112 protein-coding genes, 23 tRNA genes, 3 rRNA genes and 1 other annotated feature (2 of these 139 cut by a window edge) are annotated in these 115,343 nt (G+C 34.9%); of the genes, 20 read left to right on the top strand and 118 right to left on the bottom strand.

Annotated features, from left to right (window positions below):
* The 3 genes in view from prmC to AC0GLY_RS02405 are tightly spaced (at most 35 nt apart) and all read right to left on the bottom strand, a layout consistent with a single transcriptional unit that may run on beyond the window.
* Nucleotides 1-75: the 5' end (the start) of a peptide chain release factor N(5)-glutamine methyltransferase gene (prmC, locus tag AC0GLY_RS02415; protein ID WP_496611949.1), read on the bottom strand. The gene continues 792 nt to the left of window position 1, outside the view; 75 of the gene's 867 nt are visible here — the first part of the coding sequence; the start codon lies at nt 73-75; its stop codon lies beyond the left edge, outside the window.
* A complete protein-coding gene (gene prfA / locus AC0GLY_RS02410; protein WP_496612234.1) occupies nt 59-1,147 on the bottom strand; it encodes a peptide chain release factor 1 in 1,089 nt (362 codons plus the stop codon). Before prfA ends, prmC begins: the two co-directional genes overlap by 17 nt.
* Before the next feature lie 35 nt (nt 1,148-1,182).
* Nucleotides 1,183-1,734, bottom strand: a complete 552-nt coding sequence (locus AC0GLY_RS02405) for a thymidine kinase (protein WP_496612233.1) — start codon at nt 1,732-1,734, stop codon at nt 1,183-1,185.
* A gap of 222 nt (nt 1,735-1,956) precedes the next feature.
* Between AC0GLY_RS02405 and AC0GLY_RS02400 the strand changes: the two genes are divergently transcribed.
* Together AC0GLY_RS02400 and AC0GLY_RS02395 are read left to right on the top strand one after the other, a co-directional pair.
* On the top strand, nt 1,957-3,309 hold the full coding sequence (locus tag AC0GLY_RS02400; RefSeq protein WP_496611948.1) for a MurT ligase domain-containing protein: 1,353 nt from the start codon (nt 1,957-1,959) through the stop codon (nt 3,307-3,309).
* A complete protein-coding gene (locus AC0GLY_RS02395) occupies nt 3,309-4,013 on the top strand; it encodes a type 1 glutamine amidotransferase (RefSeq protein WP_496611947.1) in 705 nt (234 codons plus the stop codon). The genes AC0GLY_RS02400 and AC0GLY_RS02395 overlap by 1 nt, the downstream gene beginning before the upstream one ends.
* A 184-nt stretch (nt 4,014-4,197) precedes the next feature.
* Here the strand turns inward: AC0GLY_RS02395 and AC0GLY_RS02390 are convergent.
* The 5 genes from AC0GLY_RS02390 to rnz all read right to left on the bottom strand — a co-directional run bounded on the left by AC0GLY_RS02390 (nt 4,198) and on the right by rnz (nt 8,493).
* Nucleotides 4,198-4,287 (bottom strand) — tRNA-Ser (locus AC0GLY_RS02390).
* A 41-nt stretch (nt 4,288-4,328) separates the two neighbouring features.
* Nucleotides 4,329-4,847, bottom strand: coding sequence for an adenine phosphoribosyltransferase (locus tag AC0GLY_RS02385; protein ID WP_496611946.1), 519 nt, complete (start codon nt 4,845-4,847; stop codon nt 4,329-4,331).
* Nucleotides 4,848-4,864: 17 nt separating this feature from the next.
* Nucleotides 4,865-7,180, bottom strand: coding sequence for a single-stranded-DNA-specific exonuclease RecJ (gene recJ, locus AC0GLY_RS02380; protein WP_496611945.1), 2,316 nt, complete (start codon nt 7,178-7,180; stop codon nt 4,865-4,867).
* A gap of 14 nt (nt 7,181-7,194) precedes the next feature.
* Nucleotides 7,195-7,551, bottom strand: a complete 357-nt coding sequence (locus tag AC0GLY_RS02375; RefSeq protein WP_496611944.1) for a lipopolysaccharide assembly protein LapA domain-containing protein — start codon at nt 7,549-7,551, stop codon at nt 7,195-7,197.
* 3 nt (nt 7,552-7,554) lie between these two features.
* Nucleotides 7,555-8,493, bottom strand: coding sequence for a ribonuclease Z (gene rnz / locus AC0GLY_RS02370; RefSeq protein ID WP_496611943.1), 939 nt, complete (start codon nt 8,491-8,493; stop codon nt 7,555-7,557).
* A gap of 103 nt (nt 8,494-8,596) precedes the next feature.
* Between rnz and AC0GLY_RS02365 the strand changes: the two genes are divergently transcribed.
* Nucleotides 8,597-8,884 (top strand): hypothetical protein, encoded by a 288-nt coding sequence (locus AC0GLY_RS02365; protein ID WP_496611942.1) that lies wholly within the window; start codon nt 8,597-8,599, stop codon nt 8,882-8,884.
* Nucleotides 8,885-8,921: 37 nt separating this feature from the next.
* Here the strand turns inward: AC0GLY_RS02365 and obgE are convergent, their stop codons facing one another.
* Both obgE and uvrC read right to left on the bottom strand, forming a co-directional pair.
* Nucleotides 8,922-10,232: a GTPase ObgE gene (obgE, locus tag AC0GLY_RS02360; RefSeq protein WP_496611941.1), complete on the bottom strand. Its 1,311-nt coding sequence runs from the start codon at nt 10,230-10,232 to the stop codon at nt 8,922-8,924.
* 15 nt (nt 10,233-10,247) lie between these two features.
* Nucleotides 10,248-12,056, bottom strand: a complete 1,809-nt coding sequence (gene uvrC, locus AC0GLY_RS02355) for an excinuclease ABC subunit UvrC (protein WP_496611940.1) — start codon at nt 12,054-12,056, stop codon at nt 10,248-10,250.
* Nucleotides 12,057-12,174: 118 nt separating this feature from the next.
* On the opposite strand from uvrC, the gene AC0GLY_RS02350 reads away from it, so the two are divergent.
* Nucleotides 12,175-12,354: an SPJ_0845 family protein gene (locus AC0GLY_RS02350; protein ID WP_496611939.1), complete on the top strand. Its 180-nt coding sequence runs from the start codon at nt 12,175-12,177 to the stop codon at nt 12,352-12,354.
* Between the two features lie 36 nt (nt 12,355-12,390).
* Here the strand turns inward: AC0GLY_RS02350 and yihA are convergent, their stop codons facing one another.
* The 7 genes from yihA to rpsO all read right to left on the bottom strand — a co-directional run bounded on the left by yihA (nt 12,391) and on the right by rpsO (nt 20,373).
* On the bottom strand, nt 12,391-12,978 hold the full coding sequence (yihA, locus tag AC0GLY_RS02345) for a ribosome biogenesis GTP-binding protein YihA/YsxC (protein WP_496611938.1): 588 nt from the start codon (nt 12,976-12,978) through the stop codon (nt 12,391-12,393).
* A 24-nt stretch (nt 12,979-13,002) separates the two neighbouring features.
* The gene (clpX, locus tag AC0GLY_RS02340) at nt 13,003-14,298 is read right to left on the bottom strand and encodes an ATP-dependent Clp protease ATP-binding subunit ClpX (protein WP_496611937.1); all 1,296 of its coding nucleotides are present in this window, start codon (nt 14,296-14,298) and stop codon (nt 13,003-13,005) included.
* Nucleotides 14,299-14,448: 150 nt separating this feature from the next.
* Nucleotides 14,449-15,756 carry a trigger factor gene (gene tig / locus AC0GLY_RS02335; protein ID WP_496611936.1) on the bottom strand — a complete coding sequence of 436 codons (1,308 nt, stop codon included), beginning with the start codon at nt 15,754-15,756 and terminating at the stop codon, nt 14,449-14,451.
* Nucleotides 15,757-15,909: 153 nt separating this feature from the next.
* Nucleotides 15,910-17,097 carry an elongation factor Tu gene (tuf, locus tag AC0GLY_RS02330; RefSeq protein WP_496611935.1) on the bottom strand — a complete coding sequence of 396 codons (1,188 nt, stop codon included), beginning with the start codon at nt 17,095-17,097 and terminating at the stop codon, nt 15,910-15,912.
* A gap of 169 nt (nt 17,098-17,266) precedes the next feature.
* Entirely contained in the window at nt 17,267-18,169 is a 903-nt protein-coding gene (locus tag AC0GLY_RS02325; RefSeq protein ID WP_496611934.1) for a hypothetical protein, read from the bottom strand.
* Nucleotides 18,170-18,237: 68 nt separating this feature from the next.
* Nucleotides 18,238-19,947, bottom strand: coding sequence for a ribonuclease J (locus AC0GLY_RS02320; protein ID WP_496611933.1), 1,710 nt, complete (start codon nt 19,945-19,947; stop codon nt 18,238-18,240).
* A gap of 156 nt (nt 19,948-20,103) precedes the next feature.
* A complete protein-coding gene (gene rpsO / locus AC0GLY_RS02315; protein ID WP_496611932.1) occupies nt 20,104-20,373 on the bottom strand; it encodes a 30S ribosomal protein S15 in 270 nt (89 codons plus the stop codon).
* Nucleotides 20,374-20,592: 219 nt separating this feature from the next.
* Here rpsO and rpsT point away from each other — a divergent pair, with 219 nt between their 5' ends.
* Complete coding sequence (gene rpsT, locus AC0GLY_RS02310) at nt 20,593-20,853, top strand: 30S ribosomal protein S20 (RefSeq protein ID WP_496611931.1); 261 nt, start codon at nt 20,593-20,595, stop codon at nt 20,851-20,853.
* Between the two features lie 16 nt (nt 20,854-20,869).
* On the opposite strand, the gene holA is transcribed toward rpsT, so the two are convergent.
* The 7 genes from holA to AC0GLY_RS02275 form a co-directional block, all read right to left on the bottom strand.
* On the bottom strand, nt 20,870-21,898 hold the full coding sequence (holA, locus tag AC0GLY_RS02305; RefSeq protein WP_496611930.1) for a DNA polymerase III subunit delta: 1,029 nt from the start codon (nt 21,896-21,898) through the stop codon (nt 20,870-20,872).
* Nucleotides 21,876-24,119 carry a DNA internalization-related competence protein ComEC/Rec2 gene (locus AC0GLY_RS02300; RefSeq protein ID WP_496611929.1) on the bottom strand — a complete coding sequence of 748 codons (2,244 nt, stop codon included), beginning with the start codon at nt 24,117-24,119 and terminating at the stop codon, nt 21,876-21,878. Before AC0GLY_RS02300 ends, holA begins: the two co-directional genes overlap by 23 nt.
* Nucleotides 24,120-24,139: 20 nt before the next feature.
* The gene (locus AC0GLY_RS02295) at nt 24,140-24,625 is read right to left on the bottom strand and encodes a ComE operon protein 2 (protein ID WP_496612232.1); all 486 of its coding nucleotides are present in this window, start codon (nt 24,623-24,625) and stop codon (nt 24,140-24,142) included.
* Nucleotides 24,626-24,674: 49 nt separating this feature from the next.
* Nucleotides 24,675-25,367, bottom strand: a complete 693-nt coding sequence (locus AC0GLY_RS02290) for a helix-hairpin-helix domain-containing protein (RefSeq protein ID WP_496611928.1) — start codon at nt 25,365-25,367, stop codon at nt 24,675-24,677.
* Between the two features lie 84 nt (nt 25,368-25,451).
* Entirely contained in the window at nt 25,452-25,784 is a 333-nt protein-coding gene (locus AC0GLY_RS02285) for a hypothetical protein (RefSeq protein ID WP_496611927.1), read from the bottom strand.
* A 68-nt stretch (nt 25,785-25,852) separates the two neighbouring features.
* Nucleotides 25,853-26,131: a GNAT family N-acetyltransferase gene (locus AC0GLY_RS02280; RefSeq protein ID WP_496611926.1), complete on the bottom strand. Its 279-nt coding sequence runs from the start codon at nt 26,129-26,131 to the stop codon at nt 25,853-25,855.
* A gap of 28 nt (nt 26,132-26,159) precedes the next feature.
* The gene (locus tag AC0GLY_RS02275) at nt 26,160-26,816 is read right to left on the bottom strand and encodes an NAD(P)H-binding protein (protein ID WP_496611925.1); all 657 of its coding nucleotides are present in this window, start codon (nt 26,814-26,816) and stop codon (nt 26,160-26,162) included.
* A gap of 122 nt (nt 26,817-26,938) precedes the next feature.
* Here AC0GLY_RS02275 and AC0GLY_RS02270 point away from each other — a divergent pair, with 122 nt between their 5' ends.
* Nucleotides 26,939-27,253 carry a hypothetical protein gene (locus tag AC0GLY_RS02270; RefSeq protein WP_496611924.1) on the top strand — a complete coding sequence of 105 codons (315 nt, stop codon included), beginning with the start codon at nt 26,939-26,941 and terminating at the stop codon, nt 27,251-27,253.
* A 55-nt stretch (nt 27,254-27,308) separates the two neighbouring features.
* Here AC0GLY_RS02270 and AC0GLY_RS02265 read toward each other — a convergent pair whose 3' ends face one another.
* The 9 genes from AC0GLY_RS02265 to AC0GLY_RS02225 all read right to left on the bottom strand — a co-directional run bounded on the left by AC0GLY_RS02265 (nt 27,309) and on the right by AC0GLY_RS02225 (nt 34,613).
* Nucleotides 27,309-27,785: a glutathione peroxidase gene (locus tag AC0GLY_RS02265; RefSeq protein ID WP_496611923.1), complete on the bottom strand. Its 477-nt coding sequence runs from the start codon at nt 27,783-27,785 to the stop codon at nt 27,309-27,311.
* Nucleotides 27,786-27,812: 27 nt separating this feature from the next.
* On the bottom strand, nt 27,813-28,862 hold the full coding sequence (locus AC0GLY_RS02260) for a SepM family pheromone-processing serine protease (RefSeq protein ID WP_496611922.1): 1,050 nt from the start codon (nt 28,860-28,862) through the stop codon (nt 27,813-27,815).
* Entirely contained in the window at nt 28,837-29,337 is a 501-nt protein-coding gene (gene coaD / locus AC0GLY_RS02255) for a pantetheine-phosphate adenylyltransferase (RefSeq protein ID WP_496611921.1), read from the bottom strand. The genes AC0GLY_RS02260 and coaD overlap by 26 nt, the downstream gene beginning before the upstream one ends.
* Before the next feature lie 9 nt (nt 29,338-29,346).
* Nucleotides 29,347-29,901 carry a 16S rRNA (guanine(966)-N(2))-methyltransferase RsmD gene (gene rsmD, locus AC0GLY_RS02250; protein WP_496611920.1) on the bottom strand — a complete coding sequence of 185 codons (555 nt, stop codon included), beginning with the start codon at nt 29,899-29,901 and terminating at the stop codon, nt 29,347-29,349.
* Nucleotides 29,898-30,167, bottom strand: a complete 270-nt coding sequence (locus AC0GLY_RS02245; RefSeq protein WP_496611919.1) for a YlbG family protein — start codon at nt 30,165-30,167, stop codon at nt 29,898-29,900. Before AC0GLY_RS02245 ends, rsmD begins: the two co-directional genes overlap by 4 nt.
* Entirely contained in the window at nt 30,167-31,333 is a 1,167-nt protein-coding gene (locus AC0GLY_RS02240) for an FtsW/RodA/SpoVE family cell cycle protein (RefSeq protein WP_496611918.1), read from the bottom strand. The genes AC0GLY_RS02245 and AC0GLY_RS02240 overlap by 1 nt, the downstream gene beginning before the upstream one ends.
* 102 nt (nt 31,334-31,435) lie before the next feature.
* On the bottom strand, nt 31,436-33,277 hold the full coding sequence (typA, locus tag AC0GLY_RS02235; protein WP_496611917.1) for a translational GTPase TypA: 1,842 nt from the start codon (nt 33,275-33,277) through the stop codon (nt 31,436-31,438).
* Nucleotides 33,278-33,457: 180 nt separating this feature from the next.
* Entirely contained in the window at nt 33,458-33,754 is a 297-nt protein-coding gene (locus AC0GLY_RS02230) for a UPF0223 family protein (RefSeq protein ID WP_496611916.1), read from the bottom strand.
* Complete coding sequence (locus AC0GLY_RS02225; RefSeq protein WP_496611915.1) at nt 33,738-34,613, bottom strand: Rossmann-fold NAD(P)-binding domain-containing protein; 876 nt, start codon at nt 34,611-34,613, stop codon at nt 33,738-33,740. The genes AC0GLY_RS02230 and AC0GLY_RS02225 overlap by 17 nt, the downstream gene beginning before the upstream one ends.
* 223 nt (nt 34,614-34,836) lie before the next feature.
* Between AC0GLY_RS02225 and def the strand changes: the two genes are divergently transcribed.
* Complete coding sequence (gene def, locus AC0GLY_RS02220) at nt 34,837-35,397, top strand: peptide deformylase (protein WP_496611914.1); 561 nt, start codon at nt 34,837-34,839, stop codon at nt 35,395-35,397.
* A 33-nt stretch (nt 35,398-35,430) separates the two neighbouring features.
* Here the strand turns inward: def and AC0GLY_RS02215 are convergent, their stop codons facing one another.
* Nucleotides 35,431-35,892, bottom strand: a complete 462-nt coding sequence (locus AC0GLY_RS02215) for a hypothetical protein (RefSeq protein WP_496611913.1) — start codon at nt 35,890-35,892, stop codon at nt 35,431-35,433.
* Nucleotides 35,893-36,069: 177 nt separating this feature from the next.
* Between AC0GLY_RS02215 and AC0GLY_RS02210 the strand changes: the two genes are divergently transcribed.
* Together AC0GLY_RS02210 and rnjA are read left to right on the top strand one after the other, a co-directional pair.
* Nucleotides 36,070-36,285, top strand: coding sequence for a DNA-directed RNA polymerase subunit epsilon (locus AC0GLY_RS02210; RefSeq protein ID WP_496611912.1), 216 nt, complete (start codon nt 36,070-36,072; stop codon nt 36,283-36,285).
* A gap of 2 nt (nt 36,286-36,287) precedes the next feature.
* Entirely contained in the window at nt 36,288-37,973 is a 1,686-nt protein-coding gene (gene rnjA / locus AC0GLY_RS02205; RefSeq protein WP_496611911.1) for a ribonuclease J1, read from the top strand.
* 115 nt (nt 37,974-38,088) lie between these two features.
* On the opposite strand, the gene AC0GLY_RS02200 is transcribed toward rnjA, so the two are convergent.
* The 28 genes from AC0GLY_RS02200 to AC0GLY_RS02065 form a co-directional block, all read right to left on the bottom strand.
* Complete coding sequence (locus AC0GLY_RS02200; RefSeq protein ID WP_496611910.1) at nt 38,089-39,084, bottom strand: aldo/keto reductase; 996 nt, start codon at nt 39,082-39,084, stop codon at nt 38,089-38,091.
* A gap of 12 nt (nt 39,085-39,096) precedes the next feature.
* A complete protein-coding gene (locus tag AC0GLY_RS02195; RefSeq protein ID WP_496611909.1) occupies nt 39,097-40,047 on the bottom strand; it encodes a ribose-phosphate diphosphokinase in 951 nt (316 codons plus the stop codon).
* Nucleotides 40,048-40,097: 50 nt separating this feature from the next.
* Entirely contained in the window at nt 40,098-42,554 is a 2,457-nt protein-coding gene (gene recD2, locus AC0GLY_RS02190; RefSeq protein ID WP_496612231.1) for an SF1B family DNA helicase RecD2, read from the bottom strand.
* Nucleotides 42,555-42,575: 21 nt separating this feature from the next.
* On the bottom strand, nt 42,576-43,247 hold the full coding sequence (locus AC0GLY_RS02185) for a tetratricopeptide repeat protein (protein WP_496611908.1): 672 nt from the start codon (nt 43,245-43,247) through the stop codon (nt 42,576-42,578).
* A 10-nt stretch (nt 43,248-43,257) separates the two neighbouring features.
* Nucleotides 43,258-43,914 carry a histidine phosphatase family protein gene (locus AC0GLY_RS02180; protein ID WP_496611907.1) on the bottom strand — a complete coding sequence of 219 codons (657 nt, stop codon included), beginning with the start codon at nt 43,912-43,914 and terminating at the stop codon, nt 43,258-43,260.
* Nucleotides 43,915-44,003: 89 nt separating this feature from the next.
* On the bottom strand, nt 44,004-45,128 hold the full coding sequence (mnmA, locus tag AC0GLY_RS02175) for a tRNA 2-thiouridine(34) synthase MnmA (RefSeq protein ID WP_496611906.1): 1,125 nt from the start codon (nt 45,126-45,128) through the stop codon (nt 44,004-44,006).
* Nucleotides 45,129-45,271: 143 nt separating this feature from the next.
* On the bottom strand, nt 45,272-45,616 hold the full coding sequence (locus AC0GLY_RS02170; RefSeq protein WP_496611905.1) for a DUF1831 domain-containing protein: 345 nt from the start codon (nt 45,614-45,616) through the stop codon (nt 45,272-45,274).
* Nucleotides 45,616-46,776, bottom strand: a complete 1,161-nt coding sequence (locus AC0GLY_RS02165; RefSeq protein ID WP_496611904.1) for a cysteine desulfurase family protein — start codon at nt 46,774-46,776, stop codon at nt 45,616-45,618. Before AC0GLY_RS02165 ends, AC0GLY_RS02170 begins: the two co-directional genes overlap by 1 nt.
* A gap of 14 nt (nt 46,777-46,790) precedes the next feature.
* The gene (locus AC0GLY_RS02160; RefSeq protein ID WP_496611903.1) at nt 46,791-47,480 is read right to left on the bottom strand and encodes a 5'-methylthioadenosine/adenosylhomocysteine nucleosidase; all 690 of its coding nucleotides are present in this window, start codon (nt 47,478-47,480) and stop codon (nt 46,791-46,793) included.
* A gap of 17 nt (nt 47,481-47,497) precedes the next feature.
* Entirely contained in the window at nt 47,498-47,770 is a 273-nt protein-coding gene (locus AC0GLY_RS02155; protein WP_496611902.1) for a hypothetical protein, read from the bottom strand.
* A gap of 9 nt (nt 47,771-47,779) precedes the next feature.
* Nucleotides 47,780-48,325, bottom strand: a complete 546-nt coding sequence (locus AC0GLY_RS02150; protein WP_496611901.1) for an NUDIX hydrolase — start codon at nt 48,323-48,325, stop codon at nt 47,780-47,782.
* A gap of 39 nt (nt 48,326-48,364) precedes the next feature.
* On the bottom strand, nt 48,365-48,568 hold the full coding sequence (locus AC0GLY_RS02145) for a cold-shock protein (RefSeq protein ID WP_496611900.1): 204 nt from the start codon (nt 48,566-48,568) through the stop codon (nt 48,365-48,367).
* A gap of 51 nt (nt 48,569-48,619) precedes the next feature.
* Complete coding sequence (ileS, locus tag AC0GLY_RS02140) at nt 48,620-51,421, bottom strand: isoleucine--tRNA ligase (protein ID WP_496611899.1); 2,802 nt, start codon at nt 51,419-51,421, stop codon at nt 48,620-48,622.
* Between the two features lie 200 nt (nt 51,422-51,621).
* Complete coding sequence (locus tag AC0GLY_RS02135) at nt 51,622-52,293, bottom strand: DivIVA domain-containing protein (RefSeq protein WP_496611898.1); 672 nt, start codon at nt 52,291-52,293, stop codon at nt 51,622-51,624.
* A gap of 12 nt (nt 52,294-52,305) precedes the next feature.
* Entirely contained in the window at nt 52,306-53,097 is a 792-nt protein-coding gene (locus tag AC0GLY_RS02130; RefSeq protein ID WP_496611897.1) for a YlmH family RNA-binding protein, read from the bottom strand.
* Nucleotides 53,097-53,378, bottom strand: a complete 282-nt coding sequence (locus AC0GLY_RS02125) for a YggT family protein (protein ID WP_496611896.1) — start codon at nt 53,376-53,378, stop codon at nt 53,097-53,099. The genes AC0GLY_RS02130 and AC0GLY_RS02125 overlap by 1 nt, the downstream gene beginning before the upstream one ends.
* Nucleotides 53,362-53,781, bottom strand: coding sequence for a cell division protein SepF (locus AC0GLY_RS02120; RefSeq protein WP_496611895.1), 420 nt, complete (start codon nt 53,779-53,781; stop codon nt 53,362-53,364). Before AC0GLY_RS02120 ends, AC0GLY_RS02125 begins: the two co-directional genes overlap by 17 nt.
* Nucleotides 53,782-53,796: 15 nt before the next feature.
* Nucleotides 53,797-54,999, bottom strand: coding sequence for a cell division protein FtsZ (gene ftsZ / locus AC0GLY_RS02115; protein WP_496611894.1), 1,203 nt, complete (start codon nt 54,997-54,999; stop codon nt 53,797-53,799).
* A 16-nt stretch (nt 55,000-55,015) separates the two neighbouring features.
* Nucleotides 55,016-56,377, bottom strand: a complete 1,362-nt coding sequence (gene ftsA, locus AC0GLY_RS02110) for a cell division protein FtsA (RefSeq protein ID WP_496611893.1) — start codon at nt 56,375-56,377, stop codon at nt 55,016-55,018.
* Nucleotides 56,378-56,473: 96 nt separating this feature from the next.
* Complete coding sequence (locus AC0GLY_RS02105; protein ID WP_496611892.1) at nt 56,474-57,289, bottom strand: cell division protein FtsQ/DivIB; 816 nt, start codon at nt 57,287-57,289, stop codon at nt 56,474-56,476.
* A gap of 16 nt (nt 57,290-57,305) precedes the next feature.
* On the bottom strand, nt 57,306-58,412 hold the full coding sequence (gene murG, locus AC0GLY_RS02100; RefSeq protein ID WP_496612230.1) for an undecaprenyldiphospho-muramoylpentapeptide beta-N-acetylglucosaminyltransferase: 1,107 nt from the start codon (nt 58,410-58,412) through the stop codon (nt 57,306-57,308).
* A gap of 2 nt (nt 58,413-58,414) precedes the next feature.
* On the bottom strand, nt 58,415-59,788 hold the full coding sequence (gene murD, locus AC0GLY_RS02095; RefSeq protein WP_496611891.1) for a UDP-N-acetylmuramoyl-L-alanine--D-glutamate ligase: 1,374 nt from the start codon (nt 59,786-59,788) through the stop codon (nt 58,415-58,417).
* Nucleotides 59,789-59,806: 18 nt separating this feature from the next.
* A complete protein-coding gene (gene mraY / locus AC0GLY_RS02090) occupies nt 59,807-60,760 on the bottom strand; it encodes a phospho-N-acetylmuramoyl-pentapeptide-transferase (protein ID WP_496611890.1) in 954 nt (317 codons plus the stop codon).
* A 27-nt stretch (nt 60,761-60,787) separates the two neighbouring features.
* The gene (locus AC0GLY_RS02085; RefSeq protein WP_496611889.1) at nt 60,788-62,941 is read right to left on the bottom strand and encodes a penicillin-binding transpeptidase domain-containing protein; all 2,154 of its coding nucleotides are present in this window, start codon (nt 62,939-62,941) and stop codon (nt 60,788-60,790) included.
* Nucleotides 62,938-63,309 carry a hypothetical protein gene (locus AC0GLY_RS02080; RefSeq protein WP_496611888.1) on the bottom strand — a complete coding sequence of 124 codons (372 nt, stop codon included), beginning with the start codon at nt 63,307-63,309 and terminating at the stop codon, nt 62,938-62,940. The genes AC0GLY_RS02085 and AC0GLY_RS02080 overlap by 4 nt, the downstream gene beginning before the upstream one ends.
* Nucleotides 63,310-63,320: 11 nt before the next feature.
* Nucleotides 63,321-64,265: a 16S rRNA (cytosine(1402)-N(4))-methyltransferase RsmH gene (gene rsmH, locus AC0GLY_RS02075; protein WP_496611887.1), complete on the bottom strand. Its 945-nt coding sequence runs from the start codon at nt 64,263-64,265 to the stop codon at nt 63,321-63,323.
* A gap of 15 nt (nt 64,266-64,280) precedes the next feature.
* The gene (mraZ, locus tag AC0GLY_RS02070) at nt 64,281-64,706 is read right to left on the bottom strand and encodes a division/cell wall cluster transcriptional repressor MraZ (protein ID WP_496611886.1); all 426 of its coding nucleotides are present in this window, start codon (nt 64,704-64,706) and stop codon (nt 64,281-64,283) included.
* 128 nt (nt 64,707-64,834) lie between these two features.
* Nucleotides 64,835-65,227 (bottom strand): DUF3397 family protein, encoded by a 393-nt coding sequence (locus AC0GLY_RS02065; RefSeq protein WP_496611885.1) that lies wholly within the window; start codon nt 65,225-65,227, stop codon nt 64,835-64,837.
* Nucleotides 65,228-65,305: 78 nt separating this feature from the next.
* Between AC0GLY_RS02065 and AC0GLY_RS02060 the strand changes: the two genes are divergently transcribed.
* Nucleotides 65,306-65,443, top strand: coding sequence for a DUF4044 domain-containing protein (locus tag AC0GLY_RS02060; protein WP_496611884.1), 138 nt, complete (start codon nt 65,306-65,308; stop codon nt 65,441-65,443).
* A gap of 37 nt (nt 65,444-65,480) precedes the next feature.
* Here AC0GLY_RS02060 and AC0GLY_RS02055 read toward each other — a convergent pair whose 3' ends face one another.
* Together AC0GLY_RS02055 and trmL are read right to left on the bottom strand one after the other, a co-directional pair.
* Nucleotides 65,481-67,778: an FtsK/SpoIIIE family DNA translocase gene (locus AC0GLY_RS02055; RefSeq protein WP_496611883.1), complete on the bottom strand. Its 2,298-nt coding sequence runs from the start codon at nt 67,776-67,778 to the stop codon at nt 65,481-65,483.
* 15 nt (nt 67,779-67,793) lie between these two features.
* Nucleotides 67,794-68,318, bottom strand: a complete 525-nt coding sequence (gene trmL, locus AC0GLY_RS02050) for a tRNA (uridine(34)/cytosine(34)/5-carboxymethylaminomethyluridine(34)-2'-O)-methyltransferase TrmL (RefSeq protein WP_496611882.1) — start codon at nt 68,316-68,318, stop codon at nt 67,794-67,796.
* Nucleotides 68,319-68,448: 130 nt separating this feature from the next.
* Between trmL and AC0GLY_RS02045 the strand changes: the two genes are divergently transcribed.
* A complete protein-coding gene (locus AC0GLY_RS02045) occupies nt 68,449-69,030 on the top strand; it encodes a copper homeostasis protein CutC (protein ID WP_496611881.1) in 582 nt (193 codons plus the stop codon).
* Nucleotides 69,031-69,060: 30 nt separating this feature from the next.
* Here AC0GLY_RS02045 and AC0GLY_RS02040 read toward each other — a convergent pair whose 3' ends face one another.
* From AC0GLY_RS02040 to AC0GLY_RS02030, 3 genes are read right to left on the bottom strand one after another with little or no spacing between them, the layout of a single operon-like run.
* Nucleotides 69,061-69,945 carry an RluA family pseudouridine synthase gene (locus tag AC0GLY_RS02040; RefSeq protein WP_496611880.1) on the bottom strand — a complete coding sequence of 295 codons (885 nt, stop codon included), beginning with the start codon at nt 69,943-69,945 and terminating at the stop codon, nt 69,061-69,063.
* Nucleotides 69,938-70,747 (bottom strand): NAD kinase, encoded by an 810-nt coding sequence (locus AC0GLY_RS02035; protein ID WP_496611879.1) that lies wholly within the window; start codon nt 70,745-70,747, stop codon nt 69,938-69,940. Before AC0GLY_RS02035 ends, AC0GLY_RS02040 begins: the two co-directional genes overlap by 8 nt.
* 3 nt (nt 70,748-70,750) lie before the next feature.
* On the bottom strand, nt 70,751-71,371 hold the full coding sequence (locus AC0GLY_RS02030; protein WP_496611878.1) for a GTP pyrophosphokinase: 621 nt from the start codon (nt 71,369-71,371) through the stop codon (nt 70,751-70,753).
* 160 nt (nt 71,372-71,531) lie between these two features.
* On the opposite strand from AC0GLY_RS02030, the gene AC0GLY_RS02025 reads away from it, so the two are divergent.
* Nucleotides 71,532-72,101 (top strand): DsbA family protein, encoded by a 570-nt coding sequence (locus tag AC0GLY_RS02025; RefSeq protein ID WP_496611877.1) that lies wholly within the window; start codon nt 71,532-71,534, stop codon nt 72,099-72,101.
* A 63-nt stretch (nt 72,102-72,164) separates the two neighbouring features.
* On the opposite strand, the gene pepF is transcribed toward AC0GLY_RS02025, so the two are convergent.
* Genes pepF through AC0GLY_RS02005 form a run of 4 tightly spaced genes read right to left on the bottom strand, consistent with a single transcriptional unit; the run spans nt 72,165 to nt 76,521 of the window.
* Nucleotides 72,165-73,964 (bottom strand): oligoendopeptidase F, encoded by a 1,800-nt coding sequence (gene pepF / locus AC0GLY_RS02020; RefSeq protein ID WP_496611876.1) that lies wholly within the window; start codon nt 73,962-73,964, stop codon nt 72,165-72,167.
* Nucleotides 73,954-75,015 carry a competence protein CoiA gene (locus tag AC0GLY_RS02015; protein WP_496611875.1) on the bottom strand — a complete coding sequence of 354 codons (1,062 nt, stop codon included), beginning with the start codon at nt 75,013-75,015 and terminating at the stop codon, nt 73,954-73,956. Before AC0GLY_RS02015 ends, pepF begins: the two co-directional genes overlap by 11 nt.
* Nucleotides 75,016-75,070: 55 nt before the next feature.
* Nucleotides 75,071-75,766 carry an adaptor protein MecA gene (locus AC0GLY_RS02010; RefSeq protein WP_496611874.1) on the bottom strand — a complete coding sequence of 232 codons (696 nt, stop codon included), beginning with the start codon at nt 75,764-75,766 and terminating at the stop codon, nt 75,071-75,073.
* Nucleotides 75,767-75,777: 11 nt separating this feature from the next.
* Nucleotides 75,778-76,521 carry an MBL fold metallo-hydrolase gene (locus AC0GLY_RS02005; RefSeq protein WP_496611873.1) on the bottom strand — a complete coding sequence of 248 codons (744 nt, stop codon included), beginning with the start codon at nt 76,519-76,521 and terminating at the stop codon, nt 75,778-75,780.
* A gap of 87 nt (nt 76,522-76,608) precedes the next feature.
* Here AC0GLY_RS02005 and AC0GLY_RS02000 point away from each other — a divergent pair, with 87 nt between their 5' ends.
* Nucleotides 76,609-77,109, top strand: coding sequence for a hypothetical protein (locus AC0GLY_RS02000; protein ID WP_496611872.1), 501 nt, complete (start codon nt 76,609-76,611; stop codon nt 77,107-77,109).
* Between the two features lie 125 nt (nt 77,110-77,234).
* Here AC0GLY_RS02000 and AC0GLY_RS01995 read toward each other — a convergent pair.
* From AC0GLY_RS01995 to ykzS, 30 genes are all read right to left on the bottom strand, one after another.
* A tRNA-Asp gene (locus tag AC0GLY_RS01995) sits at nt 77,235-77,309 on the bottom strand.
* A gap of 4 nt (nt 77,310-77,313) precedes the next feature.
* Nucleotides 77,314-77,387, bottom strand: a tRNA-Met gene (locus AC0GLY_RS01990).
* A gap of 19 nt (nt 77,388-77,406) precedes the next feature.
* A tRNA-Glu gene (locus AC0GLY_RS01985) sits at nt 77,407-77,478 on the bottom strand.
* Nucleotides 77,479-77,505: 27 nt separating this feature from the next.
* Nucleotides 77,506-77,593 (bottom strand) — tRNA-Ser (locus AC0GLY_RS01980).
* 6 nt (nt 77,594-77,599) lie between these two features.
* Nucleotides 77,600-77,674, bottom strand: a tRNA-Ile gene (locus tag AC0GLY_RS01975).
* A 5-nt stretch (nt 77,675-77,679) separates the two neighbouring features.
* A tRNA-Gly gene (locus AC0GLY_RS01970) sits at nt 77,680-77,750 on the bottom strand.
* Nucleotides 77,751-77,782: 32 nt separating this feature from the next.
* Nucleotides 77,783-77,855: transfer RNA gene (locus AC0GLY_RS01965), tRNA-Phe, on the bottom strand.
* 8 nt (nt 77,856-77,863) lie between these two features.
* Nucleotides 77,864-77,938, bottom strand: a tRNA-Asp gene (locus tag AC0GLY_RS01960).
* A gap of 4 nt (nt 77,939-77,942) precedes the next feature.
* Nucleotides 77,943-78,016 (bottom strand) — tRNA-Met (locus tag AC0GLY_RS01955).
* Between the two features lie 12 nt (nt 78,017-78,028).
* Nucleotides 78,029-78,118 (bottom strand) — tRNA-Ser (locus tag AC0GLY_RS01950).
* A 70-nt stretch (nt 78,119-78,188) separates the two neighbouring features.
* Nucleotides 78,189-78,263: transfer RNA gene (locus AC0GLY_RS01945), tRNA-Ile, on the bottom strand.
* A gap of 10 nt (nt 78,264-78,273) precedes the next feature.
* A tRNA-Met gene (locus tag AC0GLY_RS01940) sits at nt 78,274-78,347 on the bottom strand.
* Between the two features lie 30 nt (nt 78,348-78,377).
* Nucleotides 78,378-78,451 (bottom strand) — tRNA-Pro (locus tag AC0GLY_RS01935).
* Between the two features lie 6 nt (nt 78,452-78,457).
* A tRNA-Arg gene (locus AC0GLY_RS01930) sits at nt 78,458-78,531 on the bottom strand.
* Between the two features lie 7 nt (nt 78,532-78,538).
* Nucleotides 78,539-78,624, bottom strand: a tRNA-Leu gene (locus AC0GLY_RS01925).
* A 4-nt stretch (nt 78,625-78,628) separates the two neighbouring features.
* Nucleotides 78,629-78,700: transfer RNA gene (locus tag AC0GLY_RS01920), tRNA-Gly, on the bottom strand.
* A 4-nt stretch (nt 78,701-78,704) separates the two neighbouring features.
* Nucleotides 78,705-78,777, bottom strand: a tRNA-Thr gene (locus AC0GLY_RS01915).
* Between the two features lie 32 nt (nt 78,778-78,809).
* Nucleotides 78,810-78,882, bottom strand: a tRNA-Lys gene (locus tag AC0GLY_RS01910).
* Between the two features lie 2 nt (nt 78,883-78,884).
* Nucleotides 78,885-78,957, bottom strand: a tRNA-Val gene (locus AC0GLY_RS01905).
* A gap of 7 nt (nt 78,958-78,964) precedes the next feature.
* Nucleotides 78,965-79,081, bottom strand: a 5S ribosomal RNA gene (gene rrf, locus AC0GLY_RS01900).
* Between the two features lie 82 nt (nt 79,082-79,163).
* A 23S ribosomal RNA gene (locus AC0GLY_RS01895) occupies nt 79,164-82,079 on the bottom strand.
* Nucleotides 82,080-82,247: 168 nt separating this feature from the next.
* Nucleotides 82,248-82,320, bottom strand: a tRNA-Ala gene (locus tag AC0GLY_RS01890).
* Between the two features lie 27 nt (nt 82,321-82,347).
* Nucleotides 82,348-82,422, bottom strand: a tRNA-Ile gene (locus tag AC0GLY_RS01885).
* 96 nt (nt 82,423-82,518) lie between these two features.
* Nucleotides 82,519-84,095 (bottom strand): 16S ribosomal RNA (locus tag AC0GLY_RS01880).
* The 16S, 23S and 5S rRNA genes sit together here with 21 tRNA genes alongside, the layout of an rRNA operon.
* Nucleotides 84,096-84,438: 343 nt before the next feature.
* The gene (locus AC0GLY_RS01875) at nt 84,439-86,502 is read right to left on the bottom strand and encodes an LTA synthase family protein (RefSeq protein WP_496611871.1); all 2,064 of its coding nucleotides are present in this window, start codon (nt 86,500-86,502) and stop codon (nt 84,439-84,441) included.
* Nucleotides 86,503-86,533: 31 nt separating this feature from the next.
* Entirely contained in the window at nt 86,534-87,547 is a 1,014-nt protein-coding gene (locus AC0GLY_RS01870) for a lysylphosphatidylglycerol synthase transmembrane domain-containing protein (protein WP_496611870.1), read from the bottom strand.
* Nucleotides 87,531-88,586, bottom strand: a complete 1,056-nt coding sequence (locus AC0GLY_RS01865) for a glycosyltransferase family 4 protein (RefSeq protein WP_496611869.1) — start codon at nt 88,584-88,586, stop codon at nt 87,531-87,533. The genes AC0GLY_RS01870 and AC0GLY_RS01865 overlap by 17 nt, the downstream gene beginning before the upstream one ends.
* Nucleotides 88,587-88,589: 3 nt before the next feature.
* Nucleotides 88,590-89,765, bottom strand: coding sequence for a glycosyltransferase family 4 protein (locus AC0GLY_RS01860; RefSeq protein WP_496611868.1), 1,176 nt, complete (start codon nt 89,763-89,765; stop codon nt 88,590-88,592).
* A 124-nt stretch (nt 89,766-89,889) separates the two neighbouring features.
* Complete coding sequence (locus AC0GLY_RS01855; RefSeq protein WP_496611867.1) at nt 89,890-90,156, bottom strand: phosphocarrier protein HPr; 267 nt, start codon at nt 90,154-90,156, stop codon at nt 89,890-89,892.
* A 101-nt stretch (nt 90,157-90,257) separates the two neighbouring features.
* Nucleotides 90,258-90,452: a protein YkzS gene (ykzS, locus tag AC0GLY_RS01850; protein ID WP_496611866.1), complete on the bottom strand. Its 195-nt coding sequence runs from the start codon at nt 90,450-90,452 to the stop codon at nt 90,258-90,260.
* A 161-nt stretch (nt 90,453-90,613) separates the two neighbouring features.
* Between ykzS and AC0GLY_RS01845 the strand changes: the two genes are divergently transcribed.
* Together AC0GLY_RS01845 and AC0GLY_RS01840 are read left to right on the top strand one after the other, a co-directional pair.
* Complete coding sequence (locus AC0GLY_RS01845) at nt 90,614-92,608, top strand: ATP-dependent Clp protease ATP-binding subunit (protein WP_496611865.1); 1,995 nt, start codon at nt 90,614-90,616, stop codon at nt 92,606-92,608.
* Between the two features lie 86 nt (nt 92,609-92,694).
* Complete coding sequence (locus tag AC0GLY_RS01840) at nt 92,695-93,507, top strand: MucBP domain-containing protein (RefSeq protein WP_496611864.1); 813 nt, start codon at nt 92,695-92,697, stop codon at nt 93,505-93,507.
* A 29-nt stretch (nt 93,508-93,536) separates the two neighbouring features.
* Here AC0GLY_RS01840 and argH read toward each other — a convergent pair whose 3' ends face one another.
* From argH to recX, 9 genes are all read right to left on the bottom strand, one after another.
* Nucleotides 93,537-94,910, bottom strand: a complete 1,374-nt coding sequence (gene argH, locus AC0GLY_RS01835; protein WP_496611863.1) for an argininosuccinate lyase — start codon at nt 94,908-94,910, stop codon at nt 93,537-93,539.
* Entirely contained in the window at nt 94,907-96,121 is a 1,215-nt protein-coding gene (locus tag AC0GLY_RS01830; protein ID WP_496611862.1) for an argininosuccinate synthase, read from the bottom strand. The genes argH and AC0GLY_RS01830 overlap by 4 nt, the downstream gene beginning before the upstream one ends.
* A gap of 1 nt (nt 96,122) precedes the next feature.
* A complete protein-coding gene (locus AC0GLY_RS01825; RefSeq protein ID WP_496611861.1) occupies nt 96,123-96,866 on the bottom strand; it encodes an amino acid ABC transporter ATP-binding protein in 744 nt (247 codons plus the stop codon).
* Nucleotides 96,859-98,310: an ABC transporter substrate-binding protein/permease gene (locus AC0GLY_RS01820; RefSeq protein ID WP_496611860.1), complete on the bottom strand. Its 1,452-nt coding sequence runs from the start codon at nt 98,308-98,310 to the stop codon at nt 96,859-96,861. Before AC0GLY_RS01820 ends, AC0GLY_RS01825 begins: the two co-directional genes overlap by 8 nt.
* A 62-nt stretch (nt 98,311-98,372) precedes the next feature.
* Nucleotides 98,373-98,600, bottom strand: a binding site (T-box leader).
* Nucleotides 98,601-98,714: 114 nt separating this feature from the next.
* The gene (locus AC0GLY_RS01815; protein WP_496611859.1) at nt 98,715-99,257 is read right to left on the bottom strand and encodes a biotin transporter BioY; all 543 of its coding nucleotides are present in this window, start codon (nt 99,255-99,257) and stop codon (nt 98,715-98,717) included.
* Between the two features lie 229 nt (nt 99,258-99,486).
* Nucleotides 99,487-100,908, bottom strand: coding sequence for a C69 family dipeptidase (locus AC0GLY_RS01810; protein ID WP_496612229.1), 1,422 nt, complete (start codon nt 100,906-100,908; stop codon nt 99,487-99,489).
* A gap of 22 nt (nt 100,909-100,930) precedes the next feature.
* Entirely contained in the window at nt 100,931-102,508 is a 1,578-nt protein-coding gene (locus AC0GLY_RS01805) for a peptide chain release factor 3 (protein ID WP_496611858.1), read from the bottom strand.
* Nucleotides 102,509-102,576: 68 nt separating this feature from the next.
* The gene (locus AC0GLY_RS01800) at nt 102,577-103,704 is read right to left on the bottom strand and encodes an AI-2E family transporter (protein ID WP_496611857.1); all 1,128 of its coding nucleotides are present in this window, start codon (nt 103,702-103,704) and stop codon (nt 102,577-102,579) included.
* Nucleotides 103,705-103,708: 4 nt separating this feature from the next.
* A complete protein-coding gene (gene recX, locus AC0GLY_RS01795; protein ID WP_496611856.1) occupies nt 103,709-104,515 on the bottom strand; it encodes a recombination regulator RecX in 807 nt (268 codons plus the stop codon).
* 79 nt (nt 104,516-104,594) lie between these two features.
* On the opposite strand from recX, the gene AC0GLY_RS01790 reads away from it, so the two are divergent.
* Nucleotides 104,595-105,041, top strand: coding sequence for a flavodoxin (locus AC0GLY_RS01790; RefSeq protein ID WP_496611855.1), 447 nt, complete (start codon nt 104,595-104,597; stop codon nt 105,039-105,041).
* Nucleotides 105,042-105,045: 4 nt separating this feature from the next.
* On the opposite strand, the gene AC0GLY_RS01785 is transcribed toward AC0GLY_RS01790, so the two are convergent.
* On the bottom strand, nt 105,046-105,912 hold the full coding sequence (locus AC0GLY_RS01785) for a YihY/virulence factor BrkB family protein (RefSeq protein WP_496611854.1): 867 nt from the start codon (nt 105,910-105,912) through the stop codon (nt 105,046-105,048).
* Between the two features lie 137 nt (nt 105,913-106,049).
* On the opposite strand from AC0GLY_RS01785, the gene AC0GLY_RS01780 reads away from it, so the two are divergent.
* Nucleotides 106,050-106,988 carry a glycosyltransferase family 2 protein gene (locus AC0GLY_RS01780; protein WP_496611853.1) on the top strand — a complete coding sequence of 313 codons (939 nt, stop codon included), beginning with the start codon at nt 106,050-106,052 and terminating at the stop codon, nt 106,986-106,988.
* A complete protein-coding gene (locus tag AC0GLY_RS01775) occupies nt 106,988-107,422 on the top strand; it encodes a GtrA family protein (protein WP_496611852.1) in 435 nt (144 codons plus the stop codon). The genes AC0GLY_RS01780 and AC0GLY_RS01775 overlap by 1 nt, the downstream gene beginning before the upstream one ends.
* 39 nt (nt 107,423-107,461) lie before the next feature.
* Here AC0GLY_RS01775 and AC0GLY_RS01770 read toward each other — a convergent pair whose 3' ends face one another.
* The 5 genes from AC0GLY_RS01770 to AC0GLY_RS01750 all read right to left on the bottom strand — a co-directional run bounded on the left by AC0GLY_RS01770 (nt 107,462) and on the right by AC0GLY_RS01750 (nt 112,162).
* Nucleotides 107,462-108,817 carry a gluconate:H+ symporter gene (locus AC0GLY_RS01770; RefSeq protein ID WP_496612228.1) on the bottom strand — a complete coding sequence of 452 codons (1,356 nt, stop codon included), beginning with the start codon at nt 108,815-108,817 and terminating at the stop codon, nt 107,462-107,464.
* Nucleotides 108,818-108,951: 134 nt separating this feature from the next.
* Nucleotides 108,952-109,024: transfer RNA gene (locus AC0GLY_RS01765), tRNA-Arg, on the bottom strand.
* Nucleotides 109,025-109,079: 55 nt separating this feature from the next.
* Nucleotides 109,080-110,378: a DEAD/DEAH box helicase gene (locus AC0GLY_RS01760; RefSeq protein WP_496611851.1), complete on the bottom strand. Its 1,299-nt coding sequence runs from the start codon at nt 110,376-110,378 to the stop codon at nt 109,080-109,082.
* Between the two features lie 4 nt (nt 110,379-110,382).
* On the bottom strand, nt 110,383-111,384 hold the full coding sequence (locus AC0GLY_RS01755) for a Gfo/Idh/MocA family protein (RefSeq protein ID WP_496611850.1): 1,002 nt from the start codon (nt 111,382-111,384) through the stop codon (nt 110,383-110,385).
* A gap of 13 nt (nt 111,385-111,397) precedes the next feature.
* Nucleotides 111,398-112,162: a GH25 family lysozyme gene (locus tag AC0GLY_RS01750; RefSeq protein WP_496611849.1), complete on the bottom strand. Its 765-nt coding sequence runs from the start codon at nt 112,160-112,162 to the stop codon at nt 111,398-111,400.
* A gap of 161 nt (nt 112,163-112,323) precedes the next feature.
* On the opposite strand from AC0GLY_RS01750, the gene gntK reads away from it, so the two are divergent.
* Together gntK and AC0GLY_RS01740 are read left to right on the top strand one after the other, a co-directional pair.
* On the top strand, nt 112,324-113,886 hold the full coding sequence (gene gntK, locus AC0GLY_RS01745; protein ID WP_496611848.1) for a gluconokinase: 1,563 nt from the start codon (nt 112,324-112,326) through the stop codon (nt 113,884-113,886).
* A 99-nt stretch (nt 113,887-113,985) separates the two neighbouring features.
* Nucleotides 113,986-114,348 carry a hypothetical protein gene (locus AC0GLY_RS01740; RefSeq protein WP_496611847.1) on the top strand — a complete coding sequence of 121 codons (363 nt, stop codon included), beginning with the start codon at nt 113,986-113,988 and terminating at the stop codon, nt 114,346-114,348.
* Between the two features lie 285 nt (nt 114,349-114,633).
* On the opposite strand, the gene AC0GLY_RS01735 is transcribed toward AC0GLY_RS01740, so the two are convergent.
* Together AC0GLY_RS01735 and thrB are read right to left on the bottom strand one after the other, a co-directional pair.
* Entirely contained in the window at nt 114,634-115,068 is a 435-nt protein-coding gene (locus AC0GLY_RS01735; RefSeq protein WP_496612227.1) for an ACT domain-containing protein, read from the bottom strand.
* A 1-nt stretch (nt 115,069) separates the two neighbouring features.
* A protein-coding gene (gene thrB, locus AC0GLY_RS01730; RefSeq protein WP_496611846.1) for a homoserine kinase crosses the window boundary here: on the bottom strand, nt 115,070-115,343 show its 3' end. 599 nt of this gene lie beyond the right edge of the window; the window shows 274 of its 873 coding nt (coding positions 600-873); its start codon lies beyond the right edge, outside the window — the gene reads right to left on this strand; its stop codon occupies nt 115,070-115,072.

Genomic DNA, 115,343 nt, shown 5'->3' with positions numbered 1-115,343 from the left:
TTTTTCTTTTAGACAAAAAGAAGCCCATTTCAAGGCTTCAAAAAATGTGGCATTTTGCTTAAGCTTCGTGATCATTCAAATGCTCCATTTTTTCTGCTTGATCCGAAACAATCAATGCATCAATAATTTCACCTAAATCACCAGCCATCACTTTATCTAGTTTATTTAAAGTCAAGCCAATTCGATGATCAGTGACTCGATTTTGGGGATAATTGTAAGTTCGAATTCGTTCAGACCGATCACCTGTTCCAACTGCCGATTTACGTTGTGCATTATATTGATCTTCTTCTTTTTGTTTATAAAAATCATAGACACGGGCTTTCAAAACATTCATAGCTTTAACTCGATTTTGTTGTTGGGAACGTTCATCTTGCATCGCAACCACAATCCCAGTTGGTAAGTGAGTCATTCGGACGGCTGAAGATGTTTTATTAATATGCTGTCCCCCGGCACCTGAAGACCGATAAACATCAGTTCGAATATCAGATGGATCAATTGTAATATCAACATCTTCCTCTTCTGGCATAACTCCCACAGTTGCGGTAGAAGTATGCACCCGACCAGCTGATTCAGTTTCAGGTACTCGTTGAACCCGATGAGCGCCATTTTCAAACTTTAGTTTTGAATAAACATTTTCTCCCGTAATCATCAAAACGATTTGTTTAAAACCACCAACTTCAGTAGGTACCTCATCGATAATTTGAACTTTCCAGCCTTGAGTTTCAGCATATTTAACATACATATTATACAAATCGCCTGCAAATAAACTAGCTTCATCACCACCAGCTGCTCCATGAATTTCCATAATAATATTTTTATCATCATTAGGATCTTTAGGAATTAGCATAATCTTTAATTTGTCTTCAAGTTCTGCTTTTTGAGTCTCTAATTCAGCAATTTCTGACTTTATCATTTCATTCATATCATCATCAAGCTTTTCTTTTAACATTGCTTGATCATCATTAAGCGACTCCGTTACTTCCCGATACTGCTTATAAGTATCAACCGTTTCACGTAAATTACCTTCTTCTTTAGATAACTTCATAAACCGTTTAGTATCTGAAATAACTTCTGGGTCACTAATTAGTTCGCTAACTTCTTCGTAACGATCAGACACAGATTGTAATTTGTCAAAAATCTGATCCATTTTATTGTCGGCCATTTTATTCCTCTTTCTCTAAATTATTTTGGTGGATGATTATAATGCTTTCGGCAAACTGGATAATAAGATTCGTTGCCACCCATCACAACTTGCTCACCTTCATAAACTGGTTTACCTTCATGAAAACGAAGGTTCATCGTAGCTTTTTTTTCACAAAACCAGCAAATCGTTTTCATTTCTTCTAACTTATCTGCATAAATTAAAAGATATTTAGATCCCTCAAACAGTTGATTTTGAAAATCATTCTTTAATCCAAAGGCCATTACAGGAATCTCTAATTCATCAACTACTTGAGCTAATTCTTGAATATGATGCTTTTCCAAAAATTGAGCTTCATCAATTAAAATACAGCTCACCCGTCCATTAATTTCTTGCAAGCGATTTTGAACTAATTGCATGGCATTTGCATTTGGTTCAATTGCAATTGCATTACGCTCTAACCCAATTCTTGAAGCAATTGTTCCTGATTTTTCACGCGTATCTAAGGCACTGGTCATTAAAATAACTTGTTTACCTTGTTCCTCGTAGTTATGTGCAACCTTAATAATTTCAAATGATTTTCCACTATTCATGGCCCCATAACGAAAGAAAAGTTGTGCCAAAATATCACCTTTTTCTATTCTATAAAAATATTCTTGTTTTCATTATAGCTAATTTTTAGTTTTTCTGCATTCGTAATCTGGAATTGTTAATATAACGTAAAAATGTTACTAATTTTCGTTTAGTAACTAGATTTATGCTAAAATCAAAAGTACTGGACTATAAAATACTTTAAATTAAGGATGTGAGTATCGATGACTTTTAAGAGTGATATCGCGACTTTAGCGGGGAAATCTTCATACTGGTTTCTACATAATTTCATGGGTGGCGGAAGTTCGTTGCCTGGAAAGATTACCACTAAGATTGACCCCAATGTTTTAACTGAACTTGGCAAAAATTACGATGTAATTATTGTTAGTGGAACTAATGGTAAAACTTTGACTACTGCTTTAATCGTGCAAGTATTAAAAGAAAAATACAACGAAATTTTAACTAATAAGAGCGGTTCAAATATGATCCAAGGAATCGTTTCGACCTTTCTTGAAGCAAAAAAACCGCGAAAAGATCAAAAACCAATCGCCGTACTAGAGGTTGATGAAGCAAACGTTAAGTCAATTGTTGAACAAATTAAACCACGAATGTTTGTTTTAACTAATATTTTTCGGGATCAGCTTGATCGTTATGGTGAAATTTACACCACCTACCAAAAAATTCTCGATGGAATTGAATTAGCCCCAGATGCAACGGTAATTTCCAATGGTGATGAACCAATTTTCAATTCGGTAAAATTACCAAATCCACAAGTTTATTACGGTTTTGAAAATCAACCTGCATCAGGTAACTTTAAGGCTCATCCCAATACTGATGGAATTCTTTGCCCAATTTGCCACCATATTTTGCATTATCGATACTTAATTTATGCTAACTTAGGTGATTACTTTTGTCCTAATTGTGGATATCATCGTCCAGAGTTGAAATACAAGGTTACAAGTGTTGAAAACCAATCGCCTGTCGAATCAAAATTTGCCATCGACAATCACCAATATCAAATTAGTGTTGGTGGAACTTACAATATTTATAATGCACTCGCTGCTTATTCAGTTGGGCGTGAATTTGGAGTAACACCGGAGCAAATTAAACATGCTTTTGATGCTAATGAACGAATTTTTGGTCGTCAAGAAGAAATTCACGTTGGTGATAAAGACGTTACGATTATCTTAGTTAAAAACCCAGTTGGAACTAATCAAGTGATTGACTTATTAGCAACTGAGAATGATCCATTTTCGTTTATGGCATTGCTAAATGCTAACTATGCTGATGGAATAGATACCAGTTGGATTTGGGATGGAGAATTTGAAAGATTACCTAAAATGAACATTCAACAATTTGAAACTGGTGGATCACGTTATAAAGATATTACTTTTCGATTAAAGGTAGCTGGTGTCCCTGATGACAAACACATTATTCAACCAGATTTAGAAAAAGTAGTTGATGATATTCAAAAAATGCCAACGAAAAAGGTTTATATCTTAGCTACCTACACTGCCATGATGGAAATTAGAACGATTTTAACTAAACGTGGTTACATTAAAGGAGGACAAAACTAATGACAATGAGTATTAGAGTTGCTCACCTTTATGGTGACTTAATGAACACTTATGGTGATATTGGTAATATCCTAGCCCTTCAATTCTATGCTAAGCAAATTGGAGTAGAAGTGACCTCTGATATTGTTTCTTTAGAAGAAGACTTTAAAGCAGATGATTACGATTTTGTCGTCTTCGGAGGCGGACAAGACTTTGAACAAACAGTAGTGGCTGATGATATTCAAACAAAAAAAGCTGAATTAATTAAGTTTATTGAAGCAAATAAGCCGTTCGTGGCAGTTTGTGGTGGCTATCAAATGCTTGGTAAATATTATGTCGATGCTAAAGGACAAAAATTACCTGGAATTGAAGCAATGAACCATTATACTGAACAACAACAAGATCATCGTTTTATCGGTGATGTTGTAATTCAAAACGAAAAAACTGGTAATAAGTATCATGGTTTTGAAAATCATCAAGGAATCACTTTCTTAGGTAAAGACGAACATCCCCTAGGAAAAGTATTACAAGGTTACGGCAATAATGGAGAAGATGGTACAGAAGGTGCCGTGCATAAAAACACCGTTGGAACCTATTTCCATGGACCAATAATGGCCCGTAATGGAAATTTTGCTAAATACATGTTGTTCCAAGCACTTCAAAATAAATATCCTGATACTGATTTCACAGAAATGAAAAAACAAGTTAAAACTTACGAATATTAAAAAATAGACCTGGATTCTAATTAGTTCAGGTCTATTTTTTTGCAAACAAAAAAGGCCCCATTAGAGACCTTTTTGCTGAAAAAGAGTAGTTTCGTTATTTTATAACACATTGAGTATACCATAATTGAAATATTTTGGTATGAAAAAATTAGAAAATAACTTTTTGATTATTAGTATCATTCAAAGGAGGATACAGGATTTGAACCTGCGCGCCAAGTATAAGCTTGGTTCGCCGGATTTCGAGTCCGGTGCATTACCACTCTGCCAATCCTCCAGATTAAACTACTTAGATAAAAAACTAAGTAGTTTTTATTTTTAATATTTCATTAAGCTAAGAATATCATACCCTTTTAGTTTATCACGTCCATGAAGATCTGTTAACTCTACTAGAAAGGCAGTACCAACAACTACCCCACCAAGATCTTCAATTAATTTAATTGTAGCAGCCAAAGTTCCACCAGTTGCTAATAAATCATCAGTAACTAAAACCTTTTGTCCTGGTTTAATCGCATCTTCGTGTAAATATAGGGCAGATTGACCATACTCCAATCCATAAGTTTCTTTAACGGTCTTGCCAGGTAACTTTCCTTTCTTTCGTGCAGGTGCAAACCCAATTCCTAATTCATAGGCAACCGGGCACCCAACAATAAACCCACGAGCTTCTGGTCCGACTATTACTTCCGCACCAATTTTTTTGGCATAATCAACAATCTCATTGGTTGCTTGCTTATATGCTTCTCCATTTTCTAATAAAGGAGAAATATCACGAAATAGCACACCTGGTTCAGGAAAATCAGGATAACTAGCTACGTAATCTTTTAAATTAAGAGCCATCTTAGTACATCCTTTCACTACTTATCTTTCATATTTTGAATTAAATTAATCAATGAATTTTGGTTTAACCCAATTAGTTGATTTTCAAGTTCAATTTCTTGTTCTCTTTGTTGATATAGAGAAGCACTATCCAAGGATCGCTTAGGTGGATTATCAATTTGATTCATTATTCCAGCTTCAATTTTTACAAAACCTAATTCATTAAAAACCTTCATCATAAAGACTAATGAAGATTGATCAATTTTTAAATCCTTACACATTTCTTTTAAATGTTGTTTTAGATTTATTTTTTGATGTTTTTTAATGAACTTAAATAGTTTAGCATATTGTTCACGTTTTGGCATACCAAATGTTTTAATTAATTGTGGTTTATATAAGTATAAAATAATTTCACTTGCATTAATCTTATCAATTAACGTTTCAAAATCAGTTAAATTTTTAGGACAATCAACAATGAATACTTTTTCTTGGTCCCCAACAGAATCAACTTGGCTTGCTAAAATTGAAGTACATCCCTCAGTTAAATAACCATTCAACTTATCCTTTAACTTTTTATTAAAAAAAATATATTCTCCAGGTTGCTGAAACATTTGTTCCACTAAATTCGTTGTACGATGATCAATTATTACACAGCCATCTACTTTTAAATCATCAACCATAATTTGAAGATTAGTCCGCCCTCGAAATTCATTTTTTCCTAAAGTTCCAGCAACCTTCAGCTGACTTGCTAAGTGCTTAATTTCAGTTACTTCTGAACCAACTCCAAAATCAATCGCTCCGACTTTATTGTGAGAACCAATTATATCAAACTTTAAATGAGATTTATCAGCTCCAATGGCCATCACATTACTCAAAGCTGTGGGTTTAATTACAAATTCCGGTTTTGGATTATCAACTCCAAACGGGCTTAAAACTGCTAACTCATCATAAAGTTGATCATTAATATCATCAGCACTAACTTCATAATCAACTTTCAAAACTGGCTTTTGATTATTACCTAATTTTTCGTTATCAGCTACTTTTTCCAACTCCTGGGAAATCTCATCAAGTTTATTTACCGCAACTGTCAAACCAACCGCCATTTCATGACCACCGAACGCCACCATTTGATCACGACTCGGTTCTAAGGCTTTAAATAAGTCAAATCCCGCGATGCTACGACCTGATCCTTTAGCTATTCCTGCTGTTTCATCAATGCCTAAAACAATTGTAGGCTTATTATATTTATCAGAAATGCGGCTTGCTACAATTCCTAAAATACCAGTATGCCAACCCTTACCTGCAATCACTAATGTCTTTCGCTTTTGATTTTCTGGAGTTTCAGCTTGTTGCTCAGCAACATTAGCAACTTGTGCCACTAGTTCTTTACGTTGTTCATTTTTTTTATCAATTATTTTAGCTAAACTATCTGCTTCAACTTCATCCGTTGTAGTTAAAAGAGTTACTCCAGCATCTGCTGACCCCATTCGTCCCAATGCATTTAAAGCGGGGGCAATTTTAAATCCAATCTCTTCTTCCGTGATATTTGGCAATTTTAATTTTGCTCGTTTAACTAATGCCTTTAAACCAGGACGCTCAGTTAAATGAATTACATTCAGTCCAAATTGAACTAGTGCTCGATTTTCGCCAGTCATAGAGACTAAGTCGGCCACAGTTCCAATTGCAGCTAAATCAATTTTTTCTTGTGGAATTTCATCATTCAAAGCAGTTGCTACTTTAAAAGCAATTCCTGCCCCTGATAAAGATTTAAAGGGATAATCTGGACTCAGATCAGCATGGACAATCGCATAAGCATTTGGTAATTTTTCTGGCAATTCATGATGATCAGTAATCACCACATCACAGCCAAGTTGATTAGCTGTTTCAATCACGTCATAACCAGAAACTCCGTTATCAACCGTAACAATCAAAGATGTCCCATCAGCAATGATTTTTTTGTAAGCATCTAAATTAGGTCCATATCCATCGTCAAATCGGTTTGGAATATAATAATTAACGTTTGCACCAATCTCAACTAAAGTTTCATACATAATTGAAGTACTTGTTAAGCCATCGGCATCATAATCACCATAAATGGTAATTTTTTCGCCATCTGCAATGGCTTTTTGAATTCTTTCAACTGCTTTATCCATATCATGTAGTAAAAAGGGATCATGCAAATCAGAAGTATCGGGACTCAAAAAGTGTCGAATTTTGTCTGGGTTATTGTAGCCCCGATTAATTAACAATTGAGTAATTAGTTGGCTAATTCCAAGTTGCGAAGCCAATTCTTTAATTTGATTTGGGTTAGCTTGGTTAGCATTAATTTTCCAATTATATTTAGAAGTTAACACTCATTAACCTTCTTTCAACTTTGTTTTTCTTCAGTATCATTATCAGAATTAATTTCTGAAGTTTGCTTCTCATCTTGACTTTCAACTTCAACACCAAGCTTAGCTTCTAAATCTTCAACTTGTTTTTGAAGTTCTTGAATTTCTTTTAAATTAGCTTTTTTTTGTCTACTATTTTTAAATGACGAAATTGATGAAAAAAGAAAAATTAATAGTGCTCCTAAAAGTAAACTAACTAAAACAATCAAAATTAATGGCATTTTAACTGTTGTAAAGCCAAAATTAACAGCCGTGTCCGCCATATTTAGTAACACAAACACCGAAATTAAAATAATAAGTACTAAACTTGAAATTACATAAACTTGTTTTTTCATAATCTACGCCTCTTTCTTTCCAAATGGAATATCTATAAAATCAAAATCTTTAACTACTTTAGTATTAGGAAATATTTCTCGAGCTTGTTTCTGCAATTCTCGAGCCATCTTAGCCGTATATCGTGCAGAAATATGGGTCAACAACAATTGTTGTACTCCATTGGTTTTAGCCATAATTGCCGCTTGAACATTAGTAGAATGATAGTAATTACGAGCCAATTTAGTCTCACCCTTGCCAAAAGTACTTTCATGAACAACTACGTTTGCATTTTGTGAAAGCTTTTGAATATTAGGAGTTTTTCGAGTATCACCTAGAATGGTTACAACCCGACCCTTTTGAGCGGGACCAATATATTGTTTTCCATCAATCACACGGCCATCAGGAAGCGTTACCGTTTCCCCATTTTTCAATTTACCATAAACTGGTCCAGCAGGAACTTCGTCAGCTTTTAGTTTGTCTACCATCAATTCACCTGGATGACTGTGTTCAACAATGCGATAACCCCGTGATTCAATTTGGTGGTCTAATTGAGCAGCAATTACTGTGAATTTATCGTCTTCAAAGATCACTCCAGAATTATCAAGTTCTACATAATTAATTTTGTAGCTTAATTTAGTTTGAGAAATCCGAAGAGCAACTTGAACAAATTCCTTGATTCCCTTAGGGCCATAGATTGTTAACGAATCATTGCCACCTTGGAAAGATCGACTTGATAATAACCCAGGTAATCCAAAAATATGATCACCATGAAGATGCGTAATAAAAATTTTATTAATTTTTCGTGGTTTTAACGTTGAACGCAAAATTTGTTGTTGGGTTCCTTCGCCACAATCAAATAACCAAACCTCGTTTATTTCATCAAGTAAGCGTAAAGCAACACTTGAAACATTTCTAAACTTACCGGGAACTCCTGCCCCAGTTCCAAAAAACTCTAACTGCATATCTTTTACCGTTCCTTCTAGGAAGCTTTATTTTAATTTAACTCGTATAATCTACTATATAATTAATTGTATCATAAGAAAAGAGCACAAAAATAGAAATCAGGTGATTATCATAAAACTTAGTGAATTCAAAGTATCTTCTCAAGATTTAGATCAAACCAGAATTATTTTTTTCCAAACTAAAACTGCTATTTTGCCTGTTACAAATTTAAAAATTACTAATCAGTTACTAATTTTAATTTCTGAAACAAACCAAAAAGTACTTACCCTTGCACAATTTAATCAACAAACTAATTTAAATAATCAAAATATACAAATTTATCTTAATCAACCAAAACGTTTACGAATCTTTGGTTATCGTTTAGAAAACAATCAAATCATTTTTGGCTAAAAAAGTAGTTAACTAACGTTAACTACTTTTTTAATTTTTAATCCATATAAGTAAAGGTGAAATCTAAAATACCAACTAAATCACCATTTTTGGCACCAGCGGCACGAAGAGCATCATCAACACCCATTCCTCTTAACTGACGAGCAAATCGCATCATGCTTTGTTCATGATCTGTATTGGTCATCTGGAATAATCGTTCGATTTTATGACCAGTTAGCATCCAAACACCGTCTGCATCACGATGAATTTCAAACGGTTTTTCTTCTTCCTTAGCGGTGTAAAGAACATCTCCTTCATTATCTTCTTGAAGTTGACCTTCTTCCACAAATGGAATTTGAGGTGTTTTCGATAACAAGTCACCAGTGTCTTTAATCAATTGGTCTAACCCTTGATGAGTAACTGAGGAAATTGCATCAACTTTGATGGCAATCTTGTCATCATGTTTTTTTAGTTTCTCTTTAAATTCCACAAGGTTTTCTTCTGAACCCGGAAGATCCATCTTAGTGGCCACAATAATTTGTGGACGTTTCAACAATGATTCATCAAAATCACCAAGTTCTTTGTTAATTTTAACGTAATCATCATAAGGATCTCGGCCCTCAGCTCCACTCATATCAACTAAATGAAGAATAACTCTGGTTCTTTGAATATGACGTAAGAATTCAAATCCAAGTCCTACCCCTTGTGAAGCCCCTTCAATTAATCCGGGTAAATCGGCAATAACGAAGTCATTTCCATCGTTATTACGAACGATTCCCAGGTTAGGAACTAATGTTGTAAAGTGGTATTCGGCAACTTTGGGTTTTGAAGTGGTAATGGTACTTAGTAAAGTTGATTTGCCAGCAGAGGGAAAGCCTACTAACCCAACATCCGCTAATAAACGAAGTTGCAAGTTAACCTGTAACTCTTCTCCTGGCTCACCATTTTCAGCGATTTCAGGGGCAGAGTTTTTTGCCGTGGCAAAGTGAGTATTTCCACGACCACCACGGCCACCACGAGCAATTACCGCTTCGTCACCTGGTTTGGTTAAGTCAGCAATTACTTTATCGGTTGCTGTATCAAAAATAGTGGTTCCTTCTGGGACCCGAATAATCAAATCATCCGCACTGGCACCAGTCATTCGTTTATTGCCACCATTCCCACCATTTTTGGCTTTAAATAGCTTTTTATACTTAAAATCCATTAAAGTGCTCATTCCTGAATCGACCGTAAAAATGACATTTCCACCACGACCGCCATCACCACCGGATGGTCCACCATTGGGAACAAACTTTTCACGACGGAATCCAACCATTCCATCGCCACCTTTACCGGCTTTAACATTAAATTTAACTCGATCTACAAACATATTTTCTCCGTTCTATTACATCTTACGCATTACTGCTTTGGGTTTCGAATTTTGGAAAGTGAGCACAATTGTTTGTGCCACCGTTTTTGAAATTCCTAATTCTTGTAAATCAGGAACACTTGCTGCTTCAATATTTTTCATCGAACCAAAATGACGCATCAATTTATTTTTCGTCTTTGGTCCCACCCCTTTGATACTATCTAACCTGGAAGTCATGGAATTTTTACTGTGTAAGTCATGATGAAAATTAATTACAAAGCGATGAACTTCATCTTGAATTCGTTGAACTAGATAAAAGGCCTGACTTTTGGGGTCTAAATAAATATGCTGATCATCATCACCATACAATAAATCAGCAGTTTTATGTTTATCATTTTTTACCATCCCAGCAACGGGAATGTCTAAGCCTAATTCATTTTCTAAAACATCTTTAACGGCGTTCATTTGAATAACCCCACCATCCATTAAAATTAGGTCAGGCATTTCGGCATGTTCTTTTAATAAACGCGTGTAACGTCGCCGCACAACTTCACGGGTACTAGCAGCCTCATCTGCATGATCAACCGTTTGAAGTTTGTATTTACGATAATTCTTTTTGTTTGGCTTACCATCCTCAAAAGTTACCATTGCTGAAACTAAATCAGCCCCATCGATATGAGAATGATCAAAAGCTTCAATGCGATGGAGCAGTGGCAAATTCAATGCTTTACTCAATTCTTCCATAGCACCAGTTGTTTTGCGCCGATTCATTTCTAATAGCCTAAACTTTTCATCTAAGACATACTTAGCATTTTCTTGTGCCATTTTAAGCAATGCTTTTTTCTGCCCTCTAATTGGTGTTCTAGCTGGAATATCAGTTAGTTTAGTCACAACTTCTGAATCAATTGTCTCAGGAACTAGAATTTCTCGGGGTTTAACTTGTCCCTGTTGCTTATAAAATTGCACAATGAAGTTAGTCATTTCCTCTTCTGGTGTACTTAAAATTGGAAACAGACGTTTCGTCCGTTTCATTAAACGAGCTTGACGAATATAAAAAACCTGAATTGATAACCAACCATTATCAGCATAATAATTGAAGACATCTCGTTGTGTATAATCGTGCGAAATGATTTTTTGCTTCTCAACAGTTGCTTCAATGTAATGTAATTGATCACGGAGTTCAGCTGCACGCTCATATTCCATTTTATCAGAAGCAGCTTGCATTCGCTGTTTAATTATTCGTTTTGCCCCTGCCACATTTCCATTTAAGAAGGACTTAATCTTCTTAATTTGTTCATTATACTCTGATTCAGAAACATCCTTAAAACAAGCTCCCAAACATTGTCCCATATGGTAATAAAGGCAGGCCCTTCCTTGATGCCCATTGCAACGACGTAATGGATACATTTTTTGTAAAAAATGCATCGTTTCGTCAGCCGCATAAACATTTGGATAAGGACCATAATAGAAGGCCCCATCTTTCTTAACATAACTTGTTACTTGAATTTCTGGATCTCTTTCATTTGTAATTTTAATATAAGGATAACCATTATTTCCATTTTTCAAGCGGACATTATAATAAGGGCGGTATTTTTGAATTAAAGTAATTTCCAATAAAAATGATTCTTTATCTGTTTCCGTAATAATTGTTTCGTAGTCTGCAATATTTTTAACTAACTTAGCGCGTCTTCCATATTGTTTACTTTTAAAATATGAACGAACTCGATTTTTTAAATTTTTTGATTTTCCAACGTAAATGACTTTTCCTTCAGCATCTTTCATGATGTAGACACCTGGTTTTTCAGGCAAAAGTTTTAATTTATTTTCAATGAGTTCTGATGCCATTTTAATCCCCACCTCATTTTTATTCTTTATTTAAATTATAATGATTTTAAGCCAGCTTGTATAACTAAATGACAATTAATCAGCTTTTTGCTATGATGTTAGCAAAGGGAGTGATTAGATGGGTTTACACATTAATAAACAAGCTGACTTAGATGAAATGCTAAATAAGTTCGCTAAGTTTAACCCTAAAAACAATTCAAATTCTGAGCAAAAAATTGAAAGTGAAAAAGAAATTGAAGATAAGCGAGCCGAAGCAAAAGAACGAGATAAATTTTTCAAACGTAGTCAATCAAAATAAACACAAAATCAGCTGTTAAATTAACAGCTGATTTTTTTATGCTTTAATTTGTTTCTCAATCCAATTCCAAACCTGATTCTTACCTACTTTAGTTTTAGCAGAAAACATGACTAATTCTTCATCTGGTCGTAATTGTAATTTATTTCGTAAAATTGTTTCTTGATGCTTAAATTTACTCTTAGGAATTTTATCAACTTTTGTTGCAACATATAAAACGGGAATATTATAATATTCTAACCAATCTCGCATTTGTAAATCAAATTCAGTTGGTTCATGGCGACCATCAATTAAACTGATAACTCCACGTAAAGTTTCTCTCTGAGTTAAATAAGTTTCAATCATTTCAGCCCATTTTTCTCGTTCCGCTTTTGAAACTTTAGCATAACCATATCCTGGAACATCAACAAAGTATAATTCATGATTAACTTCATAAAAATTCAAAGTTTGAGTTTTTCCCGGCTGACCAGAAGTATGAGCATAATCACGCCGATTAATTAAAACATTCGTTAGTGATGATTTACCAACATTTGAGCGACCCAAAAAACCAATTTCTGGGTACCCAGTTTTAGGATATTGTTTAGGATCAACGGCACTCATAACTAAGTCTACATCGGTCACATTCATAATGTTTTCTCCATTCAGTTTTTATTATTTAGCGCTTTTAACATCTTTTTTTAAAACTAAACGTGGCTCTTCATGCTCGGTAACAGATGCTTCAGTAATGACAACTTCAGCCACATCATTTCGGCTTGGTAATGAGAACATCACATCCCGCATTACGCTTTCAATAATTGAACGCAACCCACGAGCTCCTGTATTTCGTTTAATGGCTTGCTGTGCCATAGTTCGAAGGGCAGCATTATCAAAAGTTAATTTTACTCCTTGAAGAGCTAACAATTTTTGGTATTGTTTTACTAATGCATTCTTAGGTTCAGTTAAAATCTTAACCAAGTCATCTTCATCAAGCTTATTTAAAGCCGTTAAGATTGGAAGACGTCCAATAAATTCTGGAATTAAACCAAACTTCATTAGATCTTCAGGAATAACTTGTTGCATAATATCATCATCGCTATTTTTTACCGTATGAACTGAATCAGTACCAAAACCAATGGTCTTATTTCCTAAACGTTCCCTGATAATATTTTGAATTCCAGGAAAAGCTCCTCCGACAATAAAAAGAATGTTCTTTGTATTAATTTTAATGAAATCTTGTTGTGGATTTTTGCGTCCCCCTTTTGGCGGAACATTAGCAATTGTACCTTCCAAGATTTTAAGAAGGGACTGCTGCACACCTTCACCCGACACATCTCGTGTAATTGAAACATTTTCGCCTTTTTTAGCAATTTTGTCAATTTCATCAATATAGATAATTCCATGTTCTGCCCGTTCAACATCAAAATCAGCACTTTGCAATAACTTCAAAAGGATATTTTCAACATCCTCACCAACATAACCTGCTTCAGTTAAAGTCGTTGCATCTGCAATTGCAAATGGAACATTAATGATTTTGGCTAAAGTTTGTGCAATATAAGTCTTTCCTGAACCAGTAGGTCCAATCATAGCAATATTACTTTTTTGAATTTCAGTTTCTGCTTCAATGGTTTTGTAAACATCTGAATCATCTTCAATATCTTCTTGATCATGCTTTGCTAATTCTTTAATTCGCATGTAATGATTATAAACCGCCACTGCCAATGTTTTTTTAGCTTCAGTTTGACCAATAACATATTGATCTAAACGTTCAACGATTTCTTTAGGGGTTAAAACATTAATATCATCATCGACACTTTGAGATTTGCTTTCCGTATCCATAATTTGTTCACATAAATCAATACATTCGTTACAAATATAAACACCAGGACCGGCCACAATTTTTTTCACTTGGTCTTGTGATTTTCCACAAAAAGAGCACGTTACTGTTTTATTTGTTTCATCATCAAACATATAAAAAATCTCCTAATTTTTATCTAAGTCATTGTTTCAACTCTCAAAACTATAACACAAAGGATGAATGTTGCAAAAGAGTTAGTCTGTAACAAAAAAGTCCGCAACGAAGATCGTCAAACGGACTTTTGAGTTTAAAGTAATTAAAATTTATTTTTCGTCAGAATCAGTGGTACTCTTAGAAACCTGTTTAGCGTTGTCAACAACCACTGCAACTGCTTTTTGAATACCAAGATCATGTTTAAGCATATCGTCAGATAATGCTCCGCGAACTGCTTCTTCTTGCATTCCATATTGTTTAGCTAAGTTAGCAACTTCAGCGTTAACATCTTCTTCTGAAGGAACAATGTTTTCTGCTTTAACAATTGCTTCTAATACTAAACTAGTTTTAACCCGTTGTTCAGCACCCTCAGCAAACTGTTTCTTCAAATCATCTTTTGAAGTACCAGTCATCTTAAAGTACATATCAGCAGGAATTCCTTGTTGTTGAATTCCAGCTAAATATTGATCCATTTGGCGTTCAACATCTTCATCAAGCATAACATGAGGAATATCTTTTACTGTAGCATTTTTAACAGCAGCTTCGATTGCATCATTTTCAATAGTATCATGAGCAGCAGCTTCTTTTTGTTCTTTTAATTCAGTCTTGATTTTTTCTTTTAATGCATCAAGCGTATCAACGTCTTCATCAACATCTTTAGCAAATTCATCATCAAGTTTTGGTAATTGTTTTTCTTTTACTTCATGAATTTTAGTTTCAAAAGTTGCTTCCTTACCAGCAAGATCTTTTTGTGGGTAGTCCTCTGGGAAAGTAACCTTAACATCAACTTCATCTCCTGCCTTGTGACCAACTAATTGGTCTTCAAAACCAGGAATAAATGAACCAGATCCTAATTCAAGAGAATAGTTATTAGCTTTTCCACCTTCAAAATGCTTTCCATCAACTGAACCATCAAAATCAATAATTACAGTATCACCATTTTTAGCAGGGCGATCAACTAAAACAAGTTCAGCTTGTGATTTAAGCATTGAATCTAATTTAGCATCAATGTCTTTTTTGTAAACTCGAGTATTTTGTTTTGGAACCTCAACACCCTTGTATTCCCCTAATTCAACATCAGGTTTAACAGAAACATCTGCTTTAAGTACCCAAGGTTTACCTTTTTCCATTGATTCAACGTTAATGTTTGGTTGACCAACTGGATCAATCCCTGCTTCGGCAACTGCTTCAGCATAAACTTCTGGAAGCAAAATATTTAAAGCATCTTGATATAATGCTTCTTCACCATACATTTGGTTAAATACTTGACGTGATACTTTACCCTTACGGAAGCCAGGTACTTTAATGTTTTTCTTATTCTTGTCAAAGGCCTTATCTAAACCTTCCTTGATTTTATCAAGGTCAATTTTGAAAGTTAATTCACCTTTGTTTAATTCTTTTTTTGCCCAATCAGCCATTTTACTTTCCTCCAACATGAAAAATAATAAATCTTTTTCAAGTAATTAATATACAATCATTATTTTAACTTATGCCTTCTAAAATGTAAACCATATAACAATTAAACAAAAAAAGATCAAAGACTTTGTCTTTGATCTTTTTTTAGAAACATATTAGTCGTCAATACTTGTAACAGTACCGGCACCAACAGTGTGTCCACCTTCACGAATAGTGAATTTAGTACCTTTTTCGATTGCAACTGGTTTAGTTAACTCAACGTGGAACGTTGTGTTATCACCAGGCATAACCATTTCAGTACCTTTATCTAATTCAATAACACCTGTAACATCAGTGGTATGGAAGTAGAATTGAGGACGATAATTTGAGAAGAATGGAGTATGACGTCCACCTTCTTCTTTACTCATGATATATACTTCAGCAGAGAATTTTTCGTGAGTTTGAACTGAACCAGGTGCAGCAAGCACTTGTCCACGAACAACTTGTTCACGGTTAACACCACGAAGTAAGGCACCAATGTTATCACCTGCTTGACCTTCGTCAAGAGTTTTTCTAAACATTTCGATACCAGTAACAGTAGTCTTCAATACGTCTTCAACAAGTCCAACGATTTCAACTTCGTCACCAACTTTAATAACACCACGTTCGATACGTCCAGATGCAACAGTACCACGACCAGTGATAGTAAATACATCTTCGATAGGCATCATGAAAGGTTTGCTTTCATCACGTTCTGGAGTTGGGATGTATTCATCAACAGTATCCATCAATTTCATGATTTGGTCTTCTGCATCTTTATCACCGTTAAGTGCTTTAAGAGCTGAACCACGGATAACTGGTGTATTGTCACCATCATAACCGTATTCTGATAATAAATCACGAACTTCCATTTCAACTAAGTCGATAAGTTCTTCATCATCAACCATATCAGTCTTGTTAAGGAAAACAATGATGTAATCAACACCAACTTGTTTTGCTAACAAAATGTGTTCACGTGTTTGTGGCATAGGACCATCAGTTGCAGCAACAACTAAGATAGCACCATCCATTTGAGCAGCACCAGTAATCATGTTTTTAACATAATCGGCATGTCCAGGAGCATCGATATGAGCGTAGTGACGCTTTTCTGTTTCGTATTCGATGTGGGCAGTATTGATAGTGATACCACGTTCTTTTTCTTCTGGAGCAGCATCGATATCAGCAAAATCTTCAGCTTTAGCTAAACCTCTGTCTGATAAAACTTTTGAAATTGCTGCAGTTAAAGTAGTTTTCCCGTGGTCAATATGGCCAATTGTACCAATATTAACGTGGGGTTTTGTTCTTTCGTAATGTTCTTTTGCCATTATGAAACCCTCCTATTATTTTCGTAAGACGTCCTTTGGAGAAACCCAAAGTATCTTTACCCGTAATTATACTACAATTACGTTAAAAATAAAGTGGTTCTCTCAAAGAATTCACTAACATATTATATAGATTAAAATCACTTTTGTAAACCACCAATCACTAATTTCATTAGTTAATTAGTGTTTGCATAATTGATTCAATCAGACTCAGCCATTTTACCACATCTTTATCATAAGTTTCTTTTAAAGCATCTCCAAACATTTTTTGTTGAATAATTTTTAACCAAATTACTGGCTTTGTAACAATTTGATCAATATAAGGGAATAGCATCTGCAAATCAACATTAACAACCACTTGTAATTGACCGGCTTTAATTGGATCTTCTTGACCAATCGTCTCACTTATTTCTGTTTGAATTACTTGAAAAGCTTTAGTTTGATCAATATCAACGATGGTATTAGGAATAATTTGATGCTTAGTGTTATCAATCCAAATAAAATTTACTGGTTTATCAAATCCAATTCTCATCAAATTATTTAATAATTGCATCCGCCAAACTGGATTAACATCTTGATCAACTAGACTTATCTTGACTCCAGCTAAATACTGCTTAAGTGGCAATGTCTCTGCTTCCTTAATTATTTCCTGTTGTTGTGTTGCTGAAAAGGCACCTAAATGCATAAATTCACGACTTTTACTTGCAATTGTAGTTGGTTCTTTTGCTTCATATTCTATTTCACTTTGTTTAATTTGCTTTAATACATCACTTTTAATTTTTTTATCCTGCCCATTAGCAATAATTTTCAACTGTAAGTATCGATGATTTTTTAGGTAAATTTCAACTAATAATTTAAATTTTTTTTGTAAAAAAAGTTCAAAATGATCGTCAACTAATTTACCTGCACTAACAAACTGATGATTTTTAAATAAAGTCATCCCTAACAATAAAATAACTTGTTCTTCATCAACTTGATCATATAAATCTAATAAAATATCGGTTGCTGCACCAAATTCTTCGTTTTTAATTTTTGCTTGAGCTTGTTGTAAAAGATTTATTTGCTTCTTATCCATCTTTGCTTCCCTTCTTGAAAATATCTTAAAAATAAAAAAGACTGAGCATGTGCCCAATCCTTTTCTAATTATTTTTTCTTCTTATTGTTTTTAAACCGGCGATGATGTTGGTTAACTTCCATAATTACAGGAAGAATCACTGGACGACGATCTGTTTTCTTATAAAGGAAAGAACTTAGCTTTTCACGAACATCCTGTTTTAAATGACTCCAGTCAAAATCTTTATTCTCTAAATTATTTTGTACGGTCGTTTCCACTAAATCGGCTGCTTCATTTAATAAAGCCTGATTTGATTGATCATATACAAATCCTCGCGAAGTAACTTTAGCTCCTTCGACAATTTCTTTCTTTTTTCGATCAATCGTTACAACTGCAATAAAAACTCCATCTTGAGAAAGAACACTTCGATCACGAAGTACAATATTCCCAATATCTCCCACTCCAATTCCATCGATCATAGTATCAAGTGCTGGTACTGCTTGGGAAAGAAACATTTGATTATCATCAAATTGAATCACATCACCTTTAGCTGGCATAATAATATGATCATTGGGAAAACCAGCATCAATTGCCGCTTCACGTTCAGCTTGTAACTGGCGATATTCTCCTTGAACTGGAATTAAATATTCAGGCTTAATTAAACTAATCATCATTTGCACGTCACTTCGACTAGCATCACTTGCTAAATCAAGTTCAGCATCAATTGAGGCAACAGTTCCATCAGCTTGATAAACCATATCTCTAGTTTTTGACCATGCATTATCCATTGCTCGTAGAGGTGAAGTTGCTAATAATACTAAATCACCAGGTTCGATTTTAAGCTTCTTATTTCTTTGACTAGCCATTCTTTGAAGAGATAGCATTTCTTCCCCTGGCTGCCCAACATGAAGAATAATAACTTTACTGGAGTCCAATTTTTCTAGAGCATCCGTAGAATTTACAAAAATTTCTTGCTCTGGGAGCTTTAGTTTACCTTGTTCAATCGCTGTATCAATCATAAACTTTGATTTTTCATTAGCTACATAAATCATTCTTCCAGTTTCAGCAGCAGCATCAATAATTTCTTGCAAGCGCAAAATATGACCTGATAAACACGTTATGATTACTCGACCATTTTGATAATCAAATGTATCAACTAAAAACTCACGAACTTTCTTTTCTTCTGTTACCTTAGAGTTGTCTTCAGCATTTCTTGCATCACAAAGCAAAGCTAACACATTTTTGTTTGAAGCCTCTGCAATAGCAGCATAATTAGTTCGATAAGGTTCTGGAACTGTTTGGTCAAATTTAAAATCACCAGTATACACAATACTTCCTTGTTCAGTAGAAATTACAATCCCAACAGCATCTGGAATAGAATGAGTTACACCAAAAAAGCTTACCGTACCATCATCAAAAGCAATTTCGCTTTTATCATTAATAATATGAAAATCATCAAACTTTTTAGACTGACGATTCTTTTTAACTAATTTCTCAGCAATCTTAATTGATAATTCCGTTCCGAATACAGGAACGTTAAACTCACTAAGAAAATATGGTAACGAACCAATTGAATCAAGATGCCCAGAAGTTAAAAATACTCCAACAATCTTTTCTTTATTATCTCTAAGATAAGAAAAGTCTGGAATTACATAATCAATTCCAAGCATATCATCTAATGGAAATTTAGACCCACAATCTAAAATAAAGATACTACTCTCATTAACTTCAACAGCAAATAAATCTTTGCCTTCTTCACGTACACCACCAAGGGGCACGATTTTAATATTCTTTTTCATTTTTATTACACCTCAATATATTACAGTTACAGTTTTCTCTAACGTTATTAATTATGCACTCGTTCAATATAGCATGTAACTTTAGTGTAACATATTTAGCTAAAAAAATGCTTAAAAAAAGGATGAGGCATTTAGCCTCACCCATTTTTATTAAGATTAACGACGTAATCCTAATTCTTTGATTAATTCACGATAACTTTGAACGTTTTTCTTACGTAAGTAAGTTAACAAGTTACGACGATGACCAATCTTTTTCATAAGTCCACGTTGTGAATGAAAATCTTTTTTATGTTCTTTCATGTGTTCATTAATTTCGTTGATGTCAGCTGTTAAAACTGCAATTTGTACTTCAGTTGAACCAGTGTCACCTTCATGTGTAGCGAATTTGTTGATAATTTCAGTTTTTCTTTCTTTAGTTAAAGCCATTATGCTTTACCACCTTTCAATTAAAAATCCCTCAGTTCTGAGTATTGCGTCAGTGAGTCGCAAAACTAAGAACCAGTTACCTATTAAATATACATCATTTAAAACAAAATTTCAAACTAATCTTAGCTTGTATTGCAATTACAGTATATATTTTGTATAATTATGATTGTTAAAACTGTGAAGTTAGGATTAATTTCACTATGTGGAGGTGAAAATATTATGCCAGTTATTAAATCAGCTATCGAACGTATGAAAACTAACGAAATCGCTCGTAAAAAGAACGCTTCTGAAAAGAATCGTATGAGAACTGCCGTTAAAGCATTTGAAAAAGCTAGTGCCAAAGGTGCAGATGATGTTGAAGAATTATACCGTGATGCAATTGCTGCAATTGATCATTCAAAATCAAAAGGTCTTATTAAGACTAACAGTGCCAACCGTAAAAAGTCACATCTAGCTAACATCAAGAATACTTTATCATAATAAAAAAGAACTCAAATTAAATTGAGTTCTTTTTTTGTCCTAATTTTATCGCAAACATTTCAAAAAGTAGTTCCGGATTATCGGTACTGCTTTTTAGTTTACATTCAATTTGAATCAACTGTAAATATGCATCTTTTAAATAATTCAAAGAGAATTTTTGAGATGATTGCATTGCTAACTTAACCCGATACGGATGAACTTTTAAGGTGTTTGTTATCATATTAGGACTATAGCTATGTTTCATCAAAATTTTAACTTGTAACAATAAACGAAAATGACTTTCCAAGATCGCATTAATTTGTACAGGTTCTTGTTTTTGCTCTAATAATTGATGATAAAACTGAATTGCCTTAGTCGTTTTTCCTGTCACAATATAATCTACCAATGCAAAAACATTCTGGTCTAATGATTTAGAAACTAATTTATCAACTACTGAAACTGTAATTTGTTTAGAATGATCGCAATAAATAAAAATTTTTTGTAATTCATTCATTATTTTACTTAAATCACCTAAGGTTCGAGCATATAATTCATTAATTGCGTCCGTTTCAATTTGATAACCTCGATTTTTAACTTGCTGCCGAATAAAATCAGCAGTTTCCCGTTCAGAAAAGTCATTTAAAGTAATTGTCGTACTTTTACTTTTTAATTCTTTAACAATCTTTTTGCGGCCATCAAGTTTATCGTAAGGAGCTAAAATAATTAGGACAGTTTCATTAGAGGGATTATCAAGATATTGTTCTAATTCTTCGACATTATGTTTAATTTTATTTTTTTGACGATTTCCCGTTAAAAAATAAGCATTTTTAACTAAAACTAACCTTTTATTACCAAAAAACGGAACAGACATTGCATCATTAATGGCCACTGACAATGGTGTTTCTTCCATATCATAAGTTGCATAATTCATGGTTTGCTCTTCTACTGGGATTATTTTTTTAATTTGTTGCATAAGTTCATTTTCCCAATAATTATTTTTCCCAATGATTAGGTAAACTGGATCTTGATTAGTTGCTATGGTTTTAATGTTTGTAATTAAGGTCATTTAAATCCCCCTTCCATTTTGTGGTGAAGTACCCATGTTGCATTTGGTACCGATAAGAAATCATCCCAACCTTTTGTGTGCTAATTATTTTAACTTGCTCTTTTTTCATCGTTTGAAGTGTTTCCTGATTAGGATGACCATAATGATTATTTCTACCAGCTGATATAATTCCAATTTGAGGTTTAACTGCTTGAATAAATTTTGGGTCAGAAGCCGTTTTACTTCCATGATGGCCTAGTTTTAGCACATCTGTTTTTAAGTTAGGATATTTTTCTAGAATTTTAATTTCATCTGCACGATCTAAATCACCTGTAAACATCCAATTTAAATGATTTATTTGACTATATAGTACCATTGAGTCTTCATTTTTGCCTAATCCAGCCATAAAGGGATGAATTACTTGTAGTGGAGTTCCGTAAATAATATCTCCGTTTTTTACACTAACCAACTTAAAATTTTTAAATGCTTTTATTTTTTTCATAAAATGCTGGTTATTTTCCATTCCAGCGGGAATATACACGCGATCAACTTTCATCATTTTTAAAAAAACCGGTAAATCTCCTACATGATCGGCATCTTGATGACTTAAACAAATATTATCAATATGGTTAATGCCAATACTTTTTAAGTATCTAATTGATGTATTAGGTGCTAAATAAACTTCCTTTTGTCCCTGCTTAGCAAAGAAATTAGGCCTCCCACCAGTATCAATTAGAGTAACTGAACGATTCAATGGTGTTCTAAGCAAAAAACTATCTCCCTGTCCTACATCAAAAAAGGTTACCTCACCATTAAGTGGAAAATGGATAATTATATACATTCCTAAAGTAAGACCAACTATCATTATCAGATACTTAAGTTTTGCACTCTCAATGTATAACAAAACTAATATCAACATCAAAATTACAAAAACAATCCACGGTTTCCCAAAAGTTACTTTTCCGGGAAAATTTGAAATTAAAAGGGTAAAATGATCGAAAATCATTAAAAATTTATCGATTAAAATTACCCCTGGAAGCTTACATAGACTAATCATCCAGCCAACTAACACTAATGGGAAAATTAAAATCGTAAAAAAAGGAATAATCAATAAATTAGCTAATAATGATAAAGTATGCCATTCATACATATAGTAAATCACAATTGGAAAACTAACCAGTTCTAAAAATAAAGTTCGCTTTAAATCATTAATCTTTTCCGTATAAATCAATGTTAATGATAATACATAAGAAAGTTGACAACCAAATTCTAATAAAAGCATCGGATTAATTAATAAATTAAGCATTAGTGCTAAAGACCAAATATCTAATCTAGTAAAATACAAATTAAATTTATTAGCTACTAACCGTTCTTCAATCATTAAAATAGCTCTAATTAATCCAACCGCTGATCCAGCAACAATTGAATATGCAGGCAAACCCATTATTAATCCCCATTGAACATGTTCTTTTTTAATATATATCAAAGAAGTTAGCATTAAAATTAAATTAACTAAAAAATAAACATGCATCCCTGAAATACTAAATAAATGTATTAATCCTAGCTGTTGAATGCCTTCCATTTCTGTTTTGAAATCTGTATTCTTGTAGCCAAACACTAAACTTTGAACATACATTTTCAGATACTTAGGTAAACAATTTGTCGATTCTAAGCCCCAAAATCGAAAAAGATGTACCTTATCAGTTAAAGAAGCAGCTCTTTCTTCTTTATTTTTAACATTAGTAATTTTACATTGTCCATAAATTCCTTGTTGCCCATAAAAAACTTGTGAATCAAACTGATTAACGTTTGGAGCAGCCTCTAATTTTGATAAATCACCAACTACTTTCAGTTGACTTTTTTGTTTGATACTATTTATTAAATCCTTTTCATGTTGGTTTTTCAAAATTCCAAAACATAGAATGTTTTGTTTTACCGTTGGTGAGTATACAAGAGCACGAAAATGATTATCATTAAGATAAATTTCATCGGGTAAGACTTCTAAGGTTAAAGTTTTCCCGATTTTATCAATGTGTTCAATTGTAATTTTTTTTTGCGTTTCATTTTGGTAATGTACTGTAAACAAAACTAACGGAATTAAGGACAACATTACATTTTTCCAAAGAAACCCTTTAATTTTCAAACTATAAATTCTAACTAGAACTAAAATAACTCCGATCATTCCATACAAAGCCTGTCCAGCATAAATTAGTGAAAGGCATCCCCATAATAGGGATGTCATTACATAAAAATTTTTCTTAATTATTTATCGAAAGATAAGTATTTATCAAATGGTAAATCGTCAATTTGTTCTTGCTCAATTTGAACTTTTTCTACTTTGACATGTTCTTTTTTTAACAAAGATTCCGCATATTCACTATTATGATATTCGCGAAGATATTTAATTGTTTTAATTCCAGCCTGCAATAACATTTTCGTACATTGCAAACAAGGAAAATCGGTCACGTAAATTTCAGCATCATCAGTAGACTCACCAAACTTAGCACATTGTAAAATTGCATTCATTTCGGCATGAATGGTTCTTTGACAATGACCATCAACAATATAGCATCCCTCATCGATACAATGAACATCCCCTGATACCGAGCCATTATATCCGCAAGCAATTACTCGCTTATTACGTACTAAAACTGCTCCAACTGATAGACGTTCACATGTACTTCTTGTAGCTACTAAAATAGCCTGAACCATAAAATATTGATCCCACGGAATTCTTTTTTTCGTCATCATTTTCTCCTTTATAATTTGATTAATACTATAATTATAGCAAATCTAATTACACAGATAAGGAAGGCTTCAAATTTGATACAGTACGTTCCCCAAAACCAGGAACATTTTTTAAATCCTCAACTGATTTAAAGGGTCCATTTTGATTACGATACTCAATGACTTTTTCTGCCTTTTTTTGACCAACGCCACTAATCGTTTGCATCTTAGTAGCATCTGCTTCATTTAAGTTAATTTTTTCACCACTAACCTTAGCATCTGCTATCCCTTTATTAGTATTGGCAGATAAATCCCCTTCTGAAGCTCCAAGGTTAGTTACAGGAACTCCCGTAACCTCACCTTGCACTGGAATATATAATATTTCTTGATCAGTAACCTTCTTTGCTAAATTCACATGGTTACGATCAGCATGATCATTAAACCCGCCAGCCATTCTAATTAAATCAGTACCCCGCATATTGGTAGTCGCCTGGTATACTCCAGGATTAATGACAGCGCCTTTAACATCAACAAAAATCTGTCCATTTTGATTATTTTTTGTTATTTGGCGCTTATTATCTTTGCCATTTAAATTGGGTTGTACAGACTTAGTTGTCGATATTGAGCTAGTAGTTGTAGCTTCTGTGCTTTGATTAATAAAACAATAAACTCCAATTAAAACCAAACAAATCAATAATCCAAAAATGATTTGATATTTATATTCTTCCGTTAATTCCTTTAATTTTCCTGTATACTTATCCATCTTTCTCCCCTTTCTATTTATAAATACGAAAAATTAAATATAACCATCCAAAAAAGGCTAAAAACAAAGTTTGTTTTTAGCCTTTTAAGAAATTTCTTGGTTATTAATTTTTAAATAATTTAAAACATAAGCTTTTATTGAGGGCTGCAAATCACCTAAAAACTCTTTTTCCCATAGCCCTCTCTGAATAATAGCATCTTTTCGCTCATCTTCCTTGAATCGTTTCAAATGTTGTTTACCGTTAACGTTAATACTCGCTTGCCAATAAACATATTCTCGACCTGCTTGATTTCGGTTAATTAATTTCGTAACTCCGACTATGCCACTTCTATTTCTCTTACCAATACGATTATGACTAGCATCTGCAGCAGCTTTTCTTAAAATTTTCATCTGTTCATTAAGTTCTTCATTACTCAAAAAAAATCGCCTCTAATCTTTAAACTTTGTAATCTAAAATTAAGTTAATTATATCACATGGCTTAAAATTATAAACTTTTCTTTAGCAACAAATCTACATATTGATGGTTTCGTATAAAAAATTCCTTTGCATAAGCACAGACGGGATTAATCTTAAACTGATGTTCTTGAGCATAATTAATTGCAGTTAACATTAATTTACCAGCAATTCCGCGACCACGATATGTTGGGTCTACATAAGTATGGTTAATTGAGATGAAATTATTTTCAATCGTAAAAATTAGTTCTGCAATGGTTTTTCCATCTTTTTCAGCATAAAAGCGACCGGGTTCATATTCAAATTCCAACTAAATCCAACTCCTTTAATTATGGTAATTAAATTTCATTCAAAGCACTAACAATCTCAATTGTACCGTTTTGCATAGTAATCACTTTATGGTAAGTATGGTGATTATTCAAACTCAAAAACAAAGTTTTAGCAACATCTGAGATTGAACTTGAATTAGATGACTTAGATGCATTCAATTCAACTTTACCAGTTCCAGTACTTTCTTCTAAAGAAGTTGGTTGCAAAATCGTATAATTCAAATTAGTGCTATTAATTAAGTAACTATCTGCCATAAACTTAGCAGCCTTATATTCCTGTAAAGAAGCGTATTTTTCATTATTAATCCAACTTTTTAGATCTAAAGATCCATATGAACTTAACATGATATATCGTTTTACTCCGATTTTTTCTGCCGCAATCATAGTTTTAATTGCCCCAAAGCTATCTACTTTAATTAAGTCATGTCCTCTTGACCCAGCTACAAAATAAATAGCATCAAATCCAATTTCTAATTTAGCGAGATCTGAAATATTTAGCAAACCTAAATTCATTTTAATCACTTTAACTCGTTGGTCTTCAGTTGTAAACGAAATATGTTCTGGGTGAGAAACAGCAATTGTAATTTGGTAATCAGAATGATTTAAAAATTCATTAGTTAATGCTTTGCCTACTCGTCCTGAACCACCAATAATCATAATTTTCATTATTATTCTCCCTTAATTAAGGTTTAACTTATTAATTGTAACTGTATTGTATACCTAAACAATAAGTTAACTCCATAAAAAAGATTATGATAAACTTAAATTACAATTGGGAGGTGAATATAATGTTTAATTTGTTCAGTAGTTTAAATGCTTTAATATTTTTATTAATTGTAAACTTAGTATTATGGATTGTCACAGCCTGTTTATGGGGAATGGATAAATTGATGAAACGACCTGCTTATAAAATTGCTTGGTCTGATTGTGGTCAAATCATCTGTTTCATTGATACAGTGATTTTTATATTTAGTTTAATTTTCTATGCAATTATTTTAATTTTAGGAATTTACTTACCTAATGAACTTTTACTAATTTGCTTTGTTTTCGTTTTAATTGCAGCATTTATTGGAAGTATCATTTGGAAATTTTTAAAAAAATAGTCAAATTCAAAAAGTCATTCCCAACTCTTCATACGAATTGGGAATGACTTTTTAGTTATTTAGTAATATTTAATGCATCAATAATTTCTGGTTCCAACTTCAAAGGCGAAGTAATTGGTGCATAACGATGAATTAAACTACCATTGCGACTAATTAAAAATTTAGTATAATTCCATTTGATTTTTCCGTGTCCAGACTGATTTTTTAAATAGCCAAAAATTGGGTTTTCATCCGATCCATTAACTTTTACCATTTCAGTCATAGGAAAAGTCACGCCATAATGAATTTTACAATATTCGTTAATAGCTTCACTAGCAATTTCTTGATGAAATTGATTAGAGGGAAAACCAACTATTTCTAATCCTTGCTCATGATATTTTAAATATAAAGCCTCTAAATCTTTTAATTGCCCTGCCAAACCACATTTGCTTGCGGTATTTACCACTAAAATAACCTTTCCTTTAAATTCTGAAAAATTAATTGTTTCTCCGTTCATTTCTTTAATTTTAAAATCATAAATGGTTTTTGTCATAATAGTCCATCACTTTCTAAATCAATTCTAATGGGTTTCTAGGTAATTTAAAGCGTCCTTGAAATTTTCAACGGGAACTACTTTCAAATGAGGAGCATACTTTTTAGCTGTTTCTTTAGCAACTTGATAATTAGTTTTCTTCTCATCTTCCATAGATAAGTTTTCCTTAGTAGGCTTTACATATGGTGCAAAAAACACTTGAGCACCACTTTGATCAGCAGCAATGATTTTTTTATCAATACCCCCAATCTCGCCAACATCACCATTAGGAGCAATAGTACCAGTTCCAGCAATTTTATTAAAAGAATATGACTTATGTTCTAACTGACTGTAAATTTGTAAAGCAAACATTAATCCACCAGATGGTCCCCCAATTTGTCCCGGATCAACTTTAATTTTGGGATTAGTTTTAACTTTCATATCATCCGTCATCGTCATCCCAACACCATTAAATCCAGGAACAATTTGTCGTTTTTGTCCTCGTACTTCATGACTTTTCCCATCTCGTTTAAATTGAATGGTTAACTCAGCATTATTTGGTAAGCTTTTAATGTAACGTACATATTCAATACTTTGATTAAGCCGTTTCCCATTAATTGATTCTACTAAATCAGCTGGTTCAAGCTTTCCTTTAAAATCAGAATTTGGTAGTAGCGATAAAACGTAAACTCCTTGATAATTCTTTTTAACCAAACGATGTGCATGATGATAACCAACATAAATTGCATTGTTAATAGCAGTATTCATATAAACAGTTTGGACATTACTAAACTGTTCGTTATTTTGTCCACCCGTAATTGAATTAGCGTTCTCAATTGTTAGATGTGGATTAAATTGCTTTTCCAAATAGGAAATTGGATGAGCCTGAGAAATTGAAACAGCCGTAATCATAAATTTAGTTTTCTTTAATTTTTGCACATTATCAATCTTAACCATTGGTTGGATAGCAATAGCTTCACCAGGAGCCTCTACTAAGGCATTTAATGGCCATAAAAATAGCCATAAAATAAAAAGTACACTAACAAATAAAGCTAATAAAACTTTGTGCCTTTTAATAAATGTTTTTATTTTTTTCATAGTTACCCTTCACTTTCAAAGCTGACAAAACTGGGCTCGGAACAAATTTAGAAACGTCCCCATCAAAACGATTAATTTCTTTTACCATTGATGATGAAATTAATTCATAATCTTTGTTAGCAAAAATCAATAATGTTTCAATTTTATTATCTAAAAGACTATTTAAATTAGCGATTTCCTTTTCAAAAACAAAATCATTTGAATCACGAGTTCCTCGAATAATTAAATTAGTTTGTTGTTGTTTTACGAAATTAACGGTTAATCCATCATATTCCGTAACTGAAACGTTTTTAAGACTAACAACCGATTGTTCAATCAATTCAACTCGTTCTGCTGCAGAAAATAAAGTTTCTTTATCAGGGTTATTTCCTACAGCCACTACTACTTCATCAAAAATTTGAGCTGCTCTTTTAATAATATTCAAATGTCCGTTAGTAATGGGATCAAAACTCCCGGGATAAATTACTTTTTTCATAATTATTTCCTATTCTAAAATTTGATAAATAGTAATGACGGTTAATCCATAATCCTTCTGTTTAATTAGCGAATAATCAGGAACTTCTGACAATTTAGTTTGGTTATCAGTTTCACAAATTACAATGCCCTTTGAATTTAGTAAATCATAATTTTTAATCTCAGCTAATTGCTTAACCATCTGTTGATCTGCATAAGGTGGATCCAAAAATATATAATCAAATTTTTCTTTTTTGGTTGCTAACTTCTTTAAAGCTTGCTCCGCATCCATTTTCAAAACCTTAAACGCTGCCTGATCTTCATTAGTAATTGTAATGTTTTTTCTAATGGTTTTAAAAGCCGCATACTGACGGTCAACTAACACAGCTTGCTTCATTCCACGTGAAATCGCTTCAATTGCAACAGCACCTGAACCAGCAAATAAATCTAAAAAAGAACCATTATCAAAATATGGCCCAATCATATTAAATAATGATTCACGAACCTTATCAGTAGTTGGACGTGTTTTTGTACCAGGAACTGGAGAAACCTTCCGCCCTCCAAATTTGCCAGAGATAATTCTCATAATGATTCTTCCTCCATGGCATTAAGATTTAATTCATTCATTGCTTTCGCAATTGCAATCGTTGGTGTTTTTTCAACTCGTTTTACATAACGCTGCTTTTTAATTTCTTCAATTATCGTTTCAATTTGATCATAATCAACAAACAAAATTACATAATGCATTTTTTTAGAAATAAATCGAATATCTCCAAATTTTTTTAAGTGTTTAGCTTGTTTCAATGAAAAAATTGACACTAATAATTCAGATCGAGATTGAATACTTTCCACTAGTCATCCTCCAATTGTTTTTGTTTTTCAATACTACTAATTTTTAAAACTAAAGCAAAACATAAACTTAAAGTAAACATGCTTGATCCCCCATAACTAATAAAGGGTAATGCTACTCCAGTTAGTGGAACTAAAGCAATTGATCCCCCAGCGTTAAATAACGTTTGGACAGTAAGAAAAGCTGCTGTCCCATAACAAATTGAACTATACTGCACGTTATTAGTTCGACGCCCAATTTGAATAATTTGAATGATCATAAAATAAATAAGGCCAAGAATTACAACTACACCAACTAATCCAAATTCCTCAGAAACAATAGATAAAATAAAATCAGTATTGGCTTCTGGTAAATATCCCATTTTTTGAATGCTATTTCCCAATCCACGTCCTAAAAAGCCTCCATTACTGACTGCATAAAATGAATTAATTAGTTGTGCTCCAGAGGTTTGAGCATGCAAGAAAGGATTATGAAAACCCACAATTCTCTGTATTTGATAATGATGAATATTTTGTCCTTGACTACCAAATAAAGCTACCCCCACATAAAAGACAGCTAATAAGACCGTTCCAAAAATTGTCCAAAATTTAAGAGTCTTCCAACTACGACTAGCAGCCAATAACATGACAAAAATAATCATAAAGTTAATGGCAGCTCCACCAGTATCAGGTTGGATAAAAATCAAGCTTAAGATAATTGCTGGGATAACTAATGGACTCCAATTTTTTTTAAATGATGTCCATAACCCATCAATTTCAATCTCATTTTGCCGTCTATGCAGTATATAAGCAAAAAAAATAATAAAGAAAAATTTGCAAAACTCGGCAGGTTGCAAACTAAATAAACCTAGAGAAATCCAACCAGCTGCACCATTAATTGTTTTACCTAATAACTTCACATATACCAAAGCTGCTAATAATATCCAAAAAAGATATATCGCAAATCGATGCGATAAGATAATTTTAAAAAAGAATTTGTTGACTAAAAATATAATTACTAATCCGACTATAAAATAAAGGGTTTGTTTTTCTGCTAAAAGTTTTGCCTCACCTTGACCAAATGACAAGCCGATTCCCGCACTAGCTGAATAAACCATTACAATTCCAAATAAACATAGAAGAATATATGGAACCATTAAATACCAATCAATCTTAGATCTATTTTTCATAACCTTCTCCAACACGTTTAATTTAAGTGATTATTATTATTGTACTAGTATTTAGAAGTAAAAAAAAGGACTACCCGTATCGGATAATCCTTCTAAAAATGATTAGTTATTTTTGTGTTTGTTTTTCTTAGCTGCCTTTTCACGTTCACCAGTGTTTAAAATACGTTTTCTCAAACGAATATGTTCAGGAGTTACTTCACAAAGTTCATCACTATTTAAGAATTCAAGTGATTCCTCAAGTGTTAAATGAACTGGTGCTTTAACCTTAGCAATATCTTCAGAACCAGCAGCACGAACGTTGGTTTGGTTACGTCCACGAGTAATGTTAACAGAAATATCATTATCACGTGAGTTTTCACCGACAATCATACCTTCATAAACTTCAGTAGCAGGATCAGTAAAGATTTTACCACGATCTTGGACAGCCATGATGGCATAAGTAGTAACTTTCCCAGTGTTAATTGAAACAAGGGTTCCATTACGACGACCTGGATTCCAGTTTTTAACTACAGGAGCATATTTTTCAAAAGTATGGTTCATAATTCCATAACCGTGTGTAAGTGAAAGGAATTGAGTTGAGTAACCAATCAATCCACGTGATGGCACTAAGAAAGTCATCCGGGTTTGACCATTACCTACACTTTCCATATTTTGCATTTCACCTTTACGTTGTGAAAGTGTATCAATAATTGAACCTGAGTATTCATCTGGAGTATCAATTTGGACAGATTCAAAAGGCTCTGATTTAACTCCATCAATATCTTTATAAATAACTTCAGGACGAGATACTTGAAGTTCAAACCCTTCACGACGAAGTGTTTCAATCAAAATTGATAAATGAAGCTCCCCACGTCCAGAAACAACCCATGAACCTGGATCATCAGTTTCTTCAATTCGCATTGAAACATCAGTGTGAAGTTCACGTTCAAGTCGATCAATTAATTGACGAGCAGTTACGAATTTACCATCTTTACCAACAAATGGTGAAGTGTTAGTTCCAAAAGTCATTCGCATAGTTGGTTCGTCAATCCGAAGAAGTGGTAGTGGTTCAAGTGTATCAGGTGCCACAACTGTTTCACCGACATTAATATCTTCCATACCAGATACGGCAATTAAATCACCTGCCTTGGCTTCGGTAATTTCAACTTTGTTTAACCCAACAAATCCCATAATTTTAGTAACTCGGAACTTTTGTTGAGAACCATCAAGTTTCATAACAACTACGCTGTCTCCAACTTTAATTGTTCCACGAAAAACACGACCAATTCCAATTCGACCAACAAAATCATCATAATCAAGCATTGCAACTTGAAATTGTAATGGATCTTCTGAATTGTCAATTGGAGCAGGAATATTTTCTAAGATAGTGTCAAAAACAGGTTTCATAGTATGTTCTTGAGAATCTAAATCAGGTGAAAGGCTTGAAGTTCCATTCATAGCTGATGCATATACAACTGGGAATTCAAGTTGACTTTCATCAGCACCAAGTTCAATGAATAAATCAAGTACTTCATCCACCACTTCTTCAGGACGAGCACCCGGTTTATCAATTTTGTTAATTACAACGATTGGTGTTAAATGTTGGTCTAAAGCTTTTTTCAATACGAACCGAGTTTGTGGCATTGTTCCTTCAGCTGCGTCAACAACTAAAAGTACCCCATCAACCATTCGCATAATCCGTTCAACTTCACCACCAAAGTCAGCATGTCCTGGAGTATCTAGAATGTTAATTTGTTTACCATCATACTTAACGGCAGTGTTTTTTGAAAGAATCGTAATACCACGTTCACGTTCAATTGGATTTGAATCTAACGCACGGTCTTGAATTTCATCATGACCGTCAAGGGTATCAGATTGTTTCAATAATTCATTAACCAAAGTCGTCTTACCATGATCGACATGGGCAATAATTGCAATATTTCTAATATCATCTCTTGTTTTCAAAAATGTTTCCTCCTCAAAAAGCAGTTAAAAGCTAGCAATCCAATTCTGAACTAGTAGTCAGATAAAAAGCCGTGACACCGTCACAGCCCCATGAATACCTTGAATATTAATTTACTAATCGTTTTGCGCTCTTTTCATCGCTATTAAAACTGTCTCTAAGTATACTACAAAAAACTAGTATTAGTCAATTTGTTTAATGCTTTTTACATTAGGATGTTCCTGAGCATTTTTTAATACTTGGTAAATATTCAATCCTGAATTTTGTTCGAAATCACGTCGAAGATTATTTTGTTCCGTTTTCGCTGGATTAATTTCCTGAAATCGCTTGAAACTTGCTAATAGCTTTTGCCGATTAACCCCTTGTTGATCGTAAGCTCGTTCAATGTTTCGAAAAAATTCAGTTACTTCAACTAATTCGTCCATTGACCAGTCTTCAACAATTGGATATGCATAATTTTGATCAGTTTTTTTTACCATTCTTTTTACCTTTTTTTATTTCCTTAATAATATCCATTGACCAGTTTCCATCATGAATCAATTCTTCCTCTTCATTATCTGCCAGCTGTAAATTAATCGAACGAAAAACACCATACTGATTTACCAGCTTAGGTCCTAAACTCAAGCTCAATTTATCATTTTCTTTCTTTAGGCTTGTTACTGAACAAATCAAAGAATTTTCACCATAAACACATGTTAACAATCGAATAATTGCTTTACTTTGAATGATATCATTTGAAACAATTTTACAGTTTTCAATTTCTTCACTTAAATCGCTAATAATTTGATCATCATAATTCTGGCTATCATCAGCAATATATGACAATAAAGTTGAAGGACCAATGTAAACTCGACTCCACGCTACTAAATTGTGAGTATTCAATCCTAGTGTATTAACATTAATGTCATCTCCACTAACTTTAAATTTTCGGACCAAGGCTTCTCGTAAAATAATTTCTTGAGGTAATGTTCCTAACCCAATGATTTTTTTTACATCTAGTCCTGAAAAATAAGCCGCAAAGTAAACAAAAATTTCATCATGTGGGCTATCAATAATGATTTTACCATTAAACCCCTGACCGACAATATCATTAATTGTTTTTCTAAATTTCATTAGTGGTTCACTTATATCTGCCGCGACAGCTGCTGCATCAATATTTTCAGAATGGTAGAAATCATCATTAGGAAGATAAATCATCCCATCAATTTCATCTAAGTTAGCTTCTCGCTCAATAAGTTCAATTCGAAAATTATGACACATTTCTGTTGCCAAAGTTTCTGTTGCATAAAGTTCAGCATCAGTTAATAGAACAGTAACTGGACTATCCTTGGCTAACATTGTATGGAGGAGATTAGAGATCCGCTGAGGTTCTCCCTTAATGATTATTTTAGATTTTAAAATGATAACACTCCTTAAAAGAATAAATTATATATGTTATTATAAAATAACATTTGGTTAAGAAATTGCAAACTTTTTTTTAATTAGCTCGCTTACTTACAATAATTACGAAATTCTCATATAATTGATATCGTAAACTTATGAAACGAATGGAGGTAATCTTTTGTATTTAATGAAAGACATAACTAGAGATGGAAATCCAGTTTTAAGAAAACAAACCAAAAAAGTTCAATTTCCCCTTAGCGACGAAGATCGTGAACTCGGTGAAAAAATGATGAAATACCTTGAAATTAGTCAAGATCCTGAATTGTGTAAAAAGTACCATTTGCGGGCTGGAGTTGGCTTAGCTGCTCCTCAGGTTGGCGTTTCAAAACTAATGGCAGCAGTCCTAACCCCGCCTGAAGGTGATGATGAAAAATCACCATTTACAGCCATCATGGTTAATCCTGTGATTGTTTCAAATTCTGTGCAACAGGCAGCTTTGACCGTTGGTGAAGGTTGCTTATCTGTTGACCGAGACATTGAGGGGTATGTCCCTCGTTCTGATCGGGTTACGGTTAAATATCAAGATTTGGATGGTAAGGAACATACAGTTCGCTTAAAACATTATCCTGCTATCATTGCGCAGCATGAAATTGATCATCTTCATGGAACCTTATTCTATGATCATATTGATAAGGATAATCCATTTAGTCGTTCTATGGACGAAATTTTCATTGATTAATTTAAAAATTAAGACCTGCCACTTGTAGGTCTTTTATTTTTGATCAATTTTTTTTATATCTTTCACATATTCTTCTGTAGCATCATTTTGCTCATCGGCAACATCAAAAGTTAATAGATTATCATTTAACCAGCAATCAGTAATAATCAATTTATGCGTAATTTGGTTAATTGTATGCGTTTGTTTTGCTAATGAACCTTCTAAAATAAATCTGATTTTCAGTAATTCTAAGTCACTTTGAATTTGATACTTATATTCGTAAACCATTACACCTCTCCCCCAAACATTTGTGAGTACAGTTGAAGAGATAAAATGAAACCAAATAAGCTTTGGCTTTTGTTCATTAATTTCATTAATCATTTTAAAAACGTCGGCATCAACATGGTTTTTATTAATTGCTTGATAATTATTTTCTGGTTTAATTACAAAAAAATGATGTAAAACCAGATAAATCAGTAATGCTACGATGATTCCAATTATTATTTCAAAAATCATTTTTATACCTCATTTTATTAATTCATGATTCAACTCAATCTTATCATGATAACCTAGCCAGCGTCGAAACTCTGTATTATATACTTAAATTTTAGATTATGGTAAAATCAACATAGTAGTCGAATTATTCGACATTAAGATCGACAATTTAAAAAGAAATCAAAAGGAGTAATTATCATGATCTACAAAGTTTTATATCAACCTAACCCCCAAGAAAATCCCAAGCGAGAATCAACTAAATCGCTTTACTTAAATGCCAAAACCGAAGCTGAAGTTAGAGATTTAATTCAGGATAACACAACCTACACAGTTGAATTTATTCAGCCTCTTGAAGGTAAACACTTAGAGTTCGAACAAAAAGAACCAGATTTCAAAATTACGGAGTTTAAATAAAAATGAATAAACTAAACGTCAAAAATAATGAAACTGCTATCTACGGCGTTGGTGGACTTGGTGAAATTGGTAAAAATACTTATGGTGTTCAATTTCAAGATGAAATCGTCTTAATTGATGCTGGAATTAAGTTCCCTGAAGATGGTCAGTTAGGAATTGATTATGTAATTCCTGATTATCAATTCTTAGTGGAAAATCAAAGTAAAATTAAAGCCCTCGTTATTACCCATGGTCATGAAGATCATATCGGTGGGATCCCTTTCATTTTACAAGCCATCAATGTCCCAGTCTATGCAGGTCCTTTAGCACTAACCATGATTAAAGGTAAGCTAGAAGAACATGGTATGCTCAATTCTACAGAGCTTCATGAAATTAATGAAAATACAGTACTTAAATTTAAAAAAACTAGTGTTTCTTTCTTTAGAACTACTCACTCCATCCCAGACGCGCTTGGAGTTGCTGTTCATACTCCGGATGGAGTAATTGTTGAAACAGGAGACTATAAATTTGATTTAACTCCAGTTACCAATACTCCACCAGATTTACAAGCCATGGCAAAATTAGGTGAAGAAGGGGTTCTATGCCTTATGGCTGATAGTACTAACGCCGAAAAGCCAGTTTGGACTAAATCAGAACGATATGTTAGTGACTCTGTAAGAAAAATTTTCTTAAGAGTTCACGGACGAATTATCTTTGCTACCTTTGCTTCAAACCTTTCTAGAGTTATGACTGCCATTGATGCAGCCTACAAAAATGGTCGTAAAATTGCCGTATTTGGTCGGAGTATGGAAGCAGCAGTCGTTAATGGACGTGCTTTGGGATACATTAAAGTTCCTGATAGTGCATTTGTTGATGCATCAGAACTAAAGTCATTGCCTGCTGATAAGGTTATGATTTTATGTACTGGTTCTCAAGGTGAACAAATGGCTGCCCTTTCAAGAATTGCAAATGGGACTCATCGTCAGATTTCAATTGAACCTGGTGACACCGTTGTTCTTTCAAGTAACCCAATTCCAGGAAATGTTTTAAGCGTTAACCGAGTATTGAACGAACTTGAAGAAGCTGGTGCCCGTGTGATTAAAGGATATGAAAATAAAATTCATACTTCTGGTCATGGTGGTCAAGAAGAAGAAAAACTTATGATTCGTTTAATGAAGCCTAAATTTTTCGTTCCAATCCACGGTGAATATCGTATGCAAAAAATTCACATTGGTCTTGCGGAACAATGTGGAATTCCGGCTGACCATTGTTTTATTCTAAAAAATGGTGATGTTCTTGCTCTCACTAAAGACTCTGCTCGCTTAGCTGGTAGTTTCGCAGCTGGTGATGTTTTTATTGATGGTAATGGAGTTGATAGTGTTAACAAAAATGTCATCAAAGATCGTCAACTACTATCGGAAGAAGGTTTAGTTGTCGTTGTTGCTACCATTAATCTTAAGGATAAAGAAATTCAATCCGGACCTGATCTTCTTTCAAGGGGATTTGTTTACATGCGTGAATCTGGTGAATTACTAGATCAAGGTCGTAAATTAGTTTTCAAAACGATTAGACGAGCTATGGATAGCAAAAATGCTGATGAAAAATCTATTAAAAAAGCAATTGTGAACGAACTTTCAAACTTTTTGTTTGAAAAAACGGAAAGACGTCCCCTAGTTTTACCAATGCTAATTATGAACAATAATAAATAATTATTACCTTAAACGACTGAATTTATTCAAAATTCAGTCGTTTTTTTATTGTATAAAAAAACACTAACAATCTTCGCTCAGTAAAGATTGTTAGCGTCCAAAACTAAAATGATTTTTATTTTTCTTTAACAATTCTATCAATTTCTTCAAGTTCGTCCGTAGTAAAGTCTAAATTATCCAAAGCCTTTAAGTTATCATCTAAATGATTAACTTTTGAAGCCCCAGTTACAACACTAACTACAGTTGGATCACTTAATAACCAAGCTAATGACATTTGCGCTAAGGTTTGATTACGATTTTTAGCAAGATCATTAAGTTTGTTTAATTTAGCAACTGCCTTTTCTTGACCATTTTCCAAAATAAAATTATTTGTCCAATGAAGGTGAATATCCTCTGGAATTCCATCTAAATATTTACTAGTTAGTAATCCCTCTGCTAAAGGACCATAGGCTACAAAACCATCATGGTTGTCAGCAAGCGCTTTTAAAGTTCCATTATTATCTGGTTCTCTATTTAACATGTTATATGAACTTTGATTAACAACAAATGGTGTATGTAATTCTTTGAAAAGTTTAATCATCTTTTCAGTTTGAGGACCATCGTAGTTTGAGATTCCAATATAAATCGCTTTTCCTTGACGAACCAATAAATCTAAAGCCTCTGCCGTTTCTTCTAAACGAGTATTAGGATCAAAACGATGTGAATAATAAATATCAACATAATCTAAGCCCATTCGTTCCAAGCTTTGATCAAGGGCTGCAGTTAAAGTCTTTTTAGAAGAAAAATTACCATAAACTCCAGGCCACATATGAAAACCTGCCTTTGTCGTGATAATTAATTCATCACGATAAGGTTTTAAATCTTGTCGATAAACTTGGCCAAACATTCTTTCAGCAGCACCAGATCCAGGACCATAATTATTAGCTAAATCAAAGCTAAAGATTCCACGATCAAAAGCTGCCAACATAATCTTTTGACTATCTTTAAAATTAGCATCATCACCAAAACTGTGCCAAGTTCCAAAAGAAAGTGCTGGTAGTTGCAAGCCACTATTACCAGCTCTTCTTACTTTCATATTATCGTAACGAGTATCACTTGCTTTAAAGACCATTTTTCTCCTCCATTAAAATAAAACATGTGTAGATTTATCTTCTTGAATTAATTTAAGTGCTTCCCCAATTAACTCTCCAACCGATAAAACCGTCAACTTATCTAATTTGAATTCATCTGGAATTACAATTGAATCTGTCACAATTACTCGGGCAAGATTATCATCACTCAAGTTAACTAAAGCTGAGTCAGAAAAGACAGGGTGCGTAACTGCTGCATATACTTTTTCTGCACCAGCTGCCTTTAAAACATCTGCTGAAACTTTCATCTTTCGACCAGTCACAATCATATCGTCAATGATGATAGCATTTTTACCCTTTACGTCTCCAATAATTTCCTTTGGAACATATGTTTTTGATTCTGGATCACGATTATCAACAATCGCTAAGGGTAAATCTAACCGATCAGCAATGTTTCGAGCTCGCGCTACCCCATTATGATCGGGAGCAACGACGACTGTATTTTCATCTAGATGCTGTTCATGCAAATATTCACTCATCAACCGATCTGTGCGTAAATGATCAAGTGGAATATCAAAAAATCCTTGAATTTGGGCAGCATGTAAATCTAAAGCAATTACTCGATCAGCCGCACTACTTTGTAAAAATGAAGCAATTAATTTAGCGGTAATTGGAGCTCTTGCCTCAGTTTTTTTAGTTGATCTTGAATATCCATAGTAAGGAATTACCACGTTAATTGAATGAGAACTGGTTCGACGAACGGCATCAATCATAATTAATAATTCCATTAAATTATCATTAGTAGGATTAGTGATAGATTGAATAATGTAAACATCATCTCCTCTGATACTTTCATCAATTGAGATTTTAATTTCACCATCACTAAATTGATTAATGGTTGATTTTCCTAATGGCATTCCACTAGCAGCCGAAATTTTTTCTGCCAAAGGCTTATTCGAATTTAATGCAAAAATAATTGGTTTGTGTTTTGTATTATTAGACAATTTAAATTCCTCTCACTGGTAAGTTCTTTACTAATCTTATTATAATCAATTTACTCTGACATTTCATCCAAAAAATCATTTGGTTTAATTCCATCCATTCCAATCATTGGATCAATTTGATTTGTCAAAATGGCATTCTCAGTCAAAATATGATTTGTCAAATCTGATTGTCTTTGGTCTTGCTCAGCTTTAGAAACTGATAATTGCTTTGCTGAATTGGTTTCTGCTACTTCATGTTCGTTTTTTTGATTAAAAACTTGTTCTAATCTTTCACACAAAGATGTTTTTCGGTTACTTGAAACATGTGCAATTGATGCTGCAAATGAATTAGGATCTCCAACCATAATTAATTTTTGAGAAGCACGCGTCACTGCCGTGTACAAAAGATTACGTTCCAGCATTCGATGATATTGGGGAATAATTGGTAAAATCACCATTTTAAATTCGCTCCCTTGTGCTTTATGAATTGAAGTACAGTAAGCTAAAGTCAATTGATTCCAATCCTTGCGAGTATAAGAAACTTCAGTTTGATCGAATGCCACTATTAATTTATCGAGATACTTCTTTTTACTTTTATTAATTTCAATTCCAACCACTTTACCGATATCACCATTAAAAACGTTGTCTTCAGGGGCATTTACCAATTGCAGCACTTTATCACCAATCCGATATTTAATGTTCTGATATTCAACTTCCTTTTGATTTTCCCCATTTGGGGGATTCATAATCATTTGAACATCATTATTTAAACGATTAATTCCAGCTTCACCACGATACATAGGAGCTAGTACTTGTACGTCAGTAGCATTAAAATCTCGTTGTTTCGCCTTAGCAACAATTTGATCAATAACTTTTACGACCTGGCTAGCACTACACTGAATAAAACTTCGATCAGCTTCTTTAGCTAATAAATTCGCGGGAACCACCCCACCTTTAATTTCATGAGCTAATTCAATAATGGTTGATCCATCACCTTGACGATGAATTTGGTTTAACTCAATTTTAGGAATTATTCCAGAACGAATTAGGTCATAAAAAACTTGTCCCGGGCCAACGGAAGGGAGCTGGTCCTTATCACCAACTAAAATCAATTTCATTCCAGTTGAAATCGATTTCATTAATTTATTAAATAGTTCTGTATCAACCATTGACATTTCATCAATAATTAGCAGTTGACCATCGATATCATTCCCAAATTCTTCATCATCATTCCCATTTAGTCCCAATAATCGATGAATCGTGGAAGCTGGAATTCCAGTTGATTCACTCATTTTTTTAGCCGCTCGGCCAGTGGGGGCAGCTAACAAAACCGGAAATGAATCTTGCTTTGCTTTATTAATGTTTAGTGAAAGCTTGTTTATTTTAGCAAATGCTTTAACAATTCCATTAATAATCGTGGTTTTACCTGTCCCTGGTCCCCCCGTTAAGATGAAAATCTGATTTTTTAAAGCTGCGTTAATTGCTTCCATTTGCGAATTATCATATTTAATTTTGGTTTCACTTTCAATTTCATGAATGGTTTGCGAATAATCTTTTTCAGAGGTTTTAGCCCCTTCCATAATTCGTTTTGCATTTTCTGCAATTTTCCATTCATCATCATATAAATTTTTTAGATAAATATTTTCATTATCAACTTCAATTTTATGATCCTTAACTAAATTTTTTAATTCTTGCGCTAATTTTTGATTATCAATTTGTTGATGGGGATCAGTATCTAAAATTTCAAAACTAGCATTAATTAATTCTTTTGAATTAGAATAGGTGTTCCCATTTCGAATGGAAAGTTGAGTTAAAGTAGTCAATAATCCGGCACGTAACCGTCCAGCCGAATTATATTCAACTCCAACTTTATTAGCAATTTGGTCAGCACGTTTAAAACTTATATTTTTAATATCCTCAACTAATTGATAAGGATTGTTTTGAATTACTTCGAGAGATTTTTCTCGATAACGTTTAAAAACTGCTGCAGCTAAAGAACTTCCAAATCCATAACTATTTAATCCAACAATAACTTGTTCTGCGCCATTATTATTACGTAACCCGTCAATAATAACTTGATTTTGTTTAGTTGTTAGCCCAACTTTTTTTATACTGTTAGGATTAGAAAGGATTTTTTCAATTAAGTTAGTCCCTAAAACGTCAACTACTTTTTGAGCAGTTTTATTTCCAATTCCTGGAAAATCATTACTGGCTAAGTATTTAACTAATCCTTCTGGAGAAGTTTGATTAGCCCGCTCGTAATTGTCAGTTTGAAATTGCTTTCCATAACGGGGATGATTAACTAGCTTTCCAACAAACCGGTAACTAGTTTCTTCAGCAATATCGGCAAAGTTCCCCGTAACCACAATTTCGTCTTCATTCCAGTCCGTATTATTTTCTTCGACCTTTACCAGTAAAACCTTATAAAAACTATCAGATCCTTCAAAAAAGGTAGTGATAACCTTTCCCACCACAAATGGTTGCTCTGTCTGATTATTATTCAATGGGGATTCGTCAAAGAGATTCATTGATGTTGGCAATTTAAGCTCCTATTTATCTTGTTTTTCTTTTCGAATTTGAATGAATTTTTCAATATCACGTAGTTTTCCTTGTTCTTTGTCAAAGTATGGTTTGTCATATTTTTCTGCTGCTTTAAAATATGCTTCAAATGGTTCACCTAAAACCATCGCAATTAATCCTTGGTTAAAATTAGCTTCACCATTATGTGGCTCACTTTGTAAAACTAAATCATAATAACCCTTGGCTTGTTTAAAATCGCCTAAAGCAATTAGACATTGTCCAATCAATAAATTAATTGATGGATCTTGCTTGGCTGTAGATTGAGCAGTTAAAAGAAATGCTAGTGCTTTTTTGTAATTCTTTTGCCCCATATAACTTTGTGCTAACATAACATACGCATCTGACTGCAAATTCTTGTTTGTCACTTGTTGAAATTGTTGAATGGCTTTTTCAAATTCACCAGCAGCATAATAAACATTTCCTAGTCCATAGGTTAGGATATTTTTAGCTTTTTTGCTTTGTTCCGCAAATAAACCTAAGGCCTTCATTAATAGCTCTTCAGCTTGAGTATAGCTTTTTAATTGAATTAAAAAAGCACTCAAATCATAGTATGTACGATAATCATGAGGATGATCATCAATATCTTTAACTAATTTGTGAAGGGTAGCTTCTGCTTGTTTTTGTTTTTCATCATTATTCATAATTAGCCTCTTAAACTAAATCTGATTTATCTAGTTGATGGTTTAAATAACCAGTTTCATTCCATTGTTTCATCATAAAAGTTTTTCCCGCATCATGGGTCTCAATAATAGTGGTACTAGTATTCGCTAAGCCTCCACGCTTTCGCAAATCCTTTAGTGGGACACCTAGCAAATCATTAATTAAAGCATTTAAAGCCGCTCCATGACTAACAAATAAAATATTATCATCATCACTAAAATTTTCTGTTACTTCCATTACCTTACTTTTCATTCGCTTAATTAAAGCACGGAAGGTTTCGCCTCCAATTTCACTAGGATCATAAAGATCAGGATGATTTCTAAAGTTATCAAAAGTTTCTGGAAATTGTTTCTTGGCTTCCGAAAATTTCATTCCTTCCATCTTGCCAAGTTTAAATTCCTCTAACCGACTATCTAAAGACAAAGGAACTGTTTGATTTAGTTCTGCTTTAATGTGTTCTGCCGTAATTCTTGTCCGTTTAATTGGGCTAGCATAGATGTGCTTAAATTTAACTGCGCTAAGATATTTTCCAACTAAAGCCATTTCAGTATAACTTTGTGGCAATAAAGGCGAATCTCCTCCAGCTCCCTGGTAACGACTTTCAAGGTTCCATTCAGTTTTTCCGTGTCTAACAAAGTATAATTTCATGACTTCCATCCTAAATATTAATCTAATGCTATTATGCCAGTTTATTCATCGATAATCAAAAAAGCTCGACGATTAAGTCGGGCTTTTAATTATACATATTGTAATTCCTTTTGATCTTTAAAAGCAGCATCAATGGTCGCATAACCAAGACATTCGTCACCGTCATAAAAGACTACAGCCTGTCCTGGTGTTACTGCTCGAGCAGGATCATCGAATTCAACTTTTACTTGTTTTCCATCATCTGATAAATGAACCGTAACTGGAACATCAGTTTGTCGGTAACGGAACTTAGCGGTACAACGAAAATCACTGCCGCGATCGTTACCATCGACCCAAGAAACATCAGAAGCAGTTAAATAATCAGCATAGAGATAAGAATTTTCGTAACCTTTACCAACGTAGAGGATGTTTTTAGAAAGATCCTTTCCAATCACGAACCACGGACGATTATCTTGACCATCTCCACCAATTCCAAGGCCCTTTCGCTGTCCAATCGTATAGTACATTAAACCAACGTGTTCGCCTTTCACTACTCCATCCATGGTCATCATTTTTCCTGACTTAGCTGGAATATAATTGCTAAGAAATTGATTAAAGTTGTTTGGTCCAATGAAACAAACTCCCATTGAATCTTTTTTGTCAGCAACGTAAAGATTAGCATCATGGGCAATTTCTCGGACTTCTGGTTTAGTCATTCCACCAATTGGAAACATAACTCGATCAAGTTGCTCAGCTGATAATTGACTCAAAAAATAGGTTTGATCTTTGTTTAAATCAGTTGAGCGTAACAAATGATTTTTTCCATTTTCGTCTCGTTTTAATTGGGCATAGTGTCCCATCGCAATGTAATCTGCGCCTAAGTCCATAGCATAGTCCAAAAAAGCTTTATATTTAACTTCGGTATTACATAACACATCGGGGTTCGGGGTTCTCCCACGACGATATTCATCAAGGAAATACGTAAAAACTCGATCATAATATTCTTTTTCAAAATTAACCGAATAGTATGGAATTCCAATCTGATTTGCGACATGTGCAACATCTTTAAAATCTTCAGTAGCGGTACAAACACCATTATCATCAGTGTCATCCCAGTTCTTCATAAAGACTCCAATTACATCGTATCCTTGCTTTTTGAGCAAATAAGCAGCAACCGAAGAGTCAACTCCTCCGCTCATTCCAACAACAACGCGCGTCTTACTGTTATCTTTCATAACATCACCATCATTCTTTTAGATTCAGAAATCTACGATTTGAAGGTCGTAATTCCAGTATTATTTATCATACGATATAGAACACCCGGCTTGCAAGTAATTATATTTACCAGTTTTTAATTGCCAGCATTGTAAATAACAACTCATTTTTTCACAAACACTTTCCGCAAGATTAAATTATTCATCAAAAAATCAAATTGATCTTTTTCGTCTTTGTATTTATCAGTTGAAAAAATATCAACATCTTTTAATTCTGAACCATCTACCACAGCCATTTTAAAAGTTTTTAAATCTTGATTAATCATGATTTTTAATTTAATAGCTTTTTTTAAATATGGTGAATTAGGATCTAACGACCGTTTTAATTCAAAGTTTCCGTTCCGGGTTTTCATAAAGCCTAAATCACTTAAGGTAAATAGTTTCAATTCAGAACTAAGTCGATACTGGTGATAATCACCTTTTAATTGAACTACTTCAGTAAATGCCATTATCTTGCCCTTCTTTTGTTTAAACGTTCTACAATTTTAGCAGTGGTTTCAATAAAGCCATTCACATCCGCTTCAGTGGTATATCTGCCAAAACTAATCCGAATTGATTCACTGATTCTCGGATCATTCTTCCCATACATCGCAATTAAAACATGCGAAGGTTCCAAGTTACCAGCGGTACAAGCTGATCCGCCAGAAATTGCATAACCATCCAAATCAAGGTTATTTTGCATGACGTAAGTCGAAATTCCCTTAATCCATAAATTTAAAACATGGGGAGAACTATGATCATCTAAACTTCCATTCACAGCAAAATCAATCTTATGAGCTTTCAAGCCCGAGACAATTTGTTGTTTAAAACCACGAAAACGTGCTTCTCGTGTAGCTTTTTCCGTTGGCGTTAAATTCTTAACGGCCGCCGCAAATCCTGCAATTCCCGGTACATTTTCGGTTCCAGCTCGGCGCTTTTCTTCTTGATCGCCTCCTAGAACAAAACTTGTGAATTTTAACCCATCTTTGCGATACAAAAATCCCAGCATTTTAGGACCATTAATTTTATGTGCTGAAGTTGATAGCAAATCAATGTGATCGCGCTTTACATCAATATCCATCAATCCATAAGCTTGCACTGCATCCGTGTGGAACCAAGCTTGATGATCTTTTAGTAACTCACCAATTTCGTGAATTGGCATCACACTTCCCACTTCGTTATTAACTGACATAATGGAAACTAAAATAGTATCGTCATCTAAAGCTGCTTTTAAATCATCCATTGAAATTTGACCAGCTTCATCAACTGGTAAATAAGTAATGTGAAAGCCATGTTGTTCCAAATAATGCATGGGTTTCAAAATGGCCTCATGTTCAATGGCTGTAGTGATAATGTGGTTGCCTAATCCTTTTCGAGCTTCTGCGGTTTTGATAATTGCTGTATTATCACTTTCACTCCCACCAGAAGTAAACACAATTTCGTCATCATCTGCATTGATACTTTGGGCAATCACATGCCGACAATCTTCTAAAACAGCTTTAGATTGACGCCCAATTCCATACAAGGTAGAAGCATTGCCAAATAAATTTTTATATTTATCAGTTAATTCAGCCAAAACTTCATCTGAAATAGGGGTTGTTGCCGCATTATCTAAATAAACTTCACTCATAATTAACCTTCTTTTTACTTTGCAAATAAATTCAAAAGCATTTGGGCTGATTGATGGCCTGCTTGAACAATAAACTCAGAAAAACTTTGATTAGCTGACTCATCTCCAGTATCTGACATTGCCCGAACCACAACATAAGGAACGTTAAATTGGTGGGCAACTTGACCAACTGCTGCCCCTTCCATTTCTCCAGCTAATACATCAGGGAAATGTTTCTTAATTTCAGCAACCATTGCTTTTCCGGCAATAAATTGATCACCAGTCACAATTAACCCATAATGAACGTTTAAGCCACTATCAGTTGAGGCATCACCAATTTTTTTGCCCCATTCAGCATCCGCCTTAAATCGGGCTGGTTGGCCTGGTAATTGTCCCCAAGCCTGATTATCAGCCGTACAATTAACATCGTGATAAGCTGTTTCAGTAGCAATGACAATATCCCCAACTTTCAATCCATCACCAATTCCGGCAGCTGAACCAGAGTGAATCATCACGTCAATCTTAAAGTTGGTTAATAATAAGGCAGCCGTAATTCCTGCTTCAACTTTTCCAATTCCAGATTTAACTAGCACAACGTTTTTTCCATTGATGGTTCCCTTGTAAAAAGGAAGGGTTCCAATCATAATCTCTTCTTCATTTTCAAGAGCATCTTTCAATTCTTTGATTTCTTCATCCATGGCACAAATAATTCCAAATGTTTTCAAAATTTTACTCCTTTTAATTAACCTACAAATCGCATAATCAACAAAACTAAAATTAATAATAACGCTAAAATAATGATTGCAATGTTCAATCGCCGTCCAAGTCTTTTTTGCTTAAATTCGGCAGTATCACGTTCAAATCGAGTTCCGACACTAGCTCCATCAGAAAGATCTTGGTCTAATTCATCTTTAAAATGATGCAATTTAGTTCCACCAAAAAAATGTTGCTTAGTGTGTTTTTTTAGTTCTGATCTTGTTAATTTTTCTTGTTGCTGCTCATTTTGCTCATTCATTAAATTAACCTACTTCTGCATTAATTCCCAGTATTGGATTGCCATGATGGTTTTTCCATCGACAATCTGACCGTCATCCATTAATTTTTTAGCTTCTGGTAAAGTATATTCAACTAGTTCTATAAACTCACCATCATCCCGAGGAAGTTCTTCTTTAACCGAAACTAAATCAGTAGCTAAATATAAATACATATATTCGTCCGTAAATCCACTAGAAGTATAAAAAGCATATAACTCACGAATCGTTTTAGCATCATAACGGATTTCTTCGTTCAATTCTCGTTGCACAGCGTGAATTTCATTTCCTTTATCTCGTTCGTCTAACTTTCCTGCTGGAATTTCAAGTAAAACAGCTTTAGCTGGTTCACGCCATTGCTTTTCCAAAATAATTTTATTGTTATCCGTAATCACTAGCATGGCAACTGCTTCAGCATGGTGAACTACATCCCGATGAGCAATTTCACCATTGGCTAAACGCACCGTTTCTTGTTCCACTCGGATAATTTCACCATCATATTTTAAATCACTTTTAATTTCAGTCTCTTTTAAATCCATGATTTTCCCCCACACATTAAATCAATTTATTAAAAACTATCAACGGGCTAATTCAATTTTAGCAGCTTGAAAACCATGTTGCCCCTTTGCTTTCACAAATTGAACGACATCACCAACTTGAATTTCCTTGGGTGTTCCGGAAATAATCCCAGTAATATGCATAAAAACATCATTACCTTCTGGATCAACAATGTAACCAAATCCACGTGAATTATCATAACTTTTAATTTTACCTTCCATCATAAACCTCCTTAAAAACAAAAAAATCGGGATAAAATCCCGATTTTTTATTAGTTATTCTTCAAAGCCAGTTGTGGCAGTATCTGGGAACTCATCACGTACAATTTTAGCACATCGTGCACAAAATTCGGGATAATCTGCATCACTACCAACATCTGTCTTAATTAAACGACAACGTTCACATACTTTACCATCTGCATGTTGAACTTCAATGGCAAGTTTATCGCCAAAAGTGGTTACATTATCTTCAGCATCTTCAATTGGTTTAATTTCAAGTTCGGAAACCATCAAAATTTGGGCAACATCAACGTTTAAATCAGCTAAAGCACTCTTGGTAGCTTCATCAACGTATAAAATTAACTTAGCTTCTGAAGGTTTACCAATTACTTTATCATTTCTGGCATCTTCCATGGCCTTTAAGACATCTTTTCGGAAGTTAAGAAAGTTGGTCCACTCGTTAATAATTTCTTTTTCATTAGCAAAATGTTTTGGTTCGGGCATTTCAGCTAATTGCACAAACTCTTCTGGTTCTTGCAAGAAGCCCCAGATTTCTTCCGTCGTATGTGGCAAAATTGGCGTTAATAACTTGGTTAAAGCAACTAATGCTTCGTACATAACCGTTTGCATCCCACGACGACGTTTGTCATTTTCAGCATCAACATAAAGAATGTCTTTGGCAAAATCTAGGTAGAACGCTGATAAATCAGCAGTTAAGAAGGTCATGATTTCTTTGTTAATTGCCATGAAATCATAGTTATCATAAGCTTTTTTCACGGTTTCAATTAAGTGATTTAATTTAACCAACATGTATTGATCAACTGAAGTTAACTCATCGTAAGCAACCGCATCTTTTTCTGGGTCAAAGTCACTAGTATTAGCTAACAAGTAACGGACCGTGTTCCGAATTTTTTTGTATGAATCACCAACAGTTTTAAAGTTCCCCATCGAAACGCGCACATCAGCTGAGGTATCTACACTGGTAACCCAAAGTCGAATGATATCAGCACCCATTTGTTTAATAACTTCTGCGGGTGCAATCGTATTTCCAAGTGATTTGCTCATCTTATGACCCTTACCATCCAAGGTAAATCCTTGCGATAAGAGATTTTTGTAAGGTGCAATTCCATCGTAGGCAACACTAGTAATTAAACTAGAATTAAACCACCCACGATATTGATCAGAACCTTCAAGGTATAAGTCAGCTGGGTAAGTTAATTCAGGACGTTCTGCTAAAACACCTTGATGTGATGAGCCAGAATCAAACCAAACATCCATAATGTCATTTTCTTTGGTAAATTTACCATTTGGAGAATGCTCATTAGTATAACCTTCTGGAAGTAAATCTTTGGCATCACGTTCAAACCAAACATCAGAACCATATTTAGCAAATAAGTCAGCAACGTGATCAATAACTTCTTTATCCATAATTGCTTCGCCATCTTCACCATAGAAAATTGGAAGCGGAACTCCCCAAACTCGTTGACGAGAAATTACCCAATCACCACGATCACGAATCATGTTATAAAGTCGTTGCTTACCCCATGATGGATTAAAGCTAACGGTATCGATGGCGTCCAAAATGTCTTGACGAATCTTTGTTACTGATGCAAACCATTGTGGTGTAGCTCGATAAATGATTGGTTTCTTAGTTCTCCAATCAAATGGATAACTGTGCTTATATGGCATGTAATAAACTAATTGACCCTGGTCTTTAAGTTTATCTAAAGCAACTTGATTAGCATCTTCATAGAAAACACCAGCAAAATCAGGGCCCGCTTCTTTAGTTAAGTAACCTTTGTTATCCACTGGGGCAAAGATTGGAAGTCCATATTGTTTCCCAATAAGGTAATCATCTTCCCCATAACCGGGAGCAGTATGAACAAGCCCAGTACCAGCATCATTAGTAACGAAATCCCCAAGCATAGTAACTAGCTTTTTACTGCTATCAAACGGATGTTCAGCAAGGACGTTTTCTAGTTCAGCACCTTTAACGGTTTTAAGCACTTTAACGTTTTTCCAACCAAACATTTCAGCGTCTTTATCTAGCAATTCGGTATCTAACACATACTTTTTAGGATCATCGTCGTGTTGCACAACAGCATAATCAAAATCAGGAGAAATAGTAATTCCTTCTGAAGCTGGAATGGTCCAAGGAGTTGTTGTCCAAACTACCATATAGGTATCATCATTATCTAAGACACCCTTACCATCAACCACTTTTTCAGCATAAAATGCTGATGGTGATTCAACATCATGATATTCAACCTCGGCTTCCGCTAAAGCAGATTCTGATGACCATGACCAGATAACTGGTTTCAAACCTTTGTAAATTAGGCCTTTTTCAGCCATTTTACCAAATACTCGTACTTCGGCAGCTTCGTATTCAGGCATTAAAGTAAGATATGGGTTATCCCAATCACCTTGTAAACCTAAACGTTTAAATTCAGTTCGTTGGCGATCAACTTGTTTTAAAGCATAATCATGACATAACTTTCTAAATTCGTTAGTTGACATTTTCTTGCGATCATAACCAGCTTTTTTTAGTTGTTGTTCAATTGGAAGCCCATGTGTATCCCATCCGGGTACAAATGGTGCTCGAAATCCATTCATTGATTTGTAACGTACAATAAAATCTTTGGTAATTTTATTCATGGCATGACCCATGTGAATATCACCATTAGCATATGGAGGACCATCATGAAGCACAAATGATGGTTTTCCTTCATTTAATTTTTGCCGTTGTTGGTAAAGCTGATTATCTTCCCAGAGTTTTTCCCGTTCTAACTCTTTGACAGGAAGGTTTCCGCGCATTTTGAATTTAGTTTTTCCAAGATTCAAAGTATCTTTGATTCGCATAATTTTCCCCCTTAAAAGTACAAAAAGACTTCGTCTACAAGGGACGAAGTCTTCGTGGTACCACCCAAATTTAGAATCGCAAGCGATTCACTCATTGTTTACTATTTAATTATAATTAAAGTGATCTTTAACTAACTAGTGACTATTGAGCTTCCACCAACTCCCAATTCGCTAAAGTATTAGTTAGTTACTTTCTATCTTTAATATAAAGTTCTTACTTCACCATTAGGAAGAATTAAAACAGTTGGCATTGCATAACTACTTTTTTCAATTCCTTTAGGTAAAGCTTGATTACTTTCAGATTTTACACTTTGATCGGCTAACTTGTCAAGGCTTTCTACCGAGAACTTAATAGCATCTAATTTTTGATAATCAACTCCATCAATTAATTCTGACCAAGCAGAATCTTTAGCAAAGTCTAATTGACTTTCTAACATGCCAATCATCTTTTGTCTAAATGACTTTAATTGCTCACGATAATCCTCAGTTGAAATTGCTAAAGCTGCTGCCTGTTTGGCTCCCTTAGAAACAGCTTCATTTGCTTCTAAGGTCGCATTTTCAATTAATTCATTTGCTTTTGTTTGAGCAACAGCAAGCATCTCTTCAGCATCCCGATTTGCTTGTTTTCGAACACTGTCAGCCGCTTCTTGAGCAACTAAAATTGAAGAGTTCAAAGCATCTTTATGATTATCATAATTAGTTAACTCACTTGAAGCTTCTTTTAATTTTTGAGTAAGACGTTCATTATCATCTTTTAAAATTTGATAGTCTTTAGTTACTTGATCGAGAAAGTCATTAACTTCATCGATATTATAACCCCTCATCTTAGTATTGAATTTTTTCTTATGGATATCCTCAGCTGATAATACCATGGTAAACCCTCCCTATTTGTTTTTTACTACTTGAAATGTAATTTTGTATTTATCTTTTTTGGAAAAACCGTTATTGGCAATCAGTCTAATTCGTCCATATCCACGAACCGAAATTAAATCATGAACTGCAATATCGTAATCTGGCTTATTATATGTAAACCAATTGAGACGCACTTTATCGTGCAGAATCAATTCTTTGGCCACGTTCCGTGAAGTGTGGAAAACGGCTGCAATAATTACATCCATTCTCAACGACGGTAACGTTAAATTAATCATTTTTGAATCATCCACTACGTTTAAAATTTGCTTATTTAAAATTGGAACTAATTTAACCTTTATTTTTCCAATTTTTTCAATGGTATTAACTAAGTAAGTTTCCATTGATTTTTCAACAATTATTTCCCACTTTTCACCATCTGTGATAATGTCGCCAATTACATCACGATTAACGCCGGACCCCATTATAGTTCCTAAAATTTGACTATGTTTAATAGTCGAAAACTTAATCGGGTAATCGATTTGTAGAACTGCTAATTCAAAGTCAGCTGGCTGAGGATTAAAATACTCTGGATAGATTAAACCTCGCTTCATTTCAGCCTCAGGATACCCACCATCAGTTTCTAATGCTAGATTAGGATAACGATTAACTAATGTTTGTAATAAATAAATTTCACGCCCATTAAGAAATTCCGTTAAAATAGGACGATACTCATTATTAGCACGTTCAATCCAATCACTTGCTGATTGCATAAAAGGAATTTCACTTTGACGAAAATGTTGTTGCAGATTTTCATTAATTTTCATTAGACTACCAAATTAGTTAAAAAATTAGTAATCCCAACAACGCCATATTGAATAAACCATAAAGCAATAATTGCTACCATTGGTCCAAGTCCAATCATTCCAATGTGAATGAAATTAAAATAACTCAAATATGGCTGAACTAATCGATTAATTAATTGGCCTAATTTTGAATCACTTGCTCCAGGAAACCAAGATAGCAATGCCCAAATTACAATTAAAAAAATGTAAATATTGATAGCATAATATAACAAGGTTCCAATTAAATTAATTACTGTAATCATTGTTATTCTCCAAATGTTTATTAAAACGTTGTTTTACATCACCATCAATTGAAAAATTCTTAGGAGCACAAAGATAAACATGCTCATCAACTTGCTGAATGTTACCATCAATTGCAAAAACAGTTCCACTAAGAAAATCAACGATACGTCGAATCGTTACCGGAGGGACATTATCCAACTTGATTAAAACCGCGCTTCCATCCATTAATTTATTTGCAATATTTTTAGCATCAGCAAAAATACGGGGTTCCATAATATTAATTTTGCTATCTGGAATGCGATTTTCTGTCATAGAAAGCACTTTTCTAGGATTAAGCTGAACATTTCTATTAACGTCATTATTAGTATTAGTTTCAGAATCTTCTGGCATTCCAAAAAATCTATTTATAATATTTTTAGCCATGCTCACACCTCCCTACTAATTGTTACGGTACTTAAAATTAAATGGGGGGATATCGTCATTTGAGTTGTCATTATTATCATTATCTTCAGCAGTTTTAAATGGCTCAAACTCTTTTTTTTCGACATTGGCAAACCGCCGGTCTAAATTATCACTATCTTCGGAATTGTTTAATGTAGAATTAGCTGGTTTAGTTGGTTCTACTACTTGATTGTTTGTTTTAGTAGCAGAACTAATCCCTGGATTATTAACTATGGGAGCTGAACCATCATCAATTCCTGTAGCAATTACAGAAACCAAAATTTCGTCTCCCATATTTTCATCAATTGAAGTTCCAAAAATAATATTAGTATCATCTGAAGTCGCATCACGAATGATATTAGCAGCATCTTGAGCTTCAAAAATTCCCAGATCAGTTCCACCAGTAATATTTAACAATACTTGTTTGGCACCATCAATTGATACCTCAAGTAATGGCGAATTAATTGCCTTTTTAGTTGCTTCAGCAGCCCGGTTTTCGCCACTTGCTGAACCAACCCCCATTAAAGCAGTTCCTTTATCTTTCATAATCGTAGTTACATCGGCAAAATCGAGGTTCACATACCCAGGACGAGTGATTAAATCAGAAATTCCTTGGACACCTTGACGTAATACATTATCTGCATCATGAAGTGCTCCTAAGAAAGTAGTTTTTTTATCAGCCATTTCGAGTACTTGGTTATTTGAGATAACTACCATCGTATCCACGTTTTGTTTCAAAGCTTCAAGCCCTTCACTGGCATTATGTGAACGAGCTGGTCCTTCAAAAGTAAAGGGACGGGTAACTACGGCAACCGTTAATGCTCCCATTCCTTTAGCAATTTTAGCAATAATTGGAGCGGCACCGTTTCCAGTACCACCACCCATTCCAGCAGTGACAAATACCATATCGGAACCCTTAAGAGCATTTGTAATGTCTTCTTGGCTTTCTTCAGCTGATTTAGCTCCCACTTCAGGATTTGATCCTGCTCCTAAACCTTTAGTTAATTTAGGCCCAAGATTAATTTTAATTTCTGCTTTTGAATCATTTAAGGCTTGCACATCAGTATTTGCGGCAATAAATTCAATTCCTTGTACACCATCTTCAATCATTCGATTAACGGCGTTTCCACCACCACCACCAACACCAATTACCTTGATATTAGCTCCTTTGTTAGCGTTTTGATCAATTGAGTAATCCATTATTTAGTCCTCCGAGTTATTCAAAGAAATTTTTAAAGGCAAATCCCGTCTTTGCTTTTTTTGATTTCTTATCGTCTTTTTTTAATTTCTTTAGCGAGCTAAAGATGCCTTCATGACTTTCTTCTGTCTTTTGGGGCTGTGAAACTTCTTGACGTGCTACTCTTGTTTCTTCAACAGCTTCTGGTTCTTCAGAAGTAGGATCTTCATAGTAAAAATTATCATCAAAAGCTGAACGAATCACTTTTGCAATTTCATCCATTCCACCAGCATATTCAACGAGTGCTAACGAATTTGCAAATGAAGCATGCCGAATTCCCATTTGGTTAGGGGTATAAATTCTGACGTTGATGCCAAATGTATTAGCAGCCAATTCGGCAATGCCTGGTAATGCCGAAACTCCACCAGTCATCACAATTCCACCAGGCATCTCTAATGCATTTACATCAACTAATTTATCACGTAAACGACCAAAAATTTGATCTAACCGTGCTTCAATAATTTGTGCTAATAACTTTTCAGATACCGTCTCTGGCTGGCTTCGACCGACCACATCTACTGAAAAGTTATTTTCTGATGAAGCCTGTTCGACATCAGCAAATCCATATTCTTGCTTAATATTTTCGGCTTCTTTTAGAGATGTTCCTAAGACTGATGAAATATCTCGCGTAATAAATTGGCCTCCTTCATGATCAACATCAATATACTTCAACTCTCGATCATGAATTACAGCTGCAGTGGACTGTCCACCACCCAAATCAATTAAAATTGTACCAAAATCTTGCTCAGCATCACTAAGAATGGTTTGTCCCTCGGCCTCAGCACTTACTACCATCATATCAATACTTAACCCAGCTTTTCCGACTGCTTTTCTTACATTATGTATGATTGTTTTAGGACCAGTAATGATACGACCATCTAATTCAAGATGGGACCCAACCATTCCTCTAGGATCAGGAATCTGATCAAATCCATCAATTTTAAATTCTTCTGAAACTAGGTCAATTAGTTCACGTTCTTGTGGAATACTATTAGCAATTGCTGCTTTGGCAACTGCAGCAATGTCTTGATTATCAATTTCTTTAGAGCTATCAGGAAGATTAATCATTCCAGAACAATGATTAATGGAAATTTTATCCGCCGGTAAGCCTACTATTACACTACTAATTTGTACACCAGACTTAGTTTCAGCCTGTGAAATTGTTTTTTTTATTGATTGTGCAGCTTTGTCAATGTCAACAATAATACCGCGACTAACCCCTGCAGACTCTTCGTTTCCAAAGCCGATTACACTAACTTGCCCATCAACTTGCTGGGCGACTACGGCTTTAATTGAAGTAGTCCCAATATCCAAACCAATGTAAATATCTGAATCATTCATAGTTTTGGAACCTCCTGATTTATCTATGGCAATTTTAATCCATTATATAGCTCAAGTTTACCATAGTACTGTAATTTATTTAAAAAAAGTGTGTCATTACTTAATTGGTGTAGCGTATGCCCCATATTCTAAGTTAACAACACTTGGGCGTTTTAAAGTAGTTTTAATGTTTGGATAATAAGCCATTTTTTTTACCAATTCATTGTTTTTTAAAATAACTTGATTACCATCTTTTAAAAAAAGCTTAACTTTTTGTGCATCATCAACACTTGCTTCATTTTTAATTTCTTTAACATCTGCCTTTAAAAACGCCGGAAGCTTGTCATATTGCTCCAAACACGTTTTAACTTGCTCTCTTTTATAAAATCCCTTTAATATCACAACGTTAGTCGTATCTTTCACTTTGCTTGGTTTATTACTAATCTGACCACGTGCATTTGCAAGATAATATTGATTTCCTTTATTAATATATCCATAAAAATCATAGAATTTAATTTTGACAACTGCTTCGTTATGTTTTTTCCAATTAATGTTTAAACTTTTCACATTAAGGTTATTCTGTTTTACTAAATCATTAATTTTTGCTTCATGACTTTTAATCATGATTAAAGAATCGCCAACACTAACTGGTAAACTGTTTTTTAATTGTTTTTGTTGCTGCGATGGAACAACTATCACTTTTTTTACTTTACTAAAGGGTGAGGCGAAGTATCCTGAAATTAATGCAATTAGTAAAAAGAATAAGCAAAGTGGTAATGCCGTTTTTAATAAACGTTGGTGTCGCTTTTTCTTAATTCTTTTATTCTTTCGACCCACTCGTAAACGACTGTTTTTTTTTGATTTTTTTTCAATATAATGTTGTAAATGTTCATTTTCAATAGGATCATCAGAAAACTGCTGGTCTTCCTTCATAATCTCACCTACTTAACTACTTTTGATGACAAGCAATGGCACGCTTACATAATTGTAGAAGCTGATCAGCTGCATCAGTCACACCCATTTCTTTCGCATTGTCTGCCATTTCTTTTCGACGTTGATCATCATTCATTAATAAGTCAACTTTATTAACTAAAGAATTCCCGTTTAAATCAGCTTCAGTTTCTAAAATTGCTGCCGAGTTTTTAACCAAACTCATAGCGTTTTTTGTTTGATGGTCTGCAGTAACATACGGACTAGGAATTAAAATTGATGGAATTCCTAAAGCAGTAATTTCAGCTAAACTAGTGGCTCCAGCCCTTCCCACAATTAATGATACTTTAGGAAGAACAGCAGGCATATTAGAAATATATGGTAAAACTTTTACATTATCATTAATTTTAACGTCTTTTAAATCTGCCTGAACTTTATCAAATCGTCCCTTTCCCGTTACAAATACGACTTGATATTTTTTTGTATTAAAAGCTGGAACTGCAGCAACCGAAGCACTATTAATTTTTAGCGCACCTTGACTCCCACCAAAAATTAAAACAGTGGGAACATTATTTTTTAACCCAATTTCTGACCAAGAAAAATCACTTTTTACATTAGCAACTTGCTGTGCACGAGGATTTCCTGTAAAGACCACCTTTTTTTCTGGAAACTGTGTTTTAGCTGCATCAAAAGCAATCCCAATTTTATCTACATAACGACTAAGAAATTTATTGGTCCAACCAACGACACTATTTTGCTCATGAATCACAGTTGGAATTCCCATTTTAGCGGCTGCATAAACAACAGCACCTGAAACGTATCCTCCAGTTCCAACTACTACATCAGGCTGAAACTCTTGAATAATTTTTTTTGCTTTATGAACACTTTCTAAAAACAAATAGACGGTTTTAAAATTATATAAACTAAATAATTGACGCTTAAATCCTTGAATTTTTAGAGCATCAAACTTGAGCCCTCTTTCTGGGACAATATTTTTTTCTAAGCCACGTTCAGAGCCAACATATAAAACATCGGCATTTTTATCCTGAGACTTTAAAGCTTCAACTAATGCTAAAGCTGGATAGATATGTCCTCCTGTTCCACCACCAGATACAATCAATTTCATCATTATTCCTCCTTTTCACCAGTTAATTTTTCAACATCCTTAATAAATCGATCACCGCGAGCTTCAAAGCTTGGAAATTGATCCCAACTTGCATTAGCAGGTGAAAGCAAAATAATTTCACCGGGTTTACTAATTTCATAAGCAACTGAAACCGCCTCATCGAAGTTATTAACTACCTTAATTTTAGGTACCCCAGCTGCCTGAGCACTATTCTTCAATAATTGAGCAGTTTCTCCAAAAAGAACAATTCCTGCAAGATGTTTTTTAAAATCAGGTTCTAATTTTTCAAAAGTATACCCTCGGTCCAAGCCACCAGCTAATAAAATAATTGGCTTAGAAAACCCTTCAATTGCCATTTGAGTAGCTTCAATATCAGTTGCTTTTGAGTCATTGTAAAAGTCTCGACCATTTGCCGTAAGCACATATTGATTTCGATGACGAACTCCACCAAAATTTTTAAGAACTTTTACAATTTGCTTAGTAGAAACTCCAGATAATTTAGCAACTGCAATGGCAGCTAAAGCATTTTCCACATTATGTTCTCCAGGAACCTTAATATCATTAGCATCCATAATGTATTCATCACGAAAATATAGTTTACCATCGTTTTGATAAGCCCCATCTTCGTAGTTTCCTTTTGCAGAAAATGGCACAATTTGAGCTCGACTACGTTTGCTTAAATCCCGCCATTCTTTCCGATCAAAGTTCATCACTAAATAATCAGTAGCAGTTTGATTTTTAGTGATTTGCATTTTAGCGTTAACGTAATTTTCCCGTGTCTTATGATAATCAAGATGGTTTTCAAAAATATTAGTTATCACTGCAATATGCGGATGTAAATCAGTAATTCCTAACAACATAAAGCTAGATAATTCCAGCACAATTTTGTCATTAGAAGTTGCCTTTTCTGCTACTTTAGTCGCTGAAATTCCAATATTCCCAGCACGATAGGCACTTCCATTTTTATTTCCAGCTTTAAGCATTTCAGTAATCATGGTAGTTGTTGTTGTTTTTCCGTTACTTCCTGTTACACCAATCAATTCCGCCTCTGAAATTTCACTAGCTAATTCAACCTCAACAATCACTGGAATGTTTTGCTTTTCAGCAGCTTTAACTAAAGGAACATCATAGTTAATTCCTGGGTTTTTAACCATCAAATCAACATCATCAAGCAATGAAAGTGGTGATTCACCTGCCACAACATTTACCCCAGCTTTAACTAACTCATCATAATTGGTGATCTCAGAAACTGGTTTTGCATCTGTTAGTGTTACTTTTGCACCTAAATCAACTAAAAGCTTAGCAGCATTTGTACCACTTAATCCAGCTCCAAAAACCAGCACATTTTTATTTTTATAATTATTAATTGGTTTCATTTAGTTTCTCCTGAGAAATTATACCATTACCCAAACACCAGTAACTGCTGTGAATAATCCAATTAGCCAAAACACAATATCAATTTTCCACTCACTCCAGCCACTCATTTCAAAAGAGTGATGAATAGGAGTCATTTTGAAAATTCTTTTTCCAGTTAAACGATAACAAGAAACTTGAATCATCACACTTAATGTTTCTACAACAAACATTAAACCAATCCAAATTAATGAAAGCTCATGATGTACCATAATTGAAACAGCTGCTAAAGCCGCCCCTAATGCTAAAGATCCCATATCGCCCATAAAGATTTTGGCTGGTTTATGATTAAACAATAAGAAAGCTAACAAAGAACCCATGACAGCTAAACAAAAGGCCATTACTTCATATTGTGCTTGAGCATAAGCTACAACAGCATAGGCACCAAATGCAATTGCTGATAAGCCACTTGCTAATCCATCAAGCCCATCCGTTAAATTCACCGCATTAGAAAAGCCCGTTAACCAAAAAATTACAAATAAAATATAAAAAAGCCCAATGTGTAAATCAGTTCCAAATAAATTAATTGCCATGGGAAAACCATTTGCATAGTATACTAAAGCAAATACCAGCGAACCAAAAATTTGTAATCCAAATTTTTGCCATGCTTTAAAACCATCATTTTGATGATTAAAAACTTTAATACTGTCATCCCACATTCCGATTAATCCAAAGAATAAGAAGACAAATAGTAAAATTAAAAAACTAGCATTTAAATCATGAAATACAAGCCCATCTATAATTCCTGTAATTAAAGTTGCGGCGATAAATGCTAAGCCTCCCATTGTAGGAGTTCCACCCTTACTTTCATGCCACCTAAGCCCTTGCGTCCAAATAACTTGACCTTCTTTATGTGCTCTAAAATATGAAATTAAAAAGGGGGTAATACACAAAGTCAAAATAAATCCCCCAAGTATTGGTAATAGAAGTTCCATGAGTATGAATTCCTTTCGGTTTTTTAATTATTCACTTAAATTAACGTTTAATTTTACATGTTCATCAAACTCGTCGTTCGGTTTGATACTTTGTTCAGTTGCGTGTCCTTTACCATTGAAGTTTACTTCAATATTAGTTAATGCGGCAAAGTCTTCAATCTCATCACGATTCCAACCGGTTAAATCAGGCATCGTCATCCGACCATCAGTTAATAACATCACTCTACGCGATAAATCCTTAGGCGCATCTGCTACGGGGTCTTGTTTAACTACTGAATCGCCTTTTCCAATTACAACGTTCTGAATTCCTTTTGCATCTAATTTATTTTGCGCTTCTGATAACGGATTACCTACTACTTTAGGTACTTTAGCAGTTCTCGCTTTTGTTATTTTATTTTCCAATGCCTTTTTCATTACCACATTGAAGTTATCCCCCATTACTTTAGTAGTTGGAATTGTAATATTTTGGGGTTGCTTCATAGTTACATACATAATGTACCGCGGTCTCTTAGCAGGAACCATTTCAACTACTGAATAAAGATAACTAGAGTTTCCATTTCCATAGTGTCCCATATCATCAGTAACTTGAGCCGTACCAGTTTTAGCAGCTACTTTGTATCCATCCATTTTAAAATCTTGTCCAACTGCATAAGGTTTATAAACAGCATCTTCCATGTGCTTTCTCACAGATTTTGCAGTTGAAGCCTTGATTGGATGCCCAACTACTTTCTTTGAATATGACTTGATTACTTTTTTATTTTTTGCATCCGTAACTTTAGAAATAAATTGTGGTTGGATCATTTCACCATTATTAGCAATGGCTGTAAAACCTTGTAACATTTGCAAAGCTGTAACTTGAATTCCTTGACCAAAAGCTGTATTAGCTTGTTCAATTGGTTCTTTAAATTGAATTTTACCCAAGGCTTGTTGATCAATTTGTGAAGTATTATTTTTTAATAATTGAAAACGGTTAATGTATTTATGCCAAGTTTTTGCACCCATTATTTGTTCAATATGTGCCATTGCTACGTTACTTGACATTGCAAATCCACGATTGAATGAAATAATTCCCCAACCACCTGGATTCCAATCGGGAACAATGGAATCCCCAATTTGAAATTTACCAGATTGATAAGTTGCCTTACCATTGTAACGGCCACTATCAATTGCAGCTGCCAAAGAAAAAACCTTCATCGTTGAGCCAGGCTCATAAAGATCTTGAGTCAATGAATCACGCCAAACATCACCTAATCCTTTTCCAGTCTCTGGATTAAAAGTTGGCCGTTGTGAAGCTGCTACCACTTTTCCAGTCTTGGCATCCATTAGCATAGCTGTCATACTTTTTGGATTTGCTTCTTGTTGAGCTTTATTCATCTGATTTTCTAAGAGCAATTGCAAACTAGAATTAAGTGTAGTATGAACATTATCCCCATCTTTGGCAGGAATTTCTTTACTATCCCCGGATGGAATTTTATATCCATAATTATCTTCCTGAATTGCTTTATAGCCATTTTTACCAGTTAGCAATTTGTTAAAGGATTGCTCAATGCCCATTTGCCCGACTAAACTAGTTTGCTTAGTTTTAGCATTTTGAATTAATGAAGCTAACCCAATAATATGTGATGCAAAAGATCCATTCGGATATAAACGTGCTGGTTTTGCAACGAAATGTAACCCAGTTAAATGATGCGCTTCAATTTTTCGCTTAGTCATTACCCCAATGTTATTCCCAGCATTCCCAAACTCAACTTGAAAAGTATCCTTATTATCAGGATTTAATGCTTTATAAGCCTTATCATAAGAAATTGGTAAGTTCTTAGATAAAACTTTAGCCGTTTTTGCTTTATCTTGAACATATTCGGGTTTCCCCGAAACACTTTTTTGCTTCTTACTAAGCACCGCATAAAGTGAATAACTATTAGTATCTTCAGCTAATGGCTCATTATTATTATCAACAATCGAACCACGATGAGCTTCAATAACCCTACTTCGGTTATATAACAGCTTTGTTCGGTTCTCTAAATTAACTCCATTAGCAGTTTTAAAAATGGCCTTAATCGAAAAAGAGCCGATAATCGCAACAAAAATTACTGAGACAACAACCAAAAAAACTTTTCCAAAGTTTCGTCGATTCTTTTCGGCTTGTTTTCGATTATGCAGCTGATTTTGCTTATTTGTCATCTGGTTACATCCCTCACATTAGAATTAGCAATTGAAAGACTATCCTTTTTAACCACTCGATTGATAGCGTCATTTTCTATTCCATCTAATGCTTGTCGCATACTTTGATTTTCATCATTAAGACGAGTATTTTTTTCTGTGACATTTTGTAAGGAACGTTGAGACACATTGATTGCGTTTTTAGTTGAAACAATTGTAATTAATAAGAAAAAACTAATTACAATTCCGAGCCCAATTAATAGTTTTTCAAAACCTGATAGTGTCAAACTAGTTGATTCACTTGTTGCTGTTGTAACTTGAGATGTAGTGCGTGAAACTGTATATGTATTGCTAGAATTTTCCTTTCTAGCTAGTCCGCCTTGTGCCATGGCTTATCCTCCTATTTAATTCGCTCAATAATTCTTAGCTTTGCACTATGTGAACGACGATTTTCTAATTGTTCATTTTCACTGGGCAAGATTGGTTTTTTTTGGACCATTTTAAAATGCGGTTGCATCTCTTCTGGAATCACGGGAATATTAGGTGGTAAATTTTCAATCGTTGTTTTTTCTTTAAACATCCGTTTAACTAATCGATCTTCTAAAGGCTGAAAAGTAATGACACTAATTCTTCCATTGATTTTTAATAAATTTAAAGCCTGTTCTAATGAATCTTCTAAAGCACCAAGTTCGTCATTTACTGCAATTCGAATAGCTTGAAATACTTTTTTAGCTGGGTTCCCACCGTGACGTCTAGCCGCAGCTGGAATCGCACTTTTAATAATTTCAGCTAATTCGGTGGTAGTATTAATGGGCTTTTCTGCTCTAATTCTTTCAATTTTTCGTGCAACTTGTTTAGAAAATTTTTCTTCTCCATAACGGAAAAAAATTCTCACTAGCTGCTCATAAGGCCACTCATTAACAACTTTCCAAGCATCTAATTCTTGACGTTGATCCATTCGCATATCTAACCGAGCATCCTTTTGATAACTAAACCCTCGTTCAGCATCATCAAATTGTGGTGACGAAACACCCAAATCATAAACAATTCCATCTACTTCCGTCACACCTTGTTGATTTAAGTCTTGAGCTAAATTGCGAAAATTATCATGAATAAAAGTTAATTCATTTTCGGCTATGTATTTTTTTAAATGTTCTTGGTTATAAGTAATCGCATGGTTATCTTGGTCAAATGCATATAAATGGCCTTTGGTTAGCTGCGAAAGCAATAATGAACTATGTCCCCCACCACCAAGCGTACAATCAACGTAGATCCCATTTGGATTAACGTCTAAACCAGCTACTGCCTCATTTAGCATCACAGTAATATGATTAAACTCTTCCAATTATTTCCCTCCTTTTTAAAAATCTAATAGGTTTTCAGCAATTTCATTAAACTCATCTTGTGATTTTTCTGTATAAGCATCCCATTTATCAGCATCCCAAATTTCAAACCGATTTGAAACTCCAGTTAACACACAATTTTTACATAAGCCGGCATATTTAACCAACGAATCTGGCAAATTAACTCTTCCTTGCTTATCTATTTCACATTCCGTCGCCGCAGAAAAAAATAATCGTGCGAAAGTTCGAGCATCTTTTTTATTAAAAGGGAGTTTGTCAATTTCGGCTTGAATTTTAGTCCACTCTTCGCCAGGATATCCAAATAAACAACCATCTAAGCCTCGAGTAATTACAAAAGGCTTACCTAATTGCTCACGAAATTTAGCAGGGATGATGATTCTGCCTTTAGAGTCAATATTATGACGATATTCACCCATAAACATGACAACATCCCCTCTCTTCCCAATATTAAGTTTAGTCTACCACAATCTGCCACTTTGAACCACTTTTCACCAATTTTTTAATACAAAAATAAAAGACTTTGAGAAAAAGTTCTCAAAGTCCTTCTAAACTAGTGCTTTATTAATTTATATGCAAAACAAACTACATAAAAAAATAACCAATATAAATCACTAAATCGCCAAAAAGCAATCAAAAATCTTTTTAAAATTAAGTCCCCCGTTGTAAAAATCAAATATAAAATCCACACAATTCCAATTATCATCCAAAGAAAGATTAAACTCGGTAAATAAGTGTTGCCGTGCTGATTTAAGGTTAAAACTGGAATTGCAATTAGTGCAAAAATTGGGAAAATATCAATTGCCTTAATCCGATTCAAGCATGGCCTGTTAATAACTCTTTTCAACAAAACTAAAATAAATCCACTAATCAATAATCCTAAAACAAGTTTTCCTTGACTAGCAAATAATTCATCTATATTTTGTGGATAATTAATTAAATACATCTACTTTTCCTCTCATTCTCAGTTGATGGTTGCAATGTTTTAAAACGAAAGTTAAAATTAAAGCATTATACAACGAAAGTGGTGTTAATTTTGACAAAATGGCGTGATAAAACAACTTTTCAAAAAATCCTATATATATTCGTATGGGTTATGATTATTATTACTCTGGCAGGAGTAGTACTTGTATCAGCATCTGCTGTCTTTGAAAATATGTAATAAAAGGCTAGAGTGTAAAAACTCCAGCCTTTTTTTGTTACAAATCAGATGATGACTCTTGCTTATAAACTGTTCTTGGGGTACTACCACGTTGTTCACTAACATAACCGCGCTCATACATATCGTCAATGATACGTGCTGCTCGGTTATAACCGATTCTAAATCGGCGTTGTATCATCGAAGTACTAGCTTTGTGTTCGTGAACTACAAAGTCCAAGGCCTCATCAAAAAGTTCATCCTTCTCTTCATCATTTTCTTCTTGCTGTATCTCAGCATCGGTTACAACCATATTATCATCATAATCTGGTTCCCCTTCTGCTTTAACAAAGTCAACGACATTTTCTACATCTTGATCAGAAATGAACGATCCTTGGATTCGGGTCGGTTTATTTTGGTCAATTGGTTCAAATAGCATATCACCACGACCAAGCAACTTTTCTGCTCCATTTGAATCCAAGATAGTTCGTGAATCCGTTCCACTTGAGACGGCGAAAGCAATTCTTGAAGGAACATTAGCTTTAATTAACCCAGTAATAACATCAACTGATGGCCGTTGAGTTGCCAAAATCATATGAACTCCAGCAGCTCGTCCCATCTGTGCTAACCGAATAATTGAAGTTTCAACCTCATTAGAAACCGTCATCATTAAATCGGCTAACTCATCAACGACAACAACAATGTATGGTAATGTTGGAATATCAGTTCCATTTTTTTCATTTTGTTCAAGAACAAAATCATTATAAGTATCAATTTTACGTTGACCAGTTTTCGCAAATAGTTCGTAACGTTTTTCCATTTCTTCAACAACTTTGTTTAGAGAACGAGCGGCTTTTTTTGGCTCAGAAACAACTGGCGAAAGCAAGTGTGGAATGCCGTTATAAACTCCCAATTCTACTTTTTTTGGATCAATCAACATTAACTTAACTTGATCAGGAGTTGCTTTTAATAAAATACTAGTTAAAATTCCATTAATTGCAACTGATTTACCACTACCAGTTGACCCCGCAATTAAAAGATGAGGCATCTTAGTAATATCACAAGAAATTACGTTTCCACTAACGTCTTTTCCTAGTGGCACACTTAAGACCTTTTCCATGCCCTTTTGGCCTTGTGCTTCAAAAGTATCACGGAAAGATACCATTGAAATTTCACGATTAGGAACTTCAACTCCAATCAAAGACTTCCCAGGAATTGGAGCTTCTATTCTAATGTCTTTTGCTGCTAAAGCAAGAGCTAAATCATCACTTAAATTAACAATCTTACTTACCTTAACCCCAATTGCAGGATGTAATTCATATTCAGTAACAGATGGTCCTAGACTAACATTTTTAACCTCAGCATTGACTCCAAAGCTTTTCAATGTTTTTTGCAAAATTTGGGTATTCTTATCAATTGCTTTAATTTCTTGAGTTTGATTAGTCTGAGGTATTTTTGCTAATAAATCAGTTGAGGGTAACTCATAGTCCCCATTAATTGACTTATTAGGTTGAGAGAATCCCTCAAATTTATTTTGTTTTTCACTTGCCATTTTAATTGTTGGTTTTGCTGGTTTTTCTTTAACTGGTGGAGGAGTTTGTTTAATCTGGCTTTGTTTTTCCACCGGAGTAGGAGAAACTGGTTCTTTTTCCAGTTCCCCCCCTTTAGTAGTTGGAACTGGTTTATTTTGCATCGCCACTTGTTTTTGTAACTTATGCCGTTGATACTTTGCTTGAATGGCTGAAATCCATCTTTTCATTTGCTTAACCAAAACTTCACTCCATTTACCAATCGGAATCTTAAAGAAAACAACCAAACCAGTAATCATTAATAGTCCTGATAAAACAATTGCTCCTGGAAATGAAATCAAAATATCAGCTAACTGTAGTAAACTAGCTCCAATCATTCCACCACCGACGTTAGTAATAACCGTTCCGTTTGCTAAGTCATTCATGATAGTGTGCCAGGTAATTTCAATGAACTGGTATTTTTGTCCTAAAGTATTAAACATTATTGCTGAAGCAAAAAGTAAATAACCTAACAATCCAATTAATGAGCCCCAAATAAATCGATCTTTTACCTTAGGTAACGGACGTTCAACAAACAAAAAACCTCCCATTATGGCTAGTAACAACCAAATTAAGCGATACGCATTCCCAAATGGAATTCGAATTAAATTGGCAAAAAAGTTCCCAATTACGCCAAAGTTAAAAAAGGCCAATGCACCAATTAACACCACCAAAAGTCCAAGTAAATTATGCTTATTTTTTGCTAAAAATTCAATTGTTCGATGAAAAAAACCTGCTTTAGTTTTTTTTCTAGCACTTGGTTTTCTTTTTGTTTTTCTTCTGGTTGCCAAAAAAAGTACCTCACTTTATTTCTTAAATTCAGATAATTTATCATGTTCATAGTTGTGAACCTTATTAAGACCCGCAAAACCTTGTTGTCTTAATGCTTCATAAATTACGATAGCAGCACTATTGGACAAATTAAGTGCCCGAATATGGTCATCATCTTGGGGAATTCTAATGGCTTGCTCCGCATACTTTTGTTCGAATTTTTCCGGTAGACCGGTTGTTTCTTTACCAAATAAGAAATAACGATCTTCATCAAGATTAGAATAGTCATGATCAGTATAATTATACTTACCAAATTTTGAAACTAGAAACAAATTTTGTTGATCTTTTACCGTTTCTAAAAACTCGGGTAAACTTTCATGATAATTAATTTCAACTTTATCCCAATAATCCAGACCAGCTCGTTTTAAATGCTTATCATCAATAGTAAATCCTAACGGCTTAATTAAATCTAATACAGTATCTGTTCCAGCACAGGTTCTAGCAATATTCCCCGTATTAGCGGGCATGAGTGGTTCAAATAAAACGATATGATTTGTCATTTTGCTTCTCCAATTCTTTCGATTCGCTAATCTTTAACACTTTATTATAACATGTCACATAAATTTTTGATTTTCGATTTATGAATTATATGATTAAAATCAGTATAATAGAATTATTGGAGGAATTTAAATGACATATATTGAACCACTAGTAAACTGTTTTCAAGATGTACCAACCGCTACCAACCAAACAACCGTGCGTATAGCTTTAGCAAATAATGAAATGACACCTAGCAGAGGCTTAATTGCAGCATCGGTCGCCTATACTCATGAACACGATGTTAGCTTAGATGTCTTCGTTAATGCAAATAAAACCACTAACGTCTTTAATGATTCTGAAATTAAATTAATGGAAGACGATTTATTTCAGTGCCAAGCACTTGGGGTTGACGGCGTAGTAATTGGAGCTACAACTAACGCTCATCAAATTGATGAGGAAGCAATGGAATCTTTAATTGGAGCTTCTGATGGCATGGAAATGTTCTTTTCTCCAGCATTTGATCAGATTAATCAAACTGACTGGAAGAAAAATATCACTTGGCTAGTTAATCATGATTTTTCTGGAATTGTAACTAATCATAAGCTCTCAGAATTAAATCAAGAACTTTTAAAAACGAATTCTCTTCGTTTAATTCCGTTAACCAAGGGAAAAGCCGAATTAACCAAAATTGAAGAAGAACTTCATCCATTTATCTGTATCAACCAAAAGTAAAAAAATGAGTAATTAGATTAATCTAATTACTCATTTTTTGATTAAATCGTTAAAATAACTGGGAATTGGCGCTTTGACTTTAATTTCATGATTATCTAAAGCATCCCAAAATTCTAATTGATAACTATGGAGCGCTTGATGATTTAAAAAACTAGTTTCATGACCATATAGCCAATCCCCAATTAAAGGATAACCAATCGTAGCAAAATGAACCCGAATTTGGTGAGTTCTTCCTGTGTGTAATCTAATTTTAACTAATGAATATTTATCGTTTGTTTTATACTTCCAAAATTCAGTATTAGAAAGCTTTCCACCAGTAATTACCATTCGTTGCAAAAAAGAGTTTGGCTTGCGTCCAATTGGTAAAATAATACTAGCATGTTGATAAGGAATGCGTCCAACTAAACCTGCAATGTAACTTTTTTTAATCCGATGATTTTTAAATTCCTTATCTAAAATAGAATGAGCCAAACTATTTTTGGCAAAAATAACAGGTCCACTAGTTCCACGATCCAATCGATTAACCACGTGAATCTTTTGACTTGGGTAATTTTGTTTGAGAAAGTACCCTAGTACTCGATTTACCATCGTATCATTTGGGTAGATATGAGATGGAACGGTAGCAACATTAACTGGTTTATTGATAATCAAGTAGTTATCGTTTTCATATAAAATTTCAATTGGTAAGTTAGAAACATTTAAAATTTCATTTTGTTCTTCTGGTGGCAAAATAATTTCAACCTGATCACCTTGTTCTAACATATAATTCGTATAAACATCCCGATGATTAACCAAAGTTCTTCCACCCTGAAACTTAATGCGCTTTAATAAGGTCCTAGTAACTCCTTTATTCAACAAAAAAGTCCGTAATTTTAGACGACTTTCATTATCGTTAACCCAATTAAAATTAATCATTTAAATTGTCACCAATAAATGAATTATTTACCCGTTCCCAAAATTGAGTATGCCGATATTTAGCAAAATAAATTCGTCGTTTAGAAATTTTATAAGTAATTGATTTAATTGGTCGATCCATCACTAAAAGTTGATCACAAGTTAGTACATTATGTAAAGAAACTTGCGGAACAATAGTAATCGATTCAGTTGGCGGAATAATAATTGGAGAACCAATTGTTCGAAAGACACGATTATTAATTGAAGCCATTTCCGCAATTTGTACCGCATTAAACTTAGGTGAAATGATTGCTCCCCCAACTGATTTATTGTATGCCGTTGATCCAGTCGGCGTAGAGATACAAAGTCCGTCTCCTCTAAAGCTTTCAAATAACTGATTTTTAATGTACACCTTAGCTACCATCGTGCCAAACATTTTTTTGATGGTAGATTCATTTAAAGCCACCATATAATCGGGTTTTCCCTCAACAGAATAATTTACTTCAATATCTAACAACGGATAGCTAACACTTTGACCATTATCATGTTCCAAACTTTCAACTAATTGTTGTACTTCATTATCACGCCAATCAGTATAAAAGCCAAGGTGCCCGGTATGAATCCCAACAAACCGCACCTTTTCCGTCATATCATCATAGTGGTGAAATGCAGATAACAAAGTTCCATCGCCACCAACTGAAATTACAACCTCAGGATTTAATTCATCTAATTCTAAAACTTTTGATTCCTTCACTAACTTTGATAATTCAGAAGCCACTTTGCTCGAACTAGGCTTATCGTTTCCATAAATTGCGATTCTCATTTGTTATTCACCCTCTTTTCGATGCTTTTCTGCATCCTTAATTAATTCTTTTCTAATTGAAGACATCTCTTCATCCAATTTAAAGGCAGTTTCTGAAGCATCCTGAAGCCGCTTGTGCACATTACTTGGAAAAACATCTGGATGTTTATAGTTTAATGAATGTTCAAGCGTTGCCCAAAAATTCATCGCTAAAGTTCTAATTTGAATTTCAACTAAAATATTATGCTGTCCATCTAATAATTCTAAAGGATATTTAAAAACAATGTGATAAGAACGATAGCCACTCTTTTTTTCATTATTAACGTAATCACGTTCTTCCAAAATGTCAATATCATTCCGTTTTCTAAGAATGTCAACAACTGTATAAATATCATCAAGAAACGGACACATAATCCGAAGACCACAAATATCTTCCATATCTTCAGTTAACCGTTCTGCATCAATATTTCGTCGAATCATTTTTTCTTTAATACTATCAACAGCTTTAATTCGACTAGTTACAAATTCAATTGGAGAATGTTCATCCATCAATTGAGACTCTTCACGAATTCCACGTAATTTTATTTTCCATTCTTTTGCGGCTTGATTATAAGGAAATAAAAATAGATTCCAATCTTTAATCATAAACTCACCTCATCTTGGCTAATATTATGAATTAATCATATCACATATAATAATACGTTTTTTCAAAAAAAAGCATGCTAATTCTTTGAAATTATCTGATAATTTGTTAATGTATATTATGCATGAAACTTATAATACTAATGATAAGGAGGAAAAGTTGATGTTTGAAGTTTATTTATTTGTTAACCCTGCCTGCTTGGATTGCTTAATTTCTGAGCAAGAAGTGACAAAAGTTACAGAAGAACTTAATTGTAAGGTCTGTTTAAGATTTGTTCCATTTATTAATCTAAGTTCGATTAACGTAGCTAATCAGCTTAATCTTGACTCCTATCAAATGACAATTGATTATAAGGCAGCCCTTTATCAAGGATGCAAAAAGGGACGTAAGTTTTTACAATTAATTCAAGAATTAACTCTAATCCAAAATGAAGCCTATGATGAATCATTAATTTCATATGCTGCTGACACAGTTAAGTTAGATTTAGAAATGTTTCAAGAAGATCGTCAATCTACGATGGTAAAAGAAAATATTGTTTCTGATCAAAAATTAGTTCAAGAAATGGGTATTACTAATCATGATAGTTTGGTAATGTTTGATTGTAATTCTAGCAAGCACGGCTTGTTAGTCGAAAAAATTAATAATTCCCAACTCAATGATTTATTTAATCAAGTCATCAAACGTAGTTCTTTTGCTGATTTCAAGCCTACACCCAATTTACGAGTATTATAACCGTCATATATACATAAAAACCCCCTGACAATGCAACGTTGTCAGGGGGTTTTAATTATAAACTTAAATTAACTTTTCTAACTCATCCATTCTTTGAGAAAATTTTTCAAAGGCCGCTTCCAAATAATGACCATTCGTCATATCTACACCTGCCCTTTTCATTATGTTAATTGGTGTATCTGAACTACCAGCTTTCAAGTAATTTAAATAGGCATCAATTGAAGCTTGATTGCCTGAACTGATTTTTTCAGCTAAGGTTGAGGCTGCTCCAAAGCCAGTTGCATATTGATAAACATAAAAATCATAATAAAAATGAGGAATTCTTGACCATTCGATTGCAATTTCTGGATCTGAAATAATTTCATTACCATAATATTTTTCATTAATTGCTTTGTATTTTGTACTCATCACATCTGCCGTTAATGATTTTCCTAATTGGCCTTGTTCATGAATCCAATTTTCAAATTCAGCAAATTGGGTTTGACGAAAAATTGTTCCCTTAAAGCCTTCCAAATATTGACTCAAAATATACTTTTTCATTTCTGGATTGTCAGTATGTGCCAACAAATAATCAGTTAAAATATTTTCATTAGTAGTTGAAGCAATTTCTGCTACAAAAATTGAATAGTCGCCATATTGATATGGTTGATTATGACTTGAGTAGTAGCTATGCATACTATGGCCAGTTTCGTGAATTAAGGTATATAAATTATCTAGATTATCTTGCCAATTTAACAAAATATAAGGATTAGTATCGTACATCCCAGATGAATAAGCACCAGTTCGTTTACCTTTATTTTCAACGACATCAATCCAACGATTGTCTAATTCTTCTTTAACATGTTTAACGTAATCAGGTCCCATAATCTGAAGGGCTTGTAACATAATTTTTTTTGATTGACTAAATGTGTATTTAACGTCTGGCTCTTTAGCAAGCGGAACATACATGTCATACATATGCATCTCTGGCAACTGTAAAACCTTTTTCCGCAACGCTACGTAACGATGAAGTAATGGCAAATTTTCGTTTACTGTTTTTATTAACGTAGTAAAAACGCTTTCTGGAATTTCATTTTCGTGCATTGCTTGCTCTCTTGCACTAGTAAAACGATGAACTTGTGCCTGATAATTATTAACAGCAACTTCAGAAGATAAAGTCGTAGCCAAAGTGTGCTTAAATTGGTCAAAAACAGTATAAAACTTCTGAAAAGCTTCTTTTCTGGTATTTTGATTAGTTGATTGGAGTAATAAACTGTATAACCCATTAGATAGGCGAACAACATTGCCTTGATCATCTTTTATTTTTGGAAAAATAAAGTCAGCACTATCCATCATATTGAATATTTTTTCTGGCGCGTTAAAAATATTAGTTGCTCCTGATAATAATTTTTCAGCTTCAACACTTAAAACATGTCCCTCATCTTTCAAAATCATCAAAAATAGACGATCATATTCTTGTAGTACGGGCTGCTCATCCATATATAAATCAATTTTAGTTTTGCCTAATTTAATAATTTCTGGATCAAACCAAGCAGTAGCTTCGCTTAATTTGGTTCCTAATGACTCAACTTGTTCCATCCGGGCTTGTGCTTCATTATTAGAAGTATCAACATCATGATTCAAATGTGCATAAACATAAACTTTTTCATAGCGGCGGTTCAAGTCCAAAACAGCTTGAACAACTTTTAATAAGTCATCTGCACTATTAGCTAATTTCCCTGACAAATTGTTAATTTGTTTAGTAGAATTTTTCACAGTTTCCAACTCAGATTTAAAACTAACATCATCTTTAAAGATTGTGGTTAAATCCCACGTTAAATTTTCTGGAACCTGATTACGATTTGGAATACTTTTAAATGTCATTATTATGCCTCTTTCTCATTTTCTTAATTGCATCAATTTTATCATACGTATCACGATACCAAATAAATTCTTGGAGTAAAAAAATCATTGGTCCTTCAATCTTAACAAAATGACATTTTTCTAAAATCTGTAAGAATAATCGGACTGGGTTGCTAATTTTAAGAAAGGGAAATTCATCATATTTAACTAATTGCTTGAGTTCTTTGATGTGACAATGTTGCTTTTTTTCCAGATACAAGATAATTTTTATTTTCCACTCCAACCAATTCCGATTTAAAATCGGAATCATTGGTTGTGGATAATACACGATTATCGGACATCCAGTTAACAAATGTCGGTTTTCATAACAAATTTTTTGAAGTTGAAGCAGCGTTTTATCTTGCCGTTGTATTTTATTCTCAATCATTTGTGTAAGTGTAATTAAATTGGTTTGCGAATAATTTATAAATTGAAGTTGATTCATAAAATAAACTAAGGATTGATAATTAGAAAATTTTTTCAGTTTCCAAACGAGTTGATGATTAATCTGAACGATGCGGTACTTTAGATAATAACAGTGTTGGACTGAATCTAAAAAAAGCAAATAAAACCCAACATTTTTTTGATAACGTAAAAATCGTAAAACAGAATGTGCATGCAAATTTTGTTTAAAATAATTCATCCCTAAAATCCAAATTGATTTAATCTTTTGAGAATTATATCCACTCACCCGTTCTTGTAAACGTTGATTAGTAATTGAACTACATTGATATTCAAAAGCCAATTTATCGGCTAATAAATCAGAACGTTGCTTAATATCCTCTAAGTAAACTTCTAATTTAATTAGAGGATATTGTCCAATTAAATCATGAAATAATTGCTGTTTTCCTCGTAAATGATTTTGGGTTTCACCTTTACTATTAACACAATTCGATGCTGCAAAATGTGCAAAATGCATGATTATTTTAGGACCATTTTTAAAAATTACTACTTCATGGCAAATTGGACACGTGTAACGCTTTTGTTTATTTGCTGAAGATGCATTAATTAATTTTTGCTGATCAAGTGCCATTAACATTTTTCCACCCTACCAAATGTACGAAAAAAAGACTAATTAAAATTAGTCTTTACGCAAAATGATTTTTAATTGTCGAAATGGCTGAATCTTTAACGATTAGCTTAGCTTGTTTTTTAATTTGATTAGTATGAATATCGCTTAATTCGCCATATTCATATAACAATGCTAACTGATCATCAATTAAACTTAAACGATTTTTTACTTCCTCATAACCCGCACTAATTCCATCTGGTAGCAAACCAGCAGTCAAAATTAAATAATAACTAGTTTGTTTTTTATATAAGTCCGTGGTAACCTTCATTCCTGGATAGTCAAGATTAGTTTGGATTTCATTAACTCCCCCAAGAAGCTTTTCAAAATTAGAAAAATAAATTGGAACCGTTCGAATCATTCTTTTCTCATCAAACTCATCAATTGGACGATTTTTTTCTTTTATCTCAGCAAATTTTTTCTTAGTTTGTTCTGACATAAAATTTACATTGTTTTCTGCTAATTTTGAAACAATGTCATTATCTTTACTAATAATCATTTGAAACCCATCTTTTTCGGGTAAAATTTGAAATGAAACTAAATCATTATTTTGGAAATCATGATTATCATCTACTTCTTCTAAAATAGAATAGAAAAAGGCTTCTACTTTATTTTTGTCATTCATAAGATCTAGTAAATTGGTTTCTCTCTGTTTTAGATCATTTGGCGTAATCCAAACTTTAATGGTATTCTCATTTGATCTTTCATACTTCAATTTAATCCCTCTTAACTTATTTCAATTTGTTCTCCCACCAATGGTAGAATAACTTTCACATTTTTTCCAGCTGCTTGTTCAGTTTGTTGTTTTAGCTTATTTAGTTTGTCAGATTGAGGTAGGTGACTAATCATTAGATTGGAAACTGAGGCAGCTTTTGCAAGTTCACCAACCTGAGTCGATGTCATATGCCAAATTGGACCAGTTTTATCACTGAAAAAGTTTGTATCAGCAATAAGTAAATCTGCATTTTTAGTAAAATCAATTAATTCAGAAAAATAGCGAGAATCAGAGGTGTACACCAATGATTTGCTAGTTGCCATTTCTTTAATTCGAATAGCAAATGCTGGCACTGGGTGCACAGTTCTGATAAATGTTAGTTCAAATGGACCGATTTCTTTTACTTGGTTTACTGTAAAAGCAACTTTTCTAGTTGAATTAGGCCAATCTAGCTTATCAAAGTTTAATTTATCCAATGTGTGCCCATATATTGGTAATACAGGAGTTTTATATCGTTCATTGTGTAGTTGCCAGTAATATTGTAAAACCCCTACATCGGCAATATGATCAGCATGATAATGCGATAAAACAACCGCATTTAATTTTAGTGGATCTAATTGGTCTTCAAGCGACATTAGGACCCCACTTCCGCAATCAAGTAAAAGATTAAAATCATTTGCTTGAATTAAATATCCACTAGTTCCCTTGTTTTGGTAAGGAAACCCACCATAGTAACCTAATACTGTTAATTTCATTAATATTCACCTTCTAATACATATTTCTTTTAACTTAGCCTACTTTATTTTAAACTTAATGTAAATAAAATGAATGGAGTAACAATTATGATTAAACAAATTTCCGTAACTTTTGGGTCTAAAAGTGTTTTAGACAAAATTATAACCAAATATCCTGAACGTGATTTAGCACTATTTTCTCCATCTAACAATGCTACTGGTCTTCAACTAATTGATTATTCAGGTGAACCATCAATTTTTTCCAATCCAATTATCTATGAAGTTATTTCACATACTGGAATTGACAACTGGAATCATTACATAGACTATGTAGAAGTAACACCTGATGCCGAACGTCGTAAAATTCTTAATGCAACTGTAAGTAATTTTATGACCGACATTAATCATCCTACAGGAATGTATAGCGCTTATTACATGACCGCTTCTGATAATTCCGATAAGAAAATTCTCTTAACCCTTTGGAAAGACAAATATTCATTTCTTCAATGGAAAAATGATAAAGCTGATAACTTTATGTCTTTTGATAAATTCAAGGGTAATTTCAGTATAAATTATCATAACTCAGGTTATGAACGAGTAGAAAAATAGTTTTTAAATTATGATGAGTTTACGTGTAATAACGTAAACTTTTTTCATAAACAAAAAAAGATTGTATTCTTATAGAATTCAATCTTTTAATTAAATTAAAAACAATTAACTTTATATAATTCGTACGGTCCGTACGAGACTCGAACTCGTGATCTCCTGCGTGACAGGCAGGCGTCTTAAACCGACTGGACCAACGGACCAAAATTGCGGGGGCTGGATTTGAACCAACGACCTCCGGGTTATGAGCCCGACGAGCTGCCAGACTGCTCTACCCCGCGATAATAAATATATTAAAAATGACCCGCACGGGATTCGAACCCATGTTACTGCCGTGAAAGGGCAGTGTCTTAACCACTTGACCAGCGGGTCATATAAAATAATGACTAACTTAACTAACGGAGAAGGAGAGATTCGAACTCTCGCGCCGCTTACGCGACCTACACCCTTAGCAGGGGCGCCTCTTCAGCCACTTGAGTACTTCTCCAAGAAGTGGGCCTAAGTGGACTCGAACCACCGACCTCACGCTTATCAGGCGTGCGCTCTAAACCAGCTGAGCTATAGGCCCATTAAAGCGGGTGACGAGAATCGAACTCGCGACAATAGCTTGGAAGGCTATGGTTTTACCACTAAACTACACCCGCATAATAATATGCTTTATAAAAAAATGAAACAATGGCGCTGGACAGAATCGAACTGCCGACACACGGAGCTTCAATCCGTTGCTCTACCAACTGAGCTACAGAGCCAAGTTAAGCGGTCCGTACGAGACTCGAACTCGTGATCTCCTGCGTGACAGGCAGGCGTCTTAAACCGACTGGACCAACGGACCAAAATTGCGGGGGCTGGATTTGAACCAACGACCTCCGGGTTATGAGCCCGACGAGCTGCCAGACTGCTCTACCCCGCGATAATTAAAAAAAGGAGGATGAGAGATTCGAACTCTCGCGCGATTTGACTCGCCTGACGGTTTTCAAGACCGTTCCCTTCAGCCAGACTTGGGTAATCCTCCATAACACAAAAACAATTGTATCATGTAAAAAGAAACTTTGCAATAGGTATTAGACCCTTGGTCTAATTTATGGATCTTGTAGGACTCGAACCTACGACCGGACGGTTATGAGCCGTCAGCTCTAAACCAACTGAGCTAAAGATCCATGGACCTAATCGCGGCAGAGGGGATCGAACCCCCGACCTCCCGGGTATGAACCGGACGCTCTAGCCAGCTGAGCTACACCGCGATCTATAGACAACAAACAATAATTATCTAATCGGGAAGACAGGATTCGAACCTGCGACCCCCTGGTCCCAAACCAGGTGCTCTACCAAGCTGAGCCACTTCCCGAAAAAATGCACCTAGCAGGAGTCGAACCTGCAACCTTCTGATTCGTAGTCAGACACTCTATCCAATTGCGCTATAGGTGCATAATAATGCCGAGGACCGGGATCGAACCGGTACGGTCATTACTGACCGCAGGATTTTAAGTCCTGTGCGTCTGCCAATTCCGCCACCCCGGCATAAAGCGGAAGACGGGATTCGAACCCGCGACCTCCAGCATGGCAAGCTGGCGTTCTACCACTGAACTACTTCCGCATAATGCCGACTAGAGGATTCGAACCTCCGACCCCCTGTTTACAAGACAGGTGCTCTGCCAACTGAGCTAAGTCGGCATATACTATGCCTAAAAAATATTTAGTTTTAATGAGCCGTGGCAGGTTCGAACTGCCGACCCTCTGATTAAAAGTCAGATGCTCTACCGGCTGAGCTAACGGCTCAATGGAAGATACAGGGATCGAACCTGTGACCCCCTGCTTGTAAGGCAGGTGCTCTCCCAGCTGAGCTAATCTTCCATTGATTGTGTAGCAACGTCCTATCCTCGCAGGGGGCGATCCCCCAACTACTTTTGGCGTACTGAAGCTTAACTTCTGTGTTCGGCATGGGAACAGGTGTATCCTTCAGGCTATCGTCACTACACTATTTTCTGAGAAAAATTATTCTCTCAAAACTAGACAATATTATTTTCTTCCGATTAACTTCCATTGAATCTTCATTCTACTTGGTTAAGTCCTCGACTGATTAGTATTAGTCCGCTTCACGTATCACTACGCTTCCACTTCTAACCTATCTACCTGATCATCTTTCAGGAGTCTTACTTCCATATAGGAATGGGAAATCTCATCTTGAGGCGAGTTTCACACTTAGATGCTTTCAGCGTTTATCTCATCCATACATAGCTACTCAGCAATGCGCCTGGCGGCGCAACTGATACACCAGCGGTATGTCCATCCCGGTCCTCTCGTACTAGGGACAGCTCCTCTCAAATTTCCTGCGCCCGCGACGGATAGGGACCGAACTGTCTCACGACGTTCTGAACCCAGCTCGCGTACCGCTTTAATGGGCGAACAGCCCAACCCTTGGGACCAACTACAGCCCCAGGATGCGATGAGCCGACATCGAGGTGCCAAACCTCCCCGTCGATGTGAACTCTTGGGGGAGATAAGCCTGTTATCCCCAGGGTAGCTTTTATCCGTTGAGCGATGGCCCTTCCATTTGGTACCACCGGATCACTAAGTCCGACTTTCGTCCCTGCTCGACCTGTATGTCTCGCAGTCAAGCTTGCTTTTGCCTTTACACTTTTGGAATGATTTCCAACCATTCTAAGCAAACCTTTGAGCGCCTCCGTTACTATTTAGGAGGCGACCGCCCCAGTCAAACTGCCAACCAGACACTGTCTCCGCGCACGATCAGTGCGCAGGGTTAGAGTGTTCACATAACAAGGGTAGTATCCCACTGACGCCTCCACCGAGACTAGCGTCCCGGCTTCTATGGCTCCTACCTATCCTGTACAAGTTATGTAAACACCCAATATCAAGCTACAGTAAAGCTCCATGGGGTCTTTCCGTCCTGTCGCGGGTAACCTGCTTCTTCACAGGTATCTTAATTTCACCGAGTCTATCGTTGAGACAGTACTCAAATCGTTACGCCTTTCGTGCGGGTCGGAACTTACCCGACAAGGAATTTCGCTACCTTAGGACCGTTATAGTTACGGCCGCCGTTTACTGGGGCTTCATTTCGGTGCTTCGCCGAAGCTAACACTTCCACTTAACCTTCCAGCACCGGGCAGGCGTCAGCCCATATACTTCATCTTACGATTTTGCATAAACCTGTGTTTTTGATAAACAGTCGTTTGAGTCTTTTCACTGCGGCTGGCCGTGAGGCCAGCACCCCTTCTTCCGAAGTTACGGGGTCATTTTGCCGAGTTCCTTAACGATAGTTCTCTCGCTCACCTGAGGATACTCTCCTCGACTACCTGTGTCGGTTTGCGGTACGGGTAATTAATTACTAACTAGAAGCTTTTCTCGGCAGTGTGACGTCAGATCCTTCTCTACTTAAATTTCGATCCTCATCATCGCTTGTCAACTCGCTTAAAAGCATTTAACTCTTAAACTGACTTACGATTTGAACACACCTTTCCATTCGTGTGCTAATCTTAGCCTACTGCGTCCCTCCATCGTTCAAACATAATTAACTAGTACAGGAATCTCAACCTGTTATCCATCGCCTACGCTTCTCAGCCTCGGCTTAGGTCCCGACTAACCCTGGGTGGACGAGCCTTCCCCAGGAAACCTTAGTCATTCGGTGGATCAGATTCTCACTGATCTTTCGCTACTCATACCGGCATTCTCACTTCTAAGCGCTCCAGCAGTCCTTACGGTCTACCTTCATTGCCCTTAGAACGCTCTCCTATCACGCAACGTAGTTGCGTCCGCAGTCTCGGTAATATGCTTAGCCCCGGTAAATTTTCGGCGCAGAATCACTCGACTAGTGAGCTATTACGCACTCTTTAAATGGTGGCTGCTTCTGAGCCAACATCCTAGTTGTCTATGCAACTCCACTTCCTTTTCCACTTAGCATATATTTAGGGACCTTAACTGGCGGTCTGGGCTGTTCCCCTTTCGACGATGGATCTTATCACTCATCGTCTGACTCCCGGACATAAATCAATGGTATTCGGAGTTTATCTGAACTCAGTAATCCTAGATGGACCCCTTGCTCAAACAGTGGCTCTACCTCCATGATTCTAATTCCGAGGCTAGCCCTAAAGCTATTTCGGAGAGAACCAGCTATCTCCAAGTTCGTTTGGAATTTCACCGCTACCCACACCTCATCCCAGCACTTTTCAACGTACACGGGTTCGGACCTCCGGTGCGTATTACCGCACTTTCATCCTGGACATGGGTAGATCACCTGGTTTCGGGTCTACGGCAACATACTATGGCGCCCTATTAAGACTCGCTTTCGCTACGGCTCCGCTTTTTCGGCTTAACCTTGCATGCAACTGTAACTCGCCGGTTCATTCTACAAGAGGCACGCCATCACCCATTAACGGGCTCTGACTGCTTGTAGGCACATGGTTTCAGGAACTATTTCACTCCCCTTCCGGGGTGCTTTTCACCTTTCCCTCACGGTACTGGTTCACTATCGGTCACTAGGGAGTATTTAGCCTTGGGAGATGGTCCTCCCAGATTCCGACGACGTTTCACGTGTGTCGCCGTACTCAGGATCCTGAACTGAGGGTATTTGATTTCGTTTACGAGACTATCACTCTCTTTGGTGTAGCTTCCCAACTACTTCAACTATCAAATACTTTTGTAACTCAAATGTTCAGTCCTACAACCCCGAACCACAAGGGTTCGGTTTGGGCTATTCCCCGTTCGCTCGCCGCTACTTAGGGAATCGAAATTTCTTTATATTCCTGTGGGTACTTAGATGTTTCAGTTCCCCACGTCTGCCTCTGCATAGCTATGTATTCACTATGCAGTGACCAGTCATAACACTGGTCGAGTTTCCTCATTCGGAAATCTCCGGATCAAAGCTTACGTACAGCTCCCCGAAGCTTATCGCAGTTAGTTGCGTCCTTCATCGGCTCCTAGTACCAAGGCATTCACCATGCGCCCTTATTAACTTAACCTATAATCCGACGGATTATAAATTATTTGAGTTTTAGCGATTAAAACTAATTAAAAAACTCAAAAATAACACAATGGTTATTTCTCGGTTCAATTATATAAAAATATAATTATTACAGAAAATAATATTATCTAGTTTTCAAAGAACAAAAATGACACTAACGTGTCAATGGAGAATAGCGGGATCGAACCGCTGACCCCCTGCTTGCAAAGCAGGTGCTCTCCCAGCTGAGCTAATTCCCCATAATATTCAAAACCGACTTTTCGGTATGGGCCTAAGTGGACTCGAACCACCGACCTCACGCTTATCAGGCGTGCGCTCTAAACCAGCTGAGCTATAGGCCCAAAAAAGCGAATACTATGAATATTTAAATAAGAGAGTAAATACTCTCAAAACTGAGCAAGATTTTGATTAATGTAAGGTTCCGAATTATTCCTTAGAAAGGAGGTGATCCAGCCGCAGGTTCTCCTACGGCTACCTTGTTACGACTTCACCCTAATCATCTGTCCCACCTTAGGCGGCGGACTCCTAAAAGGTTATCCAACCGACTTTGGGTGTTACAAACTCTCATGGTGTGACGGGCGGTGTGTACAAGACCCGGGAACGTATTCACCGTGGCATGCTGATCCACGATTACTAGCGATTCCAACTTCATGCAGTCGAGTTGCAGACTGCAATCCGAACTGAGAACGACTTTAAGAGATTAGCTTGACCTCGCGGTTTCGCAACTCGTTGTATCGTCCATTGTAGCACGTGTGTAGCCCAGGACATAAGGGGCATGATGATTTGACGTCGTCCCCACCTTCCTCCGGTTTATCACCGGCAGTCTCTCTAGAGTGCCCAACTTAATGCTGGCAACTAAAGACAAGGGTTGCGCTCGTTGCGGGACTTAACCCAACATCTCACGACACGAGCTGACGACAACCATGCACCACCTGTCATTCTGTCCCCGAAGGGAACCTCTAATCTCTTAGAGTGGCAGAAGATGTCAAGTCCTGGTAAGGTTCTTCGCGTAGCATCGAATTAAACCACATGCTCCACCGCTTGTGCGGGTCCCCGTCAATTCCTTTGAGTTTCAACCTTGCGGTCGTACTCCCCAGGCGGAATGCTTAATGCGTTAGCTGCGGCACTGAAAGGCGGAAACCTTCCAACACCTAGCATTCATCGTTTACGGCATGGACTACCAGGGTATCTAATCCTGTTTGCTACCCATGCTTTCGAGCCTCAGCGTCAGTTACAGACCAGATAGCCGCCTTCGCCACTGGTGTTCCTTCATATATCTACGCATTTCACCGCTACACATGAAGTTCCACTATCCTTTTCTGCACTCAAGTTTATCAGTTTCCGATGCACTTCTCCGGTTAAGCCGAAGGCTTTCACATCAGACTTAATAAACCGCCTGCGCTCCCTTTACGCCCAATAAATCCGGACAACGTTTGCCACCTACGTATTACCGCGGCTGCTGGCACGTAGTTAGCCGTGACTTTCTGGTTAGATACCGTCACACTGTGAGCAGTTACTCTCACAGCCGTTCTTCTCTAACAACAGAGTTTTACGAGCCGAAACCCTTCTTCACTCACGCGGCGTTGCTCCATCAGACTTTCGTCCATTGTGGAAGATTCCCTACTGCTGCCTCCCGTAGGAGTATGGGCCGTGTCTCAGTCCCATTGTGGCAGATTACCCTCTCAGGTCTGCTACGTATCATTGCCTTGGTGAGCTATTATCTCACCAACTAGCTAATACGCCGCGGGTCCATCCAGAAGCACTAGCACCAAGGCCAGCTTTCAAACAAGAACCATGTGGTTCTTGTTGTTATACGGTATTAGCATCTGTTTCCAGGTGTTATCCCCTTCTTCTGGGCAGGTTACCCACGTGTTACTCACCAGTTCGCCACTCAGTCGGATCCAAAATCAGTTTGGTGCAAGCACCAAACTTCAAATGGGCGACTTCGTTCGACTTGCATGTATTAGGCACGCCGCCAACGTTCGTCCTGAGCCAGGATCAAACTCTCATTTTAGAAATGAGAACTTTACTAGCTCTTATTTATTTGTTTTTGCAAATTGACATTGCATTTGTTTAATTTCTAAACCAAGTTTAAAAATTATCCTTACACTTTATTGTAATCAAAATCTTGTTCAGTTTTCAAAGATCTACTCAAGCAGAAATGAATGATTATCACTCATTTACCGACTTAATCATTATATAATGATTGACTTTTCTTGTCAACAACTTTTTCATTTGTTTGATTTGAAAAAACAAATCATCTCAACGACAAATACTATCTTACCAAGTGAACGAGCTTTCGTCAATAACTTTTTTCATAAAATAAAAAAAGATGCCAACTAAGCATCTTTTTTATTTTATTTAAGTTCTGGGGCATCAGTTTTAAAATCATCAACCGTTGATTTTCCACCATTTTCATTGATTAAATCAGTTTTTTTCTTTTTATCTTCTTCTTTAAGCTTTTTCAAAGCAGCTTTTTTATTATAATCAATTGTTTTCTTTTTAATGTTTTTATAACCTTTAATTTTATGGAAGCGAAGTAAATCTCCATACACAACCTTGTCGGAATTCTTTAAGGAATCATCAACGTACGCTTGTATTTTAGCAATTTCTTTATTTTCAGATTTTGTAGGATGAATTTCTTTACCAGTTGTTGTATCGTAAATCGTTCCACCAACCTTAGTATATTGTTTAGATACAAAATCTCCATTACGGAATGGGACAATTTGTGGATTTTGACTACTCATCAAATCATGTCCAAATTGAATCATATTATTATTCTTAATTCCCAATAAATGCAATAAAGTTGGTAAAACATCAATTTCTCCACCATACGTGTGATCAATATGACCATCTAAGTTACTACCATTAATCATAAATGGGACTTTTTGGAACTGGGCTAAATCATACTTATCAACATTCTTTTTCCCTAACAACTTGGCAATTGCTGGACGATGATTATTTGAAATTCCATAATGATCACCATACAAAACCACAACACTATTCTTAGCTAAGCCACTCTTTTGCAAATAAGCTTCAAATTCCCCAAATGATTGATCAAGATAATGCGCCGTTTGTACGTATGGATCAACCGTACTATCCCCTGTATTAGTTGCTGGAAATGACGTATTCTTCTTATCTAACTCATATGGATAATGGTTAGTCAAAGTAATTAATTTAGCATAAAAGGGTTGTGGCAATTGTTGAATATAAGGAATTGACTGCTTGAAGAAAATCTTATCCTTCATCCCATAACCAACATTGTATTCTGGCTTAGTTTTATAGTATGCATCACTAAAGAAATAATCATAGCCCCATGACTTATAGGCATTATTTCGATTCCAGAAAGTCGGAACATCTCCATGAAAAGCCGCGCTAGTATAACCAGCTTCTTCATCTAAAATTGAAGGAGCTGCTTGATAAGTATTTTGTGCTCCATAACTAACCATTGCTGAGCCTTGTGGCAATCCATATAGTGAATTTTCCAACATCATTTCAGCATCTGAAGTTTTCCCCTGAGCTACTTGATGATAGAAATTATCAAATGCAAGGGTATGCTGGTTATGATAGAACTTATTAATATTGGGAGTAACTTCTTTTCCATCAACTTTATAATCAATCAAGAATTGTTGGAAACTTTCTAAATGAATAATAAAAACGTTCTTCCCTTTTTCTTTTCCAAAATATTGAACATTTGGACTCGCCTGATTCTGATTAATGAACTTTTCAACGCCCTTCAAGTCAGAAACTTTTGCATTTGAACGTGTAGCACTCTCTTGATGATTCTGATAAATGTTAAAAGCTGCATACTCATCCAAGCCTAAATACTTAACAATATAATTATTATCAAATGTTCTAGTTAATAGTCCTGAACGATCAGCATTTGCTACGCTATATTCCGCAAACATTAATACAAACGAAAGAAGCGTAATTAAAAACGCATATCGCTTCTTAAATGGTTTTTTATCAATTTTAATCACTTTAAAAACTAATAATAAAATTAAAATTACAATATCTGCATAGGCTAAAAAGTCTCCCGGGCGCAAAATTTGAACAAAACTTTTCCCCAAATTATTTTGTACATCTCCGGTTCCTTTAATGATTCCCATTGAAAGAAAATCTGAAAATTCACGATAGTACAAGATATTAGCGAACAACCATGTTGATTGTAAAAAATCAATGATCAACATCAACCAATATGATAACTTTCCCCTAAAATATAAGGCAATTCCAAATAATAACAGCGCTGACGGAATTGGATTAACGGCAAGTAAAAAATTTTGTACTCCCCCAGACACTCCGAGCGTAAAATCTGTCCGATAGGCAAGATAGGTTTTCAAACAGAATAAAACTACTACTAGTAAAAAGAAACCAAAAGTAGTATTAAAAAAATTTCGAATGTGCTTTAAGACGTTAGACATTCCTTTTTCCTCCAAAATGATATCAGGTAACTTATTTTTTTCGTTTACTTGGTTTTTCTAATAGGGCAAATAATCCTAAAACTAGTCCTACATAATACGTAAGAATTCGCCATAAAATCATTGCCACTGCTAATTTACTGCTGCTATGAATGTAACTTTTAAATAACATTTCAAAACTATACTCGGCTCCACCAGCCCCACCAGGAATTGGAAACATCGAGATTACTAAGAAAATTAGAATGTTCAAACTAGTAACCATAATGATGTTAGCATTATTAGACCCTAAAGAGCGCATCACAAAGTATGGAATCATATAGTAGAAAAGCAACTGAAAAAAAGTCAAAACAAAAACTTTGATTAGCAACTTCCATTGATGTCCGATTTTAACACTTTCAACATAAAATGAATCAATTTTTTCATTAATGACAGCTACCCAATTTTGGTAACGCTCCTCACTTACAAACCACTTTAAGGGTTTGATCAAGACATTGATTATTTTTTTAGTAAACTGGTGCCAATACATAACCATCAACAAACCCACAATTACCACTAAATGAATCAAAAACCCAAATAAAACAAACCAGGCTAAGGCATGAACTTTATCGATCAAATACTCAAATCCGATGATTAAACTAATTACAAAATTAAGGACGATCATAATTTGATAAACAACAAATTTCATCACTAATGCTGAAGTTGCTTTTCCCGCATCAACACCCGACTGCATCAACACAATTAATTGAGCTGGCTGGCCACCGGAAGAAAATGGGGTGATTCCATTAAATAATTGTTCAACTAATGGAACTCGAATTGCATCGTGAAAGGTAAAACTTGGATTACTATTGTGAACCAGTAAATAAGTAATCACCGTTTCAAAAAACAAATATAACAGAATACAGCTACCTGCAATTAGTAACCACCATAAATTGATTTTAGCTAAGTCCTCAATTAAAACTGAAAACTTAATGTCACGAAGAGCATACCAAGCAATAATAAGGCCCAGCGCAACTACTAAGAGAAAAGATAGCTTATTTCTTTTTGACATTAATCTGTCCTTTCACTCGCCCAATTTCAGCCTGTTTTGTATAAAATTGATACCAAATTTCGGCTAAATGATCCTCAGAATAGTAAGTCGATGCAGCCTGAGCTTTTTTTGCATATTGCTGAATTAATTCTGGATGGGTGAATAACTCTTTCAAAATTACATCCATTTGTTTTTCATTATCAGCTGCAAGATAATAGCCACCAATAATTTCTTGATAAAGTTCTAAGTTACGTAAGACAACTGGTAATCCACACGAAAATGCCTCTAATACCGACATTGGAAATAACTCATTAAATGATGGTAATAAAAATACATCGGCCAAATCATAATAATCAACTAACTTTTTCCGGTCAACAATTCCTGGAAAAACTAAGTTAGCAGGTGGATTAGCAACTAACTTTTTCAATGCTTCATAACCAGCAGTCATCGCACCAAAGGAGAAGCCCCCAACCCAAATAAATTGAAAATCAGGATTTTGCCGAGCTAACTTTGCAAAATCCAAGACCCCCTTTCGGGTTTGAACTTGTCCAGTACAAATTACCGTAAATTTATGAGTATCAAACTGGTACTTTTTTCTTAACTTAATTTTTTCTGCTGGTGTAACCATATGAAATTCATTTTTACTAACAAAATTAGGGATATAAGTAATTTTATTTTTTTTAATTCCATATTTTTCCAATTTTGGAATAAAAGTTGGATTAACCACCACGATTTCATCCATTCGCTTATAAAAAGCAATTACATATTTATAAAACAACTGCCGAAATGGAGTTGGAATATTCAAGCTTTCATCTAAAGTTTCTGGTAAAAAGTGAACATACCCAATTTTTCGACCGCGTTTTTTTGAAAAAGTAGACAAGTAAAAAGTCGGATTAATGGTATGGTAATGGCTAAGATCAGTTTGATGATAGTCATTAATTTCAATTTTAAATTGTTGAGGAAATTTTGCTCGTAACATCCGCACTAATTCAGTATAAGCACTTCCTACTCCTTGTCCTTTAACCTTAGTGGCAGTGGAAAACATATCAATTTTTAGCATTAGCTACTCCTCATCATCCTCTTCATCATCTGCATTTTCATAATTATTCAATGCATCTTCATAAAAATCGAGTATTTGATCAACAAAATAGACCGCTGAGATATCATGTAATTTTTGTTTCCGCAATTCTATGTTATTAGGAAAATCCTCTGGATGATTTAAATAGCCCACTACATCATCAATAAACTCGGCTTCTGACTTAAAGGTCATCCCTAGTGATTTGTCATTAACAAGACCATCGGTATAAGGACTAGCTGCTATGACAACCTTAGTTCCTGCAGCCATGGCTTCAATATAAGTTAATCCTTGTGATTCTGATTCTGAAGTAGATACAAAAAGATCTGCCATGCGGTAATATTGATTAACATCGTCATTGTCAATTTCACCAGTAAAAATTACTGATGCTTCTAGCTTTAAATCTTTAACTTGTTGCTGAAGATCAGTTTCTGCTGGCCCTTGTCCTACAATCACTAACTTAGTTTCTGGAACTTTTTTTAAAATACTTGGAAAAGCATCAATTAATTCTGAAATATTTTTTTCATATGCTAAGCGACTAACTGATAACATAACTGGAGTCTTACTCCCAATGCCTAATTTTTTTCGGACATCAGTATGAGTTGGCTTATCATAATGTGCAACATTAATTCCTGTTGGAATAATTCGAATTGGACTTTTAACTCCATAACCCGTTAGCTTATCTAAAACTCGCTTGCTAGGTGAAACGATTCCATTTAAATGATGACAAAAATACAAAGTCCCTTCTTTAACGTGAATGGGTTTCAATAAATGACCGTTGGCCACATAATGTAAATAATCCTCATACATTGTATGATAAGTATGAAGACAAGGAATATTTAAATTTTTTGCAACAAACTTACCAATCATCCCCATTGAAAATTCGGTTTGCGTATGAACAATGTCCAAATGCAGTTTTTTTGCAATTTGAGTTGCTTGAAATAGTCCTCGTACTGCAATCCTACGCTCTGTAAATGAAATAAACGGAATACTAGAAAAACGATAAATATGATCGTCTTGTATTTCATGAGCATTTGGATCTGTGGTAGTAAAGATATAGACATTGTTTCCACGACGTTCTAACTCATCTTTAAGGGTCTTGATTGAGGTAGCCACCCCGCTAACTTGGGGGAAATATGTATCTGTAAATAAGCCAATATTCAAGTTAATTTTCATCCTTTCAATTTGAGTTAAACAACTGTAATTATATGGTTTAAAAATCTACTTTGCAAATTGTGAAAATAAATAAAAAGAGCTGCCGTAGCAACTCTTTTTATTCATTTAAAGATTAATCAATTAAGCCTTCATCTTTCATGGTTTTTGCAATCGCATCTAAAGCCTCTTTGGCATCTTCTCCTTCAGCAGTAATGGTAATTACCGCGTTTTGGCCAACACCAAGTGACATAACCCCCATAATTGACTTAAGGTTAACTGTTTTATCTTCATATTCTAATGTAATGTTCGCGTTAAATTTACTTGCAGTTTGAACTAAGAAAGTAGCAGGACGAGCGTGAATACCGGTTTCTGCTGTAATTTTGAATTGACGTTTTTCCATAATAAACGCACTCCTTTTAATTTACCTTTTTATACTCTAAGGTTACCAATAACTAATTTAAAATACAAGTTTTTAAAGCCTGTATTTTATGAATTTAAGAATTAATTATCATTATCATAATGATAAACGACGATTCCCCGATCTCCAGCGGTTCCAATAATTCGTTTACGAGTCTCATAATCCATAAACGCTTGTTGAAAAATGAAAAATTCATCTGGCATAATCGTCAGTTCCTTAATTTTTCCATCCCGCAGTTGATCCAACAAGGCTGTATAATCTGCTTTTGTTTTATCCAAAAAAGACCCCCATTTGAAAACGTTTTCTCTTTAATTCTAACATATATTATTAAATATTATTTAGCAGTCGCTTTACTTGAAACAACTTTTTGAGTGAGTATAATTGATTTTACATGGTCAGCAATGGTCAAACTAGCTAACATTTTAAGGAGGTTACTAATATGGAAGGACAACAAGGCGCTTATGGTTTTGGTAATATCGATGACCTACTACGCTCAATGCAAATGAATGGTACTAAAAATCCTAGCAATGGCGGCAAAAATACTGGCATTATTGCTCAATATGGAACTGATTTAACTAAATTAGCCCGTCAAGGTAAACTTGATCCAATGATTGGCCGAGAAAAGCAAACTGCTCGCGCAATCGAGGTTTTAAATCGTCGTTCCAAAAACAATCCTGTCTTAATTGGTGAAGCTGGAGTTGGTAAAACTGCTATCGTAGAAGGTCTTGCCCAAAAAATTGCAGATGGGACTGTTCCACAAAAACTTCGCAATAAAAAAATTATTCAAATCGATATGGTTTCAATGATTCAAGGAACTGGTATTCGAGGACAATTTGAAAAAAAGATGCAAGCACTTATCAAAGAAGTTAAGGCTGACAAAAACTTAATTCTTTTCATCGATGAAATTCACGAAATTATGGGGGCAGGTAATTCTGAAGGCGGCCTTGATGCTGGAAACGTTTTAAAACCAGCACTTGCTCGTGGCGATTTTCAATTAATTGGATCAACTACGCTTAAAGAATATCGGGATATTGAAAAAGATTCCGCTTTAGCACGTCGCTTTCAGCCAATTATGGTCGAAGAACCATCTACTGAACAAGCTATCAAAATTTTAAAGGGACTTCAAAAAAACTATGAAGATTATCACATGGTTCATTATACAGAAGCTGCCATTAAAGCAGCAGTAACCCTTTCCAATCGTTACATCAGTGATCGCTTCTTACCCGATAAAGCAATTGACTTAATGGATGAAACTGGTTCAAGAAAGAACTTAACGCTTAACATCATTGATCCTAAGACCATTGATAAAGAAATTTCAGAAGCAGAAAAACAAAAAGAAACTGCATTAGATAAAGAAGATTATGAAACAGCTGCATTTTATCGCGATCGAGAAAAGCAACTTAATCGGCAAAAAGATAATTTAACTCAAGAAAAAAATAAAAATAATACGGTTACTGAACGGGATATGCAACAAGTGGTTGAGGAAATTACTAGTATTCCAGTTGCTAATCTTGAGGATCAAGAAAAGAATCAACTTAAAAATCTTAATAAGAACCTTGAAAAACACGTAGTTGGGCAAAACCAAGCTGTTAATAAAGTATCTAAAGCAATTCAAAGAAATCGAGTTGGCTTCAATAAATCTGGTCGTCCCATTGGCTCATTCTTATTTGTTGGACCTACTGGTGTTGGAAAAACTGAACTTGCTAAGCAATTAGCTGAACAAATTTTTGGTTCCCAAGCCTCAATTATTCGGTTCGATATGTCAGAATACCGAGAACCCCAATCAATTGCTAAATTAATTGGAGCTGCTCCAGGATACGTTGGTTATGATGAAGCTGGTCAATTAACTGAAAAGGTTCGTCGTCATCCTTATAGTTTAATTTTGTTAGATGAAATTGAAAAAGCCCACCCTGATGTGCTTCATGCATTTTTACAAGTTTTAGATGATGGCCGTTTAACCGATTCACAAGGTCGAACTGTTTCTTTTAAAGATACGGTAATTATTATGACTAGTAACGCTGGTGCCAATACTGGTGCTAACGTTGGATTTGGTGCCGAAGCAACTGGGAATACTCACTCAGTTCTTGATAAACTTAGCGCTTATTTCAAACCAGAATTTTTAAATCGCTTCGATGACATTATCGAATTTAATTCATTAAATAAAAAAGAGTTACATCAAATTGTTGGAATTCTCTTAGATGATATGACTGATAACTTAGCCCAAAATGATTTAACTATTCAAGTTAATGAAGATGTTAAGAATCAGCTAGTTGAATTGGGTTATAATCCTGTAATGGGTGCTCGTCCTTTACGTCGAGTTATTCAAGAACAATTGGAAGATCAAATTGCTGGCTACCTTTTGGATAATCCTGAAGTAAAGCATTTAACCGCTAGTTTAGACCAAAATAAAAATATTAAAATTAATGCAAAATAGTAAAAATGCTACTTACTGATACAATCAGTAAGTAGCATTTTTAGTTTAATGTTAAAATTAAACTATTACATTTGGAGGTTTTTAGTTTGTTTAATTTTTTCAAAAAATTATTTAAAGCAAAAGTACAAGTTACACACCAACCTAGACATTTATCCCATTCTCCCAGTTTGTCTAATTCAATTGATAAGACAAACATTGATTCTAACCCAACTTATCATCTTACCGTTAACAAAAAGCAAGAACTAGCTACCAAGATTCCAGCCACGGTATTAGTTAAATTCATCAACGAAAATTATCAAGAATTACAACCTCCATTAATTTTTAAAACTAATGTAGGTGATGCTTTAAAATTAACCATTCCTAATTTTCCTGGCTATCTTTTTCAAAAAGTCGATGGTATGAGCTCTAAAGTTACAACTACCAAACAAACGGTTGCATTTTATTATCAAAGAGAGCTAGGACAACCTGTCATGGTCTATTGTTTTGATTATGACACGAATCAATTACTGCAGGTTCCCCAATTCATATCAGGTTCTCTACAGGAAACTTACCAAATCAAATATCCAAAAATTGATGGCTATCAGCTTTACCGTTCTATTGGCAAAAAAACAGGACATTATACCCATGAACCACAAAACGTGGTTTTATATTATCGACGTAACGATTGGAAAATTGTTCAACCTGTTAATTATTTGGTTAAAATTAAGGCAGCTGCACAAGTTTATCGTCATCCCGAAGATAAGAATGCGTATGATTTCGTTTTGCCAACTGATTCAATTTGGAAAGTTTTTAAAGAGGTCCGTACTAATCAAACAACTTGGTTATCTTTAGGTGGTGCCGAATGGGTTAAACAGGATTATGTTAGTCGAGTTACTGAATTACCCAAAAAATTAAATTAAAAAAGCATCCGCTAGGGTGCTTTTTTAATTTAAACTAATTTTTTAGCATTTTTAATTTGAAGTTTAACTTGGTCAAACCCCGTTCCTCCAAAAGAATTTCTTCTAGCAACCGCTGTTTCTGACTGAAGTTCAGGATATACATCTGCTTCAATCAATTCACTTCCAGACTTTAATTCAGCAAGTGACATATCTTGTAAATTTTGCTTAGTTTGTATGCCATGTAATACTAACTTACCAACAACCGCATGTGCCTGACGAAATGGTAATCCTTTCACCGCCAAATAATCAGCTAATTCAGTAGCATTGGAATAATCATTTTCCGTACTGGTTTTCATTTTTTGCTCGTTAACTTTCAAAGTTTTAATCATTCCCGTAAAAATTTTCAAGGATGGAATAATCGTCTTGAAGGTATCAAAGACTCCTTCTTTATCCTCTTGCAAGTCTTTATTATAAGCTAATGGAATTCCCTTTAAAGTCGTCAATAATCCCATTAAGTTTCCATAAATTCGACCAGTTTTTCCTCTAATCAATTCAACCATATCCGGATTTTTCTTTTGCGGCATGATGGAACTTCCTGTAGTATAACTGTCACTCAACTCTAAATATTGAAACTCTTGGCTAACCCACATACTAATTTCTTCAGAAAATCGGGATAAATGCATCATTAGAATTGAACTATTACTTAAAAATTCAATCGCAAAGTCCCGATCAGAAACTGCATCTAAAGAATTAGCGTAAATATCAGTAAACCCTAATGCTTGAGCCGTAAACTCCCGATCAATTGGAAAGGTAGTTCCAGCTAAAGCAGCAGCACCTAATGGTGAAATATCAGTATGCTTTAAATTAAATTCAAATCGTTCTTTATCTCGTTGTAACATTTGAAAATAGGCCATTAGATAATGAGCATAGGAAATGGGTTGCGCATGCTGCAAATGAGTATATCCGGGCATAATTGTGGTAACGTTATCTTCTGCTAACTTTAATAACGCTTTTTGTAAATTTGTGATTTCAGTAATCACTACCGGTATTCGCTTTTTAACGTATAAATGAAAATCCGTGGCAACTTGATCATTTCTTGAGCGAGCCGTATGCAATTTCCCTGCCACCGGTCCAATCCGATCCGTTAAAATACTTTCAATATTCATATGGATATCTTCATTTTCTACGGAAAATTTAATGTTTCCTGCAGCTAAATCTTTTTGAATTGATTCCAAACCGGACACAATTTTGGAAACATCAGCTTCGGCTAAAATTCCAGTTTTTCCAAGCATTTTAACATGTGCCAATGATCCTTCAATATCTTCGGCAGCCATCAGTTGATCAAAATTAATAGAAGCTCCAAATTGATCAACTAAGGCATCCGTTTCACCTTGAAATCGTCCGCCCCACAATTTGTCACTCATTCAGCTTCACCGCCCTTATTTTTCATTGCCACTTGGTTAGCAACCTCAGTTGGAAGTCCCCAGAGTTTAATAAATCCCTTCGCTGCTTCTTGGTCAAAAGAATCAGAAGATGTATACGTTGCTAAATCTTTATCATATAAACTGTAACTTGCTTTCCGACCTAAAATAATAATGTTTCCTTTAAACAATTCTAATTTAATAGTTCCGTTCACAACTTTTTGTGATTGTTCAACAAAAGCTTTTAAGGCAGACATTAACGGTGAAAACCATAATCCGTTATAAATTACTTCACAGATTTTTTGATCAATTAAAAGTTTGAAGTGAGCTAAATCACGTTCTAATACAATATCTTCTAATTCTTCATGAGCTTTAATTAAAACAGTGGCAGCAGGTGCTTCATAAATTTCCCTTGATTTAATTCCCACTAGCCGATTTTCAATGTGATCAATTCTACCAATGCCGTTTTCACCCGCAATTTTATCTAATTTTTCAATTAAAGTCGCAAATGACATGGCTTTACCATTTAGTTTAACGGGAATTCCATTTTTAAATTCTAATTCAATTTCCGTTGGCTGATTAGGGGTATCTGCAATTGCCTTTGTAATTGCAAAAGCATCTTCAGGTGCTGAAACCCAAGGATCTTCCAAAATTCCGGCTTCGTTAGCTCTTCCCCAAATATTAGAATCAATGGAATATGGTGAATCTAAGTCAATTGGAATTTCAATTCCATGTTCTTTAGCATAATCAATTTCTTCTTCTCTAGACCAATGCCAATCACGAACGGGACTAAGAACTTCAATTTCCGGATTTAAGGCATGAATTGCAACTTCAAACCGAACTTGATCATTACCTTTTCCCGTACAACCATGGGCAATCGCGGTAGCACCTTCTTTTTTAGCAACTTCTACTAATTTTTTAACGATTACTGGTCTTGATAAAGCTGAGGATAATGGATAAACCCCTTCGTAAAGCACATTAGCTTGTAATGCTAATGACAAATATTGATCTGCATATTCTTCTTTAGCATCTAAAACATAAGCTGCAACTGCTCCAGTTTTAAGAGCTTTGTTTTTCACGTATTCAGAATCCTTGGCTTCTCCAACGTTAATACAACATGCAACGACGTCGTATCCTTGATCTTTTAACCACGCAATTGCAATTGACGTATCTAATCCACCTGAATAGGCTAATACTACTTTTTGTTTTTCCATTTTAATCACCTATAATCTTTCCAATAAATTCTTTAGTTCTATCTGCTTGTGGATTATCAAAAATTGCTTGTGGCGTATTTTTTTCTTGAATGTAACCATCCGCCATAAACCAAACCTGATCAGCAACTTTTTTTGCAAATCCCATCTCATGGGTTACCACTAACATCGTCATATTTTCATCAGCTAGTTCCTTCATAACTGCTAGCACTTCACCAACCATTTCAGGATCAAGCGCACTCGTTGGTTCATCAAAAAACATTACTTTTGGATTCATGGCCAAAGCTCTAGCAATGGCGACTCTTTGTTTTTGTCCCCCAGATAAACTAACGGGATAAGCATTGGCTTTATCAGCTAATCCAACTCTTTTTAAATATTTCATCCCAATTTTTTCAGCTTTGGCATCGTTTAAATGTTTAACTCTCATTGGAGCTAACTTTAAATTTTCAATTACGGTCATGTTTGGAAATAAGTTAAAGTTTTGAAATACCATCCCAATTTCTTCACCTAATTTACTAAGTTCTTTTTCTGACATTTTAGCTAAATCTTCATCATTGAATAAAACTTCTCCATCAGTTGGTTTTTCCAATTGATTAATGCATCTCAATAAGGTACTTTTCCCTGATCCAGAAGGTCCGATGATACAGATTACTTCCCCTTCATGAACCTCTCCGTCAATTCCTTTTAAAACTTGATTTTCCGCATAGTTTTTTTTAACATTGTGTAATTCAATAATTGGTTTAGTCATGATTCATTTTCCCTTCCAAATAATTTAATCCTCTAGTTAAAGTAAATGTAATTACAAAGTAAATTACCATTACCACGACAATTGGAGCAACTCCCCGATAAGTATCAGCTCTAACCACATTTAGTTCGTAAACTAAGTCAGTAACTCCAATAATTGAAACGATTGAACTTTCCTTAATTACAGAAATGAATTCGTTTCCTAAAGCGGGCCAAATATTCTTAAAAGCTTGTGGTAAAATTACGAATCTTAATGAATCCGTTTTGCTTAATCCTAAACTCTTAGTTGCTTCAGTTTGCCCGTTATCAACGGAGGCAATTCCCCCTCTGATAATTTCACAGACGTAGGCTGAACTATTTAACGTAACTGCAATAATCCCAGCAATAAGTGAAGGAATGTTAATAATTACTCCTAACCCAAAGTAGATTAACAAAACTTGAACCATCATTGGGGTTCCTCTAATCACCTCTACGTAACTAATAGCTGGCCAGCTTAAAACTTTAAATTTACTAATTTTCATTAAAGCTAGGATAACTCCTAAAATAATTCCACCAATCACTGCAAGGACTGAAATTAATAGCGTATGTTTCAAGCCATCATAGAAGTATTTCCAGTAATGTAACATTGATGTATCAGCAGTATTAACTTTCATATCCTTACCAGCTGCGGCTAAGTATTTTGGCATCAAGTTTTCTTTATGAATTTGATCAATCGTTTGATTAACAGCATCTTTTAAAGAATCATTCCCCTTAGCCATTGCAATTGCCGACCCAGTATCTTTTTTATCAATTTTATAGTCAGCGGGAATCATTTTTAAGTCTTTATCATTATCAACATAAGCTTGCCCAACTGGTTTTTCGACTCCCACGGCAGCTACCTTGTTAGTTTTTAAAGCTAAGATTAAGTCGGTCGTTTTATCCATTCCAACGTTTTTAGAATCCTTTAAATCTTTCTTAGCTAGTTGTTGTTGCAAAGTTCCTGTTTGAGTTCCTACTTTTTGGCCTTTTAAAGCATTTTGGTTTTTGAATTTTTCCGCATCGGCTTTGTTAACCAAAAAATTTTGTCCACCGTAATAGTAAATTTTGGAAAAGTCTGCATTTTGTTGTCTTTCTGGAGTCGGATTAATTCCCCCAATAGCCATGTCAGCTTTTCCAGTTTGAACTGCTACTAACAAAGCGGTAAAATCCATGTTTTTAATTTCTAATTTAACCCCTAAATCTTTAGCAATTTTTTTAGCAATTTCAATATCAATCCCAACATCTTCTGATTTACCGTGCTTATTAATTTGAAATTCAAAGGGCGGATAATCCGGTGAGGTAACTACTTTTAATACTCCACGATCTTTAATACTTTGTACTGAACTATCAGCATGAACAGTCCCAGATATTCCAAAACCTCCCAGAAATAAACCAAAACATAAAAACAAAATTTTCAAAAGCTTATTCATTTTCCCATCTCCCTTAAATAATTAAAAATTTCCAACAAAAAAAGCGCCCATTAGTCATTTGACTAAAGGACGCTTATGCGCGGTACCACCTTATTTATGTTATCTAAAAGATAACATCTCTCACAATCCAGATTCGAATCGTTGGCTCAGTAATGGGAGCACCCAGTATGGTTTTAATCGCATACAACTTCTAGGCGACGTTCACTTAAAAAAGCTTCTGATATTTCACACTAACCAATATCTCACTGAATCACTCTTTTGAATTACTACTTCCTAGTTAACGTTTTGTTTTTAACTTGTAATTATCATAGCATGAATAATTAAAAAAACAACCTTTTTTTGTAAAATAATTCGTAATTTAGCCAAATTATTTAAATCAATTAATTTATTGTTCTATTTTTATTTTAATCAACTAACTTAACAACTTTCATTTTAGCTAATTTAGTAGCAATTAACGAAACAATTACCGCTTTCACTACATCTCCTGGGAAAAACATAATTGTCGATATCAAAGCCTTCATGAGCGGAATATGAATCATAAATGATAATGTAACTGCTCCAATTAAGTTCATCACTAGCATTCCACCGAGTAAGTTAGCAATTAAGTATTTCCAAAAGTTTAATTTACCAAGTTTTTCTAATAACCAACCAATCGAAAAGGTACTAATGGGCCAACTTAGTAAGTATCCAGCTGTTGGACCCATAAAAACGCTAAATCCTCCTCGTCCACCTACTAAAAGTGGCATTCCAACGGCTACTAAAAGTAAAAAGATTAAAACACTAATGGTTCCTAATTTTTTACCAAGTAACGATCCTGCTAGCATAATTGCCATCGTTTGAAATGAAACGGGAACGGGAATAATTGGAACCGAAATTGGCGGTACTAAACTAAAAGCTGCAATAATCGCCAACATTACACTACAGTAAGTAATTTCTCTAATTTTCAAAATCAATTTCTCCTATTAATTTAATGATTTAATTATGGCTGAATTAAGCGATTAAACCTAGCAGAAATTTAATAATAGCTTACTAGCAGGAATTTAAGCCTTACAAAATAATTAATCTGTAACTATTCAATTTGAATAATTAGCTAATATAGCAATTGTTTATTAAAAAAGGATATGTAAAACGCCTATAGCCAACTAATTTAGTGGTTACAGGCGTTTTTACCTTATTTTATAAATTTCTATCCATATCATACGTTAATTTTGAAAGTGTTAAGCCTTTACTCATTAGTTGATTCATGAACTTATGAACACGAGTTTTCATTTCAGCAACTAAATTCTGATTTTGTTTTTGTAAGAAGGCCGAAACGGCATCGGGTTTTAAATTTTGCGCTTGGTTAATGGTATTTTCAACGTGAGTTAAAAACATTTGGTTATTAGCCGTCTTAAAATCACGATCTTGTTGAATAAAGTGACTGTAATGTGATTCCACAATCATGGATAATTTGCGATACATCCAGTAAGCACTCGTATCATCCATTTCCAACGGCGTATTTTCGTAAGTTGGATCAGTTGCATTCACATTCGCAAAGAAAGGCACATACGGACTAAAAGCTGGAACTCCAAAGTTTAACCACATAATGGTTGAAATTTCTGGTTTCACATCATTTCTAATTTGTAAAACATGCGAATTCTGCGTCCGGTTCATCGCAATCGGACGGAACTTAGTCTTCAAATCTTCCGGTCCATTACCCAAAGGATCATATTCAGTTTCGTTATAATGTGATCCTAAAATATATTCAACATCCGTTACTTTAATTTTCCGATTAGCTCGACAAATAAAGGGCATATCTGCAGAAGTTGGTGATTGAACCATTTCAGGTGTCAAGTAGCGTTGTCCATACCAAACTCGGGGAGTATTATAGTGACGATCTTTTTCGTTACTTGTACCAAAAATATGTCTGAAATTAAATTCATTTTCATCTGGATTTAGATGATATTTTTCGACAAATGCTTGAATCCCATCAGAATACATAAAGTTATCAGGATCGTTAAAGTCCACATCTTGAATGGCAACTTGATTAGCAACTACCGCATAGGAATCATCTGGAATTCTTTGGGCCACCCAATGATGACCGGTCACAATTTCCATGTACCAAACTTCGTTATTGTCGCTAAACATCACTCCATTACCTTCAGGCGACCCATACTCTTTAATTAATTGACCTAAGTATTGGACTCCATCTCGCGCTGAATTAATGTATGGTAACACCATTGATTGTAAAGAATCTTCGGCGAGCCCATTGGCTACCAATGGATCATGTGCCAAGGTACTTAAATTACCGTAAACGCTTTCCGTGGCACTCATGGCAACGTGCTTTTGATTAAAGCCACTTTCGGCATAAACCCCTTCTTTAGCAACATCTGCATTTGGCGTTAATAACATCCGGTACCCACTTTTGGGCATCGGAGCTGTAAAACCATTTTGATTAGATTTCCAAACCTTAGTTTCATTCTTATAAGCTGGTTGAACGATAAACCGTTGTGGCGTTAATGGCAAAAATGTGTCATCATTTCTCGCAATCATAGTTGAACCGTCAATACTAGCTGCTTTTCCAACCATTACACTAGTACATGCTGATAAATGTTTCATCATTTTCGCGCTCCTCTAAAATTTATAACTTAGCTGTTAATTTAACATCAGGATACTTTCCTTTGAACCACCGTTCTGCAAATTGATTTTCAAACAAGAATAATGGATCATCATTAGTGTCACGAACTAAAATATTTCGTGATGATGACATCTTTTCATCAAGTTGTTCTGGATCAATCCAACGAGCAATCTTAGATCCCATTGGTTCCATTAAAACATCAGAATTATATTCATTTTGCATTCTGAATTTAAAAACTTCAAATTGAAGTTGTCCCACGGCCCCTAAAATATATTGTCCGGTTGAATAAGTCGTATAGAGTTGGATGGCTCCTTCTTGAACTAATTGTTTAATTCCCTTATGGAACGATTTTTGCTTCATCACGTTTTTCGCTGAAACACGCATAAATAGTTCAGGAGTAAACTGAGGAAGTTTTTCAAAGGTAACTTCATCTTTCCCTGTATAAATCGTATCACCAATTTGGAAGTTACCGGTATCATAAAGCCCAATAATATCCCCAGCAACGGCTGTTTTTACATTTTCTCGGGTATTGGCCATGAATTCAGTCACGTTCGACAACCGAATATCCCGTTTAGTCCGATCTAAAGTAACGTCCATCCCTTTTTCAAATTTACCAGAACAAATTCGCACAAAGGCAATTCGATCCCGGTGATGCGGATTCATGTTAGCTTGAATTTTAAAGACAAAACCAGAGAATTTTTCGTCAATTGGTTGAATTTCTTGATTTTGGACAGTTTGATGTTGTCCCGGAGCTGGTGCCATTTCTAGGTAAGCATCCAAAAAAGTCTGTACTCCAAAATTAGCTAAAGCTGACCCAAAAAAGACTGGCGTTTGGTCTCCATTGGCAATTTTATCAGGATTAAACTCATTCCCAGCCTCTGAAATTAAATCCATTTCGTCTTTAGCATCATCATAAATGCTATCGCCTTCTAATTGATTATCGTCCTTGAGATTTCCATCATCATCAAGAGGAAGAAAATGACGTCCTTCTACACCTGGTTCGAACAATTCAACCCGGTGATTATGTCGATCATAAAGACCTTTTAAAATTCGTCCTGAACCAATTGGCCAATTCATAGGATAAGCTTCAATTCCTAGTACTTCCTCTAATTGGCTAACTAATTCCATGGGTTCACGCCCATCACGATCTAGCTTATTCATAAAGGTAAAAATTGGAATTCCTCGCATTTTACAAATTTGAAAAAGCTTTTTGGTTTGCGGTTCAATCCCTTTAGCAGCATCAATGACCATGACAGCTGAATCAACAGCCATTAAAGTCCGGTACGTATCTTCTGAGAAATCCTCATGTCCAGGGGTATCCAAAATGTTAATTCGCTTACCTTCATAATCAAATTGCATTACGGAACTGGTAACTGAGATTCCCCGCTTTTGTTCAATTTCCATCCAATCCGACTTAGCAAAGTTACCACTTTTACGGGCTTTAACCGTTCCGGCTTCTCGTACAATTCCCCCAAACAATAATAATTGTTCCGTAATCGTAGTTTTCCCGGCATCCGGATGGGAAATAATTGCAAACGTGCGCCGTTTATCGACTTCCTCATTTAATTTTTTATTACTCATGTACATCCTCCTCGTGAGTCGTGTTAATGCATAACGCAAAAAATCCGGACGCAACCGGACGTTTGTAGCTAATTAATTTCTGATTGTTTATCATGTTGAATTAACCAAATATTATATAAATACTCAACAATTACTTTTAAAATTGCATAGATTGGAATGGCTAAAATCATTCCAACTAAGCCAGCGATGTGCCCAGCAGCCAATAAAATAATAATGATTGTTAAAGGATGAATATTTAACGATTTTCCAATTACATTCGGATAAACCAAATTACCATCCACTTGTTGAACAACTAACACTACAATTATAGTCCAAAAAGCTTGCTCGGGACTAACAATGATTGCTACTAGCAATGCTGGAATAATTCCAATATATGGTCCTACATATGGAACCAAGTTACAGAATCCTGCAAAAACTCCTAATAATAATGCATACCGTTGTCCAATTAATAAATATCCAATTGAAGTAAAGGTTCCGACAAACAAACATTCAATTACTTGTCCCCCAATGTAGTGAGAAAGAGTTTTGTTCATCTTTTTTAATAAAACTTCTGATTGACGGCGATGGGACTTCGACAAAACAGGAAAAAGTCTTTCCACGCTTGGCAAGAATTTATCTCCATCTTTAAGCATATAGAATAAGATAATGGGAGCAGTAATTAATGTAATCACAACATTGGTTGCTACAGAAATAATATTCCCAGCACTATTGCTAATGTTACTTAAAAGAATCTTCAAATAAGATGAATAAGAATTTTGGATTTTGGAAACAATTGGATCCCAATCAATATGTTTTAGCCAACCATGTCGCGTCATTTTAGTTAAAGAAGCTTCTTGATGGGCTGCAAAATTTGGCATGTTACTAACTAAATTAGACACTTGTGAAATTAAATGAGGGATCAATGACATGATTAAATAGACAATCACTAAAATTAGCACTAGAAAAATAATAGAAGTTCCCCACGCTCGACTAATCCGCTTCGTTTTTGTAATTTTAATTTTCATGATTAATTCCAAAATTGGATTTAACATGTAGTATAAAAATCCAGCAATTATCAACGGTGCAAAGATTGTTGAAATGAAAATTCCAATTGGGGAAAAAATAAAACTAACCTTAGTGCATAAATAAATAATTCCCACGACTAACAACAATTCAAAGGTCCAAAATACTAATTTTGATTCTTTTAACTTATTCAATTAATTATTCCCTCTCTAGTTCGGCAACCAAATCATCAATTGCATCAAAATCAAAACCTTTTCGATACAAAGATTGTTTTAGTTTTTGTCTACGTTTATATGGTTCTTCAGTTCGGTATTTTTTCCAAAGTTTTATTCCAGCTTGTTTTAAAAGTTCATTTTGTGCTTCATCATCAACTTCGTCATCAATTTGACTAAGTGCTTGATCAATTACATCAAAACTAAACCCTTTGCGTGCCATCGATAACTTGGTCTTCTCAATTCTTTTATTATATGGGTAACGATTCTGACGGTCAAATATCTTTTGAGCTAGCTTAAGGGCATTTTCCTGTACTTTGGGCTCAGAATAATAATCATCAAGAGCTTGAAAAATCTTATTTTCAGCGACTCCTTTCTGAATTAAATATCGCTTAGCCTCTATTGGACCTTTAGTTTGCCCGTCAGCTACTTGACGAACATAACTATTGGCATAATTTTGATCATCAATTAACTTAATTTGTGCTAATTTACGAATAGTAGCTTCAATTGCTGCTTCATCTTCTGATAAAGTCTTTAACTTTTCGCGAACTTCATGCTCCGTTCGCTGTCGATAAGAAATAAAGTCAACGGCTTTTCCATATAACTTAGAAACACTATCTGAGGCTTTGATTTGTTCAATTTCTTCATGAGTTAAAATTGAACCTTTAAAAATTGCAAACTTAATCAAAACCTCTTCACTGATTGGAAAAGCATATTTGTCATTTAAATAAATATTATAACGTCCTGGTCGTTTTTGGGTTTCGACCTTAGTAACCTGGTAATTTTTACTCATGAAATCTACCCTTTCTAAATTCACAATCAGTCAAACTTCTGCTATACTTACTTGATAAATAAACAAAGGAAGTTCGAAAATGAAAGCACATGTCGTATATGCAACTATTACTGGTAATAATGAAGATATTGCCGATATCGTAACTGAAGGACTTGAAGATCTTGGGATGGACGTTGAAGAAACGGAAATTTCACAAACAGATGCCGAAGAACTAACTGAAACTGATTTAATCGTCATTTGCCCTTATACTTATGATGAAGGTCACCTTCCAGAAGAAGGAATGGACTTCTTCGAAGATTTAGGTGATTTAGATTTAACGGGTAAAATTTTTGGAGTAGCCGGATCCGGTGATGTTTTCTATGAAGAATTTTACAACCTAGCTGTTGATGAGTTTGCCAAAAAATTATTGGCAACTGGAGCAACCAAGGGAGCCGAAAACGTTAAAATCAACCTTGATCCAGACGAAAAAGATATTCAGGTCCTTGATCAGTTCTCTCAAACATTATTCAATGCAGTAAATAAATAGACCATTAGTGGTCTTTTTTATTTATTTGCTTAGGCATGAAATAATTATGAACACTGGCATTAATTACTGCACCTAATAGTAGCACCATCCCTGTTAAATAAAGCCAAATCATCACTACGATAAAAGTTCCTAAAGTTTTATAAGCCGAAATGTTACGGAAAAATTCTCCTAAAATTTGTGAAAATAATTGTGACAAAGTTGATAAACCTAATAGGGCAAACAAGGTACCCCCAAGCGTATATTTCCATTTCGTCTTTACGCTAGGGACAAAAAAGTAAATCATACTTAAAATAATCACCAACAATATAATAATAAAAGGCATTCGTGCTGCTTCAATTAAATTCAGAACTCCGGTTGGCATATTAATCAACTTGTTGACCAAATCAATTAGTGCCTGACCAAACCCAAACAAAATCATCAATACAAATAAAAAGACAACTAATAATAACATCCAAAAAAAAGAAATAATTCGATTCATAAATGCACTTTGATTTAACACTCCATAACAACGATTAACTGCCCGCTGAAAGGCAGCCATAGCGCTACTGGATGACCAAATTGCAATTATCAACCCAATTGACAAATTACTTCCCCCATGACCGCCACTAAAAGCTGATTGCACAATTGGCTGTAGTAGATGGTAGATTGAACTCGGCATTAACATCCTCATAGAATCAATTACATGAATGGGATTACCATTAGCAAGCTTAATTACTCCTCCAATTGAGATTAAAATGGGGAATAATGACAATAAAGAATAATATGCAAAAACAATAGCTGAATCCGAAACGTTCCCCATTGAAAAATGTTTTACTAACATCTTAGTAAAGGGCATGATTTTATTTTTGAAAACTACTGTGTATTTCTTCAATTTTATAAATCCTTAGTTTTTATTTAATTCAATTATAACAGATTGAATTAAAGTTACTATTCAATCTAAATAATGATAAAATTAGGAATAGTTTTACAAGTTGAAAATCAATTTCAACTATAAAAGGAGGATCTATTTTGGAAACTATTAGTTTAGTTGTTCCTTGCTATAACGAACAAGAATCAATTACTTTATTTTATAACACCGTCGAAAAAGTTTTTGCTGAAATGAATATGCCTAACTCCCAATATGTGCCAGACTATCTTTTTATTAATGATGGCTCATCCGACAATACTTTAAAAATTCTAAATGAATTACATAACAAACATCCTGAAACCGTTCACTTCATTTCTTTTTCCCGTAATTTTGGAAAAGAATCCGCAATTGCTGCGGGGTTACGCTCAGCAAAAGGGGATTACGTTGCTCTAATGGATGTTGATCTCCAAGATCCCCCTGAGTTACTACCCAAAATGTTAAAAATTATTACGACAGAGGATTATGACTGTGTTGGTTGTATTCAAACTAGTCGAAAGCAAAACCCAATTCGAGCATTTCTCTCAGCATCTTTTTATCATATTATTGACCGTTTATCAGACGTTAAAATTCAGCCCAATGTTCGCGATTATCGACTCATGACTCGTCAATATGTGGATGCCGTAAACGAATTAACTGAATACAATCGTTTTTCTAAGGGAATTTTTAGTTGGGTTGGCTTTAACACCAAGTATCTTAAATTTCCTGGGCAGGAGCGTGCCGCTGGAGAAACTCATTGGTCAATGATTCAATTGTTAGAATATTCAATCGAGGGAATTATTGACTTTTCTGATGCCCCTCTAAAAGTTGCAACCTGGGTCGGCGGATTATCCTGCTTTTTTGCTGTTTTAGGAATTATCTTTACTGTAGTCAGAACTATTTGTTTTGGTGGATCAGTTGCAGGATGGCCTTCTTTAGTTTCAATCATGCTCTTGATTGGCGGGGTTCAACTTTTTTGCTTAGGCATTTTAGGTAAATACATTGGAAAAATTTATCTCGAGACTAAGCACCGTCCCCAATACATCATTAAGGAGCAAAAATAATGAAAGCCTTAATCGACCTGTATCAAAAGCATCGCAACATTATTCCTTATGCTTTTTGGGGAGTAGCGGCAACGGTCGTTAACATTGTATTGTTTGGTAGTATCAATCAATTCACTTCCATTAATTATTCGCTTAACTATTGTTTTTCTTGGTTTATGACCGTTCTTTTTGCTTTTTACACTAATAAATATTTTGTGTTTCACACTAAGCATTTCTCAAATAAAGAATTTTGGTATCAAATGCTAACGTTCTTTGCTGGACGTTTAATTACTGGGATTATTGGACTAGGAATTTTATCATTCGGAGTTAGTCTTCTTGGTTTCAATACCAAACTTGGTAAAAACATCTTTAACATCATTCAAAATGTTGTAGTTGTAATTTTAAATTATTTCTGGGCTATTTTCATTTCATTTAAAGAAAAAAGAACAAAATAAAAAAGGATCCATTGAAATTAAATTTCAGTGGATCTTTTTTTAAACAAACATATTCAAAATTAAAACCATTATTAATCCTGTAACCGAGATTACCGTTTCTAACACTGTCCAAATTCCTAAGGTTTCTTTAACTGATAAGTCAAAGTATTCCTTAAACATCCAAAAACCAGCATCATTAACGTGAGAAGCAGCTAATGATCCAGCACCAATAGCTAGAGCCATCATTACCGGATTAACGTTTAAGGAGGCCATCAATGGCATCACTAGCCCAGCTGCTGTCATTCCAGCAACCGTTGCTGATCCTAAGGAAACTCGAAGAATTACAGCAACTAACCAGCCTAAGATAATTGGTGATAGTGATGAGTGAACCATTAATCCTTTAACAGCTTCCCCAACTCCTCCGGCAATTAAGACTTGCTTGAAAGCTCCACCACCAGCAATAACTAGTAAAAGCATGGCAATTGACTTAACCGCATCAGAAATACTACCAGAAATATCTTTCATTGTTTTTCCACGATGGAAGCCCATTGACCAGATGGCAAATAGCAAAGCAACGACCATTGCAATCACTGGACTACCAAACATTGAAATAACTGCATCAAACCCATGAGGCTTAGCAACTTCTTTTCCACCATGTTCTACTAATTGGTAAATAGTATTTAATGCCATAAAAATGGCAGGAAGTAATGAAGTAAGCGCAGCTAAAGCAAAACTTGGTGTATCTTTCAAATCATATTGTTTAACTTCACCAAAAGCAGGCAAACTCTTTTTAACCACGAAGGCTTTTGGGAAAAACTTACGACTAATTTTGGTATAAATTGGTCCTGCAACAATCACACAAGGAATTGCAACCACAATCCCAAATAAAAGAACTTGCCCAATATTAGCTCCTAAAGCTGTTGCAACAGCTGTTGGTGCTGGTTGAGGTGGCAAAAATCCTTGGGTAGCTGATAGAGCAGCTGCCATCGGAATTCCTAAATAAAGAAATGGAACATCAGCTTCAAGTGCAACCGCAAAGACGATTGGGGTTAATAAGACCAACCCAACTTCAAAGAATAATGACATTCCAATAATGAATGATGCAATTACAATTGCTAGTTGTAACCGCTTCTTACCGAATTTATCGATTAATGTTTTCGCAATTCGATATGATCCACCTGAATCAGATACTAATCGACCAATCATGGCTCCAAAACCAAAGACGATTACTAACTCACCCAAGGTACTTCCAATTCCAGTTTTAATTGCATCTGCAATACTAGCGGGGTTCATTCCTAACCCTAAAGCAACTAAAATTGCTGTTACAATCAATGAAACAAAGGTGTTCAATTTTAACTTAATGATTAGGAAAAGGAGCAACGCAATCCCTAAAATTAAAACAACAAATGGCATCATTTGTGTTTCCTCTTTTCTTTTCAAAAATTTAATATTAGCTACAAGATAAATTGTATGCGTTTTCATACAAAATTTCAATCATTTTGTTAATAAAATCTAAACAAAAAACAGTTCAACTTGTGAACTGCTTTTAATGACCCCACTCAGGTTCGAACTGAGATCGATCGCTTAGGAGGCGACTGCCCTATCCAATTGTGCTATGGGGCCATAATCGACCTTCCTATTTTCTCATGATTAGCCAATTTCGTAAAGAAGTAGCCAGTTATTTTTTGTGGTAACCTTTATTTTTTTGATTACGTTTTCGATTCTTTTTTCGGAGTTTATGTTTTTCGGTTTCAACCGCCACTACTTTTCTTTGCCGTATTTTTTTATTGGAAGCTTTAGTGCCTTTAACTTCAGGAAGTGGCTTTTGCTTAGGTGTTTCTGCTTTTAATTTTTCAATCTCAGCTTCATCAATTTCATCGACTAGTTTTCCACGGAAATAATAAAGTGGTTGTAAGTCATAGTCTTCATCCCGCAAAAGTTTCTTTAAATCACGTAAATCATGATCATCCCCAAAATTAATTACTAACCCGGGTTCTCCCATTCGACCTGTTCTCCCAACTCGATGAATATACGTATTAGCTTCGTTAGGTAAATCATAATTAACCACGGCTGGCAATTTAGGAATATCCAATCCCCGAGCGGCAACATCGGTAGTAAATAATAATTTTGTCTGCCCTTTTCTAAAATTACGTAAAGCTTTTTCCCGTTGCAATTTATTTTCCTCGCCACTTAGTTTTTCTACGGGAGCGTATCCCTGATGTTTAAAGTAATTAAAGGCCCGGTTCAATTCAGTTTGTTGATTAAAAAACACTAGGGCTTTAAAGTTGGTTAATTTAGTTAACCGATTTAAAACATCATTTCGTTTTCCACGAGAGACTTGAAATTGACCATGCTTAACTTTCCCACGACTTTTATCTAAGTCACGTACATCAATGATTCTTGCTGGTTTTCCCATTATTGTTTCTAAATTATAAAGTACTTCATTATCAGTAGCGGAAAAGTAAGCCACTTGTGCATCACGTGGAACCGCGGCCACAATTTGACGGGCTTTTTCTAAAGACTCATCTTGCAGTAAGTCATCGGCCTCATCAATTACAACCGTTTCTACATAATTAGCTTTTAACTTATGTTCATTTAACAAACTCAAAATTCGGCCTGGCGTTCCAACAACAATTTCAGGACGCTTTTTTAGTTGTTCCTGTTGCCGCTTAACGTTTGCACCCCCAATTAATGGCAAAATTTTAACGTTAAAGGGAGTTGCCCAATCTCGAATAATATTGGTAACTTGCATCGCTAGTTCTTGAGAAGGCTCCACAATTAAGGCCTGTGTCCCTTGTCCAGCCATAATATTAGCTAAAATCGGCATCAAAAAAGCGACTGTTTTACCAGATCCAGTAGGTGATAAACCGACGATATCCTCACCCCCATCAATCATGGGCTGATAAACTGCCTTTTGGATCTCAGTTTGGTTTTCGTAACCTAATTTTTCAAAACGTTTTGCAAATTCTTCTAACACAGCATTACTCCTTAAGGTGATTGGGATAGTGAATTCCAGCAGAAACTGCTAAATTATTTAGAGTTTCATTAACTTGTTGAATCAATTGTAACCAAGCTTGATATTGTGCCTGAATTTTTTTCTCATGAGGATGATTAAGAACATTAGCAAAGTCCTGCATTTCTGGAATCATTGGATTAGCTTGGTATTTGGGGCTAAGCAAGGTAGTACCATCTGGGGTAACTAACTTGGCTTCTGTAAATTCACCCCCATTGTCAATACTGATAAGATTGCGTCCAGCATAAATTTCGGAGCGGTGTTGCGAACTCGAAATTTTACTAAAATTCAAAGTGATATCATAATTAGAATAATGTAATATCGCTGTTCCTTTGCCATCTGCACCTGTAGCAATCATCGTAGGATAATAAATTTGTTTCAATGGCATTCCAAATAACGCAACGGCATCATATAAAGGGTAGATTCCTAAATCAGCTAATGCTCCTCCCCCAAACCGAAGATTGAAAACGTTTGGAGTTTTACCTTCTAATACTAAATCATAGCGTGATGAATATTGACTAAACACAAAATCAGCGCCAGCAAGCTTTTTTTCCTTTGCTAACTCAGCTTGAACTGCTTTAAATGCTGGCATATGTATATTTCGTGCTGCTTCAAAAAGGTGGGCTTGTGGATGAAGTTGTAATTCATCTAAAGCCCGTTGGGTTTGCATCGGTGTTAGAAAGGCTGGCTTTTCTACGATTACATTTTTATCGTGTTGAATGGCCGCTAAAACCTGTTCAAAATGAAACACATTGGGTGAAGCAATATAAACCGTATTAAATTTATCAGATGCCATAAATGCGGCTAACGAACAATAAATTTGCTGGCAATGATTTGCCTTAGCAAAAGCTTGACCCGTTTCTTCATGACGTGAGTACACTGCTGCGAGTTCATATTCTCCAGTTGCTTGAGCTGCTTCTACCATTCGCTGCGTAATCCAATTCGTTCCAATCGTTCCTAATTTAATCATTATTTCTACACTTTCATTCTATTCGTTGTAAATACTTTCTCCATTGTACCTTATTTCCATGGTAAGCTGCCATATTATCAGGACTGCTTTTCCCATCCTGATAAAAGGGATCATGTGAACTGAGCTTAGTAAACGTTACTTTATTTCCTGACTTATTTTTGGGGAGCATAAACTGAGTATGTGGAATTTTCTTTAGGACTTGATAATTAACCTGATTCGTCTTGATTAAAACCGGCCGATTATAACGTTGATACAAATAATCTACAAATTGGCTAACACGTTGATAAAGCTGTTTTTGATTCACATTTTGCGCTGTATACTTTCCATAATAATCAATATCAAGACGAAGCGGTAACTGTCCAATTTGCCCATTGACCGCTCGACTAAAGTTTTTGGTTTGAGCTTTAATGCTAGTGGTAAATCCATATTGATGATAAACACCAATTTTTAACCCTGAACCAATACTCCGAGCATAGTTATCATTAAAGTCATCATCTAAATAATTGGCCCCTTGGCTACTACGAAGGTAAACAAATTCTCCACCTTGATGTTTAAATTTATTAAAGTCCAAATAATCATCATTTTGATCAATTGAAATCCCCCGCACGGGATAAACTTTAAAAAAACGATCACGTGCTTCGTTTTTGACATGAAAATGAAGAGTAATTAACCCCAAAATTAATATTGCAATTAAGCACATAAATAATGTTAGTCCCCATCTTTTTAATTTACGCTGGCGGTGGACTTGTTTAAAGTGTGCCCGCTTCATTTCAATCATGCTATGTTCCTCACAAAAATAAATTTTATCTTAATCTTAACACGGTTTTAATAGTGCTTGCTTGAATTGTAGAGCACACTCCAATATAATGTAAGCGTTACAAAAACTTTAAATTAAAGCTTTTCAAATCAAATTATTAATTAATTAAGGGGAATATTATTATGGACTATGTAATTGGTGTTGATATTGGTACCACCAGTGTCAAAACGGTTTTATACGATGACCAAGGATCCGTTAAGGGTTATTCAAACGATCTTTATCCTTTATACCAAGATACATCTGATATGGCTGAAGAAGATCCAGAGGAAATTTTTAGTGCTATGATTGAAGGTTTAAATCACGTTTTGGAAAAAGCTGATTTAAAAAATGGTAGCCTAAAGGGTGTCTCATATTCTTGTGCTATGCACAGTGTGATTTGTTTAGACGAAAATTACAAGCCATTGACTCGGGCAATTACCTGGGCTGATAATCGTGCCGTTAAATATGCCGATGAATTAAAAGAAAATGGAATTGGAATGGAACTCTACAAAAAAACCGGAGTTCCTACTCATCCCATGACTCCACTAACCAAAATCATGTGGTTACGAAATGAAAAACCAGATATTTACAAAAAGACACGTTACTTTGTTGGAATTAAAGAATACATCAACTACAAACTTTTTGGTGAATTAAAAGAAGATTATTCTATTGCTAATGCTACTGGTTTATTCAACATCTTTACTATGGATTGGGATGACCAAGCTTTAGAAGTTGCTGGGGTTACCCGTGATCAACTTCCAGAATTGGTCGATACAACTTACCAATTTAAAGGAATGGTCGAACACTATGCTAACATGATTGGAATTGACAAAGAAACACCTTTCGTCATTGGAGCCTCTGATGGTCCATTAGCCAACTTGGGAGTAGATGCTATTCAACCCGGTGTTGTAGCTGTTACCATTGGTACTTCTGGTGCTGTTCGGGTGGTTACTGACAAGCCAACGATTGATCCAAAAGGACGAGTTTTCTGTTACTATCTATCAGAAAATATGTGGGTTGTTGGTGGACCAGTTAACAATGGTGGAATCGTCTTCCGGTGGGTTCGTGATCAACTTTGCTTGCCAGAAAAAGTAACAGCTGAACAAATGCACTTGGATGCATATGACTTATTAACAAAAATTGCGGCAGCCGTCCCTGCTGGATCTGACGGTTTGATTTTTCTCCCCTTCTTAGGTGGTGAACGGGCTCCCATTTGGGATGCTGATGCTCGAGGAACTTTCTTTGGTTTAACTCGACAACACACTCGTGCTAACATGATTCGGGCCGCTCTTGAAGGAATCGTTTATAACTTATACACAGTAATGCTTGCCCTAGAAGAGGTTGTTGGTGAACCTAAAAAGATTCAAGCTACTGGTGGATTTGCTCGTTCTGAACTTTGGCGTCAAATGTTAGCGGATGTCTTTGAACAAGACGTTAACATTCCCGAAAGTTTTGAAGGAACTGCTTTAGGAGCTGCTACGCTTGGAATGTACAGTCTTGGCATGATTGATAGTCTATATGATGTTAGCAAGTTTGTTGGGGTTACTAATACTCACAAACCTAATCCTAAAAACTATGAAGCTTACCGTGAATTAATTCCTATTTACATTCGTTTAAGTCGTTATCTCAAACCTGAATACAAAAACATCGCTGCTTACCAACGTAAACATGCTAATGATGTATCTCAAGATATCAAAAATGACTAAAAAAAGGATTCCAGTACTGCTGGAATCCTTTTTCATTGTGTCCGGATAAGAATGTAGTTAAGATAAAGAAGATGAATAACTAGTTGGAGGACTATAATTATGAAAAATGAACTTATTAAAGAAGTAACCGAATATAATCGTCACATTGGAAACGATAATTTAGCAGGGATGCAAAAGGTTTTTGAATATAATCAACAACTTGATTTATTCTGGAAACTAACTAATTCAATTAATCTTTATGATTTAAACAAAGTTCAATTAAACATTGAAAAAGCAGTCGCTGATCGTAAAGCAACTAACAAATCCTTAGTTGCTTTAAACACCAAGTTAGGTGAAATGTTAGATGATGAATTCGACTTCGTTAAACTTGATGGTGATGTAACTGAATTAGATAATCCTGATCAAGTTGGAGTTCCTGACTTGGATACGTTAAACCAATTTACTAAAGCATTGAATAAATAATCTTTTTAGCACTGATAACATTTTGTCTCTAATGTTATTGGTGTTTTTTCTCGCAAAAAATGATAATCAATAAATTCAACATTATAAAAATCATAGTTCATATAAAAAAAGACCACTTGCTACTGACTATTAATTCTGATACTATACTTATCGTTTTTATCGCAAATCTTTTAAGTCACCTGCACTATTCATATACATAAGCTTTATCAAAAGCTTTCTTTGTAATTCAAGTAAAATTTTCTAAGCAAACAAAAAAGCCGGGAAGCTAAACTTCCGGCTTTTTATTTATTCAATTGAAACCAAGCTTACCTTACTGGTTCCATCAACTTTTTTAATTTCTTCCAGCAGTTCATCAATCGTAATTTCCATAGTACTCAAGTCCAAAGAAATTACCACACTGGCCACTTTATGAATTGGAATATTTTGATTAATGGTCAAAATACTGGCCTTACTGTCCGCAAACTTCTTCAAAACCGCCGAAAGAATTCCGCGTTCGTCATCCAACATTAAAGAAATTACAGCTTTTCGATTCCAATTAGCTTCGTCTGTTTCATAAACCAAGTCTTTGTATTTATAAAAACTTCCCCGACTAATGCCAACTTTTTTCACTGCTTCACTAATGTTTTTGATTTTGCCACTATCTAATAATTGGCGTGCTTCAATCACCTTACTAAAAGTATCTGGTAACAATGATTGATCAACAATATAATATTTATCTATTTTAAAGCACCTCGATTTTCACACCTTGTTTTTCCACTGCAACGGGTTCAACTCGCCAAGTTGGAAGATGTTCTTTAATTTTTTTAATCATAAGTTGCTGTTTTTCAGCACTATCAGTGATTCCCATTAAAGTCGAACCACTACCGCTGATATACATCGTACCATTTATTTTATCACAAATATTTTTAACCTCAGCATAGTTTGAAATTAATTTTTTCCGATATGGTTCTTGCATGTGATCTTGCAAAGCGACTTGCAATTGCCGTAAATTATCA

The organism is Fructilactobacillus sp. YLN 2507 (genome assembly GCF_059614085.1).
Note: the sequence above shows the minus strand (reverse complement) of the source record. Positions and strands in the feature narration are given on the sequence as shown.

Bases quoted from the DNA above. Each gene is read 5' to 3' on its own strand.
- AC0GLY_RS02325 (WP_496611934.1), bottom strand. From the start codon at position 18,169: ATGGATAAGAAGCAAATAAATCTTTTACAACAAGCTCAAGCAAAAATT.
- recD2 (WP_496612231.1), bottom strand. From the start codon at position 42,554: ATGAATCTCTTTGACGAATCCCCATTGAATAATAATCAGACAGAGCAA.
- AC0GLY_RS02400 (WP_496611948.1), top strand. From the start codon at position 1,957: ATGACTTTTAAGAGTGATATCGCGACTTTAGCGGGGAAATCTTCATAC.
- AC0GLY_RS01845 (WP_496611865.1), top strand. From the start codon at position 90,614: ATGGAAGGACAACAAGGCGCTTATGGTTTTGGTAATATCGATGACCTA.
- AC0GLY_RS02405 (WP_496612233.1), bottom strand. From the start codon at position 1,734: ATGAATAGTGGAAAATCATTTGAAATTATTAAGGTTGCACATAACTAC.
- AC0GLY_RS02125 (WP_496611896.1), bottom strand. From the start codon at position 53,378: ATGATTACAGTAATTAATTTAATTGGAACCTTGTTATATTATGCTATC.
- AC0GLY_RS02040 (WP_496611880.1), bottom strand. From the start codon at position 69,945: ATGATTAATTTTAATTGGGTTAACGATAATGAAAGTCGTCTAAAATTA.
- AC0GLY_RS02025 (WP_496611877.1), top strand. From the start codon at position 71,532: ATGTTTGAAGTTTATTTATTTGTTAACCCTGCCTGCTTGGATTGCTTA.
- obgE (WP_496611941.1), bottom strand. From the start codon at position 10,232: ATGTTTGTAGATCGAGTTAAATTTAATGTTAAAGCCGGTAAAGGTGGC.
- AC0GLY_RS02085 (WP_496611889.1), bottom strand. From the start codon at position 62,941: ATGACAAATAAGCAAAATCAGCTGCATAATCGAAAACAAGCCGAAAAG.
- clpX (WP_496611937.1), bottom strand. From the start codon at position 14,298: ATGTTTGATGATGAAACAAATAAAACAGTAACGTGCTCTTTTTGTGGA.
- rsmD (WP_496611920.1), bottom strand. From the start codon at position 29,901: ATGAGAATTATCTCTGGCAAATTTGGAGGGCGGAAGGTTTCTCCAGTT.
- yihA (WP_496611938.1), bottom strand. From the start codon at position 12,978: ATGAATGTGACCGATGTAGACTTAGTTATGAGTGCCGTTGATCCTAAA.
- AC0GLY_RS02210 (WP_496611912.1), top strand. From the start codon at position 36,070: ATGATCTACAAAGTTTTATATCAACCTAACCCCCAAGAAAATCCCAAG.
- AC0GLY_RS01825 (WP_496611861.1), bottom strand. From the start codon at position 96,866: ATGACTAAACCAATTATTGAATTACACAATGTTAAAAAAAACTATGCG.
- holA (WP_496611930.1), bottom strand. From the start codon at position 21,898: ATGACCTTAATTACAAACATTAAAACCATAGCAACTAATCAAGATCCA.
- AC0GLY_RS01810 (WP_496612229.1), bottom strand. From the start codon at position 100,908: ATGAAACATTTATCAGCATGTACTAGTGTAATGGTTGGAAAAGCAGCT.
- ftsA (WP_496611893.1), bottom strand. From the start codon at position 56,377: ATGAATGATTCAGATATTTACATTGGTTTGGATATTGGGACTACTTCA.
- AC0GLY_RS02150 (WP_496611901.1), bottom strand. From the start codon at position 48,325: ATGGATTTAAAAGAGACTGAAATTAAAAGTGATTTAAAATATGATGGT.
- AC0GLY_RS02385 (WP_496611946.1), bottom strand. From the start codon at position 4,847: ATGGCTCTTAATTTAAAAGATTACGTAGCTAGTTATCCTGATTTTCCT.
- AC0GLY_RS02155 (WP_496611902.1), bottom strand. From the start codon at position 47,770: ATGAATGAGCAAAATGAGCAGCAACAAGAAAAATTAACAAGATCAGAA.
- AC0GLY_RS01830 (WP_496611862.1), bottom strand. From the start codon at position 96,121: ATGGAAAAACAAAAAGTAGTATTAGCCTATTCAGGTGGATTAGATACG.
- AC0GLY_RS02200 (WP_496611910.1), bottom strand. From the start codon at position 39,084: ATGGTCTTTAAAGCAAGTGATACTCGTTACGATAATATGAAAGTAAGA.
- tig (WP_496611936.1), bottom strand. From the start codon at position 15,756: ATGGCTGATTGGGCAAAAAAAGAATTAAACAAAGGTGAATTAACTTTC.
- uvrC (WP_496611940.1), bottom strand. From the start codon at position 12,056: ATGGCATCAGAACTCATTGAAAATAAATTAAAACTTTTGCCTGAAAAA.
- rpsO (WP_496611932.1), bottom strand. From the start codon at position 20,373: ATGGCTTTAACTAAAGAAAGAAAAACTGAAATTATCAACAAATTCGCT.
- prfA (WP_496612234.1), bottom strand. From the start codon at position 1,147: ATGGATCAGATTTTTGACAAATTACAATCTGTGTCTGATCGTTACGAA.
- AC0GLY_RS02260 (WP_496611922.1), bottom strand. From the start codon at position 28,862: ATGAAAAAAATAAAAACATTTATTAAAAGGCACAAAGTTTTATTAGCT.
- argH (WP_496611863.1), bottom strand. From the start codon at position 94,910: ATGAGTGACAAATTGTGGGGCGGACGATTTCAAGGTGAAACGGATGCC.
- AC0GLY_RS02080 (WP_496611888.1), bottom strand. From the start codon at position 63,309: ATGGCACAAGGCGGACTAGCTAGAAAGGAAAATTCTAGCAATACATAT.
- coaD (WP_496611921.1), bottom strand. From the start codon at position 29,337: ATGAAAAAAGTAATTTATCCCGGGAGTTTTGATCCCATTACTAACGGA.
- AC0GLY_RS02240 (WP_496611918.1), bottom strand. From the start codon at position 31,333: ATGAAAAATAGATCTAAGATTGATTGGTATTTAATGGTTCCATATATT.
- AC0GLY_RS02180 (WP_496611907.1), bottom strand. From the start codon at position 43,914: ATGAAATTATACTTTGTTAGACACGGAAAAACTGAATGGAACCTTGAA.
- AC0GLY_RS02375 (WP_496611944.1), bottom strand. From the start codon at position 7,551: ATGAAAAAACAAGTTTATGTAATTTCAAGTTTAGTACTTATTATTTTA.
- AC0GLY_RS02015 (WP_496611875.1), bottom strand. From the start codon at position 75,015: ATGGCACTTGATCAGCAAAAATTAATTAATGCATCTTCAGCAAATAAA.
- AC0GLY_RS02185 (WP_496611908.1), bottom strand. From the start codon at position 43,247: ATGAATAATGATGAAAAACAAAAACAAGCAGAAGCTACCCTTCACAAA.
- mraZ (WP_496611886.1), bottom strand. From the start codon at position 64,706: ATGTTTATGGGTGAATATCGTCATAATATTGACTCTAAAGGCAGAATC.
- AC0GLY_RS02035 (WP_496611879.1), bottom strand. From the start codon at position 70,747: ATGAGAATCGCAATTTATGGAAACGATAAGCCTAGTTCGAGCAAAGTG.
- AC0GLY_RS02230 (WP_496611916.1), bottom strand. From the start codon at position 33,754: ATGGTAAAAAAAACTGATCAAAATTATGCATATCCAATTGTTGAAGAC.
- AC0GLY_RS02145 (WP_496611900.1), bottom strand. From the start codon at position 48,568: ATGATGGAAGGTAAAATTAAAAGTTATGATAATTCACGTGGATTTGGT.
- AC0GLY_RS01740 (WP_496611847.1), top strand. From the start codon at position 113,986: ATGAAAAATGAACTTATTAAAGAAGTAACCGAATATAATCGTCACATT.
- murG (WP_496612230.1), bottom strand. From the start codon at position 58,412: ATGAAATTGATTGTATCTGGTGGTGGAACAGGAGGACATATCTATCCA.
- rnz (WP_496611943.1), bottom strand. From the start codon at position 8,493: ATGCAGTTAGAGTTTTTTGGAACTGGGGCAGGAGTTCCCGGTAAGTTT.
- AC0GLY_RS01855 (WP_496611867.1), bottom strand. From the start codon at position 90,156: ATGGAAAAACGTCAATTCAAAATTACAGCAGAAACCGGTATTCACGCT.
- pepF (WP_496611876.1), bottom strand. From the start codon at position 73,964: ATGACATTTAAAAGTATTCCAAATCGTAATCAGGTTCCAGAAAATTTA.
- AC0GLY_RS01750 (WP_496611849.1), bottom strand. From the start codon at position 112,162: ATGATTGAAATGAAGCGGGCACACTTTAAACAAGTCCACCGCCAGCGT.
- AC0GLY_RS02295 (WP_496612232.1), bottom strand. From the start codon at position 24,625: ATGACGAAAAAAAGAATTCCGTGGGATCAATATTTTATGGTTCAGGCT.
- AC0GLY_RS02215 (WP_496611913.1), bottom strand. From the start codon at position 35,892: ATGATTTTTGAAATAATAATTGGAATCATCGTAGCATTACTGATTTAT.
- AC0GLY_RS02265 (WP_496611923.1), bottom strand. From the start codon at position 27,785: ATGACAAAAACCATTTATGATTTTAAAATTAAAGAAATGAACGGAGAA.
- AC0GLY_RS02170 (WP_496611905.1), bottom strand. From the start codon at position 45,616: ATGGCATTTACTGAAGTAGTTCAATTAAAAGGTGATTATCACCAGTAT.
- trmL (WP_496611882.1), bottom strand. From the start codon at position 68,318: ATGACAAATCATATCGTTTTATTTGAACCACTCATGCCCGCTAATACG.
- AC0GLY_RS02000 (WP_496611872.1), top strand. From the start codon at position 76,609: ATGATTAAACAAATTTCCGTAACTTTTGGGTCTAAAAGTGTTTTAGAC.
- AC0GLY_RS02120 (WP_496611895.1), bottom strand. From the start codon at position 53,781: ATGGCTAAAAATATTATAAATAGATTTTTTGGAATGCCAGAAGATTCT.
- AC0GLY_RS02350 (WP_496611939.1), top strand. From the start codon at position 12,175: ATGGGTTTACACATTAATAAACAAGCTGACTTAGATGAAATGCTAAAT.
- AC0GLY_RS02395 (WP_496611947.1), top strand. From the start codon at position 3,309: ATGACAATGAGTATTAGAGTTGCTCACCTTTATGGTGACTTAATGAAC.
- AC0GLY_RS01875 (WP_496611871.1), bottom strand. From the start codon at position 86,502: ATGTCTAACGTCTTAAAGCACATTCGAAATTTTTTTAATACTACTTTT.
- recX (WP_496611856.1), bottom strand. From the start codon at position 104,515: ATGAGTAAAAATTACCAGGTTACTAAGGTCGAAACCCAAAAACGACCA.
- AC0GLY_RS02225 (WP_496611915.1), bottom strand. From the start codon at position 34,613: ATGTTAGCCAAGGATAGTCCAGTTACTGTTCTATTAACTGATGCTGAA.
- AC0GLY_RS02135 (WP_496611898.1), bottom strand. From the start codon at position 52,293: ATGGTATTATCAGCTGAGGATATCCATAAGAAAAAATTCAATACTAAG.
- murD (WP_496611891.1), bottom strand. From the start codon at position 59,788: ATGAAACCAATTAATAATTATAAAAATAAAAATGTGCTGGTTTTTGGA.
- AC0GLY_RS02005 (WP_496611873.1), bottom strand. From the start codon at position 76,521: ATGAAATTAACAGTATTAGGTTACTATGGTGGGTTTCCTTACCAAAAC.
- AC0GLY_RS01775 (WP_496611852.1), top strand. From the start codon at position 106,988: ATGAAAGCCTTAATCGACCTGTATCAAAAGCATCGCAACATTATTCCT.
- tuf (WP_496611935.1), bottom strand. From the start codon at position 17,097: ATGGCAAAAGAACATTACGAAAGAACAAAACCCCACGTTAATATTGGT.
- AC0GLY_RS02065 (WP_496611885.1), bottom strand. From the start codon at position 65,227: ATGTATTTAATTAATTATCCACAAAATATAGATGAATTATTTGCTAGT.
- mraY (WP_496611890.1), bottom strand. From the start codon at position 60,760: ATGGAACTTCTATTACCAATACTTGGGGGATTTATTTTGACTTTGTGT.
- gntK (WP_496611848.1), top strand. From the start codon at position 112,324: ATGGACTATGTAATTGGTGTTGATATTGGTACCACCAGTGTCAAAACG.
- mnmA (WP_496611906.1), bottom strand. From the start codon at position 45,128: ATGAAAGATAACAGTAAGACGCGCGTTGTTGTTGGAATGAGCGGAGGA.
- rnjA (WP_496611911.1), top strand. From the start codon at position 36,288: ATGAATAAACTAAACGTCAAAAATAATGAAACTGCTATCTACGGCGTT.
- AC0GLY_RS01790 (WP_496611855.1), top strand. From the start codon at position 104,595: ATGAAAGCACATGTCGTATATGCAACTATTACTGGTAATAATGAAGAT.
- AC0GLY_RS01820 (WP_496611860.1), bottom strand. From the start codon at position 98,310: ATGAATAAGCTTTTGAAAATTTTGTTTTTATGTTTTGGTTTATTTCTG.
- AC0GLY_RS01865 (WP_496611869.1), bottom strand. From the start codon at position 88,586: ATGCTAAAAATTGATATGTTTTCCACTGCCACTAAGGTTAAAGGACAA.
- rpsT (WP_496611931.1), top strand. From the start codon at position 20,593: ATGCCAGTTATTAAATCAGCTATCGAACGTATGAAAACTAACGAAATC.
- AC0GLY_RS02030 (WP_496611878.1), bottom strand. From the start codon at position 71,371: ATGATTAAAGATTGGAATCTATTTTTATTTCCTTATAATCAAGCCGCA.
- AC0GLY_RS02290 (WP_496611928.1), bottom strand. From the start codon at position 25,367: ATGGATAAGTATACAGGAAAATTAAAGGAATTAACGGAAGAATATAAA.
- AC0GLY_RS02270 (WP_496611924.1), top strand. From the start codon at position 26,939: ATGTTTAATTTGTTCAGTAGTTTAAATGCTTTAATATTTTTATTAATT.
- AC0GLY_RS02165 (WP_496611904.1), bottom strand. From the start codon at position 46,776: ATGAGTGAAGTTTATTTAGATAATGCGGCAACAACCCCTATTTCAGAT.
- ileS (WP_496611899.1), bottom strand. From the start codon at position 51,421: ATGCGAATCAAAGATACTTTGAATCTTGGAAAAACTAAATTCAAAATG.
- AC0GLY_RS01805 (WP_496611858.1), bottom strand. From the start codon at position 102,508: ATGAGTAATAAAAAATTAAATGAGGAAGTCGATAAACGGCGCACGTTT.
- AC0GLY_RS02130 (WP_496611897.1), bottom strand. From the start codon at position 53,097: ATGAAAATTAATGAAAATCTGCAACAACATTTTCGTCAAAGTGAAATT.
- AC0GLY_RS01870 (WP_496611870.1), bottom strand. From the start codon at position 87,547: ATGTCAAAAAGAAATAAGCTATCTTTTCTCTTAGTAGTTGCGCTGGGC.
- AC0GLY_RS02320 (WP_496611933.1), bottom strand. From the start codon at position 19,947: ATGAAAAAGAATATTAAAATCGTGCCCCTTGGTGGTGTACGTGAAGAA.
- AC0GLY_RS01755 (WP_496611850.1), bottom strand. From the start codon at position 111,384: ATGATTAAATTAGGAACGATTGGAACGAATTGGATTACGCAGCGAATG.
- AC0GLY_RS01770 (WP_496612228.1), bottom strand. From the start codon at position 108,817: ATGATGCCATTTGTTGTTTTAATTTTAGGGATTGCGTTGCTCCTTTTC.
- AC0GLY_RS02105 (WP_496611892.1), bottom strand. From the start codon at position 57,289: ATGAAGGAAGACCAGCAGTTTTCTGATGATCCTATTGAAAATGAACAT.
- AC0GLY_RS02045 (WP_496611881.1), top strand. From the start codon at position 68,449: ATGACATATATTGAACCACTAGTAAACTGTTTTCAAGATGTACCAACC.
- ftsZ (WP_496611894.1), bottom strand. From the start codon at position 54,999: ATGGATTACTCAATTGATCAAAACGCTAACAAAGGAGCTAATATCAAG.
- AC0GLY_RS02300 (WP_496611929.1), bottom strand. From the start codon at position 24,119: ATGACATCCCTATTATGGGGATGCCTTTCACTAATTTATGCTGGACAG.
- AC0GLY_RS02275 (WP_496611925.1), bottom strand. From the start codon at position 26,816: ATGAAAATTATGATTATTGGTGGTTCAGGACGAGTAGGCAAAGCATTA.